The sequence below is a fragment of the Nocardia grenadensis NBRC 108939 genome, from assembly GCF_001613445.1.
GTDB classification, from domain to species: Bacteria; Actinomycetota; Actinomycetes; order Mycobacteriales; family Mycobacteriaceae; genus Nocardia; species Nocardia grenadensis.
This window is the reverse complement of sequence record NZ_BDCJ01000018.1, coordinates 111,772-227,114: the sequence shown is the minus strand read 5'-3', so window position 1 is coordinate 227,114 and position 115,343 is coordinate 111,772. Positions and strand designations below refer to the sequence as shown.

The following is a 115,343-nucleotide window of genomic DNA, read 5'->3' as shown; positions in this document are numbered from 1 at the left end:
CTGCCGCCGGAACTCATCGGCCGCATGGTGGAACTGGGTGCCTCGGCCGATCCGCCCATTCTGCGGCTGGCGATCGTCATGGACGTGCGCAGCCGATTCTTCACCGGAGATCTGCCCGCCGTCATCGAACAGCTGCGCGCCCGCGGCGTCCCCACCCGCATCCTGTTCCTGGAGGCCTCCGACGATGTGCTGATTCGCCGGTTCGGATTCGCCCGGCGCCGCCATCCGCTGCAGAACGATAGCGCCGAGGGGACCCTATCGGCCGGCATCGCCGCCGAACGGGTCCGGCTCGCGGGCGTGAAGGCCGCCGCCGATGTGGTCATCGACACCACCGAACTGTCCATCCACCAGTTGCACCGGAAACTGGAGGAGGTCTACGGCGGCGGCACGCCCGCTGCGCTGCAGTTGACCGTTCAATCCTTCGGATTCAAGTACGGTGTCCCGCTGGACGCGGACATGGTGCTGGATGTGCGTTTCCTGCCCAACCCGCACTGGGTACCAGAACTTCGGCAGCACAGCGGTCAGGAAACGGTGGTCAGCGACTATGTGCTGTCGCGTCCGGGCGCCGACGACTATCTGCGGACCTGTGATCACCTGATCGAGCTGACCACGCAAGGTTATCGCCAAGAGGGGAAGCGTTACATGACGGTCGCAGTGGGCTGCACCGGCGGTAGACATCGCAGCGTCGCGATCGCCGAGGCCCTCGGCAAGATCACCGGTAGCCGGATCGACGCGGGCGCGGACGGGCCGGTGGACGCGGTACGGGTACTGCACCGGGATCTGGGGCGCGAATGAGTCGCGCGGACAACGGAGCCGCCGACCCGTCCGGTCCCGCGGTCGCCGCGCTCGGCGGTGGCCATGGGCTGTACGCGACACTCACGGCGATCCGGCGCATCACGCGCCGGATCAGTGCGGTGGTGACGGTCGCCGACGACGGCGGTTCCTCCGGCCGGTTGCGTGCCGAACTCGGGGTGCCGCCGCCCGGTGATCTGCGGATGGCGCTGGCCGCGCTGGCCGCCGACGCCGACGGGGTGCTCACCCGGACCGTGCAGCACCGGTTCGGCGGCACCGGCGCCCTGGCCGGGCATTCCGTGGGCAACCTGCTGCTGGCCGGGCTCACCGAGGTGCTCGGGGACCCGGTGGCCGCCCTCGACCAGGTGGGCGAGCTGCTCGGTATCAGCGGGCGGGTCCTGCCCATGTCGGATATCCCGCTGGATATCGAGGCCGATGTCTCCGGTCTGGAAGCCGATCCGCGGGTGAGCCGCTGTATCCGCGGCCAGGTCGCGGTCGCCACGACACCGGGCAAGGTGCGGCGGGTACGGCTGCTGCCCGCCGATCCACCGTCCTGCGCGGCGGCCACCGCCGCCATCGAACGCGCGGACGCGGTGATTCTGGGGCCGGGCTCCTGGTTCACCAGTGTGATACCGCATCTGCTCGTACCCGGGCTCCGGGACGCACTGGTCCACACCCGGGCGCGTAAAGTGCTGATTCTGAACCTCGCCGCGCAGCCCGGTGAGACCGCGGGGTTCTCCGCCGAACGGCATCTCCATGTATTGTCCCAGCACGCACCGGATTTCGCGGTCGACGAGGTTCTGGTCGACTCCGGGTGCGTGCCGGAAGGGCGGGAACGTGAGCATGTGGCCAGGGCTGCCGGCCAATTACGGGCGCGAGTAGTCTTTTCCGATGTCGCCGACGCGGGAACCGACCGGCACGACCCCGGAAAGCTCGCCGCCGCACTGGATCAACTGATCCGCGCGCCTCGGCCACAGTTGCCGGGGCTTCGAGTCGAGGGACGGCACATGGGTCAGGATGTGCGGTCCGGGTTGGGTGGAAAGGAGCACGTCTCGTGGCGATGACAGCCGAAGTGAAAGACGAGCTGAGCCGGCTCGCCGTAACACAGGTGAGTGCGCGCAAAGCCGAACTGTCCGCCCTGCTGCGTTTCGCCGGCGGCCTCCATATCGTCGGCGGGCGGGTGATAGTCGAAGCCGAAGTCGATATGGGTTCCATTGCCCGGCGGCTGCGGCGGGAGATCTTCGAACTCTACGGATACGGGTCGGATGTGCATGTGCTGAGCGCCGGCGGCCTGCGCAAATCCTCCCGCTATGTGGTCCGGGTCGCGAAGGAGGGCGAGGCCCTCGCGCGGCAGACCGGCCTGCTCGATGTCCGCGGCCGGCCCGTCCGCGGACTCCCCGCCCAGGTCGTCGGCGGTAGCGTCGCGGACGCGGAAGCCGCATGGCGCGGTGCCTTCCTGGCCCACGGTTCGCTCACCGAACCCGGTCGCTCCTCGGCCCTCGAAGTGAGCTGCCCCGGCCCCGAAGCCGCGCTGGCACTGGTCGGTGCCGCCCGCCGGCTCGGAATCTCCGCCAAGGCCCGCGAAGTGCGCGGCACCGACCGGGTCGTGGTCCGTGACGGGGAGGCCATCGGTGCCCTGCTCACTCGGATGGGCGCCCAGGACACCCGGCTCACCTGGGAAGAGCGCCGGATGCGCCGTGAGGTCCGCGCCACCGCCAACCGGCTCGCCAACTTCGACGACGCCAATCTGCGTCGCTCCGCCCGCGCCGCGGTGGCCGCGGCCGCCCGGGTGGAGCGGGCCCTCGAACTGCTCGGCGAGGATGTGCCCGACCATCTGGCCGCGGCGGGGAAGCTGCGGGTGGAACACCGGCAGGCCTCCCTCGAGGAACTCGGACAGCTGGCCGACCCGCCGATGACCAAGGACGCGGTGGCGGGGCGGATTCGACGATTGCTGTCGATGGCCGACCGGCGGGCCAAGGAGCTCGGGGTGCCGGATACCGAATCGGCGGTCACCGCGGAGCTGCTCGACGACGCCTGAGGCCGTCCGGCGGCCAGGCCCGGACGGTCCGCACCGGTCCGTCCCGGCCGATCCGCTGCGGCGGGTATGCGCAGCCGGCGGTCTCAGCGCAGCATGCACCAGGTGCGGGGACCGTTGTCCGGGATCTCCACTTCGGCGCTGATCCGGAATCCGAGATGTTCGTAGAAACGGACATTGGCCTCCGTGGACGTTTCCAGGAAAGCGGGGACTCCGTCGCGTTCCGCCGCGGCCAGGCCCGGTTCGATCACCGCGCGGCCCAGCCCGTGCCCACGGCGTACGGGATCCACGCCGACGGTACCCAGGAACCAGACGGGGCCGGCCGGGCGATGCGGTGCCAGGGCTGCCTCCGCGGCGCTGTAGGCGGCGGCGCGATCGCCGGCCAGTTCGGCGAAGCGTGGACCGAGTTCGGTGAATACGGCCTCGGCGTCGGTGGTCGGGGTGGTCCAGACGGCTACCGCGTCACCGTCGTCGGCCACCCACACCCTGCCGTGCGGGAGGCCGATCCGGGTGAGGAACAGTTCCTGGAAGGTGGCCAGGCGGCGTTCGTGGTCATCGGCGGCGAGGGTGTGCCGGGTCCACGGATAGTCGGCGAAGGCCCGGGTGAGGGTGCTGACGGCGCGGGATGTGTCGGCGGCGGTGGCGGGGCGGATGTGCGGGGTCGTGGCAGCGTGTTCGTTCGGCATCTCCACCATCCTCCCGGACGCCGGGCGGGACTGCCGGAGAGATCCGGCCGGGTGCGCGGATACCCGGTGCTCACGAACACCAGGTGCCTGTCGGAGAGGCGACCGCGAGGCATTAGGGTTGACAGGGCATCGGAACGATCCGCTTGACAGCTGAGGAGCGATAACGTGACTGTCCGGGTAGGTATCAACGGCTTCGGTCGTATCGGACGTAACTTCTTCCGGGCGGTGGAGGCGCAGAAGGCGCTCGGCACCACCGATATCGAGATCGTGGCGGTCAACGATCTCACCGACAACGCGACCCTCGCCACGCTGCTGAAGTACGACTCGATCCTGGGCCGGCTGCCCCAGGATGTGTCCCTCGACGGTGAGGACACCATCGTGGTGGGCGATCAGCGCATCAAGGCGCTGGCGATCAAGGAGGGCCCGGCGGCGCTGCCGTGGGGTGACCTGGGCGTAGACGTCGTGGTCGAGTCCACCGGTATTTTCACCGACGCCACCAAGGCCAAGGGGCATCTGGCCGCGGGCGCGAAAAAGGTCATCATCTCCGCCCCGGCCAAGGGCGAGGACATCACCATTGTGATGGGTGTCAACGACGACAAGTACGACGGCAGCCAGAACATCATCTCCAACGCCTCCTGCACCACCAACTGCCTGGGCCCGCTGGCCAAAGTGCTGAACGACGAGTTCGGCATCGTGAAGGGCTTGATGACCACCATCCACGCCTACACGCAGGACCAGAACCTGCAGGACGGCCCGCACAAGGATCTGCGTCGCGCCCGCGCGGCCGCGGTGAACATCGTGCCGACCAGCACCGGTGCGGCCAAGGCAATCGGCCTGGTGCTGCCGGAACTGAACGGCAAGCTCGACGGTTACTCGCTGCGGGTGCCGATTCCCACCGGCTCGATCACCGACCTGACGGCCGATCTCGCCAAGAAGGCGACTGTCGACGAGATCAACGCGGCGTTCAAGGCGGCCGCCGAGGGTCCGCTGAAGGGCATCCTGAAGTACAGCGTCGACCCGATCGTGTCCAGCGATATCGTCACCGACCCGCACTCGTCTATCTACGACGCGCCGCTCACCAAGGTGATCGACGACCAGGTGAAGGTCTACTCTTGGTACGACAACGAGTGGGGCTACTCCAACCGTCTCGCCGACCTCATCGGCCTCGTCGGCAAATCCCTCTGAGGAACGGCGTGACTGTCAAAACTCTGGAAGATCTCCTCGCCGAGGGCGTCGAGGGGCGCGGGGTGCTGGTGCGCTCCGACCTCAATGTTCCGCTGGACAACGGGCAGATCACCGATCCGGGCCGCATCGTGGCGTCGGTTCCGACCATTCGCGCGCTGGTGGAAGCCGGCGCCAAGGTGGTCGTCACCGCGCACCTCGGCCGTCCGAAGGGTGCCCCGGACCCGGCGCTGTCGCTGGCTCCGGTGGCGACCCGGCTCGCCGCCGAACTGGGTCGCAATGTGCAGCTCGCCGGCGATGTGGTGGGCCAGGACGCGCTGGCGCGGTCCGAGGGCCTGACCGACGGTGATGTGCTGCTGCTGGAGAACGTCCGCTTCGACCCGCGGGAGACCAGCAAGGACGACGCCGAGCGTGCGAAGCTGGCCGCCGCGCTGGTGGAACTGGTAGGCGACGACGGCGCGTTCGTCTCCGACGGTTTCGGTGTGGTGCACCGCAAACAGGCCTCGGTGTACGACGTGGCGAAAATGCTGCCGCACTACGCGGGCACGCTCGTCGCGGCGGAAGCCGATGTGCTGGCCAAGCTGACCGAGTCCACCGACCGCCCGTACGCGGTGGTGCTGGGCGGGTCGAAGGTGTCGGACAAGCTGGCGGTGATCGAGGCGCTGGCGCCCAAGGTCGACACGCTGGTCATCGGTGGCGGTATGTGCTTCACCTTCCTCGCCGCCGAGGGTCTTTCGGTCGGTTCCTCGCTCCTGCAGGAGGAGATGATCGAGACCTGCAAGGGCCTGCTGGATCGCTACGCCGACGTCATCCATCTGCCGCGCGATATCGTCGTCGCCGACTCCTTCTCCGCCGACGCGGAGTCGAAGGTGGTGTCGGCGCACGAGATCCCGGACGGTTGGCTGGGTCTGGATATCGGCCCCGAGTCGGTGCAGCGTTTCGCGGTGCTGCTCACCGAGGCGCGCACCGTGTTCTGGAACGGCCCGATGGGTGTGTTCGAGTTCGAGAAGTTCGCGGCCGGAACCCGCGGGGTCGCCGAGGCCATTGCCACGGCCACCGGTAAGGGCGCGTTCACCGTGGTCGGTGGCGGCGATTCCGCCGCGGCCGTGCGGGCGCTGGGTATCCCGGAGGGCGATTTCTCGCATATCTCGACGGGTGGTGGGGCATCGCTGGAGTACCTGGAAGGTAAGACACTGCCCGGTATCAGCGTGCTCGAGGAAGCGGAGGGTGCGTAGATGGCCCGGAAACCGCTGATCGCGGGCAACTGGAAGATGAACCTCAATCACCTCGAGGCCATCGCCCTGGTGCAGAAGATCGCGTTCGCGCTGCCCGACAAGTACTTCGACAAGGTCGATGTGACGGTGATTCCGCCGTTCGTCGATATCCGTAGCGTGCAGACGCTGGTCGAAGGCGACAAACTGCGTATCACCTACGGTGCGCAGGATGTGTCGGTGCACGAATCGGGCGCCTACACCGGCGAGATCGGCGCGGCGATGCTGGCGAAACTCGGCTGCGCGTTCGCGGTGGTCGGGCATTCCGAGCGCCGTCAGTACCACAACGAGGACGACGCCACGGTGCTGGCGAAGGCCAAGCAGGCGCTGAAGCACGGCATCACGCCGATCGTCTGCATCGGTGAGGGCCTGAACGTGCGCGATGCGGGCACCCATGTCGAGTACAACCTCGAACAGTTGCGGGGTTCGCTGAAGGGTCTGTCGGCCGAGGAGATCGCGAAGGTGGTGATCGCCTACGAACCCGTATGGGCGATCGGTACCGGCAAGGTCGCGACCCCCGCCGACGCGCAGGAGGTCTGCGGTGCGATCCGCGGCGAACTGGTGCAGCTGGCCGGCGAGCAGATCGCCGAGACCGTCCGGGTGCTCTACGGCGGTTCGGTGAATGCCAAGAATGTCGGCGAGCTGACCAAGCAGACCGATATCGACGGGGCCCTGGTAGGTGGGGCGTCGCTCAAGGGCGACGAATTCGCCACCCTGTCCGCCATCGCGGCGGGCGGCCCGCTGCCCTGACCGATCGATAACCCGATGAGGCCCGCCGGTTCTCCACCGGCGGGCCTCGTCGTTCACGTACCGTGGGCTACCGCGGGCCTGGGCCGCATCCGATCACGCGGACGGTTGTCGGCGGCGTAACGGCGGTACACGACGCCGCAGCGGAAACGTCAGGAGTGGGTGCGACGACTTCATCGACTACCTGGAAATGCCGCGGCGACCCCGGAGCCGTTGTGGCCGTGTTCGCGGTGGCGGGAACACTGCTCTCGCTCCGGTCGGAAAAGGCGCGGCAGCCCAGCCGCCATACGGTGGCCACCGCTCAGTGAATCCACCACCCTGCCGACGACCGCGGCTTGCCCTTGATCGAGCCGCATCGACGTGGCGATGCGCGACGAATCACTTCTCCGTCCCGATCATTTGTCCGTCGATGGGAGCGCATCCGCGCCGCCGCGTCGTTCCGCAGGCGGGGGAATGGTTGCGGCCAGGGGTGCCCCCTGGCCGGTGCCGACAGGCGGTGCGGCCTCGTCCGGCGCCCGGATGGCGACCACCGCGTCGCTCGGAGAGATGCCCGCCGGCACCTCCACTATGACTCCCGCGGTTCCGTTTTCTTTATCCCACCCGATCCAGTTCTGGGCGACCGTCGCGTAGACGTCGTGGCGTAGGCCTTCACTGTGCAGGACCTCCGTGGCGTGCAGCGCGTGCCCGTACTCAGGGTTTCCGGCGTGGCAGCACAGCATCACCAGCGGTCGGCGTGGTGCTGCCCTGGAAGCCACCTGGAAATGCCGATTCGCCGCGAGGATATGTCCGAAGAAACGCCTCGGTGCGAGGAGGGTCCGCCAGTCCGGGTCGTCGTCGGTGCCGACATTGGAGTCTATCTCGAAACCGCGCCGGCCTGCGTGGGCGTGCACGTAAAGCACCCCGTCGTGCGCGTCCACTGCCCAGGGCGCAAGTTGGGCGGGTCCCCGATCCTTCCATCTGGGTTCCCGGCGCCCGGCCCGGTCGATGCGGATTTCGGGAACGATCTCGGTATCGCTCAGTCGGTTCGGCATTCGCGACCACGTCCGATAGGCCTTCCGATCCGCGTTGTCACCTGTGTGATGAGTCGGGAAGGAAACTCCGATTATTCTTCCCTCATGATCCAGCAGCGGCACGCTGCGGACATGACGGGATTCAAAGGTGAAATGCCGGTAGCTGCCGTCCCAGCCGATGAGCCACGGCCCCCGGGGGCCGGTACCCGCGACGACTTGCGCAAGGTCCGCACCCGCACTGTCGGCATTGGAAACTTGCCCCGCGGAATTGCGGACGGTACCGCTGTACGCGGTCAACACCTCGTGGAGGTTCCGGCCTTCGTTCCGTGCCGTTCGTGCAAGGAGCTCGGTCGCCTCGCGCATCGACACAGCCAACCTGGAACCGGAGATCGGCTCCGACGCCAGCCCTTTCATCCGTCGAGTATGCGGATCCAGGTGACCGGCGCGGAGAGGGAGATCCCGAGTCACGGTGATACGAAACAGCATTCGTTCAGTTGGCTGCAACATCGTCCGCATGGAAAAATACGGTCGAACAGAAGGATTCGAGAACGGATACTCGTGGTTGAGCCACCGTCCGAAGCTGTTCGCAACGACAACTGGTTCGTTCTGATCGATCCCGGCTGGGGCGGCCAGGATAGTGCCGGAGCGCCGCCGGTGGAGGCCGTGGTGGGCGGCTGGGAGTTACGCGCGGACGGTAGTGCCGGCCCGTTTCGGCCCAATCCGCGTTACTGCCCGAGCGGACCCGAGGTACCGACCGACCCCCTCGACGCCGTCCTGCGCCGGGTCGCGGTCGGTGGTCGGCTCGGTGCGGACCTCATCCGGATGCTCCGGGACTCGGTGGTGGAGATCGGCTGTGACAGATCGGGCCGGCCGCTGCTGGGCGCGGCGCCGGACGGGATCCCGTGCGTCGTCGTGGTCACGGCCGAACTTCAGAAGAATGATGTCGATGTGGACCTGTGGTTTCCGGTCCACGGGCAGGCGCTCGCGGACGTTGTCCCGTCCGGAGCCGAAGTACTGATGAACCCGACCGGGGCCGCGCCGATACGTCTCTCGGTCGAAAACCTGGGTATCGCTCCGGAGGAGGCGGGCGGCGACGACGGATGACGGATATCGTCGGAGCCCCGGACGAGCCCCGCCGGACTCCGTCGGCGGCAACGTCACACTATCGGGTACGCAGGATCAACCCGTGGCCGTTGGGGTTGCGCAGTGTGAGGGTATCCGCATCCACTGTGGCCTGTACCGTCCCGTCCAGTGCGGTCAGAACGGCCTGTTCGACTTCCATGATCTCCGAACCGCACATCATCCGGGTGGTGGCCGCCGTGAACGTTATATCGGCTCCGGCCGGTGTTGCGACCATCACCGCCCGGCCGGTCATCCGGTTGCAGCCGGCGAACCCGGTGAGCGAATCGTCGGCGGCGATGGTGAGTGCCGGCCGGATCTGATCGACGATCTGTGAGCTGATCTGTGCGTCGGGGGTGAGCAGGCTGGTCACCACCCATTCGGTGCCGCGGATCGGGCGGTCCGGTTGCAGCACCTTCTTGTCGGTGAGGACGACGGTGGTGCCCTTCCCGGTCAGCGTCAGCCGATCCCGGTCGAGCTGCCAGCTGGGGTCCGCGCGCAGCAGGTCCCCGACCCAGGCGTCGGAGCCGGCCCGGTCGCCCGGGCAGCCGACGAGCGTGCTCGCGAGTTCGGAGACGTGCAGGACGTGGTCGCGGAGATCCACCGCACCGCTGTGGGTGTTGCATCCGGCCGCCGCCGAGATCCGGTCGTCGGCGAAGGTGAGGGTGAGCGGGCCGCCGCCGGGAATGGGTGTGCCGGTGACCTCGGTGGAGATATAGGTGTGGCCCATGGGTGTGGGTTCGGGTGGGGTCGGCGCCGGCTCGTTGTGCGAGCACGCTGTCGCGGCGAGCAGCAGCAGTGACAGGGCGGCACCGATTCGGAGCGCTGGTCCCGGCATGACTGCGATGCTACCCGGCGCGCGGCCGGGTCCCGGGCGCCGAAACTCGCCCGGTGCTCGAATCTTGCTGATTCCAACGGTTCCTACCTGTGCCGTTGTCTTCGTATCCTCGCTCGGCGATCGACGCGGGAGCGAAGGGAACACGATGTCCTTACTGGAAACGGGGCCGGCCGGCGCCCGCCCGGACGATCGCGCCGCGCCGCCCGTGGTGGAGCTCGGAGCCGCGGACACCAGGAAGGCGGTGGTGGCGAGCCTGATCGGCACCACCGTCGAGTGGTACGACTTCTTCCTCTACGCCACCGCGGCGGGTCTCGTCTTCGACAAACTCTTCTTCCCGAACAACAGTGCCTTCGTCGGAACCATGCTGTCGTTCGCGACCTTCGCCGTCGGTTTCGTGATGCGGCCGGTCGGCGGACTCGTATTCGGCCATATCGGCGATCGGATCGGACGAAAGAAGACCCTGGCCCTGACCATGGCGATCATGGGCGGGTCCACCGCACTGATGGGGGTACTGCCCACCGCCGCCGCGATCGGCGTGGCGGCCCCGATCCTGCTCCTGCTGCTGCGGATGCTGCAGGGTTTCGCGCTGGGCGGTGAGTGGGCCGGCGCGGTGCTGCTCGCCGTCGAGCACAGCCCGCGCCGGAAAGTCGGCCTGTTCGGCAGCTATCCGCAGGTCGGGCTGGCACTCGGACTCGCCCTGGGGACCGGTGTGTTCGCGGTGCTGCGGACCACGCTGAGCGAAACGGCGTTCCTGGGCTACGGCTGGCGGATCGCGTTCGGCGCCAGCCTGGTGCTGGTGCTGATCGGACTGGTGGTGCGTCTGAAAATCGACGAGACACCCGCTTTCCGGGAGGTCGACCGGCTCAACCGGATCTCGAAAGTGCCTGTGGTCGAGCTCTTCCGCAATGTCCGCTCCCGGCGCAACACCGTGCTCGGATTGCTGTCGCGCTGGGGTGAGGGCGCGGCGTTCAATACCTGGGGTGTTTTCGCGATCACGTTCGCGACCGGGCATCTCGGCTTCGAGCAGGTGCCGGTGCTGGTGGCGGTCACCGCCGCCGCGGTGGTGATGGCGACGCTCATCCCGGTGTCCGGTCTGCTCGCCGACCGCTTCGGGCCGCGCCGGGTCTACATCGCCGGTATCGCCGCCTACGGGGTGCTGGTGTATCCGGTGTTCGCGCTTTTCGAGATCGGTAATATCGTCATCTTCACCGTCGCGATCATCGTGGTGTTCGGTGTGGCGCACGCACTGTTCTACGGTGCCCAGGGCACCTTGTACGCGGGGCTGTACCCGGCCCAGGTGCGGTACACCGGGCTGTCCTTCGTCTACCAGTTCTCCGGGATATACGCCTCGGGCCTGACTCCGATGATCGTCACGGCGCTGATCGCGGCGGGCGGTTCCACACCATGGCTGGCCTGCGGTTATCTGGTGTCGACCGCGGTGGTGAGTGTGATCGCCACCTGGCTCATCAGCGAGGACGACCGGCTCACCGCATGAGCCCGCGCGGCGCCGGAACACGGTCGCGCGGGGCCCGGGTTCCGGCGCGGGCCGGGAGCGTGCTGTGCCGGGACGCGGGTGCGGGTCCCTTCGTCCGGCGGGCCGGTCAGAGCGCGACGCTATGCTGACCCGAGTGACTACCGCCGCAGCGAAACCAGTTTCCACTTGGGCGCCATTGCGGTCGCGGGTCTATCGGGCGCTGTGGATCGCGCAGCTGGTGTCCAATCTCGGCACCTGGATGCAGATGGTCGGGGCGCAGTGGGTACTGGTCGACGAACCCAATGCCGCCGCGCTGGTCTCCTTCGTGCAGACCGCGACGACGCTGCCGGTGATGATCCTGGCCATCCCGTCCGGGGTACTGGCCGATCTGCTGGATCGCCGCCGCCTGCTGCTGGGCGCGCAATCCACCATGGCGGTCCTGGCGATCACGCTGGCGGTGTCCACCGCCGCCGGGCACACCACGCCCTCGGTCCTGCTCACCCTGCTGTTCCTGCTCGGCTGCGGCCAGGCGGTGGTGGGCCCCGCCTGGCAGGCGATTCAGCCCGAACTGGTGCCGCGGGACCAGATCCCCTCGGCCGCCGCGCTCGGCAGTATGAACATGAACATCGGCCGGGCCGTGGGACCGGCCATCGCCGGTGTCCTGGTCGCCCTGTCGGGTCCGGCCCTGGTGTTCGCGCTCAACGCCGTATCGTTCGCCGCGATCGTCGCGGCACTGCTGTTCTGGCGCCGGCCGCGGGTGACCACCAAGGACCTGCCCAGCGAACGACCGCTGGCGGCCCTGCAAGCGGGCACGCGCTTCATCAAATCCGCGCCCGCGATTCGGCGCGTCCTGCTGCGCACCGCCCTGTTCGTCGCGCCCGCCAGCGCGCTGTGGTCACTGCTACCGGTGATCGCGCGCAACCAGCTCGGTCTCGGTTCCTCCGGCTACGGCCTCATGCTGGGCGCGCTCGGCGTGGGCGCGGTCCTCGGCGCGCTGGGTCTGGCCCGGGTGCGGGCCCTGCTGACCCCGACCCAGCAGGTCGCGGTCGCCGCGGTGGTGTTCGGGATCGCCTGCTGCGGTACCGCGCTGCTGCGGGTGGAGGCGCTGGTGCTGCTCCTGCTCGTCTTCGCGGGCGCGTCCTGGCTGCTGACCCTGTCCACCATGAACGCGACCATGCAGTTGCTGCTGCCCGGCTGGGTCCGGGCCCGGGGACTGTCGGTGTACCTGCTGGTGTTCATGGCCGGGCAGGCGATCGGCTCGGTGGTGTGGGGCCTGGTCGCCGGGGCCTACGGTGCGGTCACCGCGCTGCTGGCGGCGGCAGTACTACTCGGCGGGTGCGCGCTCAGCACGATCTGGCTGCCGCTGCGGCAGTTCGTACCCGGTTTCGATCTGACGCCGCACGCGTACTGGCCGGAACCACAGCTGGTGGTGGAACCGGACCCCGACGACGGTCCGGTACTGGTGCTCAAGGACTACGACGTGCCGGCGGACAAGGTGCCGGAATTCCTGGCGGCCATGAGCTTCGTGGGGCGGTCACGGCAGCGCACGGGCGCGATGGAATGGCGGATCTATCGCGATGTGGGCAGTACGGACCGCTATGTGGAGGCGTTCGTGGTGCGCTCCTGGTCCGAGCACATGCAGCAGCACAAGGTGCGGCTGACGGCCCAGGACCTGATGCGTGAGCGGGCGGTATCGGAATTCGCGCACGACGAGAGGCTTACTCACCTGGTATCGGTGGAACCGCGACCATAGGCGTACCTCCGCGTTCGCCCCGGCCGTGCGCTCGGTGTGCACCACCGCCCGCCCCGGCGTGCGCTGCTCGGGCGCCACCGAGTTCTTCGCCCGTGCGCTTTCCCGCCCAGCTGTCGCTGCTGCCGTGCTCGGACGGCGAATGGGATTCGCCGCGGCGCACCCTCTAGACTGTCCGGCATGCGGATGTTCCTGGATATCCTCCTGATCGTCACCAGCCTGCTGCTGGTGCTGCTGGTGCTGCTGCACCGGGCCAAGGGCGGAGGTCTGTCCAGCCTGTTCGGTGGTGGGATGCAGTCGAGTCTGTCCGGGTCGACCGTCGCCGAGAAGAACCTCAACCGCATCACCATCTTCACCGGCATGATCTGGTTCATCGCGATCCTGGGGATCGGGCTGGAGATCAAATTCGCCTGACCTGCCGGTCAGTCGTGACGCGGGACTCTCCCGTCCACATCGGTGAACCCGTAGTCGCCGGCCAGATCGGCGACCTTCCAGGCCTGCCCGGACCGTTTCCCGCGTTCGGGGTCGGTGGCGAGGGCCACCACCGCACGGCCCGCGAACCGTGGGCTCTCCGCCTGGTTCAGGTCGACACTGCCCTCTCCGGGCAGTGTTACCACCCGGTTGCCGTCCGCGTCGGCGGGCACCATCTGGAGTAGTTCGGTATCGACGATGCCCGGCCAGATCGAGACCGCGGTCACCCGGGTACCGGCGAGATCGCGCGCGAAATCGGCGGTCATCCGGTCGAGGGCGGTTTTGGCGACCCCGTACACCGCGTTGTGCATATACCGCTGCGAACCCGGCGAGGAGACATTGACGATCAAGCCGTCGCCCTTCAGCAGCAGCGGCGCGGCGTAGACGGCGGCCGCGTAGTGCGAGCGGACACCCACCTCGAAGGTTTCGTCCCACGCCGCGGGCGGTACCTCCCAGAATTTTCGGCCGAGCCAGCGGGCGGCGGCGGGGGAGTTGTAGACATTGTTCACCAGGATGTCGAGCCGGTCGTGATCGTTGCCGATCCGCTCGAAGAGGGCGGCGGTCGCGTTGTCGTCGCGGTGATCGCACACCACCGGTACGCCGGTGCCGCCGAGTTCGTCGATCCGCGCGGCCGTTTCGCCCACGGTGCCCGGGAGTTTGCCCGGCCGGTCCGAGCGCCCGGTCACGTAGACGGTCGCGCCGGCGGCGCCCAGTTCCAGGGCGATGCCTTTACCGATCCCACGGCTGGCACCGGTGACCACCGCGATCCGGTTCTGCAGGGGGTGTGGTGTTCCGCTCACAGTCCCGGGACGTTACCGTGAAACTGTAACGCGTTCTAGCATTCGGGAGGTTCGGTGGGGCCGACACACCGTTTCGTCGACACCGGCGGCGTGCGAATGCATGTAGCCGACCAGGGCCGGGGCCACCCGGTGATCTTCTGCCACGGATTCCCGCACACCTGGTACGTCTGGCATCGCCAGCTCGCCGCGGCCGGCGCCGCCGGATACCGGGCCCTGGCCCCCGACCTACGCGGCGCGGGCCGGACCGGTGCGCCGCAGTCGATCGACGATTACACCAACGAGGCCGTGGTCGGCGACCTGCTCGCGTTGCTCGACGATATCGACGCCGACCAGGCGGTTTTCGTGGGCGTCGATTTCGGCGCGGCCCTGCTGTGGGAGCTCGCGCTGCGCGCGCCGGAACGGGTACGCGGACTGGTGATCCTGAACAACCCCTTCGCCCCGCGCGCCCCGAAACCGCCCGGTTACTACTGGGGGAAGATGGCCGAGCGGCATTTCCTGCACCTGCAGTACTTCCAGGAACCCGGCGTGGCCGACGCGCATCTGGCCGACCGGCCACGCGAATTCCTTTCCCGGGTCTACTTCGCGCTGAGCGGGGATTTCCACTATCTCGATGTGTGGAAGAACCCGCCGGGTACCCGCTATATCGATGCTCTGCCCGTGGCGCCCGAACTGCCCTGGTCGTGGCTGTCGGAGGACGAATTCGACATCCTGGCCGGCGATTTCGAACGCACCGGGTTCACCGGTGGACTGAACTGGTACCGGGCCATCGACCGCAATTGGGAACTGACGGCCGGCTACGCCGCGGCGGTACCCACGGTTCCGGTGTACTTCGTCTACGGTGAGAACGATCCCGATATGGAAGGCTTCAGCGGTCGCGATCCCCTCGAAACGATGCGCGCCCTGCTGCCGGATCTGCGTGCCGTGCAGCGGGTCCCGGGCGCCGGGCATCTGGTGCAGTTGGAGGCGACGGAGACCGTGAACAGTTTCCTGCTGGGCGCCCTCGCCGAGCTCACCGCCGGGTGAGGGCTTCTCGGTCGTCGGCGAGGTGGTGTCGAGCCGAATGTGCCGGTTCGGCCGGAACCGCACCGTGCCGGTGAGTGCCGGTCAGCCGTTGTGCGGGCCTGCCGCCGTCGGTGTGCGTTCGGCATCGCGCAGCACTTCGCGCAGCCGGGCCGTGAAAGCGGCGGGATGGGTGGAAAGGCTGTGGCCGCCGGGGAATTCGGTGACCGTGCTGTCCAGCAGGGTGGCCAGGGCCCGGGTGCAGTCGTAGTTCCAGATCTCCCGGGAGCCGCGCCCGGCGGCCGGCACGATATGGACCGGGGTCGCGGCGAGTGCGGCGATATGCGCGGCGTCGAGGGCCGACGAGCGGATCTCCGGCAGATCCCGGGACAGGAAGAAGTCCAGATCGCGCAGGTCTCCGGGGTCACGCGGTGCCGGTGGTGCGACGCCGGGCTCCCGATCGGAGGAATCGGCGTGGACCAGTTCGGCGAGTTTCCGGAGCGCGGGCAGTGCGCCGTCGCGACGGTGGACCTCGTCGAGGGCGGCGAGGTCGCGTTCGGCACGCTCGCGGGCCGCGGCCGGTAGCAGGCCCATCGTGGCGGGGTCGTGGGCGATGAGGGTGTGGACCTGTTCCGGATGATCGCCGGCCAGGGTGAGCGCGATGAGCGCGCCGTAGCTGGAGCCGAATATCCGAGCCGGCTCGTCGGTGAGTGCGGCCAGCAGCCGGTGGATGTCGTCGGCGTGGGTGGCCACCGTGACCGGCACGGCGGGATCGTCGAGCGCGCTGCCGGACAGTCCGCGGCGGTCGGGGACAACCACGGTGTAGTCGGTGGCGAGTCGTCCGGCCAGGTCGGCGGCGCGGGCGGTATTGCCGTCCCCGCCCTGTAGCAGCAGGAGCAGCGGGCCGGTCCCGCGGATCTCGTAGTACAGGGTCGCGCCGGGGACGGGGAGGCGGCCGGTTCGGAAGTTGCGCATGCCGAGAACCGTAATCCATCTTTTTAGATACATCAAGAAAGATGTATTTGGTGATGCGTTTGGGGTAGCGTGCCCCGAGTGAACGGAGTCGAACTCTTCCTGCTCGGGCGCACGCTGATGAAGATCGGCGAGGAGGCGATGCCGACCGAGGGGCTGCCGCGGTACTCGACGAGTGTGCGGTCGGTGCTGATCGTGGCCAGCGATATCGTCGAGCATCCCGGTAGCGCGGTGGGGGAGATCGCCACGCGCACGGGTCTGCCGCAGAGCCAGGTCTCCGGATGCGTCGCGCGGCTGCGGGAGGCGGGCGCGATCGTGAGCGAGCCGGATCCGGCCGACCGGCGTCGCGTCCTGATCCGCCAGGCGCCCGACGCCTCGGACCGGGTCGATACGGTCCGAGCGACCACGATCGATACCGCGCTCGCGGCGGCGCTCGGCACCGACGACCCCGAGGAGGTCATCGGAGTGGTCACGGCATTGGAGACACTCGCGCAGCGGCTGACCCCGGGAACCCTGTCGCGACTGCGGCCCGCGTCCGGCCGCTCGCGGTCATCCGTAATCTGACCCGCATGACCATCCGCGGCGTACTCTTCGACTTCTCCGGCACACTCTTCCGGTTCGAACCGGTACTCGACGGCTTGATCGATCACCGCGGTGCACTGCTCACCGGTGTCCGCCGAGCCGAGATCATGCGCCGGATGACCGCGCCGACCGGACGACCCGAGGGGCTGCCCGAACGTCTGTACGACGACTGGAACCGCCGCGATCTCGACCCGCCGCTGCACCGCGAACTGTATACGGCCGTGCTGGCGGGGTCCGGGGTCGGTAACCCGGACCACCCCTACGACCAGCTGATATCGGCCGACGCGTGGACCCCGTACCCGGATACGGCGGCCGCGTTGAAGGCGGTGGCGGCTCTCGAGTTGCCGGTGGCGGTCCTCAGCAATATCGCCTGGGATATCCGGCCGGCCTTCGAACGTGCCGGAACCGCCGACTACGTGCGCGAGTTCGTGCTCTCGTATCGCGAAGGCGCCGTGAAACCCGATCCGCGGCTGTTCGCACGCGCCTGCGAACGCATCGGTGTACCGCCGGGCGAGACCTTGATGGTCGGGGACAGTGCCGAGGCCGATGGTGCCGCCGCCGATATCGGCTGCCTGGTCGAACTCGTCGATCCACTACCTACCGAGCAGCGCCCACGCGCCCTGCTCGACATGCTCGCCGCGTACGGAATCGGCTGATCGCAAACCCGCCGCCGCGCATCACAGCCGCGCCGAGCGATGAATTCCGGGCGTTCGCCGGGTCCTTATCACCACCCCCGAACGAAGGGAAGATCACGTGGAGACACCAGAGATAGTGCTCGAGGGAGTCGTGTTCGGTGAATCGCCGCGCTGGCACGCGGGCCGGCTGTGGTTCTCCGACTGGGGCGCGAACCAGGTGATCGCGGTGGACGGCTCGGGCCGGGGGGAGGTCATCGCCGCTGTGCCCTCGTTCCCGATGTGTATCGACTTCCTGCCGGACGGGCGGCTGCTGATCGTCGATTCGGGCCGCCGGCGCCTGTTGCGCCGCGAACCCGGCGGCACTCTGGTAACCCATGCCGACCTCGGCGGGGAAGCGGACATACCGTGGAACGATATCATCGTCGATGAGCGGGGCAACACCTACGTCAACAGCATCGGATTCGAATTCCCCGGTGGGGATTTCGCACCCGGATTCGTCGTGCTGGTGACTCCGGACGGTACCGTGCGCCGGGTCGCCGACGATCTCGCGTTCCCGAACGGGATGGCGGTCACCGCCGACGGCGCCACCCTGATCGTCGCCGAATCCTACGCCGAGCGACTCACCGCCTACGACATCACATCCACGGGTGACCTTGCCGGCCGCCGGGTCTGGGCAGCCACGCCCGGCGACCACCCCGACGGTATCTGCCTCGATACCGAGGGTGCGGTCTGGTACGCGGATGTGGGTAACCGGCATTGCGTCCGAGTGGCCGAAGGCGGCGCGATCCTGGACACCGTGGAGTTCGACCGCGGAGCATTCGCCTGCGTGCTGGACCGTGACCCCGATCGTCCCCGGCTCTTTGTGGTCGGCCAGGAGTACGGCGCGGAGACGCCCGGACCCACTGGCCGGGTGGTGGCCTTCCCCGCGCCGGCACCGGGGGCAGGGCGGCCCTGAGAACAGTACACTGCGGCGGCCCTCGAGGCCCGTGCCGACGCCACGGCGAGCGCCGGCCTCGGGGCGGTCGATCATCGTGCGCCGCGGCCGGACTCCGGTCTTCTGCGCTGCCTCCGCGGCCCCTCTCGCGCCGGAGATCGGCACGGCATCGGTAGGGGTGGCCGGCGTTCGGCATCGGCCACGGCATTGTGTGTCGGCTCCGACGAGGCCGGCGCGGTGCTCGGCGCCCATTTCGCGCAGACGGCCCGGATGGCCCGGGCCGTACCCGGCTAGGGGACGACGACCGTGACGAATTCGCCCAGCTCGTACCCGCCCGCGGGACCGGTATCGGCGCATCCGCCGCGGGCAGTGATCGTGGTCCCCGATTCGAGGCCTGTCAGCGAGGTTTCGACGGTCTGGCCGGGGCCGGCCAGCGATTCCGGTTTCGCCTCCCCGAAGAAGACGTGGTTGTTCTCCGGGCCGACGCCCGCCTCCGCCCAGCACTGACCCCGGTCGTTCGGGTTGTGCAGGGTCGCGATCACCGTTCCCGGTGCGGTACCCGCGAAGGTGACCTGCGGTGCGGTGAAGGGTGCGTCCGCGACCGCCGGCGCGGCGGTGAGGGATGCGAATGTCGCGGCAGCCAGGGACAGCAGGGCAATTCCATGAACTCGTCTGATCATCACACGAACAGATGGTGCTCGAAAAAGCGGGCGGGCACAGCGGAATCCGCCCGAATCGGGCTGCGGTGGTGTGGAAAGAACCGAATCGGTCGTGTCAGGTCGGTAGACAGCCGCCGAATGCGTACGCGGACAACACCAGATCGAGATCGGCTACGGTGATGGACGCTTTCGACAACGCATCGCGTGCCGCCTCGACCGTGAGCCACTCGGCAGATCGACCGTCCCCCACGAACACCCCGGTCCGGCTCGCTCACCGCAGCCTGCGCAGCGGACAACGCGCCGGAGGCGGTCGCCGTTGCGACGGTCCGGACCGCCGTGGGCAGGCAAACCGACGCGGCCGTGACAGAGACCCGGCCCGCTACTCTCATCAGCGCTCCTCACGATCGAAGTCCCCGACGCCACGGTCGCACGGGCACTTCCCGAGCGCGACGGTCTGCGACGCATGACGGATATGCGGATCGGGCAACTCGGGCGTCCGGCGGATCGACGCGGCCCCGCGGCGAGTTCCGGGGTGACAGAACTCCGCCGCGGGGCTGGGCGTCACGACCGGTCCGGTCAATCCGGGATGTTCGCGATCGGGCCGCCGGACGACACCTATCTCGCGGCGATCAATCCCGGTATCGGTCGCTGATCGATCGCGCGGCCACGGGTCGGCCGGGGTCGGAAGCGAGCAGCCGGTCGGCGGCCGCTTCGATTTCGGCTTCGCTCAGCAGCACGGTCGCGGCGGCAGGACCCAGTGGGACGAAACTGTCCGCGCTGGTGACCCGGGCCAGTGCGCCGGTGAATCCAGCGTCCACCAGTGCCGCGTACACGGATTCGGAAACACCGCCACTGCGCCGGGTCTCATCGGCGACCAGGACCCGTCCGGTGGCCTCGGCATGTCGGATCAGATCGGAGTGCGGGAGCGGGGCGAGCCAGCGCAGGTCGAGGACCCGGGCACCGGCACCGCGCTGCGCGAGACGGCGGGCCACCCGCAGACTCATCGGTACCGAATTGGCGAAGGCGACGATCGTCAGATCCGTTCCGTCGCCGTAGATACGGGCCCGGCCGATCGGCACATGGCCGGTTTCCGCAGTGGCCGCCGCCCACCGGCCGTCGTCGGGTTCGTACAGGTCGCGGGTATGATAGAGGGCGATGGGCTCCAGGAACACGCACACCCGGCCGTCCACGCGGGCGGCGGCGACGCAGGTGCGCAGCAGCGCCGCCGCATCGTCGGGTCGCGACGGTGATGCCACGATCACGCCGGGTATATCACGCAGCGCGGCAACGGAGTTGTCATTGTGGAAGTGGCCGCCGAATCCGCGCTGGTAGGCGTAGCCGGCGATACGCACCACCATCGGGTTGCGGTAGCGGCCGGCCGAGAAGAAGGACAGGGTCGCCGCCTCGCCGCGTACCTGGTCCAGCGCATTGTGTACGTAGGCCAGGTACTGGATTTCCGGAATCGGCAGGAAACCCGCGAGGCCGGCGCCGAGTGCCGTCCCGAGAATGCTCTGCTCGTCGAGCAAGGTATCGAACACCCGCCGCGGTCCGAAGCGCTTGCGTAGTCCTTTTGTCACACCGTAGACGCCGCCTTTACGAGCGACGTCCTCGCCGAAGACCAGGATTTCGGGGTCCCGGGCGAGCAGGCCGGCGAGGGTGCGGTTGATCGCCTGTGCCAGCGTCTCCGAGCCGGAATCCGGGCCGCCCGCCACGCCGCCTCCGGAGCTCGCTCTGTCGGCGGGCCGGACACCGCCTTCCGGCCCGGCCTCTTCTCCGGACCGGGCCGCGGTGCCGGGCACCTCCGCGGGCCGCCGGGTCGCGGGAAAGCTCTCCGCGACTCCCTGCCCTTCACCGGGCCGGCGCCGGACCTCGTCACGCACTCGCTCCGGGTGGGCCGGCGCCAGCGGTGCGAGTACCGCGCCGGTCGTGGTGAGTTCCGGTTCCCGGCACACTTCCGCCGCGGTGGCGGCGACCTGATGGGCCAGCCGGTCGTATCGGCCGAGTACTTCCCGCGGTGTGCGGATACCGGCCTCGATCAGCAACCGCGCGGTGGCGGCGACCGGATCGCGCGCCAGGTCGCTATCGATCGCGGCGGGATCCCGGTAGCCGCTCTCCACATCGGATCCGGCATGTCCGAAGAGCCGCACCGTGCGCAGATGCAGAAAAGCCGGACGCCGGTGGGTACGGACCCAGTCCACCGCCGCCACGGCGGCGCGCAAAGCGTCGGGCAGGTCGCAGCCGTCGGCCTCGAACCAGCGCAGACCCGGCCGGTGCCCGTAGGCGTGCTCGATCCAATCGGGCGGAGTGGGCACACTGATTCCGATCCCGTTGTCCTCGCAGACGAACAGCACCGGGACGGGAACGCCCAGATGCGCGGTATGGACCGCGGCGTTGATCGCGCCCGCCGCGGTCGAATGATTGGCCGAGGCATCCCCGAAACCGCAGAGCACCACCGCGTCCGACGGCCACGGACAGGCCACTCCGAGGCGCTCGGCGCGCTCGAGGGCGAACGCGAGCCCGACCGCGCGCGGCAAGTGCGAGGCGATGGTGGAGGTCTGCGGGACGATATTCGCCACCGCGCTGCCGAACACCTTGTGCCGTCCCCCGGAGATGGGATCGGCCGCGGCGGCCACCACTCCCAGCAGGATATCGCGCACCGGATCCGCCACCCCGGCCCGGCGGGCGCGATGGACGAAAAAGGCACCCGAGCGATAGTGCGGCAGAACCGGATCGGTGACCCGGCTCGCCGCCGCCAGCGCGACATTGCCCTCATGCCCCGCCGAACCGATGCTGTAGAAGCCCCGCCCGCTCGCAGCCAGCCGCCGCGCGGTGAGATCGGCCTGCCGGCTCAGCACCTGCGCCTCGAACAACTCCACGAAATCCGGTCCGGTGAACCCCGGTGGCAGGAACTGGTCGGAGAAGGTCGGCGTGGGGCCGCGCAGCGCCGCGATCTCCGCGCGGAACCGCTGGTCGGGGTCCTGGATGCTCACCGGGTCCTCACCTCACCAGACTAGGGGGCGGAGCGGGTGACCGGGTGGTGTACCGGGCCGCATCGTGTCGCGCCGGCTCCGGTGCGCCGCTGACCGTCTGTCCCGGGTGGCCCGCCGGCAGGCGATTCCGTTCCCGCCGCCCACCTGGTGCACATGCTCTTCGCCGGCGCCCGCGCGGATATCGATCCGGTGTGGCGCGGGACCCCGCTGCCCTGCACCATGCCGAAATGCTGAACCTCGTGAAATCGCTGGGCCTGCCCCGACAGGGAGCCGTGCCGGCCGGCTGATCGGCGATTCGGCGCGACCCCGGAATGCCCGGCCAGAATCGGGCTGCGCCGGCCGGCCCCGAACCGGCCGGGCAGCCGCGGCTGCTCATGGTCGCGAAGTCGGATTGCGTGCGCCGACCACGGCACGCGACCGGCGAGCCGCCGTCAGCGCAGTCCGGCGGCGGCGTCCTCGTCCAGCAGCCAGGTGGTCGACTCCGTACCGTGCGCCCCCGCCGCCGGGATCTCGAGCGGGTCGGCTCCGTTGACCGCCGCCGCGACGGGCTCGGCCTTCCCGGAGCCGGAGACCACCAGGACCACATGACGGGAACGGCGGATCGCCGGGTAGGTCAGCGTGACCCGCACCGGCGGTGGTTTGGGGGAATCGGTGACCGCGACGGCGTATTCGTGTTCCTCGCCGATCGCGTCGGCGTGCCCGGGGAACAGCGAATTGATATGCCCGTCCGGGCCCATCCCCAGTAGGTGCAGGTCGAACGCGCCGTGGGTGGCGAGATGGGCGCGTACGGCGGTGGCGTATTCGGCGGCCGCCTCGACCGGGTCAGGGTATTCACCGTCGGAGGTTGCCACGGTGTGGATCCGGGCCGGGTCCACCGGGACGTGGTCCAGCAGGGCCCGGTGCGCCTGGAGTTCGTTGCGCTCCGGATCCCCGGCGGGTACGAAACGTTCGTCGCCCCAGAACACGTCGAGTTTCGACCAGTCGAGCTCGCCCGGATCGTTGCGGACCTTCTCCAACAGGGTGATACCCGTGCCACCGCCGGTCACCACCACCGACGCCGAGCCGCGTTCGGCCTGGGCGGCGGCCAGGACCTCGACGAACAGCCGGGCGGCGGCGGTGGTCAGGGCGTCACCGTCGGCATGGACTTCGACGGCGGCCGCGGAGCTAGTGGTCATAGGTAACTCCTTCGATTCCGGCCAGGGACTCGGCATAGATCTCATCCGCGTCCAGCCGGCGCAGTTCCTCGGCCAGGCAGTCGCGGGTCTCACGGCGCGCCAGCGCGATCCGCTGCACCGGGTCACCGGTGCGGGTCAGGGTGGCGGTGACACCGGTCTGCGGGCGCTCGATGGCGATGGACACCGACTTCCGGCGCAACTCCACCCGCAGCTCCCCGGTCTGCCGGTACACGGGGCAACCCAGTCGCCGGGACAGCCAACCCGCCAGCATGTCCAGGGCGGGCTCGTCGCGCAGCCCCGAAACGGACACCGAATGGACGGGTTCGAACGGGGGTTCGTCCATCGCCGCGACCAGCAGCGCCCGCCAGTAGGTGATCCGGCTCCACGCCAGATCGGAATCACCGGGCGCGTAGGAGCCGCGCCGTTTCTTGATGGTCGCCTGCGGGTCGGGTGCGAAGGTGGCGTCGGTGATCCGCCGGGTCGCCAACCGGCCCACCGAATCCCGGGACGGGAACTCCGGGGCGCCCCGCGGCCACCACGCCACCACCGGGGTATCGGGCAGCAGGAACGGGATCACCACACTGCTCTCGTGGTTCACCAGCTGCCCCTGCAGCCGGAGCACGATCACCTCGGCGGCGCCCGCGTCCCCGCCGACGCGGATCTGCGCGTCCAGCCGGGTCGGGGCCGACCGGTCACCGCGCGCCAGAACCACCACCCGGCAGGGGTGTTCGCGGCTGGCGTCGTTGGCGGCGTCGATGGCCTCCTCGGCTTCGGAACTGTCCAGGGTGCACACCACCAGGGTCAGCACCCGGCCCATGGTGATCACGCCGTTGCTCTCGCGCAGCTGCACCAGACGCTTGGTGACCGTGCCGGTCGTGGTGTCGGGGATATCGATGATCACGGCCGCCGCCATTCCCGGCCGGTGCGGGCCAGCATGGCGTCGGCGGAATCCGGGCCCCAGGTCCCGGCTTCGTACTGTTCGGGTTTCCCGTCGGCGGCCCAGTGGGCCAGGACCGGGTCCAGGATGCGCCAGGACAATTCGACCTCCGCGTTGACCGGGAACAGGGATGGCTCGCCGAGCAGCACATCCAGGATCAACCGCTCGTAGGCCTCCGGAGACGATTCGGTGAACGCCTCGCCGTAGCTGAAGTCCATGTTCACATCGCGCACTTCCATCGACGATCCAGGCACCTTCGACCCGAACCGCATGGTGATGCCCTCATCCGGCTGCACCCGGATGACGAGCGCGTTCTCGCCGAGCTCCTCGGTCATCGTCTGGTCGAAGGGCAGATGTGGGGCACGTTTGAACACCACCGCGATCTCGGTGACCCGGCGGCCGAGGCGTTTCCCGGTGCGCAGGTAGAACGGCACGCCCGCCCAGCGCCGGGTATCGACCTCGAGGGTCAGCGCCGCGTAGGTCTCGGTGCGCGATTGCGGATCGAAACCCTCCTCGTCTAGCAGGCCCACCACTTCCTGGCCGCCCTGCCAGCCGGCCGCGTACTGGCCGCGGGCGGTGGTCTCGTCGAGCGGTTCCACAAGTTTGGTGGCGGAGAGTACCTTGATCTTCTCGTTCTGCAGCTGACGGGGTTCGAAGCTGATCGGCTCCTCCATGGCGGTGAGCGCGAGCAACTGCAGCAGGTGGTTCTGGATCACATCGCGGGCGGCGCCGATACCGTCGTAGTACCCGGCCCGGCCGCCCAGCCCGATGTCCTCGGCCATGGTGATCTGGACGTGATCGACGTAGTTGGCATTCCAGATCGGATCGAACAGCTGGTTGGCGAAACGCAGCGCCAGGATGTTCTGCACCGTCTCCTTGCCGAGATAGTGGTCGATCCGGAAGACCGTCTCCTCGGGGAACACCCGGTTCACCAGGGCGTTCAATTCGTGCGCGCTTTTGAGATCGTGCCCGAACGGCTTCTCGATCACGACCCGCCGCCACGGCGCGCGGCCGAGCGCGGCCGCCGAACTGGTCAGCCGGTGGCGGTGCAGCTGGTCCAGCACCACCGGGAAGGCGTTCGGCGGAATCGACAGGTAGAAGGCATGGTTACCGCCGGTGCCGCGCTCGTCGTCGAGGCGGGCGAGAGTATCGGCGAGGCGGCCGAACGCGGCATCGTCCTCGAAGGTGCCCTGCACGAACCGGAAACCCTCGGCCAGATGATCCCAGACCTCCTGGCGGAACGGGGTGCGCGCGTGTTCGCGGACGGCGTCGTGCACGATCTCGCCGAAATCCGGGTCCGACATCTCCCGGCGGGCGAATCCGACCAATGCGAAACCCGGGGGCAGCAGCCCCCGGTTCGCCAGATCGTAGATGGCCGGCATGAGTTTGCGCCGGGACAAGTCACCGGTGACCCCGAAGATCACCATGCTGCACGGGCCCGCGATCCGCGGAATCCGTTTGTCCCGGCTGTCCCGCAGCGGATTACGCCACGGTGTGCCGGATGCGGTGTCAGTGCTCTCCGGAGCGCCGGCCATCGTGGTCAGTTACCCCCTGCGTCCGCAGCGTCGGGCCCGGAAGAAGTGGCCTGCGTGGCCACGGAGGGACCCGCGGAGGACGCCGTCGCAGCGGACCGAAGTTCGGCCGTGGTGGCCTCCAGCAGTTCCTCCCAGGACTTCTCGAACTTGTCCACGCCCTCGCGTTCGAGCACGGCGAAGACGTCGTCGAGATCGATACCGGCCGCCCGCAGTTGGTCGAAGACCTCGGCGGCCTCGGTGGCAGTGCCGGAGACGGTGTCCCCGCGGACCTCGCCGTGATCGGCGACGGCCTCGAGTGTTTTCTCCGGCAGCGTGTTCACGGTGTTCGCCGCGACCAGTTCGGTCACGTAGAGGGTGTCCGGGTAGTCGGGGTTCTTCACACCGGTCGACGCCCACAGCGGCCGCTGCCGGTTGGCACCGGACGAGGCCAGGTGGTTGAAGGTGGAGACGTGGTTGCCGCCGGGGGCGAAAACGTCCTCGTACTCGGCGTAGGCGAGGCGGGCGTTGGCCACGCCGGCCTTCCCGCGCAACGCCAGTGCCTCCGGGGTGCCGATCGCCTCGAGGCGTTTGTCGATCTCGGTGTCCACCCGCGAGACGAAGAAGGACGCCACCGAATGGATCTTGCCGAGATCGTGTCCGGCGACCCGTGCCTTGCGCAGCCCGTCGAGGTAGGCGCCCATGACCGCGCGGTAGCGCTGCACCGAGAAGATCAGCGTGACGTTCACGCTGATGCCCTCCTCGATCACCGCGGTGATGGCGGGCAGGCCCGCCTCGGTGGCCGGGATCTTGATGAACAGGTTCGGCCGGTCGACGATCTTCCACAGTTCGACCGCCTGGGCGGCGGTCTTGTCGGCATCGAAGGCCATCCGTGGGTCCACCTCGATGGAAACCCGGCCGTCCACGCCACCGGTCCGATCGAATACCGGGGCCAGCACATCACAGGCCGCGCGGACATCATCGGTGGTGATGGTGCGGATCGCGGCGTCGACGTCGGCGCCGCGGGCGGCCAGCTCACGGACCTGTGCGTCGTAGGCGTGGCCCTTGCTGAGGGCGCCCTGGAAAATTGTGGGGTTGGTGGTGACTCCGACGACCCCGCGGGTAGCGATCAGTTCGGCGAGGTTGCCGGAATTGATCCGATCGCGGGACAGATCGTCCAGCCACACCGATACCCCGGCCGCGGCGAGGGCGGCGATGTTCTCGTTCTGTGCCATGGGCCCTTATCCCTTCACATTGTCGAGCGTGCGCTGCGCGGCGGCGACGACAGCCTCCGGCGTGAAGCCGAACTCGCGGAACAGGGTCTTGTAATCGGCCGAGGCGCCGAAATGTTCGATCGAGACGATCTCGCCCGCGTCGCCGGTGAACCGGTACCACGGCATCGCGATACCGGCCTCGACGACGACGCGCGCGGCGACCGCCGGGGGCAGCACCTCGTCGCGATACGCCTTGTCCTGCGCGTCGAACCACTCCACGCACGGCATCGAGACCACCCGGGTGCCGATGCCCTGCTCCTCCAGCGTAGTGCGGGCGGCGACGGCGAGTTGGAGCTCGGAGCCGGTACCGATGAGGATCACCTGCGGTACGCCGGTGGAGGCCTCGGCCAGGATGTAACCGCCCTTGGCGACACCCTCGAGGCTGGTGCCCTCCAGTACCGGCAGGTCCTGGCGGGTCAGGGCCAGTGCGGCCGGACCGCCGGTGCCCACGGCATCGCTGGAGACGAACGGGGAATTGTGCTTACCGCTGTGCTTCTCGATCACGGTACGCCAGGCGTACGCGGTTTCGTTGGCGTCACCGGGACGCACCACCGACAGGCCCGGGATGGCCCGCAGCGCGGCCAACTGCTCGATGGGCTGGTGGGTCGGGCCGTCCTCGCCGAGACCGATCGAATCGTGGGTCCAGACATAGGTGACCGGCACCCGCATCAGCGCGGCCAGGCGGACGGCCGGGCGCATGTAATCGCTGAACACCAGGAAGGTGCCACCGTAGGGCCGGGTGGGACCGTGCAGGGCGATGCCGTTGAGGATGGAACCCATGGCGTGCTCACGGACGCCGAAGTGCAGGGTCCGGCCGTAGGGGCTCGCCTTCCACATACCGGTTGAAATGGCCTCGGGGCCGAAGCTGAGCGAATCCGGAATGGTGGTGTTGTTCGATTCGGCGAGGTCGGCCGATCCGCCCCACAGCTCCGGCAGTACCGGGCCCAGGGCGCTCAGTACCTTGGCCGAAGCCTTCCGGGTGGCCAGGCCCTTCGCGTCGGGCTCCCAGGTGGGCAGGCCCTTGTCCCAGCCCTCGGGCAGCTGTCCGTTGAACAGCCGGTCGAACAGCGCCTTGGCCTCGGGTGCGCGCTGGGCCCATGCGTCGAACTCGACGGTCCAGTCCGCATGCGCCCGCGCGCCGCGTTCGGCGGCCTTGCGGGTGTGGGCGATGACCTCGTCGGCGACCTGGAAGCTCTGCTCGGGATCGAAACCGAGGGCGCGTTTGGTGCCGGCTACCTCGTCGGGGCCGAGCGCGGCGCCGTGCGCGGCACCGGTGTTCATCTTGTTCGGGGCCGGGTAGCCGATGATGGTGCGCAGCAGGATCAGCGACGGCCTACCGATCTCGGCCTTGGCCGCCGCCAGTGCCGACTCGATCGCGACGACGTCCTCGCCGCCCTCCACCACCTCCACATGCCAGCCGTAGGCCGCGTACCGCGCCGCCACGTCCTCGGTGAAGGCGATGGTGGTGTCGTCCTCGATGGAGATCTTGTTGTCGTCGTAGATCACCACCAGGTTGCCGAGCTGCTGGGTGCCCGCCAGGGAGGAGGCCTCGGAGGTGACGCCCTCCTCCATATCGCCGTCGGAGGCGATCACGTAGATGTGGTGATCGAACGGGCTGGCCCCGGCCGCGGCTTCGGCGTCGAACAGGCCGCGCTCACGGCGGGCGGCCATGGCCATACCCACCGCCGAGGCCAGGCCCTGGCCCAGTGGACCGGTGGTGATCTCCACGCCCTTGGTGTGCCGGTACTCCGGGTGGCCCGGTGTCAGCGAGCCCCATTTACGCAGGTTGCGCAGATCGTCGAGTTCCAGGCCGAAACCGGCCAGGTACAGCTGGATGTAGAGGGTCAGGCTGGAGTGTCCGCACGACAGGACGAACCGGTCGCGGCCCACCCACTCGGGGTCGGCGGGGTCGTGCCGCATGGTGCGCTGGAACAGCGTGTAGGCCAGCGGCGCCAGGCTCATGGCGGTACCGGGGTGGCCGTTGCCCGCGGCCTGCACCGCGTCGGCGGCCAGGACCCGGACGGTGTCGACAGCTTTGGTGTCCAGATCCGTCCAGTCGTCCGGAAGGTTCGGCTGGGTGAGGGCGCGGATGTCGTCTGTCACTGACACGACCGTGTTTCTCCTGACATTTCGAGGCGTCGAAATTGGGGGCGGGCGGGGTGGCGAACCGGTGCGGCGCGGTGACTGTGGCGCCGCATACACCCCCTACCCTAATTGCGACCGGCCGCCCCCGGTGCACGCCCCCCGGCCAGTCGCGCGAGCCGGTCGTTCCCCGGATGGCCGCGGTGTCCGGCCGCACCGGCCCACCCGGGGAACGCGGCGTCCGGGGTGAGCGCACAGGGGCGAGCGGCGGCGCGCACCGGGCGTGGGTCTACCATCGTCTGTAGTAGTAGCCGCGTCGCAGCCGCGCGCTGCTCCTTCCCAAACCGGATGCGGAAGCACAGCGTGCGAGGAGAGATAGTGCGGATCGGTCATGACACGGGGGTCGGCGGCGCCCACGATTCCGCTCCGGCACCCGCGGACCGCGTCCTCGGCAGTGCGAAACTCGCCCGCGTCGCCCGCCGTCCGCTCGCCTATATCGCGCTCACCAAACCGCGCGTCATCGAACTGTTGCTGGTGGCCACCATCCCCACGATGTTGCTGGCCGACCGGGGCACGGTCGATATCCGGCTGATCCTGGCCACCCTGTTCGGCGGCTGGATGGGCGCGGCCAGCGCCAATACGCTCAACTGCGTCGCCGACGCCGATATCGACAAGGTGATGAAGCGGACCGCCAAACGGCCGCTCGCCCGGGACGCGGTCCCGACCTCGCACGCCTTCGTCTTCGGGGTCGTCCTGGGTATCGGCTCGTTCGCCTGGCTGTGGTGGCAGGCCAATCTGCTCAGCGGTGTGCTCGTCGTCGCGACCATCCTGTTCTACGTTTTCGTCTACACCCTCGGCCTCAAACGGCGTACGTCGCAGAATGTGGTCTGGGGCGGCGCGGCCGGGTGTATGCCCGCGCTCGTCGGCTGGTCAGCGGTCACCGGCACCATCGGCTGGCCCGCCCTGGCGCTGTTCGGCGTGATCTTCTTCTGGACGCCGCCGCACACCTGGGCGCTGGCCATGCGCTACAAGGAGGACTACCGCGCGGCCGGGGTGCCGATGCTGCCGGTGGTCGCCACCGAGCGGACCGTCACCAAACAGATCGTCATCTACACCTGGCTGACCGTGCTCACCACGCTGGCACTGGTCCCGGCCACCGGGGTGATCTACACGGCGGTGGCCCTGGTCGCCGGCGCCTGGTTCCTGCTGATGGCCCACCAGCTCTACGCCGGGGTCCACCGGGGCGAATCGGTCAAACCGCTGCGGCTGTTCCTCCAGTCCAACAACTACCTCGCGGTGGTGTTCTGCGGCCTGGCCGTCGATTCGGTACTCGGCTGGACCACGCTGGGTGACGTCTTCTTCGGCTGAACCCCCGGCACCACCCTGGTGAGCCGCACCGGCGCCTGCTTTCGGGGTGGCCTGCCGGAATCAACCCGCCGTCAACCGACCTGCCCGATATAGCCGTCCGGGCGAATCAGGATCCGAGTCCCCGCGCCGGCGTGGTAGGCGGCGCGGGCGTGACCCTCGACGTCGATCACCGCGGGACCGGAGACCGAGACGCCCGGCTCGACCACCGCATAACTCCGGGTGCCGGGCAACTCGGGCAAGTCGCCCGTGGCGCCGAAGCAGAGCAGTGTGGCGTGCGGCCCGCGAAAGAGATCGAACAGCCGCAGCGGCCGGCCATCGGCACCTTTCAGCGGTGCGTCGGGGGCGCGGTCGCCGGCCGCGACGGGTCGGGTGTCGGCCGGGTCGCGGTAGCTGATGTCGAGCTGGCGGGTCTCCGCGCCGCGTTCCATGGCGTCTTCCGCCCCGTCGACGAGCTTGCCGAGCAGCGCGGAGCTGATACCGAGCACCCGGGCCGCGACCGTGCGGCGTTCCGGTTCGTAGGTCGACAGCGGCTCCTCGTCGCCGGCCAGCGCGGCCGCGAGTTTCCAGCCCAGGTTGTAGGCGTCCTGGAGGCCGGTGTTCATACCCTGCCCGCCGGTGGGCGGGTGCACATGCGCGGCGTCGCCCGCCAGCAGCACGCGCCCGGCCCGGAATCGCCCGGCGAGCCGGATATTGGGCCGCCAGACCGTTGTCCAGATCAGATCGGTCAGGGTGATATCGCTGCGTCCCGACCAGCGATCGATGGCTGTCTGCAATGTCTCCAGGGTGGGTTCGGTGCCGTCGGCGAAGGGCGCGGCGAACTGGAAATGACGCCCGCCCGGAAGCGGCGACAGCGCGACGCCCCGGGTCGGCTCGGCGGCTGCGGCGAACCAGTAGCCGTAGTTGTGGTCGAGGGCGTCGGCCCGGACATCACCGAGCAGCATCCGCAGTGATTCGTCGGTGGTTCCCTCGAACGCGATCCCTGCCTGTTTACGGACGGTACTGCCGCCGCCGTCGGCGCCGACCAGGTAGGCGACCCGCAGGGTTTCCGTGCCCCGGTCGCTCGACAGGCGCGCCGTGACACTCGAGTCGTCCTGGGTGAACGACAGGAGCGTCGTGCCGAGTTCTACCCGCACACCGAACTCCGCCAGCCGGGTCCGCAGGATCGCCTCGGTCTGCGCCTGTCCGAGAAACCAGCTGTTGGGGTAGGGGACCGCCGGGGTGGGATCGACGGGCTCGGCCATCCGGTGCTCGCCGACCGACTGCCCGTCGAAATAGGCCCGCATGACCGGCGCCGGGGCGCCCGCTGCCCGCACGGCCTCGAGTACCCCCAGATCGTCGAACACTTCGAGCGACCGCGGCTGGATGCCGTCACCGCGCGATCCGGGGCAGAACTCGACGGCCTTGTCGACGATACGCACGGCGATGTTCCGGCGGGCCAGATCCAGGGCGAGGGTGAGGCCGGTGGGGCCGGCGCCGGCGATGAGGACGGAAGGCGACATGAAAGCTCCTGATCGACAAGTTGAGTGAATGTAGATTCAGTGAATCTACATTCAGTATTGAGGTTGGTAGGTTGCCGTGTCAAGGAGGTGAGGTCGGTGGGATCGAGCCGGCGCGAACGGGCGGAAGAAACAGAGCTGGCGCTCAAGGCGGCCGCGCGGCGGGTCTTCGCGGAGCGCGGCTATCTGAACACCAAGATCACCGACATCACGGCGGCGGCAGGCCGGTCGGCGGGGTCGTTCTACAACCATTTCGCGAGCAAAGAAGAACTGCTCCGGGCGCTGCTCGCCGATCTGGGGGAGGCCGGGGACGAACAGGCCGGGCAGGCCGAGCACAATCCGGATTTCAGCGACCCCGACGCCGTCCGGTTCCATATCGCCGGCTTCTGGCACTTCGCCCGCGAGCACGCCGTGATCATGCGGGCGATGGGGCAGGCTGCCCTTGTCAACGAGGAATTCGCCCGCGAGATGGCGCAATTCGGCGCGGAACAGCGCCGGGATATCGCCGACCATCTGGACGGTCTGATGGCGCAGGGGATGACGCTGCCCGGCACGGTCGACACCAGTCTGGCGATGATGTTCTATCTCGTCCAGGCCATCGCGGCCGGGGTCGAGGACGGCGCGGTGCAGATCGCGGACGACGAAGCCGTGGCAAGCCTGACGCGCTTCGTCTATCGCGGCTTGACCGGGCGCGACTACTGAGACCGCGCCCGGTCGAACGGATCAGGGCAGCAGCACGATCGAGCCGGTGGTCTTACGGCTCTCCAGATCGCGATGCGCCTGTTCGGCCTCGGCCAGCGGATAGGTGGCGCCGACCCGGACGGTGAGCGAGCCGTCGGCGACGGCCTCGAAGATATCGCCGGCCCGCCAGTCCAGCTCGGCGCGATCGCGGGTGTAGTGGGCGATATTGGGGCGGGTCACGAATACCGACCCGGCCGCGTTGAGCCGTTGCAGATCGACCGGCGGCACCGGGCCGCTGGCCGCGCCGAACAGTGCCAGCGTGCCGCGGACCCGCAACGAGGCGAGGCTGGCGTCGAAAGTGGCCGCGCCCACGCCGTCGTAGACCGCCGCGACACCCTCGCCGCCGGTCAGTTCACGGACCCGCTCGGCGAGATCGTCGCCGTAGCGCAGCACCTCCCAGGCGCCGGCGCCGCGCGACAGGGCCTCCTTCTCGTCGGTGGACACCGTGGTGATCACCCGGATATCGCGCGCCACGGCCAGCTGGGTGAGCAGCAGCCCGACCCCGCCGGCGCCCGCGTGCACCAGGATCGTCTCGCCCGGTTCAGGGCGGTAGACCGATTCGATCAGATAGTGCGCCGTCATACCCTGCAGCAGGGCCGAGGCCGCCACCGCCGGATCGATATCGCCGGGTACCGCCACCGCGACCGCCTCGTCCACCACCGCGCGCGGGGCGTAGCTGCTCGGCCCCGCCGCCCACGCCACCCGGTCGCCGACCGCGAATTGGGTGACGTCGGAGCCGATTTCGGCCACCACTCCGGTGCCCTCGGAACCCGGAATGTAGGGCACCGGGCGCGGATAGGTACCGGTGCGGAAATAGGTATCGATGAAATTGACGCCGACGGCATCGATATCGACCAGTAGCTGATTCGGCCCGGGCTCCGGATCGGGAACCTCGGCGAGGGTCAGCACTTCCGGACCGCCGTGCCGGTCTACCTGGATCGCGCGCATGGGTCCAGTTCTACACCGGTGCCCGCACCCGGAAAACAGGGGTCCGCCGCGGCGGTGCCGAAGGCCGCCGCCGTGGCGACCGGGTGGTTCGGACCGGGTCCGGCGGCGCCGGCCTACTCGCCGGTAAACTCCTCGCCATGAGTGCAGATTCCGTTACCGCCACCGTCGCCGCTCCCCGGGAGATCGTCGAGTCGGTGCGTAAGTTCGTCGCCGCGCACGGGGGTTTGGCCGAGGCCGTGCCGCAGCCGGTGGGCCGCCGGGGTGTGCGGCTCACCCTGGTCGGTTCCGACGGTGTTCTCGGAGATCGGATGGTCGCCGATACCGCCACCGCGCAGGCTGTGATCGACGCGGTGGACGGGCTCACCGCCGCCGAGGGCTGGGAACGCGATCTGGTGGCACGTACCACGCCGCGGACCGGTCACTGGGCGAAGATGGCCGGCTGGGTCGCCGGTCAGACACGATTTCCGAAGGCTCGCAACGAGAACTGACACCTGTGGGTGCTCACAGGTCGCGCGCTCGGGCCGCAGGTAGCTCGAACAGTTTCCCGATCAAAAACTACTGACGAGTAACCGGTTCGCGCTACCGTTAGTGCCTCGAGCGTCAGCCCCGGGGTAGAAGGAGCCGATATGACGGTCAGCAGTCCGACCCGTTCCAGACTCACGGTGTCCGGCCGTCCGATCTCGAACCACCTGCGGGACGTATCGACCCTGTCGCGTCAGATGGTCGGTCATTTCGTCGAACACGTGGCGCCCTGCGGGACCCTTCCGGGCGACGCGCTCCAGGGCGATGTCACCGCGGTCACCCGGCTCTGCCTGGAACTCACGGTGAGCCGGCTCGATGGCCGCGAGCTGCCGGAAAAGATCGAACAGGTCCGGGAAGCCGCCGCCGAATGGGCTCGCGAGGGCATCCCGATCGACACGATCAACCATGCCATCCACGAGGGTTTCAAACTCGGATTCGATCGCATCATGGTCACCGCGGGGCCGGCCGATTCGGCGACCCTGGTCGACACCGCCCGCCGGATGCTGGAAATCCTGGACACGATCACCTCGGAGGTGGCGCTGGCCTATGTCGGCGAATACCGGGGGGTGGTCTCCGAACACCACACCGCGGTGCACACGCTGACCTCCGCGCTGCTCGGTGGGCACAGTACCGCCACCATGGCCCGGGAATGCGGGATCGAGATCGCCGAGGCGTACCAGGTGCTGGCGTTGGCGCTGGCGCCGCATCCGGACGAATCCGCGCCGCAGGTCGACGGCCGGATCGTCGCCCGGCGCAAACTGCGCCGCGTCCAGGCCGAGCTCGCCCGCAGTTGCGGGGAGAAGGCGCTGTCGCTGCTCAGTATCGACGGCGGCACGGTGCTGTTGCCCGCGGACGCTTTCCCCGAGGACACCTTGGACGAGTTGATCGCGCGCCTGGCGCAGGCGGCGCAGGTGCCCGTCACGGGCACCGTCGTCACCGCGGCCACCGCCGAGATCCCCGATGCCACCGACCGCGCTCATGAACTCCTCGACACCGTGCAGCGCATCACCGACGGCGGCGGTCTGCACCGGTTCACCGATCTGGCCCTGGAATTCCAGATCACCCGGCCGGGCCCGGCCCGCGAGCACCTGAGCGCCATCCTCGATCCGCTCGACGAACATCCCGAACTGCTGGAAACGCTGCGCCAGCACATCGCCAACAATTTCAATCGGCAGCGCACCGCCCGGCTGATGCATATGCACACCAATACGCTCGACTACCGGCTCAAACGGGTCCGGATGCTCACCGGATTCGATCCGGCGATCCCCACGGGTCTGTGGTATCTGACTTCGGCGCTGGTGGCGCGCAGCTACCAGAACGGGCCGAGCGCGACCTGAGGCGGCCCGGCGGCGATACCCGTTCGGGGAGGCGTCACGAGCCGGGTAGTCACGTGTATCCGTGGCGGCCGGACTGTTCGGTGATCACGGATGCGAGCCGCCCGCCGTGGCTCGGCGGGGTCGGGGAATCCGCACGGCCGAACGACGCGACCGGTGACCGAGCCCAGGCGAGTCCGGCCGACCTTTCGGCGCGGTCGCCTCAGGCCGGCTGGGCGCTCGGTTCCACGACCGGGGCGGGTAGGGGTTCCCGGGTACGCAGGGACGCCCACAGCGCGGCGGTCGCGGCGGTGCACAGGGCCGCGCCACCGACATGGATCGCGACCAGCGCCGCCGGGACGTCGGTGAAGTACTGGACGATGCCGACCATCGACTGCGCGAGCACCAGCCCGAGCAGAACGAACAGGCGGTCGCGCACCGGCTTGGTGATACCGGTCGCGAAGAGTCCGAAGGCGAGACCGATCAGCAACGCGAGGTAGCCGATCAGCAGCTGCGAATGCAGATGCACCAGCGTCACGATCTCCACCTCGAGCCGGGCCACCGGGCGTTCGATGCTCTTGTCGCCGGCATGCGGGCCGGCGCCGGTCACCAGCGTGCCCGCGATCAGCACCCCGGCCAGGGCGATTCCGCTCAGTGCGGTCAACCAGCGCAGAGGCGCGGGCGCACGGACGGTGTCGACACCGTCGTCGGGGGAGGCGATCTTCGCGTACATCACCGCGGCCGCCCACACCATGAGCATGGATGCGAGCAGGTGCAGCGCGACGGTCCACCACAGCAGCCCGGACAGCACCGTGATACCGCCGATGATCGCCTGTACGACGGTGCCGGCGGGCATGAGCCAGGCGTAGACGAGAACTTCCCGCCGGCGCCGGGCCCGGGTGACCGCGAGCACGATGAGCGCCGCGCACAGCGTCACCACGAAGGTGAGCATGCGGTTGCCGAACTCCACCGCTTGGTGCAGCACGGCCACTTCGGAGACCCCGATCGGGGTGAAACTGCCCGGGAAGCACTGTGGCCAGGTGGGGCAGCCCAGACCGGACGCGGTGACGCGGACGATCGCGCCGGTCACGGCGATACCGGCCTGGGAGGCGATCACCGCCAGCGCGATCAGCAGCTGGGTGCGCCGCGAGGGCAGCGGCAGCCGGTCGACGAGTCGCAGGAATGCGCGATACAGCACGTGCCGATGGTAGCGGGCGGCAACCGCCGGCCCACACCCGGACTACTACAGCATGTCGTGGAAATCATTCGAAACGGAACCAGCGGGCCGCCAGCAGGCCCGCGCCGGTACCCCAGACAATCAACGCGCCCACTCCGAGCCAGTCGACCCCGCCGCTCAGCGCGTGTTCCAGCGCGACCGCTAGCGCCCCCGAAGGGACCAGCCGCACCAGAGTATGGACCGCCGTGGGTAGTTCGTCGGAGGCGAAGACCACGCTGGCGATACCGAGCATGACGAACCAGAGGATATTCGCCAGCGCCAGCACCACCTCGGCCTTGAGCGTGCCGCCGAGCAGCAGGCCCATCGCCGCGAACGTGGCGGTACCCAGCGCGATCAGCACCGCGCCCAGCAGCAACCCCAGCGGTGTCGGCCGCCAGCCCAGCGCCACTCCGATGAGGCCCAGCAGCACCGCCTGCAGGATCACCACCAGCAGGACGGCCCCGCTCTTACCCGCGATGATCCCCCAGCGCGGCAGGGGAGTGGCGCCCAGTCGCTTGAGCGCGCCGTAGCGGCGGTCGAAACCGACAGCGATGGCCTGACCGGTGAACGCGGTCGACATCACCGCCACCATCATCACGGCGGGCACGATCTTGTCGATTTTGTCCGGGCCCATATCGCCGAAGGGCAACAGCGCCAGCCCGATCAGCAGGGTCACCGGGATGAACATGGTGAGCAGGAGTTGCTCGCCGTTGCGCAGCAGCAGCACCAGATCCAGCCGGGTCTGCGCGAACAACATGGCCGCCCGCGGTGCGGGCCGGGGCGCGGGCGCGAAAGTACCGGGTTCGAACCGGTTGGCCGTCAACTCCGGCTTGGTCACAGGGCCTCCCTCGAAACTGACGTATGCGGTCCGCGGAGGCCACAGCGAAGGCGGAGGTATCGCATCACAGCGCCTCCCTCGAAACTGATCCGATGCGGTCCGTGGGGGTCGTAGCGCAGGCGCGGGTATCGCGCATCACCGGGTCTCCTTCGAGACCGACAGGTCCGGTCCGTGGCGAGGGAGGTATCGCAGACTCGGCCTTTTCCGAAGCCGGCGGATGCGCTCCGCGGAGGCGGAGGTATAGCACCTCATGCGCGCAGATCCCGTCCGGTCAGTTCCAGGAATACGTCTTCGAGCCGGCGCTGGTCGATCCGGATATCGGTCGCGAGCACGTTCACGCGGGCACACCAGGCGGTCACCGTGGCCAGCACCTGCGGGTTGATCTCACCCTCCACCAGGTACGAGCCGGGGCTGGTCTCTCTGGGCGAGAAGCCCTCCGGCAGCGCCATCTGCAACAGTTCCAGGTCCAGTTTCGGCGGCGCGGCGAAACGGAGCTGTCCGGCCGCGCCGTGCGCGGTCACCTCGGCCGGCGTACCGGAGGCGACAATGCGCCCGTGGTCGACGATCACGAGATGGTCGGCCAGTTCCTCGGCCTCGTCCATGAGATGGGTGGTGAGCAGGACACTGACACCGTCGCGTCGCAATGCATCGATCAACTCCCACACCAGGATCCGGGCCTGTGCGTCCATCCCCGCGGTGGGTTCGTCGAGGAAGACGATCTCCGGGCGGCCGACCAGTGCGCACGCCAGCGACAGCCGCTGCTGCTGGCCACCCGAGAGCCGGCGATAGGGGGTCCGGCGGTGCTCGTCCAGGCCCAGCACGCCGAGTAGCCAGCCCGGGTCCAGCGGGTCCGCCGAATACGAGGCGACCAGATCCAGCATCTCCCCGGCCCGCGCGCCCGGATAGGCTCCGCCGCCCTGCAGCATTACTCCGATCCGGGGGCGCAGCCGCTCGGAATCGGCGATCGGGTCCAGGCCCAGGACCCGCACCCGGCCCGAATCCGGTCGGACGAAGCCCTCGCACATCTCCACCGTGGTGGTCTTACCGGCACCGTTCGGACCGAGCAGGGCGAAAACCTGTGCGGGCTCGATGGTGAAACCGATGCCGTCCACCGCGATCGTCTCGCCGTAGCGTTTGGCGACGTGGTCCACCTGTACGGCGGGCACCCGGGAAGCGGTCACGAGGTCCCACCGTAGGCCCCGGCCGGCTGTGACGGGGCCGACACCCCCTGCTGCGCTCGCCAGGGCAATGAGTTCCGGGTGACCACGATGAACAGCAGTGACACGATCACGGTGGCCACCGCCGACCCCACGATCTGGAACACCTCGAGGTCGGCGCCGCGCGGCATGAGAATCACACTGACCACTGCGGAGATACCGATCGCCGGGCCGCGGAAGGCCGGCCGGGTGGCCCAGGCCGCCATCGGGACGATGGCCCACAGCAGATACCAGGGCTGGACGACCGGGAACAGCAGCACGATCGCGCCCAGCGATACCCCGAGCGCGCCCACCGGATGCAGGCGTCCGGTCCAGGTGGCGACCAGCATGCGCACGGTGATGAAACCCGCTACCACGGCGGCGATGGGCCGGGTGATGGAGAGTAGCGCGGTGGTGTGGTCGCCGAGGCCGAGCAGGACACCGCCGAATCCGGTGACAATGCCCAGTGCGGTGGGTAGCGACATCCAGCTGCGCACCGCGTTCGCCGTGTTCAGGGTGTAGAGCCAGCCGAAACCGAGACCGCTGGCGGTGCTGATCACCACGGTGACCACCACCGCGATCAAGCCGAGCAGCCCGGCCGCGGTCAGGATCGGCCGCAGCCCTGGCCCCCAGCGGCGGGCCAGGGCCATTCCCGCGAAGCCCAGCGCGATGATCGAGGTGACCTTCACCGAGGACGACAGGCTGATCACGACCGCCCCGCCCACCAGTAGCGCCCAGCCGCGGCCGTCCAGCGGCGGCGGCCCGCCGTCGCCGGGCACCCCGTGGATCGCGCGCAGCATGAACTCCAGGCCGGCCAGCATCAGACCGAGCATGAGCGCGTCGTTGTGCACCCCGCCGATCAGATGGAACAGGACCAGAGGGTTCGCCGCACCCAGCCACAGCGCGCTCACCGGCGCCACCCCGCAGCGCACGGACAGGCGCGGCAGCGCCCAGACGATCAGCGCCACACCCGCCAGCGCCAGCAGCCGGTGCACCCAGACCCCCGCCAGGATGTTCTCCCCGGTGAGCTCGGCGATTCCGTGCCCGATCCACAGGAATAGCGGTCCGTAGGGCGCGGGCGTCTCGCGCCAGATGTTGGGAACATTGTTGGTCAGCACATTGTCGATACCGAGCCCGGCGACGGGGCCCTCCAGGTACGGATCGATCCCGCGGGCGGCGATCTCGCTCTGCGCCAGATAGGAATAGACGTCGTTGCTGAACATCGGCGGCGCCACGCACAGCGGGATGATCCACAACAGCAGGGTGCGGTCGAACTGGCGCCGGGTGAGCCGGTGCCGTGGCGAACCGCCGATCCCGCCGACGGCGAACCGCCCGAGCAGCAGCCATGCCAGCACCACGGTCACCGTGCCGACCATGCACATGGCCAGGGATCCGGTGTGCGCCCGCGCGAAAATGCCCAGGACCCGCATTCCCGAGGTCGGATTCTGATGGACTGGCTGGGCGCCGATACCGAGAGCGCTGATCGCCATGAGCACGGTGCCGGTGGCGCCCATCAGCCGGATCCGGTCCAGTTGCGCCCGCTCCCGGCGGTCGAGCCCCGGAACCTCGGATTCGTCGCTGTGCAGGACCGCGATGGTGTGATCCGAGGGTGGGACATCGAGTCCGAGGGCGCGCCGCACCAGTTTCAGTGCGCGCTGCCCGCGCGACGCCACTGCGCCCGGGGCGCCTGCCTGTCCTGCCACGGTCACCGAGACTAGTTCGCCGGGGGCGCTGCCGGTGCCCGGGTCGCGGCATCACGCGCGGGCGGGCCGGCGCGCCGGCCGCGGGCCGACCGGTGGCCGCGGCGCCGGTTCCGGTCCGGACATCTTCTGGCTACCGGGGGTGTCCGGCGCCGGGCGCGCGATTTCCGGCGCCGGTGGAGATCCGCGCGGGACTTCCCGACGCGCGGTGCGGTGGGCCCGGTGGACCATTCGGTCGGGCAGAGGACAGGACGGGGCGCAGCCGGGCAGCAACTTCTCCGGCGCGGTGTCGCGGATCCGCCCGGACCTCCAGCGCAGTGAAGCACATCACTGCCCTGATCCGGCAGGAGAGGCAAGAACGGCGCTTTCTCGCCCGAGCAGGCTATTTCGGCAATTCATGTCCGGCGCCGCCGCAGCGGACGACCCACCTGCTCAGGGCACCCTTATTAGATTTCGGGAACGAATTCCGCCACACTGATGTTGTGAAAACTATGGGTTTGCCGAATGTGGACGAAAGGGCTGGTCACCGGGCCGGCCCCGGGTCCGTCGGCGTGCCCGCGACCGGCGGCGAAGGGCATACTCGCGCCGCGATCGTCCGGCTGCTGCTGGAGGAGGGACCGATCACCGCGACCGCGATAGGTGGTGCCCTGGGCCTGGCGCCCGCCGGTGTACGCCGGCATCTGGACGCGCTCATCGAATCGGGGCAGGCGCGCGCCGGACGGTCGGCGCCCTGGCAGCAGAAGGGTCGCGGACGGCCGGCCAAGCAGTACCAGCTCACCGCGGCCGGGCGCGGCATGCTCGGGCACGCCTACGACGATCTCGCCGGTGCGGCCATCCGGCAGTTGCGGGAGATCGGCGGCGAGGAAGCGGTCACCGAATTCGCCCGCAAACGCGCCCGCACCCTGGTCGACGGGATCGAACCGCTCCCCGGCCACGGCGCGGAGCCGGCGGCGGAGTCCACCACCGGGGACGATTCCGCGCGAGCGGGTACGGCCGCCAAGGCCGAGGAGATCGCCACGGCGCTCTCGGACGCGGGGTTCGCCGCGAGTACCCGCCGGGTGGGCGCGGGTGTGCAGATCTGCCAGCACCACTGCCCGGTCGCTCATGTCGCCGAGGAATTCCCCGAACTGTGCGAGGCCGAACTCGCGGCCTTCCGGGAGGTCCTCGGCACCCATGTGCAGCGCTTGGCCACCATCGCCAACGGTGACTGCGCCTGCACCACCCATGTACCACTGACGGTGCTGCCCACGGCGGCCACCGATCGACCGAAGCATGCTTCACCTTCAACCGTTGCGCAGCCCGCAACGGACGCACCGAACGACTCCGGAAGGAGCGCCGAATGACGACCACCACCGACCAGGTGCCACCGCTCACCCAGGAGGAGGCCATTGCCTCGCTGGGTAAATACGGTTACGGCTGGGCCGACTCGGATGCGGCCGGCGCCAGCGCGCAGCGTGGTCTCTCCGAGGAGGTCGTTCGCGATATCTCGGCCAAGAAGGACGAGCCGGCCTGGATGCTGGAGAACCGGCTCAAGGCGCTGCGCATCTTCGACCGCAAGCCCATGCCGAACTGGGGCTCCAACCTCGACGGTATCGACTTCGACAACATCAAGTACTTCGTGCGCTCGACCGAGAAGCAGGCCGAGAGCTGGGAGGACCTGCCCGAGGACATCCGCAACACCTACGACAAGCTGGGGATCCCGGAGGCGGAGAAGCAGCGGCTGGTCTCCGGTGTCGCCGCCCAGTACGAGAGCGAAGTCGTGTACCACCAGATCCGCGAGGACCTGGAACAGCAGGGCGTCATCTTCCTCGACACCGATACCGCGTTGAAGGAGCACCCGGAGATCTTCCGCGAGTACTTCGGCACGGTCATTCCGGCCGGGGACAACAAGTTCTCCGCGCTGAACACCGCGGTGTGGTCGGGTGGATCCTTCATCTATGTGCCGCCCGGCGTGCACGTGGACATCCCGCTGCAGGCCTACTTCCGGATCAACACCGAGAACATGGGCCAGTTCGAGCGGACCCTGATCATCGTCGACGAGGGCGCCTATGTGCACTACGTCGAGGGCTGCACCGCGCCGATCTACAAATCGGATTCGCTGCACTCGGCGGTCGTCGAGATCATCGTGAAGAAGGGCGGACGCTGCCGCTACACGACCATCCAGAACTGGTCGAACAACGTGTACAACCTGGTCACCAAGCGGGCCAAGGCCGAAGCGGGCGCCACCATGGAGTGGATCGACGGAAATATCGGCTCCAAGGTCACCATGAAGTACCCGGCCGTGTGGATGACCGGTGAGCATGCCAAGGGCGAGGTGCTCTCCGTCGCGTTCGCCGGTGAAGGCCAGCACCAGGACACCGGCGCCAAGATGGTGCACCTGGCGCCGCACACCTCCTCGACCATCGTGTCGAAGTCGGTGGCCCGGGGCGGCGGCCGCGCGTCCTACCGAGGTCTGGTGCAGGTCAACAAGGGTGCCCACGGATCCAAGTCGACCGTGAAATGCGATGCGCTGCTGGTCGACACCGTCAGTCGGTCCGACACCTACCCCTATGTCGACATCCGCGAGGACGACGTGACCATGGGACACGAGGCGACGGTGTCCAAGGTGTCGGAGGATCAGCTGTTCTACCTCATGAGCCGCGGGATGACCGAGGACGAGGCGATGGCCATGGTGGTGCGCGGCTTCGTCGAGCCCATCGCCAAGGAACTCCCGATGGAATACGCGCTGGAACTCAACCGCCTGATCGAACTGCAGATGGAAGGAGCCGTCGGCTGATGGCACTGGACAACGTTGCCGAGGCCGCCGAGGCTCGTACTCCGGCGATCAACAAGGGAGAGGTGTTCACCTCCTTCGATGTGAACGCCTTCGAGATCCCCTCCGGTAAGGACGAGGCGTGGCGGTTCACCCCGCTGCGCCGGCTGCGCGGCCTGCACAACGGCACCGCGACCGCCGACGGGCGGGCCGAGGTCGAAGTCGGGCCGGTCGCCGGGGTCACCGTGGAAACGGTGGGCCGCGACGATGCCCGGCTCGGGCGGGGTGGCACCCCGTCCGATCGGGTCGCCGCGCAGGCGTACTCCGGTTTCGAGCAGGCGACGATCCTCTCGGTGGGAAAGGAGACCGAGGTCGCCGAAACAGTCGTCGTGCGGATCACCGGACCGGGCGAGGGCAAGACCGCCTACGGCCATCTGCAGATACGGCTGGCGGAATTCGCGGCCGCCACCGTGGTGATCGACCAGCGGGGCAGCGGAACCTATGCCGAGAACGTCGAATTCGTGCTCGGCGACAGCGCCAAGCTGACGGTGGTCGCGGTCCAGGACTGGGCCGATGACGTCGTCCACGTCACCGCGCACCACGCCCTCGTGGGGCGCGACGCGGTGCTGCGGCACACCGCGGTCACCCTCGGCGGTGACCTGGTCCGGCTCACCGGCAATGTCCGCTACGCGGGCCCGGGCGGTGACGCCGAACTGCTCGGTCTCTACTTCGCCGATGCCGGCCAGCATTTCGAACAGCGCCTGCTGGTCGATCACGCGGTGCCGCACTGCAAATCGAACGTGCTGTACAAGGGCGCGCTGCAGGGCGAACCCCATTCACCGAAGGGCGATGCCCGCACGGTCTGGGTCGGCGATGTGCTGATCCGGGCCGCGGCCGAGGGCACCGATACGTTCGAGATCAACCGCAATCTGGTGCTCACCGATGGCGCCCGTGCCGATTCGGTACCGAACCTGGAGATCGAGACCGGTGAGATCGTCGGCGCGGGCCATGCCTCGGCGACCGGCCGGTTCGATGACGAGCAGCTGTTCTATCTGCGTGCCCGCGGTATTCCGGAGGACGCCGCCCGCCGCCTGGTGGTGCGCGGTTTCTTCCACGAGATCATCCAGAAGATCGGAGTCGGTGAGGTCGCCGAGCGGCTCGAGGCGGCCATCGAAGCCGAACTCGCCGCGATCGGCGCCTGACCGACCACCGGGCCTCCCAGACCACCGAAGGAATTCGACACCCTATGACCACCCTGGAAATCAAGGACCTGCACGCCGAGGTCGCCACCCCCGACGGGGACACCGTCCAGATCCTCAACGGTGTGAATCTCACCGTGAAATCCGGCGAGACGCACGCCATCATGGGCCCCAACGGCTCCGGTAAGTCGACGCTGTCCTATGCCATCGCCGGGCATCCCAAGTACACCGTCACCTCGGGGTCGATCACCCTCGACGGTGAGGACGTGCTGGAGATGTCGGTGGACGAGCGGGCGCGGGCCGGACTGTTCCTGGCCATGCAGTATCCGGTGGAGGTCCCCGGTGTCTCGATGTCGAACTTCCTGCGTACGGCGGCGACCGCGGTCCGCGGTGAGGCGCCGAAGCTGCGGCACTGGGTCAAGGAGGTGAAGGAGTCGATGAACGAACTCGATATCGACGCCGCCTTCGCCGACCGCAGCGTGAACGAGGGCTTCTCCGGTGGCGAGAAGAAGCGGCACGAGATCCTGCAGCTGGGTCTGCTGAAGCCGAAGATCGCCATCCTCGACGAGACCGACTCCGGCCTGGACGTGGACGCGCTGCGTATCGTCTCCGAGGGCGTGAACCGCTACCGGGAGCGGGAGAACGGCGGGGTTTTGCTGATCACCCACTACACCCGGATCCTGCGCTATATCCAGCCGCAGTTCGTGCACGTCTTCGTGGGCGGGCGCATCGTGGCCGAGGGCGGCCCGGAGCTCGCCGAGGAACTCGATGCAGGCGGCTATGTGAAATTCACCCGGACGGCCGGAGCCGGAGCCTGACATGACCGCGACCCTTCCCGCCTTCGACGTCGCCCGGATCCGGGCCGACTTCCCGATCCTGAACCGTACGGTTCGGGACGGGAAACCGCTGGTGTACCTGGATTCCGGGGCTACCGCGCAGCGGCCGCTGGCGGTACTGGACGCCGAACGTGACTTCCTGCTGGCGAGCAATTCCGCCGTCCACCGCGGCGCCCATCAGCTGTCGGAGGAGGCCACCGACGCCTACGAGGACGCCCGCGCACAGATCGCCCGTTTCGTCGGTGCCGTCGCCGAGGAGATCGTGTTCACCAAGAACGCGACCGAATCGCTCAATCTGGTGACCTACGCGTTCTCCGACGACCGGTTCCCGTACCGCGTGGGCCCGGGCGACGAGATCGTGATCACCGAATTGGAGCATCACGCGAATCTGGTGCCCTGGCAGGAACTCGCCCGCCGGACCGGCGCCACCCTGCGCTGGTACGGCGTCACCGACGACGGCCGTATCGACCTGGACTCGCTCGAACTGTCGCCGGCCACCAAGGTCGTGGCCTTCAGCCACCAGTCGAATGTCACCGGTGCGGTGGCGCCGGTCGCCGAGTTGGTGCGCCGGGCCCGGGCCGTGGGCGCGCTGGTGGTCCTCGACGCCTGCCAGTCGGTACCGCACGCCCCGGTCGACTTCCGTGCCCTGGACGTCGATTTCGCGGCCTTCTCCGGGCACAAGATGCTCGGCCCCTCCGGAGTCGGTGTGCTGTTCGGGAAGCGAACGCTGCTCGAGGAGACCCCGCCCTTCATCACCGGCGGTTCCATGATCGAGACCGTCACCATGGAGCAGACGACCTATGCGGCGCCGCCACAGCGTTTCGAGGCCGGTGTCCCGATGACCTCTCAGGTCATCGGACTGGGCGCCGCCGTGCGCTACCTCGAGAAGGTCGGGATGGACGCGGTGGCCGCGCACGAGCACACCCTCGTCGATGCCGCGCTCGCCGGGCTTGGCGACGTACCGGGTGTGCGGATCATCGGCCCGACCGAGAATGTCGACCGCGGTGGCGCGGTCGCCTTCCTCGCCGACGGAATCCACGCGCACGACCTGGGCCAGATCCTCGACGACGAGGGCGTGGCGATCCGGGTGGGTCACCACTGCGCCTGGCCGCTGCACCGGCGTTTCGGTGTGGCCGCGACCGCCCGCGCCTCGTTCGCCCTGTACAACACCGTGGACGAGGTGGACAAGATGGTCGCCGCGGTGCGGAAGGCCCAGAGCTTCTTCGGGGTTGCCTAGAACATGCGTATGGAGCAGATGTACCAGGAAGTGATCCTGGATCACTACAAGCATCCGCACAACCGCGGCCTGCGGGAACCGTTCGGCGCCGAGGTGCACCACGTCAATCCCACCTGCGGTGACGAGGTGACGTTGCGGGTGCGGCTCGGCGGCGACGGCGAGGTCGAGGATGTGTCCTACGACGGTCAGGGCTGCTCGATCAGCCAGGCCTCGGTCTCGGTGCTGACCGATCAGGTGATCGGGCTGCCGGTACGGGAGGCGCTGAGTGTGGTCGACTCGTTCAACGAGATGATCGGCAGCCGGGGTACCGTCGAGGGCGACGAGGACGTTATCGGCGACGGAATCGCTTTCGCCGGTGTCGCCAAATACCCGGCCCGGGTGAAATGCGCGTTACTGGGCTGGATGGCATTCAAGGACGCGGTGCTGCGGGTCGACGGCGCGGCCGATTCCGCCGCGGAGCCCGGTGCGTCCGCTACCGACCGCTCACGGAACGGGGAAACAGCATGACCGACATATCTGCCACCGAGGACACCGCGCCGGAGCCGGCCGCCGGACCCGAAGCCGAACTCTCGGCCGAGGATCTGGCGCAGCTCGCCGATCTCGAGGAGGCCATGCGCGATGTGGTCGATCCCGAGCTCGGTATCAATGTCGTAGATCTGGGCCTCGTCTACGGCATGCGGGTCGAGGAGACCACCGCGGTGCTGGATATGACGCTGACCTCGGCCGCCTGCCCGCTCACCGATGTGATCGAGGATCAGTCCCGGAATGCGCTGGTGCGCAGCGGGCTGGTGGACGATCTGAAGATCAATTGGGTCTGGATGCCGCCGTGGGGCCCGGACAAGATCACCGAGGACGGCCGGGAACAGTTGCGGGCGCTGGGCTTCACGGTCTGAGGCCCGCGCACCCACCGCGCGCAGTACTTCGCGACGGCGACCGACAGGGTCGCCGTCGCGTTCCGGTCTGTACCCGAATTGGTGCGGACAGAAGCCCGGAAGCCGGCCGGCGGTACGGACCGGTCGGCCGTTCCGGAGCCCCGGTCGCATTTCGTCCGGTAATGCCGGGGCTTTACTGGAATACGGCTATTCCAGGCTCCGCGGTGATCATCGCGCCGTGTGCCGGGATGCGCGCATTGGGCATTTCGGCCGGGGCGGGGCGTCCGAATCGAGTGGCCCCGGACAGTATTGGACCTGTCTTGATATCAATTTTCCGGGTCCGTCGCCAATCACCGACCGGTCGGTCTTCTTTCGGTGTTCCGGCCCTGGTGATCGGCCATGCGATCGCAATGTGCGTTGGGGCACCCCCGGCTGCACGCGCGGTCCCCGCGGAGTCCTGTGGTCGTGATCTTCACGCTCGCAATACCTTTCCGCATTCTGCGAGGTCGCGGCCCTATCACGGAACGGTGACAATCGATTATCGGCCGTTATTGAGAGAGTTCACGGCAATGCTGCTACTGTGGGCGAGTCGTCGGGTTCCGGGCCATCGGCGTATGTGCTCCGGTGGTCATCGATCGGCCGAATGACTTGTCCCTTAGTTACTTTCGAGTACTCGAAAGTAACTAAGGGATATGTCACCGACCGTTACCGCGGTGCCCGGCGCGGACCTCATCCGGCCAGGGGCGAACATGGTCGGCGTCGCGAGGAAGGCGAGACGAAGCGTCGTGGCATGCCACGGCACCGCGTGGCGCGCCTCGAGCCCCGTCAACGACGAGAAAGCTGATGAATCTGAATACCGCCGTGCTGCTTCCCTGGATACTCGCCCCCATATTGGTGCTCGGCGTGGCGTGGTACGCCGTTCGGGCCGTGCGAGACCAACAGAAACGACTCGATGTGCTCGAGCGGGAACTAGCCGTACGCGACGATGCGCTCGAGCATCTCGCGGCCAGCACGTTGCCCGCCCTCTCGGAGTCCACCCGCCGCTTCGACCAGACCTCCGTGGCGCCCGAAGTACCCCCCGGACTGGAGAATTCGCGTTTCGCCCAGTGCCTGCGCTGGATCCTCGACCGGGTCACCGAAGACCTGCGGACGGTCCAGAGCGAAGCCCGCGAAGCCGTCACCCGGGAGATGGAGGAGCAGGTCCGTACCGCCGTCTCCGCCGCCGAACGGAACGTCCGGACCGAGGCCGACGCCGGCCGCGAACGCTCGGAAACCCTTGCCCGCGAGGCGACCAGCGCCGCGGTCCGCTCGTTCGGTACCTCCGTGGTGAGCCTGGGAGCCGACGTCTCCCAGGTCGTGAGCTCCGCGCTCCGCGAACACCGCGACGACCGCGTCTACGAGACCCTCATCCGGATCGACCACACCGTGCAGCAGATGATCCGTCAGGCGCAGTCCTACGTGATCGTCTGTGGTGGTCTGCCCGGCCGCCGCTGGCCCGCCCAGTCGCTCACCGACGTCGTCGGCGGCGCGACCGGTCGTGTCCGCGACTACCTGCGGGTCCGTCCGTCCCAGCTGGACCGCATCGTCATCAGTCGTGCGGTCGAACCGCTGGTGCACACGCTGGCCTCGCTCATCGACAACGCGCTGCGCTACTCCCCGCCCACCTCCTTCGTGGACGTGACCTTCCAGGAAGGTCATCACGGTGTGACCGTGATCGTCGACGACGCCGGTGTCCGGATGAACGCCGAGCAGATGGAAGAGGCCCGCCAGGTCCTGGCCAACGAACGCTCGATCGATATCCATCAGCTCGGGCCGGCTCCCAAGGTCGGTTTCCCGGGTATCGCCGCGCTCGCCCGCCGGTACGGGTTCACCGTCTACATCGACGGGCCCAACGCCTACGGCGGTATGCGCGCCATGGTCTACATCCCGGAGGCACTGCTGGTCGCACCGAAGTCCAACCAGGACAACGACGCCGCGTCCCCGGCCGGCGCGTCGGCACCGCGGGAACTCGCCGCGGTTCCCGGTGGCCAGGCCTCGTCGGTATCGGGAAGCTCCGGTAACGCTCTGAGCGGGAACGCCGTATCGTCCGGTATCGGAGCACATTCGGCGACAAGTACCGGCGCGCACGCCGCGATCCCGGTCGTGTCCGAGAGCTCCCGGCCTGTCGAACGGACTTCGGCGGCAGGTGGCATCGACGAGACCGAGAGCGAGCAGCGTACGACAGTCCACGACATCACCAGCGGCGGTCTGCCCCGGCGCCGGCGCCGTGCCGCGGCCGTCCCTGATGACATCAACGATCGCGTGTCCGGACAGGACAGGACCGAACCGGGGCAGCCCCGCCCCGATATCGCCGCTGCCTGGCAGAGCGGCTCCAAGAGCGGCCGTGCCGCCGCATCCGAACACACCGAAGGGATGACATCCTGATGGGTTCACCGAGGACAGTGGTATCCGACAGCACCAACAAACTGGGCTGGTTACTGGACGATCTCGAGGTTCCCGGCGTCCGATTCGCCGTCCTGTTGTCCGAGGACGGGCTGCGTATCGCCCATTCGGCGGGTATCGCGAAAGACGATGCCGAGCGGTTCGCCGCTGCCGCCTCCGGCCTGCGTTCGCTCGGTAAGGCGCTCGGCGAGTTCTGCGGTAGCAACGGAAACGATGTACGGCAGAACATGACCGAATACGACCAGGGCATGATCATGATCACCGCGGCGGGCGAGGGCGCGCTCCTGGGTGTGGCGACCATGACCGATATCGACGTGGGCCTGATCGCCCACCGGATGAACGAGCTCGCCGGGCGGGTCGGCCACGAGCTCGGGAGTGAACCTCGCAGAGGCGCACACGGCGGCGATCTGCAATGAGCCGGTCGCGGCGTGATCCAGACCTGGTCCGCGCGTATGTGCGGACCGGCGGACGCTCCCGTCCGACCCGTGAGCTCGGCCTGGTCACCCTGGTCGTCGCCGTCGGAGATGCGGCGCCGGGCTCCACACCGGATGCGCGCCGGGTGGTCGATGTCTGTGCCCGCGGCGCCCTGTCCATTGCGGAGGTCGCCGCCTATCTCGACCTCCCGCCTTCGGTGGTGACGATCGTCGTGTCCGATCTGCTGGACAGCGGACATCTCAATATCCCGACCCCGGCGGAAATAATGCCGGAGATCGCCCTGCTCGAGGAGGTACTCAATGGGCTCCGTGCTCTCCCGGCCTGATCGGTCCGCGGAATACGGCCGCGCGGTCGACTATGTGCCGGAGACGGTGACCCGCTCGGTGAAATTGCTGGTGGCCGGTAATTTCGGCGTCGGCAAAACCACCTTCGTGAGCAGTATTTCCGAGATCAAACCGCTGCGTACCGAAGAGACCATCACCGAGGCCAGCGTCGGTATCGACGATCTGGGTGGGCTGGGGTCGAAAACGCAGACCACGGTCGCGATGGACTTCGGCCGTATCACGCTCAACCCCGAACTGGCCCTGTACCTCTTCGGTACGCCGGGCCAGCAGCGGTTCATTCCGTTGTGGGAGGAACTGGCCAAGGGCGCACTGGGCGCGCTGGTCCTGGTGGACACCCGGCGTATCGAGAAGGCCGACGAGGTACTGGCGGTCCTCGAGGAGCGCGGGGTGCCGTACGCGGTCGGGGTGAACGAGTTCGAGGGTTCTAACCGCTTCCCGCTGTCGGAAGTGCGCGAGGCACTCGACCTGACCGACGACACTCCGCTCATAGCCCTCGACGCCCGTGATCGGCGCACCTGCCTGCAGTCGCTGATCACGCTCGTCGAGTTCCTGTTCCGCCGATTGGAGTCTCGTCTTTGACAACGCAGTTCTCTCCGGTTCCGCAACAACAACCTCCGTTCGCCGGTTGCCCGGTCGTTCACGGAGACCCCACCGGAGGTGCCGGCGACCGCTTCGGTCTCTTCTCCGAAGAGTTCGCCGGTGATCCGCATCGCGCCTACGCCGCGATGCGGAGCCGGTACGGGTCACTGGTCCCCATCGATCTGGCCCCGGATGTGCCCGCCACCCTGGTGATCGGTTACGACGCGGCCGTGCGGATCCTCAACGATCCCGACCGCTTCCCCGCCGATCCGCGGACCTGGCAGACGAGCATCCCGCCGGATTCGCCGATCAAACCGATGATGGAGTGGTACCCCAACGCCCTGCGCAATAGCGGTGAACTGCATCAGCGGTACCGCCAGGCGTATGTGCACGCGATCGACGGTATCGACCTGCACGAACTGCACCAGACCGTGGAGCGGATCGCGGTTCCGCTGATCAACTCCTTCTGCGAGACGGGCAAGGCCGATCTGGTCACGCAGTACGCGTTCCCGCTGGTGTTCGAGGTGATCAACCGGATGGTGGGTTGCTCACTGGAGCTGGGTGAGCGCGTCGCCAACGGGATGGCCGCGTTGTTCGACACGGTCAACGCCGAATGGGGGATGACCCATCTCAGCGAAGCGCTGATGGAGCTCGTCTTCATGAAGCGTTCCGATCCGGCCGACGATGTGACCTCCCGGCTGGTGCATCATCCAGCGAAACTCGACGACGAAGAGCTGCTGTCCAATCTGATCAGCTTCTACGGCGCCGGTGTGGAGCCGCAGCAGAACCTGATCAACAACACCCTGCTGCTCATGATGACCGACGAGCGGTTCGGCGGGAACATGCTCGGCGGTGCGCTGTCCACCCGCGACGCGCTGGACGAGGTGCTGTTCAACGACCCGCCGATGGCCAACTTCTGCACCACCTATCCGCGGCAGCCGATTCTCGTCGAGAACACCTGGTTGCCCGCCCACCAGCCGGTGGTGATCAGCCTGTCCGCGTGCAACAACGATCCGGCCATCCGGGGCGCCGACCATACGGGCAACCGCTCCCATCTGGCCTGGAGTATCGGACCACACGCGTGTCCCGCGCAGTCGCCGGCGTTCGTGGTGGTGCAGGGGGCGATCGACCTGCTGCTCGACGCGCTGCCCGAACTGGAACTCGCGGTGGCACCCGAGGACCTCGTCTGGCGCCCCGGGCCCTTCCACCGGGCCCTGGCCGCCCTACCCGTCGTTTTTCCGCCTTCTCCTCCCTTGCCTCTCGTCTAAGGAGTCAGTCGTTGGAACGCCAACCCATCGTCCTGGATATGGCCGGTGCCGATACCCAAGGGGAAGCGGCGAGGTTGCGTGCCCAGGGGCCCGCCGCGCTGATCGAGTTGCCGGGTAATGTGCCCGCGTGGTCGGTCACCGACGCGGCGGTCCTGAAGAGCCTGCTGGCCGATCCGCGGGTGTCCAAGGATCCGCGCCAGCACTGGACGGCGTTCGTGAACGGTGAGATCACCGAGGACTGGCCGCTGCTGCCGTGGATCGCGGTAGAGAACATGTTCACCACCTACGGGGCCGATCATCGCCGGCTGCGCCGGCTGGTGTCCCCGGCCTTCACTCATCGGCGGACCGCCGCGCTGCGCCCACGGGTGGAAGCGCTCGTCGCCGATCTGCTGGACCGGCTGGCCGCCGTACCCGCGGGTCAGGTCGTCGACCTGCGCGAGGGCTACGCCTACCCGGTGCCGATCCAGGTGATCACCGAACTGCTGGGTGTTCCGGAATCCCTCGGTGCGGGCCTGCGGGTCTGTGTGGACCGGTACTTCGACACCACGATCGATCAGGCCGGGGCGCAGGCCAATTTCGTCGAGATGTACGGTCTGGTGACCGAACTGGTCGCCTATCGGCGCGACAACCCCGGCGACGACATCACCAGCGTGATGATCAGCAGCCGCGACGAGGACGGTTCGCAGCTCACCGAGAAGCAGATCGTCGAAACCCTGATGCTGGTCATCAATGCCGGCCACGAGACAACGGTCAACCTGCTCGACCAGGCCATTGTCGCGTTGCTCACCCATCCCGAGCAGCGCGCGGCCGCGCTGGCGGGTGAGGTGAGCTGGTCGGAGGTGGTCGAGGAGACACTGCGCTACCAGGCGCCGGTGGCGCATCTGCCGCTGCGGTACGCGGTGGAGGACATCGAGATCGAGGGGCTGCGGATCGGCAAGGGCGAGGCGATCCTGGCCTCCTACGCCGCGGCCGGCCGTGACCCCAAGATCCACGGTGCCACCGCCGATATCTTCGACGTGACCCGGGTGGTCAAGGATCATGTGTCCTTCGGGCACGGGGCGCACCATTGCATCGGTGCGCCCCTGGCCCGGATGGAGGGCGAGCTGGCGCTGCCCGCGCTGTTCCGGCGGTTCCCGGATATCCGGTTGGCCGTCGAGGTCGGCGAATTGAAGCCGGTGGTCAGCTTCGTTTCCAACGGTCACCAGGAATTGCCCGTGTACCTGGGCTGAACCCGGTAGCGTAAATGGTTCCGGTTACTACAACTTCATGCTGATGGCTCGTCGCGGACGTCGCTGAGCGGAATGTATGGGTCGGCGGATAGGTCTGCGAGAACGCACTATTCGCCGATTCATATGAACCTCGGAGTGTGATGTCTTGACCACAGCACAACATGAGCAGGACCGCGTTCCCGATCCACGCCTGGTGATCCACGGCTCTCCGGTAGATCCCATCGGCCCCTACGTTCCCCTGTACTCGGAGGAGTTCGCCGCTGATCCGCACAAGGTGTACCGGGAGATGCGGCAGCGTTTCGGGTCGCTGGCTCCGGTGGAGCTGGCCCCGGGTGTCCCGGCCACCCTGGTGATCGGCTATCACACCGCCCTGCGAATCCTCAACGATCCCGAGCACTTTCCCGCCGACCCTCGGGTATGGCAGCGCGGCATACCCGAAGACTGCCCGGTATTGCCCATGATGGAATACCGGCCCAATCCGCTGCGCACCGTCGGTCAGGAACGGATCCGCTACCGGTCGGCCGCGGTCTCGGCCATCGGCGAGATCGATATGCACGAATTGCGCACCACCATCGAGCAGATCGCGGTCACGCTGATCAACTCCTTCTGTGCCGACGGCTACTGCGATGTGGTCGGGCAGTACGCCTCCCCGCTGATCTTCGCCACCCTCAACGCCATGCTCGGCTGCCCGCCCGAACTCGGGCACCGCGCGGCCCGCGGCCTGGCGGCCATGTTCGATACGGTGGACGCGGCCGAAGGTAATGCCACCCAGGCCGACGCGCTGCTGGAACTGGCCCGGCTCAAACGGATCAAGCCCGGTGACGACATCACCACCCGGCTGGTCCGGCATCCGGTGCAGTTGAGTGACGAGGAGACCCGGCAGCAGCTGGCGCTGCTCTACGGCGCGGGTACCGAGCCGCCGCAGAACCTGATCGCGAATACGCTGCTGCTGATGCTGACCGATGAGCGGTTCGCCGCCAATGTGCTGGACGGCAGTCTCTCCACCCGTGACGCCCTCGACGAGGTGCTGTTCAACGATCCGCCGCTGTCCAACTACTGCGTCAGCTATCCGCGGCAGCCGATACTGATCGACGGGATCTGGTTGCCGGCACACCAGCCGGTATTGATCGGGATGACCGCGTGCAACAACGATCCCGCCATCAAAGCCGATGGGCCGGCCCTCAACCGGTCCCATCTGGCCTTCAGCGCGGGCCCGCACAGCTGTCCGGCCCGGTCGGTGGCTTTGCTGGTGGTTCAGGATGCCATTGATCAACTGCTGGACGCGGTGCCGGAAATGCGGCTTGCGGTGCCACGTACGGAGTTGCGCTGGCGGCCCGGGCCGTTCCATCGCGCGCTGGTATCGCTGCCGGTCACCTTTCCCGAGAGTCCGCCGATCCGGATAGGTTGAGCCGCCGACCGTGGTCCCCGCCCGGGTGCTCCGGTAATTCCGCCTCGGCCGGACCCGGGCCACGGCACAACCGTGGCGGTAGACGAGCCGATGTGCCTGTCGGGCAGGGGGTTACGGTCTTGGGTCGGGTCGAATCATCGTTCGGGCTGCGAAAACCCTTTCGCCTGTGCGAGGCTCGGGTAGAGTCGCGAATTCAGCCCCCCGGCCGGACGGCCGGCCGCAGACTACAGCCGCAGGAACCAGCAGACGTTGAATATCGAGAGCGAACCTCTGTCGACCGTAGCGCCGATAGATTTCGACGGCCCACGTGTCCCCTTGTACTCTGCCGAGTACGCTGCCGATCCACACCGGGTGTACCGGGAAATGCGACAGAGTTTCGGGTCGCTGGCTCCGGTGGAGCTGGCCCCGGGAGTGCCCGCCACCCTGGTGATCGGCTATCACACAGCCCTGCGAATCCTGAACGACCCGGAACATTTCCCCGCCGATCCGCGGATGTGGGAACGTAATATTCCGGCCGACTCACCGATCCGGCCGATGATGGAGTGGCGGCCCAACCCTCTCCGCAGTGCCGGTCGTGACCATGTGCGATATCGGTCGGCGGCCGCGTCGGCCTTGAACAAGATCGACCTGCACCGGCTGCACCAGACCGTGGAAGCCAATGCGATCCCGCTGATCAACTCGTTCTGCGCGGACGGTCACTGCGATGTGATCAGCCAGTTCGCACTCCCGCTGATCTTCGCCACCCTCAACGAATTGATCGGCTGTTCGCCCGAACTCGGGCACCGCGCGGCGACCGGGATGGCGGCCATGTTCGATACGGTCGATGCCGCAGCGGGCAGCCAGATGCTGTCCGAGGCGTTTCTGGAACTGACCCGCCTCAAACGGGCCGAACCGGGCGCCGATGTGACCAGCTGGCTGGTGGAGCACTCGGCGAATCTGGCCGACGAGGAAATGATCCACCAGCTCGTGACGCTCTACGGCGCGGGGATCGAGCCGACACAGAATCTGATCGTGAACACGCTGTTGCTGATGCTGACCGACGAGCGGTTCGCGGCCAATGTCCTGGACGGAAGCCTGTCCACCCGGGATGCGCTGGACGAGGTACTGTTCAACGATCCGCCGATGGCCAACTACTGCATCAGCTATCCGCGGCAACCGATCCTCATCGGGGACGTATGGTTGCCCGCACATCAACCGGTGCTGATCAGCATGACCGGCTGCAACAACGATCCGGCCATCCGCACCGGCGATTTCACCGACAACCGGGCGCATCTGGCGTTCGGCGCCGGACCGCACGCCTGTCCCATACGCCCGGGGGCCCTGCTAATCGTGCAGGACGCGATCGATCAACTGCTGGACGCACTTCCGGAGCTGGAATTGGCGGTACCTCCCGAGGAGTTGCGCTGGCGACCCGGTCCGTTCAACCGGTCGCTGGTATCGCTTCCGGTCACCTTCCCCAAGAGCCCGCCGATCACTGTGGCCGGCATGCAGTAGTTCGCCGAGTCAAAAGGAGTACCCGATGCAGCACCGTATCGACCCCGTCGTCCTGGACCCCGGCGGCTCGGATATCCAGGGCGAGATCTCCCGGCTCCGGGAACAGGGGCCGGTGATTCTGGTGGAGCTCCCGGGCGGCGTGCGCGCCTGGTCGGTCACCGACGCGACCATCCTCGAGAAGATTCTATCCGGACCGCAGGTATCGAAGGATCCCCGGGCGCACTGGCCGGCGTTCCAGAGCGGCGAGATCTCGGCCGAGTGGCCGCTGCTGCCCTGGGTCGCGGTGAACAACATGTTCACCGCTTACGGCCCCGAACACCGTCGGCTGCGCAAACTCGTTGCCCCGGCATTCACCCAGCGGCGCACGATGGCGCTGCGTCCCCGCATCGAAGCGATCACCGAGGAGTTGCTCGATACGCTGGCCGCGACGCCGGACGGTGAGAGCGCCGACCTCCGAGACGGACTGGCCTATCCGCTGCCCATCCGAGTGATCAGCGAACTGATGGGGGTGCCGAACGAATTGAAGGCGCCACTGCGCAACTGTGTGGACCGTATCTTCGACACCACTCTGTCCCCGGCGAAGTCTCAGCAGAACTTCGCCGAGATGCAGGCGCTACTCTTCCGTCTGGTGGCCTATCGCCGGGAGAACCCGGGCGACGATATGACCAGCCTGCTGATAGTCGACAGCGCCGACGTCGAGTCCTCGCTCACCGAACAGGAACTCGTCGATACCTTGCTACTGGTGATCAGCGCCGGGCACGAGACCACGGTGAACCTGCTCGACCAGGCGATGTATCTGCTGCTGACACGCCCGCGGCAACGGGCCGATCTGGCCGAGGGCAGGATGTCCTGGGCGGATCTGGTGGAGGAGGCGCTTCGGTTCGAGGCGCCGGTAGCGCATGTGCCGCTGCGCTATGCGGTCGAGGATCTCGTGCTCGGTGGTGTCGAGATCGCGAAGGGCGAGGCGATCCTCGCCGGTTATGCGGGGGCGAATCGGGATCCGAACATCTACGGGGACACTGCGGACGAGTTCGACCCGGCCCGCAAGGTGAAGAAGCATCTGGCCTTCGGGTACGGTGCCCATCACTGTCTGGGCGCGCCGCTGGCCCGGCTGGAGGCGGTGGTCGCGCTACCGGCCGTCTTCGAGCGCTTCCCGAAGATGGAACTCGCCGTGGCGCCCGCGGAACTGGGAGTGGTGCCGAGTTTCATCTCCAACGGTCATCACCGGCTGCCGGTGTACCTGAACGGTAGGTGAGGTGCGCACCGGTCAGGCGGTGCGATGCAGTTCCAGAAAATCGGCGACGGTACGTCGCGGGGTCGGGGGTTGAGCCGCCGAGGTGGGCGCGATGCCCACCCGGACCACGACTTGCGGAATCGCGGGCTCGGGAAGCAGGGCCGCGATGGCGCGCCGGCTCACCGGGACTTCGGTGATATGGGTCAGCGGGCAGGTCGCCAGCCCGGCGGCCGTGCAGTCGAGCAGTACCGCGGACAGTGCTTCCCCGGTTCGCAGCCAATCCAGGGAGCCGTCGGTGTCCGAACCGAGCACCAGTAGCCGCGATGCGTCGGTCAGTTCCCCGCGCCGCAGCGAGGGCGGCGCGGTGGGAAAGGCCCGGCCCACCCCGACCTGCGCAGCTTCCGCCGCCGAGACCAGCGCGGAGATCGGCACCCCGTCGGCGGGGGAGGTGTTACCCGCCCACCAGTGCAGTTCGTTCAGGTACTGCGGGTCGTATTCGCGCAGCGCCGCCGATTGCGCCGAGGCGGCGGCCAAGCGGAGCCGGGCGGAGTCGCCGAGTACCTCGATCCGGGCCCCGCGGGCATCGGCCGCCGCGCACAGGGCCGGTTCGACCCGGTCCCAGTCGCGGGGTGGCAGCATCGGCAGCCGGTCGGTGTAGCGCTGCTCGATGGCCGTGGCACGGGCCCGGACGGTATCGGAGACCTCGGCGGCGGGCGCGAAATCGATGGTGGCGAGGTGGTCGGGCGCCGTATCGGGCAGCCGGATCACCTCGGTATCCCAGCCGGCCGCCGCGAACGCGGTCCTGGTGTGGTCGAGGATGGCTCCGCAGCTGATGGTCAGTTGTCTGCCCTGCGGATCTGCCGAGAACAGCTGCCGGCTGGTGTCGCGGTGCAGATGCAGCCGGTGACCGTCGAACACCCAGCGCCACGGTTGCGTATTGTGCACCGACGGCGCCCGCCGGGCGAGGGACAGGGCGGCCAGTACTGTCGGATGATCCGGCACCCGGGCCGTACCGATGGCGTCCATCCCCCGAGTCTGCGCTTCGCGAGCGCGCCGGACCACCTCGTTCGCCGATCCGGGCCGAATCGTGGCACTCAGGGCATGGGGCCGATACCGGTGATCAAGGTCCGGTCACCGATTCGCATCGTCGTGACCAGTTGCGGGTTGTATCCCAGCGGTGCCGAGCCGGGCCGGTACTCGGTGACGGTGACGGTGTACTGGCCGACGAACGCGCCAGGAGCGATCCGGACGCAGTAGGTGGTCCCCTCCGGGATGGTGTCTATACCGCGCTGGATATCGGCGGCCGCCGGGACGGCGGCGTCTCCCGCGACCAGCGCGCGGGCCTGCTCCCCGGACCGGGCGACGTAGTAGGCGTGCTGGAACCCGAAGATGGCCGACGGCCCCGAATCGGTGCCACCCGGTTCGTTGCCCTGCACGGTGTTACCGACCCGTTCGGCCACGCAGTGCGGGTCGGCGGCAGGGGCGGCGGGCGCCGTGGCGCTGGGCGCCGCCGCGGCGGGGGCGCGCTGTTCGTCCCCGCCGACGATCGCGAACTGTACATACGCGGCCGCGCCGAGGGCCGCGACCCCCGCGACTCCCAGCAGCACCGGAACTACGCGGCTCCGGCCGGACGTGGGGGCAGTCGCGCGGACGGGCGCCGGAGTGGTGTGGTCGGGTGAGGTCAACCGCCGGCGCAGGCGTTCTCGGGCGCCCGCGGGGGAGGTGTCCGCGGGGGGCGCTACCGGCTCGGCCTCGGCTGCGGCGGGGGACTCGGTGGCCGGGTCGGCCGCGGGCGGTGGTGCGGTATCGGCGGGAGGCGGAACCACACCGGGATCCACCGCCGTGGCCTCGGGTTCGGCCGGGTCGGCGCTCGACCGGGCGACCCAGTCCGACCAGGAGCCCTCGTAGCGGGCGTTACCGCTGTCCCATCCCGGCAGCCGGAGCACCGGTATGGGTTCGGTGGGCATCGAATCGGCCGGTGCCGCCGAATCGCCGTAATGCGGCCGGTAGAGGCCGGCATACGGGTCCGGGTCGGCGTCGCGGGACGCGGGTGCCGGGTACGGGTTCCGCTGCCCGGAGGGGGCCGGGTGGCCACGGCGAGACGGGTCCTGATTCGTGTATCCGGGTCCGGGTGGCGTGCGCGGGTCCCGCTCCCGGGGTGGGCCGGTGCGATCCCGGGGATACCGTTCCCCGTCGGCGGGACCCGACGGCGGTCGATCCATGGCGCGGCCCCCTTCATCGGTTCACGACGCGCGATCGCTCTTCATTGTTCTAGTGGCTCGGCGACCGGACCGCAGCGCGGGGCGGGCACCGGGCGCGGCAGGCGCGCCCGGTGGCCCGATCACCAGTGGATGTTCACCGGATCACCGATACCGACGTTCTCGTAGTACCACGAGGCGTCGCCGGGAGCCAGATTGATACAGCCATGACTCACATTGGAATTGCCCTGCTGATCGACCGACCAGGGCGCGGAGTGGACGAAGACACCACCCCAGGTGAGCCGCTCGGCCCATTCTCCGTCGATCAGGTAGCCCTCCGCAGAATCCAGGGGGATACCGATGGTCCGCGAATCGAAGATGATGTTGCGGAATTTCTCCAGCACCGGATAGGTGCCGGTGGGTGTCTCGTAACCGGGTTTGCCCATGGACGCGGGCATGATCCGCACCACCACGCCGCCCATGCTGACGGTGAAGGTGTGGGTGGACATGTTCGCGTCCGCGATCACCCCGCCGTTGGTCTGGAACTGGGTACGGCGGTCGCCGAAATTCACGGTGAGCGTGCTGTTCGCCGGCAGATATCCGGTGGGTGTCCAGGTCAGTTCCCGGTCACCGCGCCAGGTATAGGTGCCGGGCAGTGGATCGCCGGCGGTCACCGACAGCGACTGCTCGGCGCGGGCCCGGTCCGTGACCGCGCCGGAGAACCGGACGGTAACCGGATGGGCGATTCCGACCAGAGCGCCGTCGGCGGGAGTTGTCGAGGCCACGGGCGCGGGGCCGGGTGGATCGATCGTCATGGCGTTCGCCCCGGCGGGGGCGACGGCCAGCGAGAGTGCGATCGCGATCGCTAGAAAAAGGTGCCGGGCAACGATATTCATGGTTCCACCCCTTACGGACGACTGGTGGACAGACGTCCATCCTAAGGGGCCATGATCAACTCAACCACCCAAGATATCGTCCCGGCACCTGTTCGCGATGTAGACACACCGCGTGATTGCTATTCGGTGACGAGTTGCCAGTCGTCGGGCAGCCCGTGGACGTGCATGGTGGAGCCCTCGGCGTGGATGCTGACCGTGGCAGAACCCAGTCTCAGGTCGGTCAGGCCCACTTTCCCCCATTCCCGGGGCAACTGCGGGGTCACCCGCAGGACACGATGCGGTACACACGGCGAGAGCCCGAGGAAGGAGCGCACCAGCAGCAGCGGCGCCGCGCTCGCCCACGCCTGCGGGGAGCAGGAGGTGGGGTAGGGGACCGGCGAGCGGAACTCGGTCCGGGCGAATCCGCAGAACAGCTCCGGCAGCCTGCCGCCGAAGTCGATGGCCGCGTCGAGCAGGCCCGTGGTGAGGCGCTCGGCCAGGTCCGAGGCGCCGGCGATATGCCGGTACCGGAGCAGCCCGGCGACCGCGAGCGCGGTGTCGTGCGGCCACACCGAACCGTTGTGATAGCTCATCGGGTTGTAGGCGCCCATTCCCGCCGCGAGGGTGCGCAGGCCGAAACCGCTGTCCATACACCCATCGGCCAGCCGTTCGATGAGTTCGGCGGCACGCTCGTCGGATACGATGCCGGACCACAGGCATTGGGCGGCATTGCTGGTCAGCGCGTCGACCTGGTTCTTCTGGCCGTCCAGGGCCACGGCGTACCAGCCGTTCTTGGCGACCCAGAACGCCTCGTCGAACCGGTCCTTGAGGTTCTCGGCCTGCTCGCGCAGCCGGGCGGCGGTGCCGGTATCGCCGAAATGATCGGCGAGCTGGGCACGGGCCAGACGGGCCGCGTACACATAGCCCTGGACCTCGCACAATGCGATGGACGGTTCGGCCAGATGGCCGGAGGCGTCGTTGATCGCGTCGAAACTGTCCTTCCAGCCCTGATTGCTCAGGCCGCGATCGGTTTTACGGCGGTATTCGACGAATCCGTCGCCGTCGGCGTCGCCGTATTCGTCGATCCAGGCCAGGGCCGCGTCGGCGGCCGGGAGCAGTTCGCGGACCACCTGGTCCCCCGCGCCCCAGCGCCAGCATTCGGCGAGCAGCATCACGAACAGCGGTGTCGCGTCCACCGAACCGTAGTAGACGGTCCCGCCGAGTACCTGGCCGCTGGCCGGGCCGTGCCGCATCTCGTGCATGATGCGCCCCGGCTCCTCCTCGGTGATCGGGTTGACCTTCGTACCCTGTAGATCCGCCAGCCGGCGCAGGGTACCGACGGCGAGCGCGGAGTCCAGCGGCAGCGCCATCCACGACGTGAGCAGACTGTCCCGGCCGAACAGGGCCATGAACCACGGGGCGCCCGCGGCCACATAGGCCGGAGCGCCGTCGGTGCTGCCGTCGATACGCAGCGCGCCCAGATCGCTCTCGGTGCGCTGCAGCACCTCCGACAGGGCCGGATCGGTGGCGGTGAGGTCGGTGGCGGTGGCCCGCCATGCCTTCAACCGGCTGATCGGGCTGTCCTCGTCGTCCCCGAACGCCATCGGCACCCGGCGGTGCGATATGACCGGATGGGCCAGGATCTCGGTATCCCAGCGCCCGCGGGCCGGCACCACCACCTGCCAGGTGATGGTGCCGGGCAGCATGACCGCCCCGGCGGTGGCGCTGATGGTCAGGCCGCGTCCGGGCTCGGCATGGTCGGTCAGGTGTAGATCGCCGTCGACGGCATTGTGCTCGGCGCCGCCGCCGTGGTTACGGCCCTCCTTGACCGCGAACAGATCCGCGAAATCGGAATCGACGAACAGGGTGATGGTCATCGCCGTGTCCTCGTGCCCGAGGTTGCGCACGGTGATGGTTTCCTTGAGCCCGTTGCCGATGAGCCGCCGGCGCACCACCAGCACAGTGCTGTCGGCGACACCGGCGCGCGGGGGTTTGCGCAGGATGAAGCGGCCCTTGAATGCTTCCGGGGTGAGCACCGTCAGGTGTTCGGCCGGTTGCCCGTCCAAACGGAGCTCCCATCTGGAGATCACCCGGGAGTCCCGGTAGAACAGGCCCTGCGAGGTGCCGGAATGGATATCGCCGAGGGGGTCGGACAAGCAGAAGGTGCTCGCCTCGACCAGGGTCACGGTCCCCCCGCCGCCATTGATGGCGGCGGGTTGGCCGGAGTTGAGAATTCTCGGCGGTGCGTTCATGCCCTACTCCATACCGGTGTCGTGCCGGCGTCGGCGCGTATCTCGGGTACCGCAGTGCGACGCGTACCGACGGCGGACAATGCCTGGGCGCTGCTGTGGGCTTCGTCCCACGCATCGAGTATGCGGTAATAGGCCGTCTCGTACCCGGCACCCAGCTGATCCACGCCGAAATAATCCTCGACACGCCGTCGGCACGCGTGCGGATCCAGTTCGCCGGCCCGCGCGATCGCCGCGGGCAGTTCGTCGGGATGATCGCAGATGAAGCCGGTGACCCCGTGCTCGATCACTTCCTCGACCGCGCCGCCGCGCAACGCCACCACCGGGGTGCCGCAGGCCATGGCCTCGATCATCACGATGCCGAACGGCTCTTCCCAGCGGATCGGGAACAGCAGGCAGCGCGCGCCCGCCAGCAGTTCCCGTTTGGCGACCGCGTCGGCTTCCCCGAAGACGTGGTCGGTATCGGTGAGCAGCGGCTCGATCTCCTGGGCGAAGAACGCCTTCTCGGGCGGCTCGTTGCACTTACCGGCGAGGACCAGCTTGATCCCGGCCTCGTGCGCGGCGCGCAATGCGAGGTGGGGGCCCTTGTAGGAGGCGTAGCGGCCGAGGAACAGCGCATAGTCCTGCTTCTCGGTCCGGAAGGGCCATTCGCTGGGTCGCAGCGCATTGTGCACCCGGCCGATCCAGTTGAAACTCGGCGCCAGTTCACGCTGCCGGTCGCTGATCGCGACGAGACGGGTGTGTTCGTCCAGGGCGCCGTAGTACTCCCACATATCGTTGTCGACCGGCCCGTGCACCGTGACCGCGGTCGGAATGCCCAGTGCCTCGTAGGCGGGGGCGTTCAACGGGCCGGCGAAAGTATGGTCGTGGATGATATCGATATGCCGGGAGCGGGCCAGTTTTTCCACTACGCGCCGCACCTTGAGCGCATTGACCACTTCCGGGAAGGGGTCGCCCAGCCGCTCGGCCTGCGTGCTCTCCCAGACCGGGACGAATTCCGCCTCGGTACCGGGCTTTCCGGCGCCCAGTAGCGTCACCCGGTGGCCGCGTGCGATCAGGGTGTCGGCCAGTTCGGCGACCACGGCTTCGACGCCGCCGTAACCGGCCGGGGGGACATCGAAATAGGGCGGGGCCACCAACACGATGTTCAGCGGGTGATTTCGGCCGTTACCGCCGAACCGGGCGCGCCGTGGTTTTCGCGCCGGAGTATCCGATTCGGATTCCGCATTCGTGAATATGGTGCTCAACTCTTCCTCCTCTACTAGTGGCCGCGCGGCATACGCCGATCGCCACCCGGCCATTGGGTGGAGCTGCTAGAGAACCATTCGGTGCGAGTTCGGTACCGCTATCGAAAGCGCGCCGGAATACCCGGCGCCGGAAAGGGGCGTGGCGGGACGATGTTTTCACCCGCCACGCGGGAATCAATCGCCGTAGTGCGCGGACCGCCCGGGCGAAATGCCGAATGTGGGACGATCCGGGGCGGCCGAAGCGACGGCCAAGGTGAGACGGGCCCGTCTGCGGACCTGGCATTCGGGAGAACAGAGCCGGTGGATATCGTGTGCGCGCCGGGCCTGGCCGAGCGTCAACACTCCTGGATCCGCCGAACAGTCGGCGATATTGGAAACGACTCCGTGTTCGGTGATGACATCGATACCTGGGTCGGGGAGTTCCGCCGCGACCGGAGCCGATGTGTACCCGATCCTCACCGTTACCTCCTGCACTCGTCGAGCTGGGGCAAACAGTTCCCCGGCCGCCGGTGCGCCGCCGGCCGGTCTAGCTGCTCGAGCCTGGTCGAGCGGTGGAGCAGTGTGAATATCAGGAACGAAGCCCATTCTACGCGTGCTCCGTTCTGCACTTGATCTCGAAAAATCCCAGTTCGGCATAAACCTGGTTAATTTCGCACGTGCTGTTTGTGTACCCGAATCATCCGCCGCGAACCGCGCGAAGTACCTCCCGATGCAGTGTTTCGGCCCGGTCGGTGATTTCCCCGATCCGCGCCGGCACCTCGGTGAAAGCGGCGGCGTGTTCTTCCGGAAGCGAGACGACATTGATCTCGATATTCAGCTGGGAGGTCACCACGGCGGCCCGCGCCGCCGCGGCGGCCGCGCCGATATCGGTGACCACGTTCGGATTTCCGATCGGCAGCAGTTCGGTTGCCAACGAGAGGATTTCGTCCGCCGCGTCGATCACCGCGGCGGGGACCCGGGCGGCCTCGAGCAGGGCGTCGTGGATCGCCGCCGTCCGCGCGGCGGCTTCGCTGTCGGTGCCCTTGGGCAGCTTGTAGGCGGCGCCGACGGCGGTGAAGGCCCGGGCGTCGGCGTCGGCCAGCGCCAGCGCGCCCCCGCGGGCGATATCGGCAGCCGCGATGATGCGGTCGATCACCGGCCGATGGTCGGCGTCCTTGGCGCGGGTGGTGTAGCGCGCGACCATGGCGACCAGTGCGGCCGCCTGCGCGGCGTGCAGCGCGGCCACCGCGCCGCCGCCCGGGGCCGGGACCTTCGCCGCGAGTTCGCCCAGGTAGTCACCGATCGGTGAACCCGCGAAACCGCTGGCGGTGTGCTGTGGCGATTGGGTGGGCTCCGACACGATTCGGCCTTTCTCGATCATAATTGCTCGAAGTTAGCTGCGCAGTGCGCTGTGCTCTCGTGTTCAACCTACCGCGTCGCCCGGCGTGGCCGGTGCGTGGCCACCCCGCAGCCGGGATTATGTTGAGGGCATGCGGATCGGATTGAGCATCAACTACTCGGGTGGCTTCAGCGAGGCGGCGGCCGAAGTGGCCGATCTGGAGCGTGCCGGACTGGACATCGTGTTCGTGCCCGAGGCGTACTCCTTCGACGCGGTGAGCGCGCTGGGCTATCTCGCCGCCAAGACCTCCCGTTTGCAGCTGGCCTCGGGGATCCTGCAGCTCTACACCCGCACGCCCACGCTGACCGCGATGACCGCCGCGGGGTTGGATTTCGTCTCCGACGGCCGGTTCGTGCTCGGCCTGGGTGCCTCCGGGCCCCAGGTCATCGAGGGATTCCACGGGGTGCCCTACGATGCGCCGATCGGACGGACCCGCGAACTCGTGGAGATCTGCCGCAAGGTCTGGCGCCGGGAACGGCTCGACTACCAGGGCAAGTACTACCAGATCCCGCTGCCCGAAGGGGTCGGCACCGGGTTGGGCAAACCACTGAAGCTGATCAACCATCCGGTGCGCGAACGTATCCCGGTGCTGCTCGCCGCGCTGGGTCCCAAGAACGTGGCCCTGGCCGCCGAGGTCGCCGAGGGCTGGCAGCCGATCTTCTTCCTGCCCGAACGCGCCGACGCCGTCTTCGGTGACGCGCTGCGGGCCGGAAAGGACCGGCGCGACCCGGAACTCGGCCCGCTCGACATCTACGCCGGACCGGCCCTGGCCATCGGCGAAGACGTGGAACCGCTCCTGGGCTTCGTGAAACCCATGTTGGCGCTCTATATCGGCGGAATGGGCGCCAAGGGCAAGAACTTCTATCACACCCTCGCCACCCGTTACGGCTACGGCGCGGAGGCCGACCGGATCCAGGAGCTGTATCTGGCGGGCCGGAAAGACGAAGCGGTACAGGTGGTTCCGGACTCGCTGGTGCGCGATATCTCGCTGATCGGCCCGGCCGGATACGTGAAGGAACGGGTCGCCGCGTTCGCCGAAGCGGGAGTCACCGTGCTCAATGTCGCGCCACTGGCCGCGACACCGGCCGACCGGGTCAAGCTGATCGAACAGTTCCGCGCGATCTGCGACTGATCCGGCTCCGGAAACGGCCCGGGCCGGGTCGGCGGATCGTCCGCCGGCCCGGCCCGGTGTGGTGGCGCGGTTCAGCCCGCCCGGAAGCCCGCCAGGGCCGCGTCCAGCGTCGTATGCAGGGCGAAGACCTGGTCCAGCGCCGTCATCTTCAGCTGCCGGCTGGTGGCGGGCCCGTCGGCCACCAGGGCGATCGTGGTCTTGTCACCGGCCCGCTGATGGGCGGCGACCAGCGCGGCCATCCCGGCCGACGCCAGAAAGCTCACAGCAGCGAGGTCGACGACCAGGCCGACCGGTTCGGCCTCGAGGGCGGCATCGATCGCGGTCTCCAGGGCAGGAGCCGTGGCGAGATCGACCTCGCCGGTCACCGTGAGCACGGTGACACCGTCGTGGTCGGCGACAGAGGTCGTCATCGTATCCGTGAGCGGGTTCGCGTCTGGAGGAGTATTGGTCACATCATCACAATCTGCCATGAGTCTCTCGATCTCGCTGCATCGTATCCCCGCCGGACCGATTCCCCGTCCCGCGCAGGGCGCTGGCCACCGGGAACGTGATCGCCGGAAGCGTGACCGACATCCGTACCCGGGTTCCGGGTCCCCGGTGGTGATCTATTTCGAGTTCTTCGGTGAGCGCCCGCATCATATCGATGCCGCGGCCTCGCGGCCCCGGATCGGCCGGACGCGGACGCCAGGTCCCGGTATCGATGGTCTCGATGACCACCCGGTCGCCTACGCATTCGGCGGTGAGCACCACCCGTTCGGCGTCACTGCCGCCGTTGCGATAGGCGTGCTCGATACTGTTGCTGCACGCCTCGTTGGTGGCGGCCACCAGATCCGAGGTGAGGTTGTGCGGTACCGCCGCGGACGACAGCCATGCTGTCAGCGTACGACGCAGCATGGCCAGCCGGTCCGGCCGGGCCGGTACATCCAGCCGCAGCGGCGCGGGCGGCTGCCGGTAGACCACCATGGCGATATCGTCGTCGTATCCGCCCTCGGGCCGTAGCGCCGACAATACCGAGTCGGCGACCTGGCGCGGCAGCTTCTCGGCGGTATCGGCCAAAACGGTGGCGATCTTGGTGAAACCCTCGTCGATATCCTCACCGCGGCGTTCCACCAGGCCGTCGGTGAACAACACCAGGGTCGACCCGGGTGGCAGCGGCGTGGTGGCCTCCGGGCGGCGCGCGGTCTCGAAGGTCGCCAGCGGCACCGACCGGCCGCCCTCGAGCATGCGCCCGGTTTTGTCCACATCGGCCAGGATGGGCGGCATATGGCCCGCGTTGCTGTACCGGACCAGCCCGCGTACCGGATCCAGCACCGCCGCGCAGACAGTGGTGCACAGCGCTCCCGGAATCCGGGCCGCCACCGGGTCGAGTTCGGTGAGCAACTGGGCCGGCCCGGCACCGCGCAGCAGCAGCGCGCGGGCGGCGGTACGCAACTGCCCCATCACCACGGCCGCGGACAGGCCACGGCCCACACAGTCACCGACCACCACGCCGATGGTGCCGTTGGGCAGCGGGACCACGTCGTACCAGTCGCCGCCGATCTCCAGCGGCGGCAGAGCCGGTTCGTAGTGCACCGAGAACCGGGGCGGGAGTTCGATGGGACCGAGCATGGCGCGCTGCAGGGTCAGTGAGGTCGAGCGCGCCTGATCGAAGTTGCGGGCTCGCTGGACGGCCAGACTGAGATGCCCGATGAGCAGCGAGAACAGCGTCCAGTCGGCCGCGTCGACGACTCGCGGGACGGCGAAACGCAGCCACAGCGCGGCATCGCTCTTCTCGCCGAGTGGCGCCACGATGCCCTGTGCGCTGCCCGCGCCCTCCGGGACCGCGATGAGCGTGCGCCCGGGCCGCACGCGGGCGCGTTTGAGAATCGCCTCCGTCGCCGGTTCGAGCCGGGAACCCGCCGCGGCGGCCGGGGGATTGCCGGAAATATAGACCTCCGGTGCGGTGGGACCGGCCCAGACCGCCACCACCGCGGTCTCCGCGCCGACCGTGCGCCGCAACTCGTCCAGACCCACCTCGAGGACCTCGGCGACCGTGGTGGCCGCCGCCAGCGCGGTCGCCAGCCGGTTCGCGGCCTGGTCGCGCGCCTGGGCGTCGTGTTCGGCGGTGACATCGCGGACGGTGCCGACGAAGATATGCTCCTCGCCGTCGGGCTTGACCAGCGCGCTGGTACTCACCCCGATCCAGCGGCGGCGGCCGTCCCGATGCTGGATCGGTACCACGAACCGGGACGACTCGGTGCCCAGGTCCGGGTAGCGCGGGCCCTCCGGGATCGACCAGGGATGCGGCAGCGGATACGGGACACCGGCCGCGCCGTAGCCGGTGAGCTCGCCGAACGCCTTGTTCACCTCGATGATGCTGCCGCGAGCGTCGGCGACGAAGAACCCGTCCTGCAGCGATTCGACCAAGGCAGTGCGGAATTCGTCGCGTCCGGCCAGATCGTCGGCCCGGGAACGCTGCTGCTCGTACCGGCGGGTGCCGTCGAGGTAGCCGCGGGTGGCCACGTCCAGGGTGATCAGGGTCTGTAACAGGAATTCGAGCGCGCCCTCGGCGAGCAGATTCTCCGCGCGGCCCGCATCGGGCGGCCCGGCCGTCTCACCGGCCTCGGCCTGTGCCTGTTTCACCACCCGGAAGTGGTGCTCGGTGAGATCGAGCAGGCTGATGCCCTCGACCAGTGCCCGGCGGCCCAGCTCGTGGCCCTCGGCCAGGCCGTCGCCCTCCGGGTCGGCGAGATGGCGGCGTAACGCATCGGCGTAGGCGTCGAGGAATGCCGCGAGCACGGTGCTCATCGCCGGCCTCGCGGGATCACGATGCTTCCCGCTGGGCGACGCCGTTGGACACGCCCCGGACCCGCGCCGCGAGCACCAGGGCGTCGTCGGTGTCCTTGGCGTGCCGGCTCAGCAGTTCCTGGGCGATTTCGGCGGTGGATTTCGCGAGGTCCACACCCTGGCCCGGTTCCGCCTCCACCCCGTCGGTGGTCATCAGCAGCAGATCGCCCGGCCGGACCGGGACCGTCTGCGGCTGCAGGGTGGACGGCAGCCGATACCCGACGATCCCCCCGCTCTGTAGCGCGGTGGCGCTGACCTGCGGCCCGGCGGGGCCCGCGGTGAGCACGATCGAATCGATATTTCCGACACCCAGCCACTGCGTTTCCTCCGCGCCGAACAAAGCCAGGGTGACCGCGGCGCCACGAGTATCGGACATGGCCCGATGGCACAGCGCCATCAGCACGTCCAGTGGCTCGGCGCGGTTCTCGGCGAGCACCCGGGTCGCGCGGTCCACCGCGGCGGCCGCGGCCGCGCCGTGGCCGAGACCGTCGAGTACCGCGAACAATACGGTGCCGGTACCGGTGTCCAGGGCGACACACCGATCCCCGGACACATCCTGGCCGGGGAGGGGTCGGCCGGCCATCGCCCATTCGATCCGGCCGATGTACCCGTCCTCATGCACCGTGCGGCACCCACTTCCACATCTCCACCAGGGTGCCCTGGCCGGGCGCGGATTCGATGGCCATACCGTCCATCAGGCGTTTGGCTCCGGGGAGCCCCAGACCCAGGCCGAGACCGGTGGAATAGCCGTCCTCCATGGCCCGGGGGATGTCGATGATCCCCGGCCCCTGGTCCTTGGCCTGGACCACGAGTGCACGGCGCCCGTCGCGCTCGTCCACCTGGAGCCGGATCTCGCCGCTACCGGCGTAACTGGTGATATTCCGCGCGACCTCGGAGATCGCCGTGGAGATCATCGTCCGGTCGGTGAGCGTGAAGCCGAGTTCCTCGGCCAGCTCCCGCCCGGCCTGACGTGCGGTCACGATGTCGTTCGACATCTTCACCGCGATAACCACCTGCTCAGCGGCCACGGTCACGACCATCTCGGTGCCGGGCCGAAGCCTTGCGGTTCAGCCAAGCCAAGCCCTCCTCGAGGTCCAGTGCGGTGTGCATGTCCTCGAAGGTGAGGCCGAGTTGCACCATAGCGAATGCGACCTCGGGCTGCAGGCCGACGATGACGGTCTCCGCGCCGCGTAGCTGCGTCATATGGGCGATGGTGCGCAACGACCTGGCGGCGAAGGAATCCATCACATCGATGGCTGTCACGTCGACGATGATGCCTTGGGCGCGATACTTGCTGACCTGGCTCATCAGGTCGGCCTGTAGGCGCTCGGTATCGGCGTCGGTCAGCGCGGACTGAACTGACGCGATCAGATATGTGCCCTGTTTGAGGATCGGTACCGGCATATCTATTCCGTCAGCGCGAATCGCGTTCGCTGCGCTCGGTCGCGCGGGATACTTCGTAGCCCAGCAACCGCTCCGCTTCTTCGATGCCGCCCTGCAGGTCGCCGACCGCGTTCACCTTCGACAGATCCAAGCCGATGGTCACGAGGGTCAGCGCGATCTCCGAGGACAGGCCGGTCATGATCACGCTCGCACCCATCAACCCGGAGGCATCCACGGTCTGCACCAGGTGGTTGGCGACCGTGGAGTCGATATCGGGCACACCGGTTATGTCGATGACCACGACCTTGGCGCGGTTGTCCCGTATCGCCCGCAGCAGCTGTTCGGTGAGCTGCCGGGCCCGCTGGCTGTCGAGAACGCCGATTATCGGCAAGATCAGCAACTGTTCGCGCACCTGGAGCACGGGAGTGGACAGCTCGCGGATCGCTTCCTGCTGCTGGCGTATCACCCGCTCGCGTTCTTGTACGAAGGAGATGGCCACCGTGTTGGCGATCCGATTCGCGGCCGGCTCGTACGCGTCGAGGACGGCATTGAGGAGGTCGAAGTTGGATTGGTACTTCTCGAACAAGGAGCGGGCCAACACGTCCCGCAACAGCAGCACCATCCCGAGGATCTCGTCGGTTTCCACCCCTCTCGGGATGATGCGCTCGGACAGATCGCGGGCATAACCCTGCAGCGCTTCGACGCTTCCGGTTTCGAGCACCTCCACGTAATAGTCGTACGTGGAGGTCGCCTCGGAGAAGACCTCTTCGGGCGTCATCGCCGTGAGCAGCCGTGCTTCGCTGATGCGCCGTGCCCACTCCTCACGCAGTGCGGTGCGGTTCTGGCGCAGGTGTTCGACGAGCTGCGGAAGCAGCTTGTCGACGGAAACCTCGGCCAATGAGTCCGCCGAAAGGCCCATGGACACCTCGGACATGTAACTCGGGCCCCTTTCGACGGCGGTCGGGTACATCATAGATTTTCCGGCGGTCGTGCCGATACCGAGCCTAGTCATACCCCTGTGCCCATACTGGTGAAACCTGCCGGTCCGGTTCTACCGCGCCGAGGTGAGCGGAGCCGCGCCGGGGGTGGCGAAACCCCGCTCCAGCGCCGCCAGCGCCCGATCGAGATACACGGTGAGGTCCGCGTCCGCCCGGGCGAGCCACGCGTCGAAGGCCGCCCGGGCGGCGGCCAGGGTGGTGCGGCCGACCGCCATCGGGACGAGCGAATCGGCGGGTTCCCCGAGCCGACCGGCGGCGAACTCGCCCACCGCCCGCTCCCACGCGTCGTAATGGGTGCCGGCGGTGGCGGCCAGCGCGGGCACATCGGCGACCAGTTTCATCCGCATCCGCAGCTCGGGGACGTCCTCGGCGCGGTACCGGTTGGCGTTCACCACCACCCGCCGGACCGCCGCCATCATGGGTTCGGTCTCGGGCACGGTGGCGAACGCGGCGCGTAGCGCGGTGACCTCGTCGTCGAACGAGTACCAGAGCACCTCCGCCTTTCCCGGGAAGTAGCGGAAGAAGGTGCGACCGCTGATCCCGGCCGCGGCGGCGATCTGCTCGACGGTGGTCTCGTCGAAGCCCTGTTCGCTGAACAACCGCATCGCGATCAGCTCGAGCTCGCGTTTGGTGGTTCCCCGCGGCCGGCCGCGGGAGTGCTGTGGTGTCACGAGGTAATACTGCGCTGCTGCCACCGGGTTCGGGGACGGTACCCCCGAGTTCTCCGGCCCCGCCGCGGCGTCGCGGGCCCGAGTCGGCGAGGTGTCGCGGACTCGGGCACGTGCGCCGGTATCCCGTTTCCGGGTCGGGCGTGGCGACCTCGCATTTCCCGGGCAACCGGTCGGAGTCGTACGCTGCGGGCCACTCCGCAGGCGGGCCTATTGATTATGTCAGTGACTGACGTTAATCTCGGCCCATGAAGGTGGCGGACCTCACATCGCCCGACGTGGCCGCGTTGCGCGCGACCGCGCCGGTGTTGGTCGTGCCGGTGGGCGCGACCGAGCAACACGGGCCGCATCTGCCGCTGTCCACCGACACCGATCTCGCCGTCGCGCTGTGCGCGGGCGTGGCCGCGCGCTGTCCCCAGGTACTCGTCGCCCCCGCAATCGCCTACGGCGCCAGCGGTGAGCACGCCGGCTTCCCCGGCACACTGTCGATCGGGCTGGCGGCCCTGGAACTGCTCATCGTGGAACTGTGCCGGTCGGCGACCGCGACCTTCGAGCGGATCGTGCTGGTCAACGCGCACGGCGGCAATATCGAGGCCTTGCGCCGGGCCGTGGACCTGCTGCGGCGCGAATCCCGCGATATCCGGCTCTTCCTGCCGCGCCACAACGGTGACGCGCACGCCGGGCGAACCGAAACCTCGCTGCAGCTGGCGGTCGACCCGGACCGCGTCCGCGTCGACCGCGCCGAACCCGGTGATATCAGGCCGCTCGCCGACATCCTGCTGCAGCTGCGGTCCGGTGGGGTGGCGGCGGTGAGCGCCAACGGTGTACTCGGCGATCCCACCGGGGCCACCGCGGCCGAGGGTGCCCGACTGCTCGACCTGCTCATTTCCCAGTTGTACGACCAGATCCGGCAGTGGTGGCCGGAACCAGTGGAAAGGATCCGACCATGAATCCGTGGTTCGAAACCGTCGCCGAAGCGCATCGGCGGGCGAAGAAACGGCTGCCGAAATCCGTGTACGGCGCGCTGGTGGCAGGTTCGGAACGCGGGCTGACCATCGACGACAACCAAGCCGCCTTCGGTGAACTCGGGTTCGCCCCACATGTGGCCGGACCCATCGGCGAACGCGACCAGTCCACCACCGTGCTGGGTCAGCGGGTCTCCATGCCGGTGATCATCTCGCCCACCGGCGTCCAGGCCGTCCATCCCGACGGCGAGGTCGCGGTGGCCCGCGCCGCGGCGGCCCGGGGCACCGCCATGGGGCTCTCCTCGTTCGCCAGCAAATCGGTCGAGGAGGTCGTCGCGGCCAACCCGGCCACCTTCTTCCAGCTCTACTGGTGCGGCAGCAAGGACGATATCGCCGGGCGAATGGCGCGCGCGAAGGCCGCGGGCGCGGTGGGCCTGATCCTCACCCTCGACTGGTCCTTCTCGCACGGCCGCGACTGGGGCAGCCCGGTGATCCCGGAGAAACTGGACCTGAAGACGATGGCGAGTTTCGCGCCGCAGGTGGTGGCCAAACCGCGCTGGCTGACCCGGTATCTGAAATCGGGCTCGCTGCCCGATCTCACCGCGCCCAATATGACGCTCGGCGAGGCGCCCGCGCCGGGCTTCTTCGGCGCCTACGGCGAATGGATGGGTACGCCTCCGCCGGATTGGGCCGATGTCGCCTGGGTCTGCGAACAGTGGGACGGGCCGGTCATGCTCAAGGGTGTGATGCGGGTGGACGACGCACGCCGCGCGGTCGACGCCGGTGTGGCCGCCATCTCGGTGTCCAACCACGGTGGGAACAACCTGGACGGCACCCCGGCCTCCATCCGAGCCCTCCCGGTGGTCGCCGATGCGGTGGGGCACGAGATCGAGATCCTGCTCGACGGCGGTATTCGCCGCGGCAGCGATGTGGTCAAGGCCGTGGCCCTCGGAGCGCGCGCGGTGATGATCGGCCGCGCGTACCTGTGGGGTCTGGCGGCCAACGGTCAGGCCGGGGTGGAGAACGTGCTCGATATCCTGCGCGGCGGAATCGATTCCGCGCTGCTCGGGCTGCGCAAGACCACGGTCGCCGAGCTGGACCGGTCCGATATCGTGATCCCGGAGGGCTTCGAGCGCCGGTTGGGCGTCGACGCGCCGCTGCGGGTTCCGGAACCGGCTTCGGAAGCGGTATAGCGCGGTCGCCGTGCGTATTTCGTAGCCCGGGGCCGATCTCACCGGCATCCGGCGGGACCCGCTCCCGGAGCGGCGGACGGTCTGGTGCCGGTGCGTGCTTGCCGAGCCGTCGGCGCGCGGCCGAAAGCCGGCCCTCGGACCGGCGGCATACCGGGACGGGGACGACCGGTGTCACCGGGGCGCAGGATCGGGCGGCACCGGGAGGCCTGTCGGCCGAGACCTGGCGCCCCTATGGATCGCCCGTGAAACGTGGCTACGGAGCCGCCGCGGAATGCGCCGGATTCGGACGGCGTCCTGCCGGAGCGGCCGCCGGGTTACGATTTAGGGTCGCCTAACTCCAGGTGGGGTGCCCGCCGGCCGCTACGCTCGCTGTGCCAGACCCCGGCGCAGTGGCCTTCACCGGCGGCTGCGCCGTGTTCGACCCGCAGCCCACCTTCAAAGGAGTGCGATCGGTGACCGCGCCCGAGTTCCGTTATTCAGACCTGCTCCCGATCGGCGCCGACGACACCCCGTACCGGCTGCTCACTACCGAGGGCGTCAGCACCTTCGAATCCGGCGGCCGGACCTTCCTCCAGGTCGACCCCGAGGTCCTGCGACTGCTGACCGCCGAGGCGATGCACGACATCAGCCATTACCTGCGGCCCGCGCATCTGGCCCAGCTGCGCCGGATCATCGACGACCCCGAGGCCAGCGGTAACGACCGTTTCGTCGCGCTGGACCTGCTGAAGAACGTGAACATCTCGGCCGGCGGCATTTTGCCCATGTGCCAGGACACCGGCACCGCCATCGTGATGGGCAAGAAATCCGAGGGCGTGCTCACCGGTGCCGACGACGCCGAGTGGATCAGCCGCGGCGTGTTCGACGCCTACACGAAGCTGAACTTGCGGTACTCCCAGCTCGCACCCCTCACCATGTGGGACGAGAAGAACACCGGCTCCAATCTGCCTGCGCAGGTCGAGCTGTACTCCACGCCCGGCGATCCCGCGCAGCCGTCCTACAAATTCCTGTATATGGCCAAGGGCGGTGGTTCGGCCAACAAATCGTTCCTGTACCAGGAGACCAAGGCCATCCTGAACCCCACCCGGATGCTGGAATTCCTCGACGAGAAGATCCGCTCGCTGGGCACTGCGGCCTGCCCGCCCTACCACCTCGCCGTGGTGATCGGCGGTACCAGTGCCGAATTCGCGCTGAAAACCGCCAAATACGCGTCCGCGCACTACCTGGACAGTTTGCCCACCGAGGGGTCGATGACCGGGCACGCCTTCCGCGATCTGGAACTCGAGCAGGAAGTCTTCAAGCTGACCCAGTCCTTCGGGATCGGCGCCCAGTTCGGCGGAAAGTACTTCTGCCACGACGTGCGCGTGGTGCGCCTGCCCCGGCACGGCGCGAGCTGCCCGGTGGCGCTCGCGGTGTCCTGTTCCGCGGACCGCCAGGCGCTGGCGAAGATCACCCCCGAGGGGGTGTTCCTGGAGCAGCTCGAACGGGAACCCGCGCAGTATCTGCCCGAGCAGACCGATGAGATCCTCGGCGGCGATGTGGTGCAGGTCGATCTGAACCGGCCGATGGACGAGATTCGCGCGGAACTGTCGAAATATCCGGTGAAGACCCGCCTCTCGCTGTCGGGGCCGCTGGTGGTGGCCCGCGACATCGCGCACGCCAAGATCAAGGAGCGGCTGGACGCGGGCGAGGAGATGCCGCAATACCTGCGGGATATGGCCGTGTACTACGCGGGGCCCGCCAAAACCCCGGACGGTTACGCATCGGGTTCCTTCGGTCCGACCACCGCGGGCCGAATGGACTCCTACGTCGACCAGTTCCAGGCGGCCGGTGGGTCGTTCGTGATGCTGGCCAAGGGCAACCGGTCGGCGCAGGTCACCAAGGCGTGCAAGGAACACGGCGGTTTCTACCTCGGCTCCATCGGCGGCCCCGCCGCCCGGCTCGCCCTGGACTGCATCAAATCGGTGGAGGTCCTGGAATACCCCGAACTGGGTATGGAAGCGGTCTGGAAGATCGAGGTGGAGGACTTCCCGGCGTTCATCGTGGTGGACGACAAGGGCAACGATTTCTTCGCCGAAACCCAGAAGCCGATCGCGCTGCGGGTGCGGACCAGGTCGAAAGAGCGCGTCTGACCGCTCGGGTGTCGATTCCGGGCATCCCGTGCCCGGCACCGGCACCTCGCCCGCCCGCCCGGCGGTAAACGCCAGGGCGCTCTTCGCGGAAGCCTACGGGCCGAAACGTCGGCAGGGTGGCGGGTGCACTGCCCCATCCGGCGCCGGGCACGACAGATCCGCTGTACGGCAACGTATCCCGGTGATCGGGGAGACCTGGCGCACTGGCTTGCCGCTGGGTACACCGATGCGGTAAACAGATTCGGTCTCGTAAGCATGGGTAAGGGTTTTCTGTGGTTGACACGCTGGCAAAGACGCACGCGAACGCTCCACAGGCAGCCGATCCCCCGGCGGCGCGTCCGTACAACCACACCGCCGATTTCGTGCGGGTCGCCCTGTTCACTCTGGTCGTCGCCTCGCATACGCACGGGACCACCCCCGATGTGGCCGGCGGTACCGGCTTGATGGCGACCGTGGCCCACACCACCCGGTACGGGTTCGTGGCGATCACCGTCTTCGTGCTGTTCCTGGGTTATTCGGGCCGGAAGGTCTCGCCGCTCGCGTTCTGGCGCCGGCGATTCGGTCAGGTGGTCCTGCCGTATCTGGCGTGGTCGGTGCTCTACACAGTGTTCCTGGTCTGGTGGGACGATTCCACGCCGATGCCGGGACCGCGGGATCTGGCCCGGGATTCGGCTCACAGTGTCCTCACCGGCGACGGCCGGTACCACCTGTACTTCCTGCTCATCTCGATGCAGATCTATCTGCTGTTCCCCGCGCTGCAATGGCTGATCACCCGTACAGCTGGGCACCATCTGGAATTGCTCGTCGGCGCCTTGGCCGTGCAATGGGCGATGTTCGCATTCTTCGACTGGCCCGGCGCACCCGAGCTGCTGGGCTGGGGCGGCTACCTCCACCTGTGGAAGACCCTCCCGATGTACGCGCTGTTCGCGGTGATCGGCGCGTTGCTCGCGGTACATTTCGACCGCGCGGATGCGTGGATCCGCGCGAACCTGCCCCTGCTGGTCGGGGCGGCCGCGGTGGGCTGCGCGTACGGTATCGCCGGGCATCTGCGCGATGTGGCTGCCGAGGGGATCGATCCGATGCGCACCTCCGCGGCGTGGAATCCCCAGTTCCTGCCGCTTTTCGTGGGCACACTGACCCTGATCTACCTCGTGGGTATGGCCTGGAACGACCATCGTGGCGACGGTACGGGGCCGGTCGCGCGGGTGGTGAGCTACGGCGCGCGCCGCGCGTTCGGGGTCTTCGCGGTGCACCCGATGATGATCGACGTCGTGTACCGGGTGCTGCCGGTGGATCCGCTGCTCGACCCGGTCCCGCCTCTGCGCTCCACGGTGCTCACCGTGATCGTGCTGGCCGCGAGTCTCGCGGTGGTCGAGATCGCCCTGCGTACGCCGTTGAGCACTGTTCTCGTCGCCCGGCCGCGCCGGCCGCTGTGGCGGCGCGAACGTCGCGGCGGGCCCGCCGCTTCCGGAGCGGGCACGCCCGGAGCTACCGTCGGCACGCTCGGTGACCCGGACTCCGCCGGGGCCGGGGCGAACGGTCCGGTCGTCGCGAACCCCGCTGCCGGCAAGGCCGCGACGACCGAGTGATCCGTCTCCCCAGGAGCGGCTTCGTCGGGTGCGGGCTACGGCGTGCCGGGTCCGGCCGCCGGGCCGGCCCCGGATCTCACTCGTCAGGCCGGGACAGGATCTCGATGTACCCGTCCGTCCCGTTCACCCGGATCCGCTGCCCGTCCCGGATCAGCCGGGTGGCGTGCTCCACACCCACGACGGCCGGCAGGCCGTACTCGCGGGCGATCACCGCACCGTGGGTCATCAGTCCGCCCACCTCGGTCACCAAACCCGTGAGCGCGACGAACAGGGGAGTCCAGCTCGGATCGGTATAGGCGGTGACCAGGATATCGCCGGGTTCCAGATCGGCCCGCGCCATATCCCGGACGACGCGGGCGCGTCCTTCGACGGTCCCGGTGGAGACCGGCATGCCGGGGAGCGCATCGTCCGGTACATCCGCGCGCCGGTACGCACCGGTGACGGTCTCGCCGTCCGAGGTCAGCACCCGGGGTGGCGTGAGGGCCCCGTACGAGCGGAAGGCGTCCCTGCGCTCGCGGATGAGTTCCGCGCTCGCCTGGTGTGTGCGCACGACCTCACGGAGTTCCTCGAATGTCAGGAAGAAGATATCGTCGGGTTCACGCAGCACCCGGGCCCGCACGAGACGCTCGGCCTCGCGGGACAGAGCTTGTTTGTAGACCTGGTAACGGCTGACCATGCCGTACTTCGGATACTCCCGGTATCCGGAGAAGACGCGGACCCGGGCGATCATGCGCGCGGTCTCCTCGGCTTTCCGGTCTCCGTCCGGTAGCGCGCGCAGCCGCGCCAGTAGTTCCTCCGCTTTCCGCTCGGCCTGGCACCGGCCGTTCTCGAAGCGTCGGGTGCCGGCGCCCGCTTCGAAACTCCTGATGTTGTTGACGATCGTCGGTACGAGCGCGGCGGGGCGCTCGCTCCAGCGCGGCCGCGTGATATCGATTTCGCCGGCACAACGCATTCCGTACCGGTCGAGATAGGCGTCGATGGCCGCGCGTGCCGCATCACCGCCAGGCAGCCGGGCCAACTCGTCCAGGAAACCGGCCCCCTCGGCACCCGTGTCCTCGATATGCCGTAGAAAGGCCACCACCTCCGGGTGCGGCCGGATCACATCGGCGACATCGAGCAGCGCCAGGCCCATTTCCGCGGTGACATTGTGCGGAACCGATTGCGCGAGGGTGTCGGCCGCATTCTTCTCGCCCAGCCATTCCCGCAGCCGATCGTTGAGCCACCAGGTGGCCTCCATCCCCGCCTTGATCACCTGCTGGCTACGCGGGTGGAACAGCACCCGCCGCAGCTCCTCGATATCGGCCAGTACGAAGTCGACCAGTTCCGGCCCGGACTTGGTGCCGATAGCGCGTTTCAGCGTTTCCAGGGAGGCCTCGCTGTCCGCGATCAGCTCGTCGACCACGGCCGGATCGGCTTCGATCAGGTCGGGGCCGGCACCGGACAGCGGACCGGCAGGCGCCGCCTCCGGACCCGGCCGGAGGAAGCTGTCACGTTCGAGGACGGTCCGCAGCGCGTCTCCGGTCAGCGGATCGGATTTGCTGAAACCCTCGACCATGGCCGCGCGGGTCGCCGGCGTCGCCAGTCCCCGGGTGGCATCCACGAACAACCGGCCGCCCGCGTGCCGCATGGGCGCCGGGCTCGTCAGCTGCCATACGGAGATACCCAGCGGCTTCATGGGGTCGGTCATCATCTGCTGATGGCCGACGGAGATGTATACGTGGTTGTCGTCGTCGTCGGCCTCGGGAATCGGGAACAATGCGGTGAGCGGCCGGCTCTGCACGATGCGGAACTCGTCGTCCACCAGGCACCATTCGATGTCCTGTGGGCTGCCGAAATGCGCCTCGATGCGGCGGCCCAGGTGCGCGAGGCGCACGATCTGCGCCTCGGTGAGCACCCGCCGGTTCTGCCGTTCGGGCTCGACCTCCTCGACGCGCGTGCCGCCCTCCGGCGCGGCCCGGACGGCGACCCGTTTCGTGGCCACGGTCTCGGAAACGACTGTGCCGTCGCGCACCGTGTAGACATCCGGGTTCACCAGTCCGGAAACCAGGGCCTCACCGAGGCCGAAGCCGGCATCCACGGAAACGACCTTACGGTTGGACGTGACCGGGTCCGCGGTGACCAGGATGCCGGCCGCCTGCGGGAACACCATCCGCTGCACGACCACCCCCATTCGCACCTTCCGCTGGTCGAAGCCGTTGCGCAGGCGATAGACGACGGCTCGTTCGGTGAACAGCGATCCCCAGCACCGCCCGACGTGCCGCAGTACCGCCTCCGGTCCCACGACATTCAGGAAGGTGTCCTGCTGCCCGGCGAACGACGCGGTCGGCAGATCCTCGGCCGTCGCGCTGGATCGGACGGCACAGGGCTCGTGCGTCCCGAGCCGGGCGAGTGCGCCGGTGATCGCCGCCGCCACATCGCCGGGAACAGCGCATTCCTCGATTTCCGCGCGGATCTCCGCGCTCAGTACCCGGATCGACTCCCGGTCATCCGGTTCGAGCTGCGACAACCGATCGATCCGGTCGTCGATCGCCGGCATTTCGGCCACGACACGCTGGAAGGCGGCCGTCGTCACGCAGAAACCCTCCGGTACCGCGATGCCTTCGATCCGCGACAACTCGCCGAGGTTGGCGCCCTTGCCGCCGACGGTCGCGAGCTGCGTCCGGTCGATTTCCTCGAAGCCCAGCACATAACTCATCCGCCGCTCCTCACCTGGTGGTTTACGCATCAGTGGGCGATTATGGACCACATTTCGGCGTCTCATGAGGGCCGCGGATCGTGTATAACGTAGAAGGGGGATGGGGAAAGCAGTCGCCGACGAGCACATCGTAGGAGTCTCGGTGGCCGCGTCGGCCAACTCGACCGCGTCGCGCCGGGTGAGCGGTGGCCTTCGAGTACGAGCAGATCCTGGGCGTGGTCGAAGACCACCTCTGCGCGAAGGGGCCCGGTCGGGACCGCGGGCGCCGACGTGTCGGATCCGGGCGCCCCCGACGCCGCGCCGGACGGGGATCAGCCGCGGTGATAGCGCATTTCGTAGCTCGCCCGCTCCTCGGCGGCGCGGCGGTTGCGGTTCGGGTCGGCCAGTGCGGGATCGAGACCGTGCTTGACCAGGACATGGCGCCGGTGCACGTACACCAGGGCGACCGCGAAGAAGGCGAGCGGGATGAACACCAGCGTGGCCATCGAGAATCCCATCCACCACGGTCCCGGTACCAGCGCGAACAGGCACAGGAACGGGAGCGGGGGTAGTAGGAAGCGCTGGAGGTACCGTCGAGTGGCGCCCGGGCCGGTCTGGTCCCGCAGGACCCACTGCTGCATCGAGGGCGGCAGGGGCTCGCCGAGGAGGTAGCGGATGCGCTGTGCCGGGGTGGGGGTCTGGCCTGTCACGGGGCCCTCCTGTCGACGGTCCGGACGCCGCGGTACGCCGAAGTGGTTCGCGGGGACGTTCATGATTCGTTCTCCGGGTACGCGAGTGCCGCTCGGCGGGCCGCCGCGTTGACGCGGCCGAGTACTTCGCGTAACTCCTCGAGGTCGGCGAGTTCCACGCCGAGCCGGTCGACGACGGCGGGCGGAATCTGCTCGGCCTCGCGGCGGAGCGCGCGCCCCGCGGCGGTGAGGTCGACGACCAGGGTGCGTTCATCGCGGGGGTCGCGCCGCCGGGTCACCAGACCGGCGCTCTCCAAGCGTTTGAGCAGCGGGGACAGTGTGGGGGAGTCGAGCTGGATCGCCTCGGCGATGGCCTTCACCGACATCGGTGCCTCACCCCAGAGCGCCAGCATGACGAGATACTGCGGGTGGGTCAGGCCGAGTGGTTCCAGCAGCGGCCTGTACACAGCGAGTACCGAGCGGTTCGCCACAGCCAATGCGAAACACACCTGCCGCTCCAGCCGCAGCGGGTCGTCGATTTCCGTGGTCAACGCGCCTCCATTCGCCCGGATACCCCTGCCGACTCGAATGTAGTCCGCTAATAGTTAACGCAACAACTATTAGCGTGTGATGTCGAGCACCGGCCCGCCGAATCGACTTCTTGCCGGCCTCTTTCGTGCCGTGGTCGGCGCGGAGGCTCGGTTGGAGGAGTTCGGCCCGCGGCATCCGGGTCGGTGCGGTGGTGCCGGGCCGGTGCGTACTCCGTGGTGGACCGATGCGGGCGGGGCCGCGGATGTCTTTGCCGCGGCGATGCCTATGTCGTCCTGCGGTCGTCGGCGGGGGTTTCGAGCGCGGTATCGACGGTGGCCGCGGCATACACCGCGGCGAGCCGTTCGAGTGGGCCCGGGCCCTCCCGCTCGGCCGGCGCGGCATCGAGGTGCCGGGTGCGCAGATCCTGCATGAGTTCTTCGATGAACGGCATGCCTTCGGTGCGCATGAGTTCCTGGCGGGCACGCAACTCCGGTGTCCCCGTGCGCCAGTCGAGACCCCAGTTGCCGAGGGCGTAGATGATCGGCAGGGTCTGGATGCCGGCCTCGGTGAGGCTGTAGCGGGCGCGTCGACCGCGCGTGACGTCCTCCTTGGTCAAGATGCCGGCGGCGACGAGCTTCTTGAGTCGGTCGCTGAGGATATTCGACGCGATGCCCTCGATCGATCCGTTGAGCAGCTCGCGGAAGTATCGGCGGTCTCCGAAGATCACGTCGCGCAGCACCAGTACCGACCAGTGATCGCCGAGCGCTTCGACTGCGGCATTGATCGCACATCCGGATCTCGGCTCCATAGCTCCTCCTTCACACGGCCGGGCACCCCATTCAGCCTAGTGATTGCATTCTACAATCACTTGAGGAGTGGTGAATGGCGACGTCCGAGTCGATCTGAACCTGGGGCCCGACCCCGCCCTTCGGCATTCCAGTGTTCGCCTTCACTCGCCAGCAGCGGCCGACACGGGAGATAGAGGGCGGCACCACATTCCATTTCGTGCGGACCATCCCGGAGGAAACGCTCGACTCGGCGGCGAAGGCTGCGGGGGATCTCGATGTACGCGTCGGCGGCGGCGTGTCCGTGGTGTGCTGCTCATGGCCCGGCCGATCCCTGCCGGACACATTCATCGAGCGGAGACCCGGGGCGTCCTCGCCCTCGAGTGGGGTGGAGCAGGCACCGAGCGCCGGGCGGCGGCGGCCGGCTCGGGAAAGTGTCTTGGCCGCTGCGGCGTCGCGTTTCTACAGCGACGGGGTCGCGGCGACCGGGATCGACACGATCACCGCCGAGGCCGGGGTGGCGAAGATGAGCCTGTACAACAACTTCTCCTCCAAGGCCGAACTCGTCCGCGCCTACCTGGATGCCCGCCACGAGGAATGGATGACGCGGTACCGTTCACGCCTCCAAGCGGTCCACAACCCTCGCGACGGCGCTCTGGCCGTCTTCGACACCTACATCGACAGCGCCTCGAGGGACGGCTTCCGTGGCTGCGGGCTGCTGAACGCCGCTGCGGAAATGCCCGCCGGGGACGAGGGGCGCGCTCTGGTGCGCCGCCACAAAGAGGAAGTCGAGCGCCTGATAGCCGAGCACATCGCGGCACTGTTGCCCGAGCGTCCCGACCTCGTCCGAACCACGGCGGAACACCTGGCTTTCCTTCTGGAGGGTGCCATGACACGCGCGGCCTGGAAGGCGATAGCAACCGTTTGCGCCACGCCCGCGCCGTGGCGGCAGGGCTGCTGAACCAGCTGTGACCGAGTCGGCCATCCCACAGCCCCGGCCGAACGGCCGGAGCGGCCACTGGGCCGGGAAACGACTGGACGGGCCGTTCCACGCGATCGTGGTGGAAGTGGAGAACGTCGCCCGAGACGGCGTGTCGATCGGCGGGTTCCGCGATACCGGAGATGTGTCCCTCGTGGTGCTATGCGCGCCGGCGGCGAACGTCTGGGAGGGGACCCGGCCGGTTACGCGGCCGCGGTGCGCGGGAGATCATCCCGGCGTCGCTGACCCGCCACCCGGATCAGGGGCCGGCCACCGGCTGTCAGCGGGTGCGGCGGCATCCGCGGAACATCGACGAAGTGCCCTCGGCCGGGCCCGAGGGCGACGCCGGTGCCATATCTCGCGGCAGAGTGGCCGGGTCACAATTCGGGTCCGGGGCGCGCAGAGTCCGCCGTCGCGATAACAGCACGCTCACAGGCGCCGATATCGGCGGTCGAACCCTTCCGGAGCCGGACCGGCCGGTCTAACCTTCAACGTCATGACCGCCTTCACCGGAAAGGTCGTACTCATCACCGGGAGCGCCCGCGGTATCGGTGCGGAGCTCGCCCGGCGGCTGCGGGTGCGTGGCGCGCGGCTGGTGCTCACCGATATCGATCCGCCCCCGCTGCGGGAGCTCGCCATAGAGCTGGGCGGCGACGAGTACGTCGTGGCGGTTACCGCCGATGTGTGTGATCTCGCCGCGATGGAGGATGCGGTCGCGCGGGGAACCGAACGGTTCGGCGGAATCGATATCGTCGTGGCCAATGCCGGTATAGGCAGTTACGGATCGGTTCTGGCGGTGGACCCCGCCGCCTTCCGGCGGGTGATCGACGTGAACCTCGTCGGATGTTTCCATACCGTGCGTGCCGCCCTGCCCGCGGTCATCGAACGTCGCGGCTACGTGCTGTTCGTCTCCTCCGTCGCCGCCTATGTGGCGATGCCGGGGCTGGCGGGTTACTCCGCGACGAAAGCCGGGGTCGAGCAGTTCGCCAACGCGGTGCGCGCGGAGGTCGGCTACCGGGGCGTCGCGGTCGGGTCGGCGCATATGTTGTGGATCGACACCGCGCTGGTGCGAGAAACGTTCATCGACCTGCCGGCCGCCGCGCGGGCGCTCGCCTCGTTGCCGGCCCTGTTCCAGAAAACTGTCACGGTGCGGGAGTGCGCTGCCGCCTTCGAACGGGGCATCGAGCGGCGTGCCGAGCGGATCAATGTGCCCGGGTGGGCGGGCGCGCTGCGCTGGCTGAAACCGGTGCTGCAGACCCCCCTGGTCGAGCGATTCGTCGGCACCGCCACCCGCACCTGGCTGCCCGAGATGGATGCGGAGGTAAGCGAGCTCGGTCGTTCGCTGAGCGCGCGCACCCAGGCGCTCAGCGCGGACAATTAGGGCAGACGGCGACTTCGGCCTGTCGTGCCGAGCGTGCGGTGCCGTGTCTCACCACGGCAGCCGGTACACGGTGCTGTCGTGGCCGAGCCGGATGCCCGGCCGACGACGGAACGCGCATACGGTCGAGGAGGCCGTGGCCCTCAGGCGAAAACCTGATCGAGCGTGGTGGCGGTGATCAGGCGATGGAGCCAGGTGTCGACGCGGTCCGGGGCGGCAGCGCGGATCGTGCGGATCGTTGTCTCCGGTACCGATCCGAACTTTACGGTCAGCAACTCGATCAACGTTGCGGCGCGGCCCTCGGCGCGGCCCTCGGCACGGCCCTCGGCGCGGAGCCGTTCGGCTGTGGTCACTATTGCCTCCTTGGCTCGGGGACCGAGTTGCTCGATCAACGGGTCCAGACCTTCTTCGGTGGTTTCGCCCACTATGAGTATGTAGGTCATGACAGCCTGGAGGTCGCTTATCGGGTTCGGTCCTGCCGACAGGGCTCGCAGGTCGTCGACCAGCTCCAGCATATCGGAGCCGAGGTCTGTGTTCCGGGGTGCGATCTTGTGCAGGGCCAGCATGACGCGGGTGGCCGGGGTGAGGTCGCGGGCACGCAGGGCAGCCAGGTCGATGGCGGCGATATCGTCGAGGAGGAACCTCAGCCGCGGTAGATGTGGCCGGAGGATTTCTCGGGTCGCGGGGGCGACATCGATGAGGTCCGATATCTCGGTGGGTGCGTTCCAGGGATGGCCGGTGCTGTTGCTGTGTACGACCAAGGGGATGACAGCCGGTAGGGTGCGGGCGTGCGGGTGGTGGTCGCGGTGCTGGTTCCAGATGTTGACCAGGTATTCGAGGATGCGTAGCGGCATGAACCGGTCGACGCTGCTCTGATGTTCGATGAGCAGATAGATGTACGCCGCGTGGCCGTCGAGGTGGGTGCGATAGAGCAGATCGCTGTATCGGGAGCGTAGTTCGGTGGAGACGAAGCTACCCGGTTGCAGTTGTAGTCGGCTCCAGTCGATCCGCCGAGTGAGGGTATCGGGAAGCGCGGCGCGAAGTTCCGAGGCGGCGTCGGCGGGGCGGGCCAGGACGTGCCGGAAATACGCGTCGTGCGGGTTCGACGGTTGGGCGGACATGGCTGCGAAACTACTCGCAGTCTCTGACTTGCCCACTGGCCCAGTATGTTCCGCGTACTCAGGAGGCGGTCCCGTAGGCATGGGCCGGTCGAGCAAGCCGAGGGATACGGGTGGGTCGGCCGGAAGCGGAAACGACTCGGTCGCCGTCACGGCCCCGTTTCGAGGCAGTCGCGGCGACCGAGTGACCGGCCTCGGGCCGGTGTTTCATTGGTCGAGGGCTACGACCGGTCGAACTCTCCGGACTTGGTGCCCGCCAGGAAGGCGTCCCATTCACCAGGTGTGAAGATCAGAGCGGGGCCCGTCGGATTCTTGGAGTCGCGCACGCCCACATGTCCGTTTTCCAGATGTGCAGCTTCCACGCAGTCTTTACCACCATGGCTGCGGCTGCTCTTGAACCACTTCGCGGCCGTCTGCTCGATCACGGTTGCCACTCCTTTAGTGCTTTCAGCATCAGGTCCCTCGATGCCGACCTGGGCAACGCTACCTGCCGGATGGATTCTGCCTCCCGGGAGAACCGCTTCACTTCGGCCTCGCGTTCCAGATATAGGTCGCCGGCCAGTCCTTCGACGTAGGCCACCGGGGGTTCCTGGAGCTTGGATGTCAAAAGTGGCGGGAACGAGAACAGTACGAATGGGGAAGCGCTTGTTGGACCCTGCGCCGGGTGCCCTCCAAGACTAGCCAGGAGCAGTGGATCAACCATGTATGCCACAGGATTACGGTGCGGTCGGCCGAGCGAAGCGTGTCCGGGCCGGCTACCTGCTCGCACCCCGGGGGGCACGCGGATTCCGGACGGGCCCGCGGCGGTGCTGCCGCCGATCGAGAAGTTGGAGTTCATCGCATCCGCGATGCGGCGATGGTGCGCGGACGCGGGAGGCCCGCGTGGTCACTGCTGAGAGTCCGGCCGCGATTGGTCTGGTCAGGCGTGATGTTCCCGCGCCCACCGTGGACCTGCACGAGCTGGCGCGGCGGCACGGATATCGGCTCGTGTACACCGTGTACACGGACGCGCGTCCGCTGGTGACCGTGCTGGCGCTGGCCCGGCACGCGAGCGAGTTCGGCGCGCGGGCAGTGGTTGTACCCGGTTTCGAACACGCCGAATCGGTGCGGCAGCTGGTCACCGAGCACGCGGCATTGATCACCCGATCCGGCTCTACCCGCGCGGTCACCGCTGGGGCAGTGCCGAGGGCCCGCGGGGGCGGCCGGTGGATGGCTGACCTGACGCTGATGCAGCTGGTGCTGGGTCTGCTGGGGCTCACGGTCGCGCTCTGGTGGCCCTGAGCTCGAGAATCGGAGTGCCCCCACCTCGCGTGATTCGGGGTGGGGGCACGCCGGTTACGGCCGCGCGGGCCGACGGCCCGCCGGGGCGTATTTCAGGCCTCGCCGGCCCGGTAGGCATCGAGGCGGAGGGTCGCGGTCGCCTCGTGAGCGGCCATACCTTCGTACTGCGAGATGGTTTCGACGGCACCGGCCACCTCGGGGGTGGCCGACCGCTCCACGCGCTGGTAGGTCAGCGGCTTGAGGAAGCGGGAGACCGAAAGGCCCGCACTGTGTTTGGCGCCACCGGCGGTCGGCAGCACATGGTTGGTGCCCGCCATGCCCTTGTCGGAGTACGCCACCGTGCTCCAGCGGCCGAGGAAGATCGAGCCGTAGTTGTGCAGGGTGTTGTGGTAGTACTCGTCGTCGGCGGTCTGGATCTCCAGGTGTTCGGGCGCGAGATCGTCCATCAGGGCCGCGGCGGTCGCGGGGTCCTTGGCCCAGGTCACCGACCCGTAGTCGCGCCAGGCCGGTCCGGCGATATCCCGGGTCTTCAGGGTTTCCAGTTGCCGGTCGGCCTCGGCGATCACCGCTTCGCCGAGTTGCCGCGAGGTGGTGACCAGGGCGGCGGGCGATTCGGTGCCGTGTTCGGCCTGGCCGAGGAGATCGGCGGCGACGGTGGCCGGATCGGCCGTCTCGTCGGCGATCACCGCGACCTCCGACGGGCCGGCCGGCAGGTCGATGGCGACCTTGCCGAAAAGCTGCCGTTTGGCCTCGGCCACATAGGCGTTGCCGGCGCCGACGAGCATATCGACCGACGGTTCACCGAGCAGGCCGAACGCCATGGCGGCCAGCGCCTGGACACCGCCCAGCACATAGACGCGGTCGGCGCCGGAGAGATGGCAGGAGTAGAGCACGGCGGGGTCGGCGGTGCCGTCGCGGCGCGGGGGAGTGCAGGCGAGGACGGTCGGGACCCCGGCCACCTTGGCCACGCCGACGGTCATGAACGCCCCGGCGAGCAGCGGGAAACGGCCGGCCGGCACGTAGGCGCCCACCCGGGAGATCGGTACGTAGCGCACGCCGGTGGTCAGGCCGGGTGTCGGCCGGGTTTCGAAATCCACCAGATGCGAACGGGTTTCGCGGGCGAACGCGCTGGTCCGTTCGTGGCCCAGTTCCAGTGCCGCCCGCAGCTCGGGCGACAGCGAATCGCCGGACCGCGCCAGTTCGGCCGCGCCGAGTTCGACCTGGGTGGCGGTGAAGCCGTCGAGATCGCGGGCATAGGACAGCACCGCGTCGAGGCCGCCCTGCTCGATCGTGGAGAGCATCTCCGAGACGGTGGCGATGACCCTCGGGTCGCGCTGGGCGGCCGGGCGGTCCAGCGCGGGGCGCTTGAGGATCTGGAAGGAGCCTTCGAGTTCGGCGAGGCGGGCGGGGGTGAACTTCATGATTCGACGGTATGGCCTCCCGTATCAATGGACAACCCATTGCAATCCTTGGATAGCCAAAGGGAAACCCTATGAAGCTCTGCCGTGTCCGCAGGGGCGCTATCGGCGGGCCGGGGCGATATCGACGACCACAGCGAGGGCTGTGACCAGGGTGAGCAGCACCGTGGGGATCACGGTGGCGTGGGTGGATGCCCGGCCGCGAGTCCGCCGCCGACGCGAGCCCGTCCGACGAGGCGAGTCCGTCGGCCTCGATGACGCCCCGCCGGAACATGCTCGACCAGGACACCGGAATCGGCGAGTCGCTTGCCTACCGGTGTGGACTGTGGAGACGCTGTATGGCAATGGTTCCGCCGCCGCACCGTGGTCGGTAGCGGCGGCGGAACCCTCGGATTTCCCGGAGACGGTCGGTGCTCGCTCAGAGAGCGAGCACTGCGGGGATCGTCAATACCGCGACGTAGTAACCCATGAACAACACTCCGGCGTGGATCTTGAAGAACCGGCACAGCAGGCCGCCCACGAGGCCGACCGTGAGGGTCACGGCGAGTCCCAGGATCCCGCCTTCCCACACGCTGATCACCACGACCAGTCCGGCGAAGGCGGCGATGATGGCTTCATGGCTCACGAACCGCACGACGACGGTCGCGGCCCGGTGGGCGAAGTTCATCGCGAAGGGGTAGGCGATGAGCCCGGCCACCGCGACGGCAGCGAGTCCGTAGAACAGGAATTCGGTGCTGGTGAGTGCGGTGGACAGGTTGTCGATATTGCCGTTGCCGTCGTCGGTGGTGAAAACCGGTGGCGCGTTGAACAGGGGGGCGGCGGGCCCGGCGGCGACCGGACTCAGTGGCAGTCCGAAGGCGATGAGGGGGATCAGGGCTTCGGCGATATAGGTGGATTCGGTCGTGCCGTTGCGGGCGGCGATCACCGAGGTGAGCCGACGGTAGCCGTGCTTGATACGGCTCCCGACCACTTCACCCATCAGGACCGTCATGGCGACCGGACTGAAAACGAAGGTGGCGCTCGACACGGTGGCGGTGGCCGCGACATAGCCGGTCTGGCCACGGTCGAGGATCCGGAAAGGGTTGGGAAAGTAGCCCTTCCAGGTCTTGACGTCGGGTGCCAGCCATACCGTCGCCGGCTCCTTGCGTGCCATCTCGGCACGTCCCTGTGGTCCCAACGACAAGAAGAGATCGGCGATCAGTGGCCCGACGGCGATGCCGAGGAAGTAACTGATGTTGAGCGCGACATCGTAGGAGGCCGTGAGCTGTTTGAGGCCGAGGATGAGGACCACGAAGGGTACGAGCGCGAGCACGCCCGCCCATTTCCCGGGCGAAGCGTAGGCGATGCCGAGGGCGGCCAGCAGGAACAACCACGGCGCGGCGGACTGGACCGTGTCGGCGACCGGGGCCAGCAGCACGGCGAACAGTACGGCGGCGGGGACGGCTATCACAGCGGCGATGAGGGCCGCGGAGATCGCTTTGCGGAGCGCGATATGGGGCACGCCGAGTGCGCGTAACATCCGCGCTTCGCGCATGAGCGGAACCGCCATCGTGTCCCCGGGTATACCGAGGAGTGTGGTCGGCGCCGCATGCGTCATATGTTTGGCCACGGCTCCGGCGAGGAAGAAGGTGAACACGCCTGCCGGGGGAGCGCCGAGCAGAATCACCAGCAGGGTCAGCGGGGCGATGGTCGCGGTTTCGTCGGTACCCGAGACCATCCCGATCAACGAGAAGACGATTGCGCCGACCACGGCGAGCATGATGGCCAGCGCGATATCGCTGGTGAGGATCGAACTCATGACACTGTCCCGGTGGTGGAGTGTTCGGCTTCGGTGAACCGCCGGCTCAACCCGAGTTCGTCGAGTTCGCGCCGGGTGTGTGCGGGCAGATCGTCGAGCGAGCCCAGCCCGTGTCGTTCCTCGCGCAGTGCGGCGATGACCTCGCCGACGGCCGCGTCTTCGGACACCTCGGTGACCACGATCCGTTTCGGACGGAAAAGCCACCCGCAGATCAGACCGGCGATCACACATCCGGCGATCCCCACGAGGAGAGCGTAGGCGTCGGCGAGCGAGTCGTTGGCCACGAACGAAGAGAAAGCCCGGTCCGACAGCAGAAGTGCGGACAGGCTCACGCCGATGCCGATGACCACGGATAGGGCCAGGTGGCGACCGACGACGGTATCACCCCATACCTCCAGGTACTGCGGTTGTTCGTTGCCGGCGGCCGGCTCTGTGGTGGGCGGGCCGACCGGTGTCGGTGCCGTGGTCGGCGGGGGTTGGGTGGGCATGGGTACTCCGTCGGCGTCGTGGGGGCGGGCAGGTCAGGATGTCGAGGCGGTGCGGGCGCGGACCACTCGGGAAGGGCTGGGTCGACCGATGACGGTCGACATCCACCAGGAAGTCGCGATGAGCGCGTCCAGATCGATACCGGTGGTGATACCGAGGCCGTGCAGCATCCACACCAGGTCCTCGGTGGCGAGATTTCCGGTGGCTCCGGCGGCATACGGACAGCGACCCAGGCCGCCGGCGGCGCTGTCGAACTCGGTGATCCCGGCGCTCAGGGCGGCATAGACGTTCGCGAGCGCCTGGCCGTAGGTGTCGTGGAAATGCATCGCCGTGATCTCCGGGCGGATACCGCGGTCGAACAGGGCTTCCAGCAGGTCGAGGACGTGTCCGGGCGTGGCCACCCCGATGGTGTCGCCCAGCGAGATCGAGGCCACCCCCAGGTCGAGGAGACGTTCGGCGATATCGGCTACGGCCGAGGTGCCGACAGCGCCCTCCCAGGGGTCCCCGAAACACATCGAGATGTATCCGCGCGTGGCAAGCCCCTGTGCTCCGGCACCGTGCACTACGGGGCGTGCGGATTCGATCGCGCCGGCGACGGTGGTGTGCAGATTCTTGTCCGCGAAGGTCTCGGTCGCGCTCACGAATACGGCGAGTTCCGTGGCGCCGGCGGCCAACGCCCTGTCGAGCCCGCGGCGATTCGGTGCCAGCACCACCCGGCGGATATCGCTGGGCAGGTCCAGCACGGCCAGCAGTCGCTCGGCATCGGACAGCTGTGGGATCCATCGCGGTGAGACGAAGCTCGTGAGCTCGAGCGCCGACACCCCCGCGGCGACGAGCCGCCGACAGAATTCGGCTTTGACCGGTGTCGGCACCACAGTGGCTTCTGCCTGGAGACCGTCGCGGGGGCCGACCTCGTACACCCGGACCGCGGCCGGCAGATCCGGCCTGCGGTGGACCTGCGGTGCGGGCCGGCGGACGGCCTCGGTGTCCGGCGCCACCTCAGCTTGCGTTCCGCAGGTCGGTGAGCACCTTCTCGGCGTGCTCGACGCGAATGTTGCGGTCCTGGATGAGTTGCGCGACGACAGCGTCGAGTTCCCCGGTGCTCGCTCCGGCGGTGACCGCGACGGTACGGGCGTGGAGGCTCATATGGCCACGCTGGATACCTTCGGCCGCGAGGGCGCGGCAGGCGGCGAGATTCTGGGCCAGTCCCACCGCGACCACGACCTCCGCGAGTTCGGTGGCCGACGCCACGCCGAGTATCTTGATCGCTGCCCGTGCGACGGGATGGGCCTTGGTGGCTCCGCCCACGAGACCCACCGCCATCGGCACCTCCAGCGTGCCGGACAGGTGTCCGTCGGCGGTCCTCTCGAAGTGCGAAAGAGCTGCGTACCGCCCCTCGGGACCGACGGCGTGGGAGTGACAGCCCGCTTCGACGGCGCGGGTGTCGTTACCGGAGGCCAGGACCGCGGCGGTGATGCCGTTCATGATGCCCTTGTTGTGCGTGGCGGCACGGTAGGGGTCTGCTTCGGCGAGTGCGGAGGCGTGCACGATATCGTCGACGACCTGCTCACCGCCCAGCAGGTCACGGTCGAAAACGGCGCGGGCCCGCACGATTCGCCGATCGGCCATATTGGTGAGGATGCGGAGCAGGGGCCGCCCGCCGGCGACGGCCGCGAGCCGGGGCGCGATGGCCTCGGCCATGGTGTTGACCGCGTTGGCCCCCATCGCATCGCGCACATCGACCACCAGATGCGCGACGACATGCGTGCCGGTTCGCGTCGGCACCAGGCGCACCTGTAGGTCTGTCGCGCCGCCGCCGAACCGGACCAGGGTCGGGTCCTGCTCGTTGGCGAGGTCCACGATGGTCGAGCGTTGCTCCAGAATTCGCAGGCGCGCGGCCTCGGGATCGGGGAGGTCCAGCAGCTGGATCTGCGCCTGCATCACCGGACCGGTGCCGGAGGTGAAGAATCCGCCTCGCTCGCGGGCCATGCGTGCGGCATTGCTCGCCGCGGCGACGACCGACGGCTCCTCGGTGGCCATGGGGACCAGATAATCTCGGCCGTTCACCCGGAAGTTGGTGGCGATGCCGACCGGAATACCCAGCACTCCGATCACATTCTCGATCATGTGATCGGCATGCTCGGTGTCCAGGCCGTGCGCGGGTTCGAGAACGTCCAGCTCCGCGACAGCTACTCCGGTCCGCTCGGAAACAACCGAGCGACGGTGCTCGACGGACGAGTCCTTGAATCCCGGAATCCTGCTGTTCACGGTCACTGGGCCGCCCTCCACATCGCGGGGGCGCGGTATCCGTGACCCCGATGAACATTTGCCGGGTCCGACGGTACGACCGCGCTGTAACCCGCGACATGTGTCATGACCACACGAAACCGTGATTTCAGTGTGCTGAGGGCATATTTTGCTGTTCATGCTCGGGATACCGGACGCAACTCGTCCAGCCGAGTGGCGAGCGAGATACGGAACAGGTGTTCGTCCTGGCGCCAATCCGCTCCGAGCAGGGCTTTGAGACGTTCGAGGCGTTGCAGGATCGTATTGGGGTGGTAGTTCAGCGCTCGCGCGGTCTTCGTCGGGCTTGCCTCGTGCCGCACGAAGGTACGCAGTGTGGTGAGCAGATCGGTGCCGTGCCGGGCGTCGTAGTCGACGACCGGCCCGATGGTGAGATCGAGGAAGGACTGCAGGGCTTGCGGGTTGGCGCCGAACAGGACGGTGTACGGGGCGTAGGCGTCGGTGGCGACCGCGCGGTCGTCGATGCCCAGCCCGGCCAGCAGTCGCACTGTCTGTTGCGCTGTGCGGAACAGGTCCGGGAGTTCGTCGGGCGTGGCGGCCCGCGGCGAGGCCACGACCAGCACCGGAGCCCCGAGTGCGCCGATGAGATGCCTGCGCAGATCGTTCGCCAAGGCTATCGGATCGGCAGCCGATGCGATGACGGTGATGGTGGCCGCGTGCTCACCCACCAACCCGCCGCGGCCGAGAAAACCCGCGACGGCGCGTTCGGCCCCGGTCCGCCGGGCCGGCGGCACATCGACGATGAGCAGCGTACGCAGTTCGGACAACGTCAGGCGGTGGTTGCGCGCCCGCTGGTCCATGCCGCGACGCCGCTCTGGCGAGGAATGCAGCAGGTCGGCGATGAGTTCGCCGCGCTCACGGCGGTATGCGTCGGTGACCGCCCGCTGTTGCAGGGCCAGTAGAGCGGCGACCTGAGCCGCCCGTTCGATCGTGCGTCGCTCCACCGGACCCAGTTCCACGCTGCCCGGGCTGAGCAGCAGGGCTCCGAAGTGGAGTTCACCGGCGGTGACGGCGGCGACCGCCTCGACCGATCTGTTGTTCGCGACGGTCCGGCAGTGCCCGCTCGCACGACTCAGCGAGATCGCGGCACGCACATCCGGGGCCAGACTCACCGCCGTATGCTCCTGGTCCGCGGCCGCGGAGGCGGCGAGCGAGAAGGAATCGGCGTCGATGATCGTCACCCGCCGGTCCAGCGCCGCCGCCAAGGTGCGCGCGACCTGTGTGAAGCCACCGCCGGAGAGGACGGCGTGGACGAGTTCCTGGTGGACCGCGCTCGACCGATCGCGTGCTTCCAGGTGCGCGGTCAATTTATCCAGGGCGCCGCGAGTGCGGTCCTGCGACTCCCGGAGTTGCGTGAGGATGTTCGCGGTCTGCAACACCACCGAGGCGTGGTCGGCCAGCGCCGAGAGCAGCGCGATCTCGTCGGGGGTGAACTGGTGTTCCTGCCGGGTCGCGGCGAAGAGCACGCCGAGCACGGTCCCGTCGGAGAGCATGGGCACGCCGAGGATGGAGATGATCCCCTCGGCGAAGACGGCATCGTCGATGGTGTGCTCGTGGGTGCCGTCCGCGTACTCGCTGTACCGCGGCACCCACTGCGCTGCCCGGGTCTCGGCGATCCGGCTCGCCAGTCCCGTTCCGGCGGGGACATGCAGGTCCTGGAATTGCGGGGTCACCGCCCCCATCGTCTTGCGGACATGCAGGTCGCGGGTGGTGGTGTCGAATTCCGACAGATAGGTCACGTCGGTGCCCATCATCTCGTGGGCGCGCGCCACCAACCTGGCCAGCAGCGCGTCGATATCACGCTCCTCGGCCAGATCACGGGCGCTGGAGAACAGCGCGGTGAGCTCCTGTTCACGGCGGCGCAGGCGGGTGACCTCGGCCCGGTCGCGACGTGCGTGGTCGACGATATCGCCGACCGTCCCGGTATCGAGTCCCAGTTCGGTCAGCGAGGTCGCCAGTGTGGTGACATCCGGTTCGCCGCGGGTGACGGCGCGAAGAACCTCGTGCAGGATACGGGCGAGGTCACTGCTGTTCATGGTTACAGACTGCCTGTGTCCATCGGCCCGGCTCGATGCGCTCCCCGTGACCGCCGCCGAGTACGACACCAGGGAGCCGAGGTGTTCCACGCGCTGATCCCGGAACGCCGCCGGCGAGCAGGAGGAGCAGGCCCACGTCCCGATCCGTGGCGACGCGACCGGGTGCGCCGGGATCGCCTCCGGCGCCGAGGTAAGCCCATGGGCCGCGGTGTCGGCGGGTCGCGTGGGGCGGCCTCAATGGGTCAGCGCGATCTTGACGATCACGACGAGGGCGGCGGCGAGGGTGAGCAGCAGCGCGGTGATCGCGGTGGCACGGGTGGGACGCCGGCCGCGGAGTCTGCCGATGACGAAGACAATCCCGCCGATACGCACGAGGATGATCACTTCGGCGAGAACCTGTGCGGTCCGGGGTTGCAGCCAGCCCAGCCGGCCGGCGGCGAGGACGGCACAGGGCAGGACCGCGGAGGTGAGGATCGGTACCGAATTGCGGAGGGCGCGGACCCGGTCGGCGACGGTGGTGGTGTGTTGTTCGCGGACGGTGCGGGCGACCGTTTCGGCGAAACTGTGCGCCAGGAAGGTGGAGACGGCGGTGCCGGCCACGATGAGGATGCCGAGATGTTTCTCGGCGGTGGCCACGGGGACGAGGGCGGTGAGCACGAGAATGTTGCCGTAGATGTAGGCGCTGATCCGGCTGGCGGCGTTATCGCGGTCCAGTGGGATCCGGCGGGAGAACAGCGGCCCGTGCAGCACAGTGGTCAGGTCGGAATCCCTCATCGGAGCGTCCCGGCCGAGGACACCGGCGCCGCGGTCCGCCGATCGCCCACGATCCCGTGCCCGGTAATCGGTGGATGAGTGTTCACAGGCACTCCTGCGGGGCGGGAGCCGGAGATCAGTCGGCGAAGACCTCGCGCAGCTTGGCTTCCTGCTCATGGGACAGGTTGGTGGAGACCAACTCCGCCGACTGGCCGTGGAACGCCTCGTGCACGCGGTCCACCGTGGCATCGGAGGTCAACGCGAACAGCGCCGAGGTACCGGGGGTCAGCTTGTCGCGCACCTCTTTGATGAAGTCGTCGTCGATACCGATATCGGCCAGCGACCCCGACATCGCGCTCAGACCCGCACCCATCGCGGCACCGATGAGCGCGATGAAGAACAACAGCCCGAACAGCAGGCCCCAGAACGCGCCGCCCAGCGCACCGAGCCCGGCCAGGCTGTGCAACTGACGGGTCTTGGGCTTCTTCGCGTCCGCCGGCCAGCTCACCACCGCGGCTCCTGCACGGTGATCAACTCCCGGCGTTGCAGATCGCCCAATGCCGATACGGCGGTATCGGCGCCGGTGGCGGTGGGGAACTTCCAGACGGTCAACGTACCGGCCATCTCCGGCTCCTTCGTCGAGGGTGCGCACGCTTCCGGACCGACCCTAGGGCCGGTCGCACGCCGGTTCCTCACCCGCTGCGGGTGAGAGATCAGGGCGCCGGTACCGGGAAACTCGTCCGCCGCGGCCGCCATCCACTCCGATCGCCACCGAGGTAGGCAGCGCCGCGGTCGCCCCCCACATGTCACCCCGCTCGTGGCGGAGGGTTGCCCCGCCCCGCGCCTCCGCGCCGGTCGGAAACCGCGACGGTCGCGGGCGGCCGACGGCCGGGCACCCCCCGTCCGACACCGTACCGCTCGCCTCTCGGGACCTCCGTGAACGGTACGGCCTCAAGTTCCGATTCCGGGCGGTCGTACCGCGTTCGGCGCGACCGCCTCCAGGGCCGCGGCGACCGCCAGCGCGCGGGTGTCCCGGCCGGGTGCCGCGGTCACCGTCAGACCGACCGGGAAACCCGCGACCTCGCCGATGGGCACCTGCACCGAGGGCGCGCCGGTGTTCGAGGCGATTCCGGCCGCGGCGGTCCCGGCCCAGCCGGGGTGTGCGATATCGGGGGCCGTGGGATAGATGAGTACATCGACGCCGCGGCGGGTGAGCAGTTCGGTGAGTGCTCGGCGCCCGGCGCGCTGTTTCGCCAGGGCCGCGTCGTGGGCCGGGTTCGGTATCGGCGGCGCCGCCAGCCACGCCGCGACCGTGTCCCGGTCGAGGGCCGTCGTGGTGAGCAGATCGGCGAAGGTGGGGCGGGATCCCGGCCGGACGTCGGCGGCCGGCTCGTATCGGGCCGGGGTCCGTTCGAGGAACCGGTCGATCGAATGCCGTGCGTCCGTCCACCCGCTATCGGTGAGCACATCACGGGCGAAAGCGGCGTCCAGCTCCGGCAACTCGGCGCGGCGCAGCCGGAATTCGTGTGTGAGTGTGTCGATCGTCTGGTCGGCGAGCATCCGTAATCGGGCGGATCGGTCGTCGCGGCCGCGCGGCGCGGAGCGACCGGAGGGTGTCTCGAAAGGCCAGGTCAGGTAGGCGGCGGTGAGTTCCGTGAGATCGGTTTCCGCCGCTCCGGCGAGCCAGGAATGCCGGCCGCCCGTCATCGCGTCGGCGAATTCCGCGATATCGCGCACGGTCCGGCCGATCGGTCCGACGACATCCTGGGACGGGGACAGCGGGATGACGCCGCTGCGGCCGACCGCGCCACCGGACGGCCGGAAACCGACGAGTCCGGCGTGCACCGCCGGTCCCACCACCGAGCCGCAGGAATCGGTGCCGAGGGAGATCGGCGCGAAACCCGCGGCCACCGCCACCGCGCTCCCGCCGCTCGACCCGCCCGCGCTGCGAGCGGGGTCGAAGATATTGGCGGTGACACCGCGGACGGAGCTTTCGGTGAATGTCCCGTGCCAGGCGAATTCCGACATGTTCGCGGAGGCGAGGACGACGGCCCCGGCGGCGCGGAGTTCGCGGACCACGGCGGCATCGATGCGGGGGCGGTAGGCAGCGAGCCCGTGATTGCCTGCCGTCGCCGGCAGGCCGACCGCGGCGATATTGGTTTTCACCACGAACGGGATGCCGTGCAGCGGGCCGCGAACCCGGCCCGCGGCACGTTCGCGGTCCCGGGCGCGCGCATGCTCGACCGCCGCCCGGTCGATATCGACGATGGAGTTCGGCGGCGGAGATCCGGCGCCGTCGCAGCGGTCGATCCGATCCAGATACGTTCGGGTGATCTCCGCGCTGGTCACGGTTCCGTCCGTCAGGAGCCGGCGGAGGTCGGCGACGCTGTGGGTCTGCCAGGGCGAGAGGGTCACGAATTCGAACCTAGAAACCAGCTCGGCCCCGGACAACCGGGGTAGTTGCTGTTCTTGGCATAGGATCATCCTGTGACTCTCCGGCAACTGCGCGCGTTTCTCGTCACGGCCCGGACCGGGACGTTCACCGCCGCCGCCAAATCGCTCGGTATCGCCCAGGCCTCGGTCTCCGAACTGGTCCGGACCCTCGAGGACGAATACGGGACAATCCTGTTCGTCCGCGGCGGCCGCAAACTTGTCCTCACCGCCGCCGGGGTCGCGCTGCTGCCGCATGCCGAACACTCGCTGGCCGCGGCCGACAGCGGGGTGGCGGCGCTGAAATCGGTGCGGTCGCTGACCGGCGGTGTGGCCACCTTCGGCGTGCTCCGCAATGCCTCGTACTATCTGCTGTCCGATCTGGCCGAGGAGTTCCATCGCCGATTCCCGGAGGTACGGATCCGGCTGGTGGGGATGAACTCGGTCGAGGTCGCGGCGGAGGTCGCCGAGGGGCGGCTGGAAGCCGGCCTGGTGGTACTGCCCATCGATGCCGACGGGCTGCGGGTGACCCCGCTGGTCCGGGACGAGGTGCTCTACGCCTCCGTCGTACCGGAGCGCGTGGCGAGCGCTGTCACCATCGACCAGTTCGCCCACGCCACGGTGGTCCTCTACGACGCCCACTACGGATGGAAGGAACCGACCCGCCGCCAACTGGCCGAACGGGCTCAGCTCGCGGGTCACCGGATCGAACCGCTGATCGAGGTGGAACAGGTGGAATCGGCGCTCGGGCTGGTGCGGCGGGGGATCGGGGACACGATCATCTCGCGCGCCGTCGCGACCAGTTCCGCCTGCCCGCCCGAGGTGCGGGTGGTGAGTTTCGCGCCGCCGCTGTACGACACCATCGCGCTGGTCCAGCGGGAATCGGGGGTGCTGTCGCCGGCGACGCGAGAGCTGGCGCGGATGGCGCAGCAGATGCTGCTGCGCAATCGGGTCGCCGCCGCGCCCGGCGGCGACCCGGACGGCGATCAGTAGATGTTCTGGCTCACATACGGTTCGTCGCCGCGACGGGCGTAGATCTGGGACCGGGTGGCGATATCGTCGTAGATCCGGGTCTCCTTGACGATCTTGCCGGACTGGACCAGGAACTGGGAGATGCCGATGATCTCGACCGGTGAGCCGGTGAGCGGGCCGTAATCGGCGATCCCGTCGTACTTTCCGGTGAACTTCCAGGTCACCGCGATGCGCAGGCCGCCGTAGCGGGGTGAGTCGTTGGCCGCGACATCCCGGATGTCGAAGGTGCCGCCCGGGAAGGGCCGCAGCATACGCAGCAGTGCGCGCCGATAGCCCTCGGGGCGGGCGATGGTGCGATCGTCGATGGTGTTCAGCCACAGGTCGCGGATCCAGAACTGCTCGACCCGTTCCAGTTCGCGCTTGTTCCAGACCGAGTCGATGAACTCGAGCACCATTTCGACCTCGGGCCGGAAATCGTCCGGCCGCGGACCGCTCCCGCCTTCGGTGATCACATCGGCGGGGGCGGGGCCGGCCATGGAACCGCTGAAGCCGCGGAATGCCTGCCGGCGGGCGAGTTCGTCGGGGTCCTGGCCGAGTTGGCGCGCCACCGACAGCGCGTCGCGCACGACCCATTCCTCGACCATCCGGCCGCGGCGGTAGAGGCAGTTGGCGATATTGCGGCTGCGGTATTCGATGTTCTCCAGGTCGGTACCGAGCACCAGATGCGAGCTGAGGAACGCGTCGTCGCCGCGGGCCTCCCAGACGATGTCCTCGGCCTGGCCCACCCGGTTCGGGGTGGTCGAGATCCGCATGAGTGTTCCCTCGATCACCTCGCGTGCGGTGGTGGAGGTGCCGTACACGCCGTGCACGATCGAATCCGGTTCGTAGTTGTCGTTGATATGGCCGATCGCGCGCTCGATCCAGATGTGATCGGTGACCTCGCGGATGAAGTCGTCAGGGTCGGCGTAGGGCTGATAGGCAATCGGATCGAGTGGCATGAGACCTAGGGTACATACGTATTCATCGCCAGGGAAGTGCCGGTTGCGGCGATGTGGGAAGGATATCCGGGAACTGCGCCGACGCGCCGGAAGCCGTGCCGGGCGCGGACAGCACAATGCGCCGGCCGGGGCGGAGCCCGGCCGGCGCACGGTGAAGGGGCAGCTCAGGCCGCCAGGCGAGCGCCCGTATCCGGATGGAACAGATGCACTTCCTCATGGTTGCGGACACCGACGCGCACCGTCTGCCCGATTCGTGGCGGGGTCCGGCCGTCGACCCGGACATTCACCCGATGCGGTCCGGACGGGCTCAGCACGGTGCCGTAGACATACGCATCCGCGCCCAGCTCCTCGACCAGTTCCACGGTGAGTGCGAAGCCCTCGTCTTCTTCGCCGATCAACCGCAGTGTCTCCGGCCGGATCCCGCACACGATCTCGCGCAGATCCGCGACCGCCGACCGCGCCACCGGGACGGTGCAATCGCCGATCTCGACTCCGTCGGCGCATACGCTCAAGGTCGTGAGGTTCATGCCGGGCGAGCCCATGAAACCCGCCACGAAGGCATTGGCCGGACGGTCGTACAGTTCGCGCGGGGTCGCCACCTGTTGCAGCACACCGTCTTTCAGCACCGCCACCCGGTGGCCCATCGTCATGGCCTCGACCTGATCGTGGGTGACGTAGACCGTGGTGGTGGCCAGCCGCTGCTGCAGCGAGGCGATATTGGCGCGGGTCTCCACGCGCAGTTTGGCATCGAGATTCGACAGCGGCTCGTCCATCAGGAACACCGCCGGATCGCGGACGATCGCCCGGCCCATCGCCACGCGCTGGCGCTGCCCGCCGGAGAGCGCCTTGGGCTTGCGATCGAGGAACGGGGCGAGGTCCAGCATCTTCGCCGCATCGGCGACCTTCTGCCGGATGGTGTCCTTCGGTACGCCCTGGAGCTTCAGGGCGAAGCCCATATTGTCGCCGACGGTCATATGCGGGTACAGCGCGTAGGACTGGAACACCATGGCGATATCGCGTTCCTTCGGCTGGACGAAGGTGACATCGCGGTCGCCGATGGAGATCGACCCGTCGTCGACGTCCTCGAGCCCGGCCAGCATGCGCAGCGCGGTGGTCTTACCCGAGCCGGACGGTCCGACCAGCACCAGGAATTCGCCGTCGGCGATATCCAGGTCCAGGCGGTCGACGGCGGCGCTGTCGGACCCGGCGTAGCGGCGGGTCGCCTTCTGGTAACTGACTTCTGCCATGTCACTGCCTTTCCGGAGCGGAGGCGGCGGCCGCCGCCGCGGTGGGTTCGTCGCCGCGGGCGCGGGCGAGCTGGGCCAGGACGGCGAGTTGGTCGTAGACCCGCCACTCCTCGACGATGCGGCCCTCGCGCAGCCGGAACTGCGAGGACCCGAGAATTTCGACCCGGGACCCGGTGGCCGGGCCGAGAACCGGCAGTCCCGAGTAGGTACCGGTGAGCCACCAGACGACACCTACCCGCAGCCCGCCGTGCGGCGCCGAATCATTGGCCACGATGTCGCGCACCTCGATCCGGGCATCGGGGAAGGGCGCGAGCAGGTCCATCCACGATTCCTGGTAGTTCCGCGGCCGGGTGAGCGTGCGGTTGCCGACCGTGTGGCAGGTGATATCGCGGGCGATATACTCGTCGATCCGGTGGAACATGGCCTGGCCCGGCACGGTGTCGAACATGTCCAGGACGAAGGCGCATTCGTCGCGGTGGGTATCGGGGCGGGCGCCCGAATCGCCGGCGGTGAGGGGTTGCACCGCTTTCTCGCGAGCGGCCGAACCGGTGAAACCGCGGAAGGCGAGGGTGCGCGCCACCTCGAACGGATCCAGGCCGAGGTCCTGGGCCACGGCGAGTTCGTCGCGGATCACCCACTCCTCCTCCATCACTCCGTTGCGATAGAGGCAGTTCGCGATGGTCCGGTGTGAGAACCGGCGATGGGTGGGCGGTCCGTAGACGGTGTGCTTGGAGTTCGTGCCGCTGCTGAAGATGCGATGCGAACTGAGGAACGCGTCGTCACCGCGGGCTTCCCACACCACGTCCTCGGCCTGGCCCACCCGGTCCGGGAAGGCGCTGATCTTGGCCAGGGTGGAGGCGACCACGGGTTCCACGCCGACCCCGGTGCCGTAGGCGCCGTGCACGATCGCGTCGGGGGCGTAATTCTGCCTGATCAGTCCGACCCCGCGCTGCACCCAGATGCGGTCGGTCCACTCGACGATGAACTCCTCCGGATCGGTATAGGGCAGGAAGGCACTGTCTTTCAAAGTCATACATTCGGCTTTCGTGTGGAAGCGAGGGCGCTCGCTCAGTCGAGATCGTCGATTCGGCGTGCCGCGTCGGTGAGTTGCTCGCGCACATCGTCGCCGTTGGCCATATTGCTGACGGCCACGGCCAGCACATCCATGATCCGGGGCCAATCCAGGTTCATCGGTATGGCGCGGGCGGACTGCAGCGCTTCGTATTGTCGCCGGGGCAGGTCGTTGTTGGCCGCGTTGACCTCGGGATCGAGCATGTTCGAATCGTGCATGGTGATCCCGGTGCTCGTCGCCGGCGACGATTTGTCCAGCGCGATAGCGCGTTCGGTCGCCGCGTCAGTCATCCACTTCACGTACTCCCAGGCCGCGCCCTGGTTGTTCGACGTGTTCATGACGCCGGCCAGCCAGGTGTAGGCGTAGCTCTGCGCCTCGTGGCCGGGGAAGCCCGGCATCGGTGCTACGCCCACATTGCCGGCCAACTCGGGGGCCGCTTTCGTCGGGTTGACGAAATCCTCCATATGCCAGGACCAGGTGAATACGGTGGCTGCATCGCCGTTCTGGAAGGCTTTGGTGGATTCCAGCTCGCTCCAGTTCGACGATTCCGGCGGGCTGTAGCCCGCGCGGAACGACTCCAGGTACTTCTCGGTCGCGGCTACTCCTGCCGGGGTGTCGAATGCCGCGTCGCCGTTCTCGTCGAGAAGTTCCGCGCCGTTGCTCCACAGCATGGCCAGCCAGGTGTTCAGGTTCTGGCCGTTGCGTCGGTTGAACTGACCGGCCACCGGATATTCCGGGGTGGCCCGCTTGATCGTCTCCAGCTGGCGATAGTATTCCGCCCACGTCGTGGGCGGTTCCAGGCCCAGCTTCGCGTAGATGTCCTTGCGGTAGAAGAGGTTGTAGGAGAAACCGCGCAGCGGCATCCCGTAGGTTGTCTCCGGATCACCGGCGGACGCGGCCTCCTTGAACGGCCCGGAGAAATCGTCCATGGTCACCCCGTGGGCGGCCATCACCTCGTTCAGCGGCTGGACCCCGATCTTCAGCGACGGGCCCCAGGCGTCCGGCCAGATGAGCGCGTCGTAGGTGCCGCCACCGATGGCGCTCTCGGCCACGATCTTCTGCAGGTAGGCCGCGTAGGGGATATTCGACCATTCGACCTCGATACCGGTGCGCTCGGTGAACTCCGCGGTGCGCTGGTGCAGCGCGGCGAACTGCGGCACGGTGGCACAGCAGGTGAGCAGGCGGATCGTGGTGCCGTCGTAGGGTTTGCCGTCGAGCAGGCCGTCCGGCCCTACGGCTGCCGTCGCGACCTGGTCCATCAGGCTCTTGGTCTCCGGGGCGCTCGTACAACCCCCGGCCAGAACGGCCAGCACGGTCGCGAAGACCAAGGCCAGGACACCGCGTCCCCGTCTCTTGTGTTCCGGTCGTCCGGACAGCGCCCTCACTTGACTGCTCCTAAGGTCATGCCCTGCGCGAAGTGCTTACGCACCAGTGTCGCCAGGACGATCATCGGCACCATCACCAGCAGGCCGGCCGCCGCCATCTGGCCCCACAGCACACCGTCGGGCTGGTCCAGCGTCATCAGCGAGACCGGGAGGGTGACCGCGTTGCTGCGGGCCAGGAAGGTCGGGAAGAGGAATTCGTTCCAGGACAGCAGGAACGAGAACACCACGCCGACGAAGATGCCCGGTGCGGCCAGCGGCGTCACCACGCGCCACAGCAGGGCGAGCTGGCCGCAGCCGTCGAGTCGGCCGGCCTCCTCGATCTCGACGGGCAGGCCGTCGACGAAGCCCTTGAGCAACCAGGTGTTGTACGGCACCACAATGGCCAGGTTGGTGACGATCAGTGCGAGATGGGTGTCGAGCAGCCCCAGGTCGCGGTACATGGTGAGGAAGGGCAGCGCGATCGCGACACCCGGGATGAACTGGGTCGCGACGATGCCCAGCAGGATCGGTTTCGCGCCGGGGAATTTGTACCGGGAGAAACCATAGGCGGCCAGCATGGACAGCGGTACCGCGATCACGGTGGTGACCACGGCGACGATGACGCTGTTCCACATCGGCCCCACGAGATCGTTCTGGCCGCCGATGATCGCCCGGAAGTTGTCGAGGGAGGGCCGGAACAGGATCGAGGTGGAGAAGACCGCACGATCCGGTTTGAACGCGGTGAGCGTGAGCCACAGGATCGGGAACATCACGAAGAACAGGATCACGAGGGTGCCCAGCAGGCGCAGCAGACTGCCGGCCCGCCCGAGTAGCGAGGGACCGCGGCGGACCGCCTTCGGGGCCGGCCGGGCGGCGGTGGGAACGGATTCGAGGGTGTCGGTCATTTCTGCTCCTGCCGACCCATGAGGATCAGGTATCCGGTGGCGAGCACGCCCAGCACGACGACCAGGATCCACGAGACGGCCGAGGCGTAGCCGATATCGAGGAAGGTGAAGCCCTGCTCGTAGGCGAAGAAGTTCAGGGTTTCGGTGGCCCGGCCCGGACCGCCGCCCGTGGTGGTGACGACCTGGTCGAACATCTTCACCGACCATACGGCCTTGAGGAATACGACGATCAGGATCAGCGGCCGCAGCAGCGGGAACTTGATCCGCCAGAACTCCTGCCAGGGGTTGGCGCCGTCGACACGCGCGGCATCGCGGATCTCCGGTGAGATGGAACCGAGGCCGCCGAGGAACATGAGCGCGATGAGCGGCGCCCAGCCCCAGATCTCACTCAGAGTCACCACGACCAGCGCCCAGAACGGTTCACCGAGCCAGTTGATGTCCCGGGTGAACGGTAGCAGGGTGTCGAGCATGTCGTCGTAGACGCCGTAGTCGGGGTTGAACATGAAGCGCCAGGAATAGCCCTTGAGGGCGGGGGCGATGGCGAACGGCAGGATGAGCAGCGCCTTGGTAAGGCTGTTCAACCGGGTCGCCTTGTTCAGGACGAGGGCCATGATCAGGCCCAGCCCGACCGACAGCACCACCGACATGACGGTGAAGAGCACGGTCACCCACACCGCGTTGTGGAAGGTATCGTCGGTCAGCGCCTTGGTGTACTGCGCGAATCCCACGAACTGCTCGGGTTCGCGGGTCTCGTTCACCCGCCAGTGCCGGAAGCTGTTCACCAGGGCGACGCCCAGCGGGTAGATCGTCGTGAGGACGATGGCCACGAGGGCGGGGGCCAGATGCGCGTACGGCACGCCGATCCGGCGCCAGGCGGAATGTCCGCGGCGGGGGGAGGCCGCGGTGGTGGCCGTCATCGCCGGGCCCGCGATCGCGGCGGACAGGAGGTCGGGGCGCCGGGGTCGGCGAGTGGCTCGGCCCGGTGGGGGCGGCTCGGCTTCACTCTGAACTCCTTCGGATTGTGATCCCACAGGACGGGGGAGAGGGAGGGGGAGGCGGCGCAATGTAACGCGGCTCTCAGTGTCCGGTGAGTGTATGCGTATGTATTCGAGAAAGACAAGGGGTCGTACTGGGGCGGCCGGGTAAGGTTTACATACCCGTCACCTCGTGCTTGTGGGCTTAACTAGGTCACAAGCGGTCTGGTTAGCCGTTGTGCCGGCTTTCCGGATCGTGGGAGCGACGGCCTTGTCGGGCGAGGTCATGATACGTATGCACTACCGGCCCGAGGTGCGCTGAATCCGCGCGTGGACGGCCGGTGTCGGGCACCGCGAACAGCGCCGACGCTGTTACGGGCGCGGGGCGGAAACGGTGGCGCGTTCGATGAGCTGCGGCGTCATGACGATGCGGCGCGGGCCGTCGTCGCTGTTCTTTTTTTCGAGACGTTCGACGAGCAGGCGCGCGGCCGCCGCGGCCATCGCGTCGAGGTCGTGACCCACGGTGGTGAGGCGGAATGCCTCCCACTCGGCCATCGGAATATTGTCGAAGCCGATGATGCCGATGTCCCCAGGAATGCTAACGCCCCTGGCCAGGGCCGCGTTGAGCGCCCCGATCGCGATGACGTCGTTACCACAGAACACCGCTGTCGGGCGCGGGTCGGCATCGAGTAGTTCCAGCATCGCCCGGTAGCCGGTCTCGAATTCGAACGGGCCCCGGCGGGTGAACACGCTCGGCAACGCGATGCCCGCCTCGGCGAGCGCGGCGCGGAACCCGGTCTCCCGGTCGCGTCCGGTGCTGGTGGCGGCGGGACCGAAGATTCCGGCGATTCGGCGGTGGCCGTGCTCGGTGAGGTGGTTCGCCGCCAGGCGCCCGCCGAGCTCGTTGTCCACCACCGCGGCGTCGGCGGTATGCGGGGTGCTCTCGCGGTTCAGGAAGACGAACGGCAGCCGGCGGCGCAGGAGCTCCCCCGGGAGCAGCGAGTCGATATTGCTGGTCAGCAGGACCGCGCCGTCGATCGAGCCGTCCACCAGCTGTTCGAGCGGGACCTGATTGTCCGACCGCTCGGTGAACACCATCATCCGATAGGAGTGCTGCTCCAGCTCGTCGTGCAGCGGGCCGAGCAGATGCGGATAGAAGGGGTTGGTCAGATCGCTGACCACGATGCCGATGCGTCTGGTCCGGCGGGTCACCAGGCTGCGTCCGGCCTCGCTGGGCACATAGCCCAGGGCGGCCACCGCCTCCTGTACCCGGGCCCGGGTTTCCTCGGCGACCCGGGGATCGCCGCGCAGCGCGCGCGAGACGGTCGGCTGCGATACGCCTGCCAGTCGTGCGACATCGCGGCTCGTGATCGGCATGGATCTCCCTGATCGGGTGCGCGGCCGCCGTGGAAGCGACCGGTGCGGTTGTGTGAATACGAATCTTAGTCGATGTAAGCGGGTCTGCTGTTGTCTGCTTCCCGGGGAGGGCGTCGATCGTCTCGAGGCGGCGAATAGCCCTCATGATCGGGGAAAACGGGGCGGATGGTGCCGCCGATCGACTGGCGGGCGTTGACACCGAGCGCCTGCTCCGGCACGATGCATACGTATAAATCATTGTCGAATTCGCGATTTCCGTCCGTGTGGTTGCGCCGCCCGATCGTGTCGAGCGCCCACCGTGAGGAGAAGAGGTCAGATGTCTGCCGAAGTCACCGTCACCGCCGAGGATCTGGACCGGTACACCATCCGGCGCACCGACTTCGTGTCCTGCAACCAGGCGTTCATCGATTGCCGGACACCGGGCTCGGACCGCAAGGAGAACTACTCGATGATCGGGCGCGGCGTGAGCCAGAGCGCCGGTCAGGTGGTCAACCTGCGCGAACCGCACGGCTTCCAGATCGGCGCGGCCGCGATGCCCAACGGGGTCACCAACAACCTGCACCTGCACTTCACCGCCGAGGTCTTCCTGTGCTTCAAGGGCGAGTACCTGCTGCGGTGGGGCGCGCAGGGGGAGCAGGGCGAACTCGTGCTCCGGGAAGGTGAGATCGCCTCCATCCCGACCTGGATCTTCCGCGGCTTCACCAATATCGGCCCCGACGACGGCTTCCTGTTCACCGCGCTCGGCATGGACGACACCGGCGGGATCATCTGGGGTCCCTCGGTCCTCGAGGAGGCCAAGGGGCACGGCCTCTACCTCACCGCCGACAACAAACTCGTCGATACCGTCGCCGGGGACGAGATCCCGGAAGGTGTCGAACTGGTCGAACCGGTCAGCGACGAACAGATCGCGGCGCTGCGTCCGTTCACGGCCGAACAGATGCGGGAACGGATCGCGACCCCGGACGATATCGAATGGTCGCGGCGCGCACTGCTCGATTCCGCGCTCCCCGGCGGCGGGGTCGAACTCGGCCTGGTGATCGGCTACGGCATGACCGAGGACGCGACCCAGGTGCCGCGGATCCACAATCCGCATGGGCACAACATCGCATGGCTGCGCGCCGAGCCGGGCGCCGGCGTCTCCGCGCACCGGCATGCGGAACGCCAGGTACTGATGGTCAAGGACGGCGAATGGGAGGTCACCCTCAACCGTGGCGTCGACGCCCGGACAGTCCGGCTGGGCGAGTGGGACATGCTGTCGGTCCCGGCCGGCGCCTACCGGTCGATCCGGAATGTGGGCGGGCAGACCGCGCTCATGCTCGTGGTCAACAGCGGGGACGGCCGGGTCCGGCTGACCTGGGACGAGGAGGTCGTCAAGGCGGCGGCCGATGCCGGCGACGCCCTCGACCACAACGGTTACCTCGCGCCGTACGCGCTGGTGCCGCGCCGGAAGCGCTGAGATGACCGCGGATATACCCGTCGTATTCGTCCCGGGCATGCTGTGCGACGCACAGCTGTGGGAGCAGGTGGACCCCGGGCCCGGTTTCCGCACTGTGCCCGGTGCCATCGACGCGCCATCCCTCACGGGTATGGCCGAGCAGGTGCTGAGCGCGGTGGACGGGCCTTTCGTACTGGCCGGTCTCAGCCTGGGCGCGATCGCCGGGTTCGAGGTGCTGCGCCGGGCGCCGGAGCGCGTCCTCGGATTCTGCGCGATATCGACGAATCCGCACGCCCCGACCGCCACCCAGTACCGCTCCTGGCACGATATGGCCTTCCGGACCACGCGCGGGGAGTTCGAGACCGTGGTGCGTGAGCTCATCGCGCCCACCATGTTCGGCGAACTGTCCGGCACGCCCGAACTGGTCGACCGCTTCGTCGCCATGGCCCGGCGCGTCGGGCCGAGCCGATTCCAGAGCCAGCTGCGGGCCCAAGCCGACCGTTTCGATTCGGTCCCGTCCCTGGGTGCCGTGGACTGCCCGGCCCTGATCGTCTCCGCGGATGACGACGCACTGTGCCCCCGCGAATACCACCGCGCCATCGCCGCGGCGATCGACGGATCCCGCTTCGAGACGATCGCCGGCGCCGGTCATCTGTGCACCTGGGAAGTGCCGCACCGAATTTCCGAACTTCTGAGCGAGTGGCTGCCGGCCGTCGCTCGGTACCGAACCATCCGACAGGAGTCGACATGCCCGTAGTTCTGAAGAAGCCGGTCCCTGCCGAAGTAGTCCGTCAGGACCGCTCCGAGGTGGGCGAACGCGTCGCCGCGATCCTCGAGGACATCCGGCTCGGCGGCGACGCCGCGGTGCGCAGGTATTCCGAGCAGTTCGACAAGTGGAGCCCGGAATCGTTCCGGCTCTCTCCGGACCGGATCGAGGAGATCATCGCCTCGCTGCCCGCACAGGTCGTCGAGGACATCGAGTTCGTCCAGCGGCAGGTGCGTACCTTCGCGCAGCACCAGCGCGATTCGCTCACCGATTTCGAGGTCGAGACGCTGCCGGGTGTCCACCTCGGACAGAAGCACATCCCGATCGACCGGGTCGGCGCGTACGTGCCCGGCGGCCGCTACCCGCTCACCGCCTCGGCCCATATGACCATCGTGACCGCGAAGGTCGCCGGGGTGCCGAGCGTGGCCGCCTGCACCCCACCGATCCGGGGCGAGATCCCGGCCGCGACCGTCGCCGCCATGCATCTGGCCGGGGCCGACGAGATCTACCTGCTGGGCGGTGTCCAGGCCGTGGGTGCGCTCGCCCGCGGTACCGAGACCATCGACCGGGTCGATCTGCTCGCCGGACCGGGTAACGCCTATGTCGCCGAGGCCAAACGGCAACTCTTCGGCGAGGTCGGTATCGATCTGTTCGCCGGGCCCACCGAGATCCTGATCATCGCCGATGATGCCGCCGATCCGTTCGTCGTCGCGGTCGATCTGCTCTCCCAGGCCGAACACGGCCCGGATTCGCCCGCGGTACTGATCACCACCTCCGAGACGCTGGGCCGGCAGGTTCTCGACCATATCGAGACACTGCTGCCGGGTATGCCGACCGCCGATTTCGCGGCGCCGGCCTGGCGCGATCACGGCGAGATCATCGTGGTCGACTCCCTGGGCGAGGCCTACGAGCTCGCCGACACCTATGCCAGCGAGCACGTGCAGGTGCTGACCCGCGCACCGCGTGAGGCACTGGAGAAGATGACCAACTACGGTGGCCTGTTCCTGGGCGAGGGCACCTGCGTCTCCTACGGTGACAAGGTGATCGGGACCAACCATGTGCTCCCGACCCGCGGCTCGGCCCGCTACACCGGCGGGCTGTGGGTCGGGAAGTACCTGAAGACGGTCACCTACTCCGAGGTCGTCGACCAGGCGTCGAGCGCGCGGCTGGGCGAGGTATGCGGCCGGGCCGCCCGCGTCGAACTGTTCGAGGGGCATGCCCGGTCCGGCGATGTGCGGGCCGCCAAATACGCGGGCGCCGAGCTGCCGTGGGCCGGGAACATCTACGCCGGAGCGAACTCGTGAGCGGTGGGCCGCGCGGCGCGGCGGGTGGCCCGGCGTCCGGGGGCCCGGGTGACGGCGCCGGAACGGGGGAGATCGCTGCCCCGGCCGGGGAAGAGGACGGAGCGGTTCCGCCGAACCCCTCGGCGGCTGACCCGACCACCGGCCGTACCGCGCTGGTCACCGGTGGTGGCAGCGGGCTCGGTGCGGCCATCGCGCTGGCGCTGGCCGGCGCGGGCGCGCGGGTGATCGCGGTCGGGCGGGACCGGGACAAACTGGACCGGGTCGTGGCGCGGCATCCCGCGTTGATGCGGGCCGCGGTCTGCGATGTCGCCTCCCCGGAATCGGTGACCGCGCTGGCCACCGAACTCGCCGGCGAGGACGTCTCCATCCTGATCAACAATGCGGGCGTACCGGGCCCGGTCGGGCCGCTCACCGAGATCGACCCCGACGAGTGGGACGACGTCTTCGCGGTCAATGTGCGCGGCGTGTACCTGCTGTGCCGCGCTTTCGTCCCGGCGATGGTCGACGCGGGCCGCGGCGATGTGATCAACCTGGCATCGGTCTCCGGCAAGCGGCCCCTGGCCCGGCGCACGCCCTACTGTGCGTCGAAGATGGCGGTCATCGGGCTCACCACCACACTGGCCGCCGAGGTCGGGCCGCTGGGGGTGAACGTGAACTCGCTCTCGCCCGGTCCGGTGGACAGCGCCCGGATGCACCGAAACTTCCGGCTCGAGGCCGAACGGATCGGGACCAGCTACGAGGAGGCCGAACAGGCGTTTGTCTCGCGGGCCGCGCTCGGCCGTATGGTCACCGAGGACGAGGTGGCCCGGGCGGTGCTGGCGATGCTGGCGATGCCCGGTCTGTGCGCCGCCGATATCGATCTGTCGGCCGGAATGGTGGCCCGCTGATGACGGCGATGAAACAGCGCCTGCGCGACGGTGAGCGGCTGCTCGGTGTGCTGGTGCGGATGCCGGCGGAGGAACTCGTCGAGATGGCGGGGGTCGCCGGATTCGACTACGTCCTGATCGACTGCGAGCACGGCCCCGCCGACCTTATCCCGTTGCGGCAGCACATCGCCGCCGCCCGGGTGCACGGCATGGATGTGCTCGTGCGGGTGGGGCAGCAGGAACCGGCGCTGATCCAGCGGGCCCTCGACCACGGCGCCGCCGGGGTGGTGGTACCCCATATCGACGATGCGGGGCAGGCCGCGGGGGCGGTCCACGCGGCACGGTACCCACCGGTGGGCGACCGCGGTTTCGCGACCTACGGCCGGGCGGGCCGGTACGGGACGCGGACCGCGGCCGACCACCTCGCCGCCGACGCGCGGGAAACGCTGGTCATCGCCATGATCGAATCCACGGTGGGCTGCCGCAATGCCCCGGAGATCGTGGCTACCCCCGGGGTGGACGGTGTGATGGTCGGCCCGGCCGATCTCGCGGTGTCCATGGGCGCCAACGGTCCGGCGGACCCGGCCGTCCTGGCCGAAATCGAGAAGGTCCACGCGGCCGTGGCCGATCACGAGCGGATCCGGCTCGATATCGTCTCCAGCGACCACCGGGCCGCCGCCGCGTTCGAGTCGGGCGCGGGCCTGGTGGTCTTCAACCTCACGCAGGTGCTGATGGAGATGTTCGCGAGGTTGCGGTCGGTGCGCTGATCGGTCGGTGGTCATTCGCGTGGTTCCTCGATGCCAGGGGGTGGTCGCGAATGGCCCCGAGCGTGCGGCGGGTGACAGGACAATGGCTTACGGATTACATTTATGCAGCTCAGGGTGATTTTTTATGGAAGCGGCGGGTATGCGCCGATAGGATTCCCGGCATGATCGACCCTGCGCGCCTCCTGCCCCGCCGCCTCGCTGTGACGGCCGCGCTCCTGGCGGCCACGGCCGCCGGACCGGTACTGGGCACCGCGCCCGCCACCGCCGCTCCCACAGCTCCCGCTCCCGCGCCGGCGTTCCCGGTCCCGCCGCTCACCGAGGTAGCCGCGGCGGGTACCGAAGGCCTGGACCCGCTGCTGGCCCTGGCCTACACCATGGCCGAACAGGAGGCACACGCCCGCGGTGTGCCGATGACGATCAACTCGGGTTATCGCTCGCCCGAGGAACAGCGGGCGATGTGGGAAGAAGGCCTGCGCACCTACGGGAGTCCGGAGGAGACCCGGCGCTGGGTGCTGCCCCCGGAGGAGTCCACCCATGTCACCGGCCGGGCCGTCGATATCGCGCCCCGGGAGGGTGCTGCCTGGCTGGAGGCCAACGGCAACCGCTGGGGGCTGTGCCGGACCTTCGACAACGAATGGTGGCATTTCGAACTCGCCACCCTCCCGGGGGCCGCGTGCCCGGCCCGGGTTCCCGATGCCGCGCACCGGTGACGCGGCGTCGGCCGGCGATCCGTGCTGATCAGCACTCCGGAAAACAGCGCGGTGCGCCGGCCTCGACCGGGGCGTGGAGCCGCTCGGCCACGCGGGGCGACGGTTTACCGCCCACGCGCCCCCGCTCCGGCGCGGCCGATGTAGCTCAGACGCCCGACAGTGACCGGAGCTCGTCCAGGAAGGCGCGGGTCCGCGGATCGCCGGGGAAATTCTCCACCAGTTCCTGCGCTACCTCGCTGCCGATGCACAGCAGCGAGGGCAGGGACCGTCGCTTCGCCTCGAACGCCCGCCGCCCCAATGCCACGGCCAGTTCCAGATCGCGCCCGCGCGCGGCGACCACGGCCAGGGTGAGGTGGGCTTCGGCGACCCGCATCGGATTGCGTACCGAACCGTCCAGGGCGACCGAATCGGCCAACACCGCCTGCGCGTACATCTCGGCGCGCGCATCGTCGCCGACGACCCGGGAGCAGTCCATGGCGTAGAAGTCGAACTTCTGCGGGTCCACGACGAAATGATTCTCGAGATCGTCGGGGTGGCCGAGCCGGTTCAGCAGGGTGCGGCCCTCGGCCAGGGCCGCGTCCACGGCCGCGCGATCGCCCAGCCGCGCCCAGGCCTTGGCCCGCTGGGCGGCCAGCTGGACACCGACCCCGCTGACCGCGCATTCCGCCGGGACCGCCTCGGCCGCCTGGATCACCCCGCGATGATTGCCCTGGGTCAGCGCGAACCAGGCGGCGAGTTCCGAACTCCAGCCGATGATCTCGGCGTGTCCGGCCTCCTGCCCCAGCGACCGGGCCGCCCGCCGGGTGGCCTCGGCGCTGCTGCGCCGGCCGAGATCGTATTCGAGACAGCCGAGCAACAAAGCCACCCAGCCGGCCAGTTCCAGGACCTCCTTGTGCTGGGCCAGGGTGAGCCGGCTGTCGAGCAGCGCGGCGATCCGGCGCAGCCAGCCCGCGGCCTCGAGATGGAGTTCGTGCGGATCGGTGGAGGCGTAGTCACAGCACAGCCGCTGTGCGGTGATCCGCACCGCGTCCAGGGTGGCCGTCGAAATATCGGACATCCGAAGGCGTCCCATGAATTCGAGCGTGTCCATTCCGGTGGCGGTGAGCAATTCGTCGTCGCGGCTCGGCCGGGCCTTCGGGAAGAACGCTGCGGCCACCGAATCGAAGGCGGACGCGATGAGGGGCGCGTAGAAGTCGTCGGGTCGTGATTCGCCGGATTCCCAACGCCGCCAATTGCGTAGAAGGGTGCTGTCGGTCGGGAGATTATGGGACGACTTGGCGCGCAGGGCACGGACGGCGTCCGCCTGTGACCACCCACGCGCATCGCGTTCCGAGCGCATCCGGACGGCCCACAGCGGACGATCTTCAGCAGCAGTCACGCGGCCAGTATTGCACCAGCAAACTTTCCGTGGACCCCAGAGGGCATCCAGATGTCCCCCGCATGACCTCTTCTGTCGTTGTCGCGCATGGGTCATGCTCGAATCGGACCGGCTCCGTACCGGTTC

The 115,343-nt window shown here is 68.4% G+C and carries 105 protein-coding genes (1 of these 105 running past the window's edge); 49 read left to right on the top strand and 56 right to left on the bottom strand.

What is annotated here, in order from left to right:
• The 3 genes in view from rapZ to whiA are tightly spaced (each overlapping or abutting the next) and all read left to right on the top strand, a layout consistent with a single transcriptional unit that may run on beyond the window.
• Positions 1-795 carry the 3' portion of an RNase adapter RapZ gene (rapZ, locus tag NGR01S_RS19825; RefSeq protein WP_084481436.1) on the top strand. It extends 162 nt beyond the left edge of the window, so only the last 795 of its 957 coding nucleotides appear in the window; the start codon falls outside the window, past its left edge; it ends in the stop codon at positions 793-795.
• The gene (locus tag NGR01S_RS19820; RefSeq protein ID WP_063038915.1) at positions 792-1,856 is read left to right on the top strand and encodes a gluconeogenesis factor YvcK family protein; all 1,065 of its coding nucleotides are present in this window, start codon (positions 792-794) and stop codon (positions 1,854-1,856) included. Before rapZ ends, NGR01S_RS19820 begins: the two co-directional genes overlap by 4 nt.
• A complete protein-coding gene (gene whiA / locus NGR01S_RS19815; RefSeq protein ID WP_039825519.1) occupies positions 1,847-2,830 on the top strand; it encodes a DNA-binding protein WhiA in 984 nt (327 codons plus the stop codon). Before NGR01S_RS19820 ends, whiA begins: the two co-directional genes overlap by 10 nt.
• A gap of 83 nt (positions 2,831-2,913) precedes the next feature.
• On the opposite strand, the gene NGR01S_RS19810 is transcribed toward whiA, so the two are convergent.
• Positions 2,914-3,513, bottom strand: coding sequence for a GNAT family N-acetyltransferase (locus NGR01S_RS19810; RefSeq protein WP_063039014.1), 600 nt, complete (start codon positions 3,511-3,513; stop codon positions 2,914-2,916).
• 165 nt (positions 3,514-3,678) lie between these two features.
• On the opposite strand from NGR01S_RS19810, the gene gap reads away from it, so the two are divergent.
• From gap to tpiA, 3 genes are read left to right on the top strand one after another with little or no spacing between them, the layout of a single operon-like run.
• Positions 3,679-4,698: a type I glyceraldehyde-3-phosphate dehydrogenase gene (gap, locus tag NGR01S_RS19805; RefSeq protein WP_063038914.1), complete on the top strand. Its 1,020-nt coding sequence runs from the start codon at positions 3,679-3,681 to the stop codon at positions 4,696-4,698.
• Between the two features lie 8 nt (positions 4,699-4,706).
• Positions 4,707-5,930, top strand: a complete 1,224-nt coding sequence (locus tag NGR01S_RS19800) for a phosphoglycerate kinase (protein ID WP_063038912.1) — start codon at positions 4,707-4,709, stop codon at positions 5,928-5,930.
• Complete coding sequence (tpiA, locus tag NGR01S_RS19795) at positions 5,931-6,716, top strand: triose-phosphate isomerase (protein WP_063038910.1); 786 nt, start codon at positions 5,931-5,933, stop codon at positions 6,714-6,716. It abuts the gene before it with no gap.
• Positions 6,717-7,108: 392 nt separating this feature from the next.
• On the opposite strand, the gene NGR01S_RS31600 is transcribed toward tpiA, so the two are convergent.
• Positions 7,109-8,137 carry a hypothetical protein gene (locus tag NGR01S_RS31600; protein WP_169811936.1) on the bottom strand — a complete coding sequence of 343 codons (1,029 nt, stop codon included), beginning with the start codon at positions 8,135-8,137 and terminating at the stop codon, positions 7,109-7,111.
• A 144-nt stretch (positions 8,138-8,281) separates the two neighbouring features.
• Between NGR01S_RS31600 and NGR01S_RS31595 the strand changes: the two genes are divergently transcribed.
• On the top strand, positions 8,282-8,827 hold the full coding sequence (locus tag NGR01S_RS31595; protein WP_063038906.1) for a type VII secretion system-associated protein: 546 nt from the start codon (positions 8,282-8,284) through the stop codon (positions 8,825-8,827).
• 58 nt (positions 8,828-8,885) lie between these two features.
• Here NGR01S_RS31595 and NGR01S_RS19780 read toward each other — a convergent pair whose 3' ends face one another.
• A complete protein-coding gene (locus NGR01S_RS19780; RefSeq protein ID WP_063038904.1) occupies positions 8,886-9,680 on the bottom strand; it encodes an META domain-containing protein in 795 nt (264 codons plus the stop codon).
• 145 nt (positions 9,681-9,825) lie between these two features.
• Here NGR01S_RS19780 and NGR01S_RS19775 point away from each other — a divergent pair, with 145 nt between their 5' ends.
• The 3 genes from NGR01S_RS19775 (at position 9,826) to secG (ending at position 13,318) form a co-directional block, all read left to right on the top strand.
• Entirely contained in the window at positions 9,826-11,175 is a 1,350-nt protein-coding gene (locus NGR01S_RS19775; protein WP_084481434.1) for an MFS transporter, read from the top strand.
• Between the two features lie 121 nt (positions 11,176-11,296).
• The gene (locus tag NGR01S_RS19770; protein WP_157107342.1) at positions 11,297-12,907 is read left to right on the top strand and encodes an MFS transporter; all 1,611 of its coding nucleotides are present in this window, start codon (positions 11,297-11,299) and stop codon (positions 12,905-12,907) included.
• Between the two features lie 177 nt (positions 12,908-13,084).
• On the top strand, positions 13,085-13,318 hold the full coding sequence (gene secG, locus NGR01S_RS19765; RefSeq protein ID WP_063038902.1) for a preprotein translocase subunit SecG: 234 nt from the start codon (positions 13,085-13,087) through the stop codon (positions 13,316-13,318).
• An 8-nt stretch (positions 13,319-13,326) separates the two neighbouring features.
• On the opposite strand, the gene NGR01S_RS19760 is transcribed toward secG, so the two are convergent.
• Entirely contained in the window at positions 13,327-14,175 is an 849-nt protein-coding gene (locus NGR01S_RS19760) for an SDR family NAD(P)-dependent oxidoreductase (protein ID WP_063038900.1), read from the bottom strand.
• 96 nt (positions 14,176-14,271) lie between these two features.
• Between NGR01S_RS19760 and NGR01S_RS19755 the strand changes: the two genes are divergently transcribed.
• Complete coding sequence (locus tag NGR01S_RS19755; protein WP_063039008.1) at positions 14,272-15,198, top strand: alpha/beta fold hydrolase; 927 nt, start codon at positions 14,272-14,274, stop codon at positions 15,196-15,198.
• Between the two features lie 81 nt (positions 15,199-15,279).
• Here the strand turns inward: NGR01S_RS19755 and NGR01S_RS19750 are convergent, their stop codons facing one another.
• Complete coding sequence (locus NGR01S_RS19750) at positions 15,280-16,149, bottom strand: alpha/beta fold hydrolase (RefSeq protein ID WP_063038898.1); 870 nt, start codon at positions 16,147-16,149, stop codon at positions 15,280-15,282.
• A gap of 78 nt (positions 16,150-16,227) precedes the next feature.
• Between NGR01S_RS19750 and NGR01S_RS19745 the strand changes: the two genes are divergently transcribed.
• The 3 genes from NGR01S_RS19745 to NGR01S_RS19735 all read left to right on the top strand — a co-directional run bounded on the left by NGR01S_RS19745 (position 16,228) and on the right by NGR01S_RS19735 (position 18,318).
• Positions 16,228-16,710 (top strand): MarR family winged helix-turn-helix transcriptional regulator, encoded by a 483-nt coding sequence (locus NGR01S_RS19745; protein ID WP_218020798.1) that lies wholly within the window; start codon positions 16,228-16,230, stop codon positions 16,708-16,710.
• Between the two features lie 5 nt (positions 16,711-16,715).
• Positions 16,716-17,384 carry an HAD family hydrolase gene (locus NGR01S_RS19740; protein ID WP_063038896.1) on the top strand — a complete coding sequence of 223 codons (669 nt, stop codon included), beginning with the start codon at positions 16,716-16,718 and terminating at the stop codon, positions 17,382-17,384.
• Between the two features lie 97 nt (positions 17,385-17,481).
• Positions 17,482-18,318: an SMP-30/gluconolactonase/LRE family protein gene (locus NGR01S_RS19735; protein ID WP_063038895.1), complete on the top strand. Its 837-nt coding sequence runs from the start codon at positions 17,482-17,484 to the stop codon at positions 18,316-18,318.
• A gap of 269 nt (positions 18,319-18,587) precedes the next feature.
• Here the strand turns inward: NGR01S_RS19735 and NGR01S_RS19730 are convergent, their stop codons facing one another.
• The 7 genes from NGR01S_RS19730 to tkt all read right to left on the bottom strand — a co-directional run bounded on the left by NGR01S_RS19730 (position 18,588) and on the right by tkt (position 28,952).
• Complete coding sequence (locus NGR01S_RS19730) at positions 18,588-18,977, bottom strand: hypothetical protein (RefSeq protein ID WP_063038893.1); 390 nt, start codon at positions 18,975-18,977, stop codon at positions 18,588-18,590.
• 608 nt (positions 18,978-19,585) lie between these two features.
• A complete protein-coding gene (locus tag NGR01S_RS19720; RefSeq protein WP_063038889.1) occupies positions 19,586-21,946 on the bottom strand; it encodes a thiamine pyrophosphate-dependent enzyme in 2,361 nt (786 codons plus the stop codon).
• Positions 21,947-22,377: 431 nt separating this feature from the next.
• Positions 22,378-23,121: a 6-phosphogluconolactonase gene (pgl, locus tag NGR01S_RS19715; RefSeq protein ID WP_063038887.1), complete on the bottom strand. Its 744-nt coding sequence runs from the start codon at positions 23,119-23,121 to the stop codon at positions 22,378-22,380.
• On the bottom strand, positions 23,111-24,022 hold the full coding sequence (gene opcA / locus NGR01S_RS19710; protein ID WP_174551720.1) for a glucose-6-phosphate dehydrogenase assembly protein OpcA: 912 nt from the start codon (positions 24,020-24,022) through the stop codon (positions 23,111-23,113). The genes pgl and opcA overlap by 11 nt, the downstream gene beginning before the upstream one ends.
• Positions 24,019-25,593 (bottom strand): glucose-6-phosphate dehydrogenase, encoded by a 1,575-nt coding sequence (gene zwf, locus NGR01S_RS19705; protein ID WP_063038883.1) that lies wholly within the window; start codon positions 25,591-25,593, stop codon positions 24,019-24,021. The genes opcA and zwf overlap by 4 nt, the downstream gene beginning before the upstream one ends.
• A gap of 5 nt (positions 25,594-25,598) precedes the next feature.
• Complete coding sequence (tal, locus tag NGR01S_RS19700) at positions 25,599-26,804, bottom strand: transaldolase (RefSeq protein WP_084481432.1); 1,206 nt, start codon at positions 26,802-26,804, stop codon at positions 25,599-25,601.
• A gap of 6 nt (positions 26,805-26,810) precedes the next feature.
• The gene (tkt, locus tag NGR01S_RS19695; RefSeq protein WP_063038881.1) at positions 26,811-28,952 is read right to left on the bottom strand and encodes a transketolase; all 2,142 of its coding nucleotides are present in this window, start codon (positions 28,950-28,952) and stop codon (positions 26,811-26,813) included.
• 351 nt (positions 28,953-29,303) lie between these two features.
• Between tkt and NGR01S_RS19690 the strand changes: the two genes are divergently transcribed.
• Positions 29,304-30,293 (top strand): heme o synthase, encoded by a 990-nt coding sequence (locus NGR01S_RS19690; protein WP_063038879.1) that lies wholly within the window; start codon positions 29,304-29,306, stop codon positions 30,291-30,293.
• Positions 30,294-30,364: 71 nt separating this feature from the next.
• Here NGR01S_RS19690 and NGR01S_RS19685 read toward each other — a convergent pair whose 3' ends face one another.
• On the bottom strand, positions 30,365-31,792 hold the full coding sequence (locus NGR01S_RS19685; RefSeq protein WP_063038877.1) for an FAD-dependent monooxygenase: 1,428 nt from the start codon (positions 31,790-31,792) through the stop codon (positions 30,365-30,367).
• Between the two features lie 96 nt (positions 31,793-31,888).
• Between NGR01S_RS19685 and NGR01S_RS19680 the strand changes: the two genes are divergently transcribed.
• On the top strand, positions 31,889-32,491 hold the full coding sequence (locus NGR01S_RS19680; RefSeq protein WP_063038875.1) for a TetR/AcrR family transcriptional regulator: 603 nt from the start codon (positions 31,889-31,891) through the stop codon (positions 32,489-32,491).
• 21 nt (positions 32,492-32,512) lie between these two features.
• On the opposite strand, the gene NGR01S_RS19675 is transcribed toward NGR01S_RS19680, so the two are convergent.
• Complete coding sequence (locus tag NGR01S_RS19675) at positions 32,513-33,478, bottom strand: quinone oxidoreductase family protein (RefSeq protein WP_063038874.1); 966 nt, start codon at positions 33,476-33,478, stop codon at positions 32,513-32,515.
• Positions 33,479-33,615: 137 nt separating this feature from the next.
• On the opposite strand from NGR01S_RS19675, the gene NGR01S_RS19670 reads away from it, so the two are divergent.
• Together NGR01S_RS19670 and NGR01S_RS19665 are read left to right on the top strand one after the other, a co-directional pair.
• Positions 33,616-33,966 carry a hypothetical protein gene (locus NGR01S_RS19670; protein WP_063039005.1) on the top strand — a complete coding sequence of 117 codons (351 nt, stop codon included), beginning with the start codon at positions 33,616-33,618 and terminating at the stop codon, positions 33,964-33,966.
• Between the two features lie 138 nt (positions 33,967-34,104).
• On the top strand, positions 34,105-35,337 hold the full coding sequence (locus NGR01S_RS19665; protein ID WP_030521415.1) for a PucR family transcriptional regulator: 1,233 nt from the start codon (positions 34,105-34,107) through the stop codon (positions 35,335-35,337).
• A 199-nt stretch (positions 35,338-35,536) separates the two neighbouring features.
• On the opposite strand, the gene NGR01S_RS19660 is transcribed toward NGR01S_RS19665, so the two are convergent.
• From NGR01S_RS19660 to mptB, 4 genes are all read right to left on the bottom strand, one after another.
• Positions 35,537-36,511 carry a COX15/CtaA family protein gene (locus tag NGR01S_RS19660; protein WP_063038871.1) on the bottom strand — a complete coding sequence of 325 codons (975 nt, stop codon included), beginning with the start codon at positions 36,509-36,511 and terminating at the stop codon, positions 35,537-35,539.
• A 64-nt stretch (positions 36,512-36,575) separates the two neighbouring features.
• Positions 36,576-37,367, bottom strand: coding sequence for an ABC transporter permease (locus tag NGR01S_RS19655; protein ID WP_063038869.1), 792 nt, complete (start codon positions 37,365-37,367; stop codon positions 36,576-36,578).
• A gap of 248 nt (positions 37,368-37,615) precedes the next feature.
• Positions 37,616-38,548 (bottom strand): ABC transporter ATP-binding protein, encoded by a 933-nt coding sequence (locus NGR01S_RS19650; RefSeq protein ID WP_063038868.1) that lies wholly within the window; start codon positions 38,546-38,548, stop codon positions 37,616-37,618.
• Entirely contained in the window at positions 38,545-40,266 is a 1,722-nt protein-coding gene (gene mptB / locus NGR01S_RS19645; RefSeq protein ID WP_373861440.1) for a polyprenol phosphomannose-dependent alpha 1,6 mannosyltransferase MptB, read from the bottom strand. The genes NGR01S_RS19650 and mptB overlap by 4 nt, the downstream gene beginning before the upstream one ends.
• A gap of 488 nt (positions 40,267-40,754) precedes the next feature.
• Here mptB and NGR01S_RS19640 point away from each other — a divergent pair, with 488 nt between their 5' ends.
• From NGR01S_RS19640 to NGR01S_RS19565, 16 genes are all read left to right on the top strand, one after another.
• Positions 40,755-41,606 carry a helix-turn-helix transcriptional regulator gene (locus NGR01S_RS19640; RefSeq protein WP_063038863.1) on the top strand — a complete coding sequence of 284 codons (852 nt, stop codon included), beginning with the start codon at positions 40,755-40,757 and terminating at the stop codon, positions 41,604-41,606.
• Positions 41,603-43,039 (top strand): Fe-S cluster assembly protein SufB, encoded by a 1,437-nt coding sequence (gene sufB / locus NGR01S_RS19635; protein ID WP_039825481.1) that lies wholly within the window; start codon positions 41,603-41,605, stop codon positions 43,037-43,039. The genes NGR01S_RS19640 and sufB overlap by 4 nt, the downstream gene beginning before the upstream one ends.
• A complete protein-coding gene (gene sufD / locus NGR01S_RS19630) occupies positions 43,039-44,217 on the top strand; it encodes a Fe-S cluster assembly protein SufD (RefSeq protein WP_063038861.1) in 1,179 nt (392 codons plus the stop codon). The genes sufB and sufD overlap by 1 nt, the downstream gene beginning before the upstream one ends.
• Before the next feature lie 44 nt (positions 44,218-44,261).
• On the top strand, positions 44,262-45,032 hold the full coding sequence (gene sufC, locus NGR01S_RS19625) for a Fe-S cluster assembly ATPase SufC (protein ID WP_063038859.1): 771 nt from the start codon (positions 44,262-44,264) through the stop codon (positions 45,030-45,032).
• 1 nt (position 45,033) lies between these two features.
• A complete protein-coding gene (locus tag NGR01S_RS19620) occupies positions 45,034-46,287 on the top strand; it encodes a cysteine desulfurase (protein WP_063038857.1) in 1,254 nt (417 codons plus the stop codon).
• Positions 46,288-46,290: 3 nt separating this feature from the next.
• Complete coding sequence (gene sufU / locus NGR01S_RS19615; RefSeq protein WP_063038855.1) at positions 46,291-46,794, top strand: Fe-S cluster assembly sulfur transfer protein SufU; 504 nt, start codon at positions 46,291-46,293, stop codon at positions 46,792-46,794.
• Complete coding sequence (locus NGR01S_RS19610; protein WP_063038853.1) at positions 46,791-47,180, top strand: metal-sulfur cluster assembly factor; 390 nt, start codon at positions 46,791-46,793, stop codon at positions 47,178-47,180. The genes sufU and NGR01S_RS19610 overlap by 4 nt, the downstream gene beginning before the upstream one ends.
• A gap of 822 nt (positions 47,181-48,002) precedes the next feature.
• Positions 48,003-49,583, top strand: a complete 1,581-nt coding sequence (locus NGR01S_RS19605) for an ATP-binding protein (protein ID WP_063038851.1) — start codon at positions 48,003-48,005, stop codon at positions 49,581-49,583.
• Positions 49,583-50,017 (top strand): roadblock/LC7 domain-containing protein, encoded by a 435-nt coding sequence (locus NGR01S_RS19600; RefSeq protein ID WP_030521402.1) that lies wholly within the window; start codon positions 49,583-49,585, stop codon positions 50,015-50,017. The genes NGR01S_RS19605 and NGR01S_RS19600 overlap by 1 nt, the downstream gene beginning before the upstream one ends.
• Positions 50,014-50,361 carry a DUF742 domain-containing protein gene (locus NGR01S_RS19595; protein ID WP_063038849.1) on the top strand — a complete coding sequence of 116 codons (348 nt, stop codon included), beginning with the start codon at positions 50,014-50,016 and terminating at the stop codon, positions 50,359-50,361. Before NGR01S_RS19600 ends, NGR01S_RS19595 begins: the two co-directional genes overlap by 4 nt.
• Positions 50,336-50,959, top strand: a complete 624-nt coding sequence (locus NGR01S_RS19590) for a GTP-binding protein (protein WP_063038847.1) — start codon at positions 50,336-50,338, stop codon at positions 50,957-50,959. Before NGR01S_RS19595 ends, NGR01S_RS19590 begins: the two co-directional genes overlap by 26 nt.
• Positions 50,956-52,227, top strand: a complete 1,272-nt coding sequence (locus tag NGR01S_RS19585) for a cytochrome P450 (RefSeq protein ID WP_063038845.1) — start codon at positions 50,956-50,958, stop codon at positions 52,225-52,227. Before NGR01S_RS19590 ends, NGR01S_RS19585 begins: the two co-directional genes overlap by 4 nt.
• Positions 52,228-52,238: 11 nt before the next feature.
• Positions 52,239-53,456 carry a cytochrome P450 family protein gene (locus tag NGR01S_RS19580; RefSeq protein WP_063038843.1) on the top strand — a complete coding sequence of 406 codons (1,218 nt, stop codon included), beginning with the start codon at positions 52,239-52,241 and terminating at the stop codon, positions 53,454-53,456.
• A gap of 145 nt (positions 53,457-53,601) precedes the next feature.
• Positions 53,602-54,864, top strand: coding sequence for a cytochrome P450 (locus NGR01S_RS19575; protein ID WP_245664674.1), 1,263 nt, complete (start codon positions 53,602-53,604; stop codon positions 54,862-54,864).
• Positions 54,865-55,227: 363 nt separating this feature from the next.
• Positions 55,228-56,358: a cytochrome P450 gene (locus NGR01S_RS19570; protein ID WP_307718775.1), complete on the top strand. Its 1,131-nt coding sequence runs from the start codon at positions 55,228-55,230 to the stop codon at positions 56,356-56,358.
• A gap of 25 nt (positions 56,359-56,383) precedes the next feature.
• Positions 56,384-57,613 (top strand): cytochrome P450 family protein, encoded by a 1,230-nt coding sequence (locus NGR01S_RS19565; protein WP_063038839.1) that lies wholly within the window; start codon positions 56,384-56,386, stop codon positions 57,611-57,613.
• Positions 57,614-57,625: 12 nt separating this feature from the next.
• On the opposite strand, the gene NGR01S_RS19560 is transcribed toward NGR01S_RS19565, so the two are convergent.
• The 7 genes from NGR01S_RS19560 to NGR01S_RS19530 form a co-directional block, all read right to left on the bottom strand.
• Entirely contained in the window at positions 57,626-58,618 is a 993-nt protein-coding gene (locus NGR01S_RS19560) for an Acg family FMN-binding oxidoreductase (protein WP_063038837.1), read from the bottom strand.
• Between the two features lie 68 nt (positions 58,619-58,686).
• Positions 58,687-59,814: a DUF8176 domain-containing protein gene (locus tag NGR01S_RS19555; RefSeq protein WP_063038835.1), complete on the bottom strand. Its 1,128-nt coding sequence runs from the start codon at positions 59,812-59,814 to the stop codon at positions 58,687-58,689.
• A 119-nt stretch (positions 59,815-59,933) separates the two neighbouring features.
• Positions 59,934-60,686: a L,D-transpeptidase gene (locus tag NGR01S_RS19550; RefSeq protein ID WP_063038833.1), complete on the bottom strand. Its 753-nt coding sequence runs from the start codon at positions 60,684-60,686 to the stop codon at positions 59,934-59,936.
• Between the two features lie 119 nt (positions 60,687-60,805).
• Positions 60,806-62,917 carry an amylo-alpha-1,6-glucosidase gene (locus tag NGR01S_RS19545; RefSeq protein ID WP_063038832.1) on the bottom strand — a complete coding sequence of 704 codons (2,112 nt, stop codon included), beginning with the start codon at positions 62,915-62,917 and terminating at the stop codon, positions 60,806-60,808.
• A complete protein-coding gene (locus tag NGR01S_RS19540) occupies positions 62,914-64,161 on the bottom strand; it encodes a glycosyltransferase family 4 protein (RefSeq protein WP_063038829.1) in 1,248 nt (415 codons plus the stop codon). Before NGR01S_RS19540 ends, NGR01S_RS19545 begins: the two co-directional genes overlap by 4 nt.
• Before the next feature lie 174 nt (positions 64,162-64,335).
• Complete coding sequence (locus NGR01S_RS19535; protein WP_157107341.1) at positions 64,336-64,620, bottom strand: hypothetical protein; 285 nt, start codon at positions 64,618-64,620, stop codon at positions 64,336-64,338.
• Between the two features lie 217 nt (positions 64,621-64,837).
• Positions 64,838-65,500: a cyclodeaminase/cyclohydrolase family protein gene (locus NGR01S_RS19530; RefSeq protein WP_063039002.1), complete on the bottom strand. Its 663-nt coding sequence runs from the start codon at positions 65,498-65,500 to the stop codon at positions 64,838-64,840.
• Positions 65,501-65,630: 130 nt separating this feature from the next.
• Here NGR01S_RS19530 and NGR01S_RS19525 point away from each other — a divergent pair, with 130 nt between their 5' ends.
• Positions 65,631-66,671 carry an LLM class F420-dependent oxidoreductase gene (locus NGR01S_RS19525; protein WP_063038825.1) on the top strand — a complete coding sequence of 347 codons (1,041 nt, stop codon included), beginning with the start codon at positions 65,631-65,633 and terminating at the stop codon, positions 66,669-66,671.
• Positions 66,672-66,742: 71 nt separating this feature from the next.
• Here the strand turns inward: NGR01S_RS19525 and NGR01S_RS19520 are convergent, their stop codons facing one another.
• From NGR01S_RS19520 to mftR, 7 genes are all read right to left on the bottom strand, one after another.
• Positions 66,743-67,081: an STAS domain-containing protein gene (locus tag NGR01S_RS19520; protein WP_063039000.1), complete on the bottom strand. Its 339-nt coding sequence runs from the start codon at positions 67,079-67,081 to the stop codon at positions 66,743-66,745.
• Positions 67,082-67,127: 46 nt separating this feature from the next.
• Positions 67,128-69,458 (bottom strand): SpoIIE family protein phosphatase, encoded by a 2,331-nt coding sequence (locus NGR01S_RS19515; RefSeq protein WP_063038823.1) that lies wholly within the window; start codon positions 69,456-69,458, stop codon positions 67,128-67,130.
• 16 nt (positions 69,459-69,474) lie between these two features.
• Complete coding sequence (locus NGR01S_RS19510) at positions 69,475-70,119, bottom strand: SpoIIE family protein phosphatase (RefSeq protein ID WP_084481426.1); 645 nt, start codon at positions 70,117-70,119, stop codon at positions 69,475-69,477.
• Positions 70,112-70,537: an anti-sigma regulatory factor gene (locus tag NGR01S_RS19505; RefSeq protein ID WP_063038821.1), complete on the bottom strand. Its 426-nt coding sequence runs from the start codon at positions 70,535-70,537 to the stop codon at positions 70,112-70,114. The genes NGR01S_RS19510 and NGR01S_RS19505 overlap by 8 nt, the downstream gene beginning before the upstream one ends.
• Complete coding sequence (locus NGR01S_RS19500) at positions 70,515-70,901, bottom strand: STAS domain-containing protein (RefSeq protein WP_063038819.1); 387 nt, start codon at positions 70,899-70,901, stop codon at positions 70,515-70,517. Before NGR01S_RS19500 ends, NGR01S_RS19505 begins: the two co-directional genes overlap by 23 nt.
• A gap of 10 nt (positions 70,902-70,911) precedes the next feature.
• A complete protein-coding gene (locus NGR01S_RS19495; RefSeq protein ID WP_157107340.1) occupies positions 70,912-71,814 on the bottom strand; it encodes an STAS domain-containing protein in 903 nt (300 codons plus the stop codon).
• Between the two features lie 117 nt (positions 71,815-71,931).
• Positions 71,932-72,549, bottom strand: a complete 618-nt coding sequence (mftR, locus tag NGR01S_RS19490; RefSeq protein WP_063038817.1) for a mycofactocin system transcriptional regulator MftR — start codon at positions 72,547-72,549, stop codon at positions 71,932-71,934.
• 245 nt (positions 72,550-72,794) lie between these two features.
• On the opposite strand from mftR, the gene mftE reads away from it, so the two are divergent.
• From mftE to NGR01S_RS19470, 4 genes are all read left to right on the top strand, one after another.
• Positions 72,795-73,496: a mycofactocin biosynthesis peptidyl-dipeptidase MftE gene (gene mftE, locus NGR01S_RS19485; RefSeq protein WP_063038815.1), complete on the top strand. Its 702-nt coding sequence runs from the start codon at positions 72,795-72,797 to the stop codon at positions 73,494-73,496.
• Positions 73,493-74,704: a pre-mycofactocin synthase MftD gene (gene mftD, locus NGR01S_RS19480; protein ID WP_063038814.1), complete on the top strand. Its 1,212-nt coding sequence runs from the start codon at positions 73,493-73,495 to the stop codon at positions 74,702-74,704. The genes mftE and mftD overlap by 4 nt, the downstream gene beginning before the upstream one ends.
• A 452-nt stretch (positions 74,705-75,156) precedes the next feature.
• Positions 75,157-76,833: a fumarate hydratase gene (locus NGR01S_RS19475; protein ID WP_063038994.1), complete on the top strand. Its 1,677-nt coding sequence runs from the start codon at positions 75,157-75,159 to the stop codon at positions 76,831-76,833.
• 272 nt (positions 76,834-77,105) lie between these two features.
• The gene (locus NGR01S_RS19470; protein WP_063038812.1) at positions 77,106-78,422 is read left to right on the top strand and encodes an acyltransferase; all 1,317 of its coding nucleotides are present in this window, start codon (positions 77,106-77,108) and stop codon (positions 78,420-78,422) included.
• A gap of 76 nt (positions 78,423-78,498) precedes the next feature.
• Here the strand turns inward: NGR01S_RS19470 and rph are convergent, their stop codons facing one another.
• The 4 genes from rph to NGR01S_RS19450 form a co-directional block, all read right to left on the bottom strand.
• Positions 78,499-81,117, bottom strand: coding sequence for a rifamycin-inactivating phosphotransferase (rph, locus tag NGR01S_RS19465; RefSeq protein WP_063038810.1), 2,619 nt, complete (start codon positions 81,115-81,117; stop codon positions 78,499-78,501).
• A gap of 311 nt (positions 81,118-81,428) precedes the next feature.
• Positions 81,429-81,806: a DUF5313 family protein gene (locus NGR01S_RS19460; protein WP_063038808.1), complete on the bottom strand. Its 378-nt coding sequence runs from the start codon at positions 81,804-81,806 to the stop codon at positions 81,429-81,431.
• A 59-nt stretch (positions 81,807-81,865) separates the two neighbouring features.
• Positions 81,866-82,336, bottom strand: coding sequence for a MarR family winged helix-turn-helix transcriptional regulator (locus tag NGR01S_RS19455; RefSeq protein WP_084481424.1), 471 nt, complete (start codon positions 82,334-82,336; stop codon positions 81,866-81,868).
• A gap of 263 nt (positions 82,337-82,599) precedes the next feature.
• The gene (locus NGR01S_RS19450) at positions 82,600-83,124 is read right to left on the bottom strand and encodes a winged helix-turn-helix transcriptional regulator (RefSeq protein ID WP_063038803.1); all 525 of its coding nucleotides are present in this window, start codon (positions 83,122-83,124) and stop codon (positions 82,600-82,602) included.
• 416 nt (positions 83,125-83,540) lie between these two features.
• On the opposite strand from NGR01S_RS19450, the gene NGR01S_RS19445 reads away from it, so the two are divergent.
• Both NGR01S_RS19445 and NGR01S_RS19440 read left to right on the top strand, forming a co-directional pair.
• Complete coding sequence (locus NGR01S_RS19445) at positions 83,541-84,062, top strand: TetR/AcrR family transcriptional regulator (RefSeq protein WP_245664673.1); 522 nt, start codon at positions 83,541-83,543, stop codon at positions 84,060-84,062.
• Between the two features lie 514 nt (positions 84,063-84,576).
• Positions 84,577-85,461 carry an SDR family oxidoreductase gene (locus NGR01S_RS19440; protein ID WP_063038801.1) on the top strand — a complete coding sequence of 295 codons (885 nt, stop codon included), beginning with the start codon at positions 84,577-84,579 and terminating at the stop codon, positions 85,459-85,461.
• A 140-nt stretch (positions 85,462-85,601) separates the two neighbouring features.
• Here the strand turns inward: NGR01S_RS19440 and NGR01S_RS19435 are convergent, their stop codons facing one another.
• The 3 genes from NGR01S_RS19435 to NGR01S_RS33235 all read right to left on the bottom strand — a co-directional run bounded on the left by NGR01S_RS19435 (position 85,602) and on the right by NGR01S_RS33235 (position 87,279).
• Complete coding sequence (locus NGR01S_RS19435; protein ID WP_063038800.1) at positions 85,602-86,579, bottom strand: Rpn family recombination-promoting nuclease/putative transposase; 978 nt, start codon at positions 86,577-86,579, stop codon at positions 85,602-85,604.
• A 218-nt stretch (positions 86,580-86,797) separates the two neighbouring features.
• Positions 86,798-87,001 (bottom strand): DUF397 domain-containing protein, encoded by a 204-nt coding sequence (locus tag NGR01S_RS19430; RefSeq protein WP_157107339.1) that lies wholly within the window; start codon positions 86,999-87,001, stop codon positions 86,798-86,800.
• Complete coding sequence (locus tag NGR01S_RS33235) at positions 86,998-87,279, bottom strand: Scr1 family TA system antitoxin-like transcriptional regulator (RefSeq protein ID WP_373861442.1); 282 nt, start codon at positions 87,277-87,279, stop codon at positions 86,998-87,000. The genes NGR01S_RS19430 and NGR01S_RS33235 overlap by 4 nt, the downstream gene beginning before the upstream one ends.
• A gap of 179 nt (positions 87,280-87,458) precedes the next feature.
• Here NGR01S_RS33235 and NGR01S_RS19425 point away from each other — a divergent pair, with 179 nt between their 5' ends.
• The gene (locus NGR01S_RS19425; RefSeq protein WP_245664672.1) at positions 87,459-87,857 is read left to right on the top strand and encodes a hypothetical protein; all 399 of its coding nucleotides are present in this window, start codon (positions 87,459-87,461) and stop codon (positions 87,855-87,857) included.
• A 92-nt stretch (positions 87,858-87,949) separates the two neighbouring features.
• On the opposite strand, the gene hisD (NGR01S_RS19420) is transcribed toward NGR01S_RS19425, so the two are convergent.
• The 9 genes from hisD (NGR01S_RS19420) to NGR01S_RS19380 form a co-directional block, all read right to left on the bottom strand.
• Positions 87,950-89,278 carry a histidinol dehydrogenase gene (gene hisD / locus NGR01S_RS19420; protein WP_063038795.1) on the bottom strand — a complete coding sequence of 443 codons (1,329 nt, stop codon included), beginning with the start codon at positions 89,276-89,278 and terminating at the stop codon, positions 87,950-87,952.
• A gap of 415 nt (positions 89,279-89,693) precedes the next feature.
• Positions 89,694-91,073 (bottom strand): tripartite tricarboxylate transporter permease, encoded by a 1,380-nt coding sequence (locus tag NGR01S_RS19415; RefSeq protein WP_063038793.1) that lies wholly within the window; start codon positions 91,071-91,073, stop codon positions 89,694-89,696.
• The gene (locus tag NGR01S_RS19410; protein WP_063038791.1) at positions 91,070-91,561 is read right to left on the bottom strand and encodes a hypothetical protein; all 492 of its coding nucleotides are present in this window, start codon (positions 91,559-91,561) and stop codon (positions 91,070-91,072) included. The genes NGR01S_RS19415 and NGR01S_RS19410 overlap by 4 nt, the downstream gene beginning before the upstream one ends.
• 33 nt (positions 91,562-91,594) lie before the next feature.
• The gene (locus NGR01S_RS19405) at positions 91,595-92,557 is read right to left on the bottom strand and encodes a hydroxymethylglutaryl-CoA lyase (protein WP_063038789.1); all 963 of its coding nucleotides are present in this window, start codon (positions 92,555-92,557) and stop codon (positions 91,595-91,597) included.
• A gap of 1 nt (position 92,558) precedes the next feature.
• Entirely contained in the window at positions 92,559-93,833 is a 1,275-nt protein-coding gene (locus tag NGR01S_RS19400) for a hydroxymethylglutaryl-CoA reductase, degradative (protein ID WP_063038992.1), read from the bottom strand.
• 149 nt (positions 93,834-93,982) lie between these two features.
• On the bottom strand, positions 93,983-95,899 hold the full coding sequence (locus NGR01S_RS19395) for a helix-turn-helix domain-containing protein (RefSeq protein ID WP_063038787.1): 1,917 nt from the start codon (positions 95,897-95,899) through the stop codon (positions 93,983-93,985).
• 234 nt (positions 95,900-96,133) lie between these two features.
• Complete coding sequence (locus NGR01S_RS19390) at positions 96,134-96,673, bottom strand: hypothetical protein (RefSeq protein WP_063038785.1); 540 nt, start codon at positions 96,671-96,673, stop codon at positions 96,134-96,136.
• A gap of 115 nt (positions 96,674-96,788) precedes the next feature.
• The gene (locus NGR01S_RS19385) at positions 96,789-97,160 is read right to left on the bottom strand and encodes a DUF1269 domain-containing protein (RefSeq protein WP_218020797.1); all 372 of its coding nucleotides are present in this window, start codon (positions 97,158-97,160) and stop codon (positions 96,789-96,791) included.
• A gap of 443 nt (positions 97,161-97,603) precedes the next feature.
• Positions 97,604-99,136, bottom strand: coding sequence for an amidase (locus NGR01S_RS19380; RefSeq protein ID WP_084481419.1), 1,533 nt, complete (start codon positions 99,134-99,136; stop codon positions 97,604-97,606).
• Between the two features lie 3 nt (positions 99,137-99,139).
• Between NGR01S_RS19380 and NGR01S_RS19375 the strand changes: the two genes are divergently transcribed.
• Complete coding sequence (locus tag NGR01S_RS19375) at positions 99,140-100,075, top strand: LysR family transcriptional regulator (RefSeq protein ID WP_063038781.1); 936 nt, start codon at positions 99,140-99,142, stop codon at positions 100,073-100,075.
• Here the strand turns inward: NGR01S_RS19375 and NGR01S_RS19370 are convergent.
• From NGR01S_RS19370 to NGR01S_RS19340, 7 genes are all read right to left on the bottom strand, one after another.
• Entirely contained in the window at positions 100,069-101,052 is a 984-nt protein-coding gene (locus tag NGR01S_RS19370) for an ester cyclase (protein WP_063038779.1), read from the bottom strand. The two genes, NGR01S_RS19375 and NGR01S_RS19370, sit on opposite strands and share 7 nt — an antisense overlap.
• 164 nt (positions 101,053-101,216) lie before the next feature.
• A complete protein-coding gene (locus NGR01S_RS19365; RefSeq protein WP_063038777.1) occupies positions 101,217-102,299 on the bottom strand; it encodes an ABC transporter ATP-binding protein in 1,083 nt (360 codons plus the stop codon).
• Between the two features lies 1 nt (position 102,300).
• A complete protein-coding gene (locus NGR01S_RS19360; protein WP_063038774.1) occupies positions 102,301-103,332 on the bottom strand; it encodes an ester cyclase in 1,032 nt (343 codons plus the stop codon).
• Between the two features lie 35 nt (positions 103,333-103,367).
• Positions 103,368-104,756, bottom strand: a complete 1,389-nt coding sequence (locus NGR01S_RS19355) for an ABC transporter substrate-binding protein (RefSeq protein WP_157107338.1) — start codon at positions 104,754-104,756, stop codon at positions 103,368-103,370.
• The gene (locus tag NGR01S_RS19350) at positions 104,753-105,640 is read right to left on the bottom strand and encodes a carbohydrate ABC transporter permease (protein WP_063038771.1); all 888 of its coding nucleotides are present in this window, start codon (positions 105,638-105,640) and stop codon (positions 104,753-104,755) included. The genes NGR01S_RS19355 and NGR01S_RS19350 overlap by 4 nt, the downstream gene beginning before the upstream one ends.
• The gene (locus tag NGR01S_RS19345; protein ID WP_063038769.1) at positions 105,637-106,557 is read right to left on the bottom strand and encodes a carbohydrate ABC transporter permease; all 921 of its coding nucleotides are present in this window, start codon (positions 106,555-106,557) and stop codon (positions 105,637-105,639) included. Before NGR01S_RS19345 ends, NGR01S_RS19350 begins: the two co-directional genes overlap by 4 nt.
• A 429-nt stretch (positions 106,558-106,986) precedes the next feature.
• Complete coding sequence (locus NGR01S_RS19340; protein WP_063038767.1) at positions 106,987-107,991, bottom strand: LacI family DNA-binding transcriptional regulator; 1,005 nt, start codon at positions 107,989-107,991, stop codon at positions 106,987-106,989.
• A gap of 316 nt (positions 107,992-108,307) precedes the next feature.
• Between NGR01S_RS19340 and NGR01S_RS19335 the strand changes: the two genes are divergently transcribed.
• From NGR01S_RS19335 to NGR01S_RS19310, 6 genes are all read left to right on the top strand, one after another.
• Positions 108,308-109,447, top strand: a complete 1,140-nt coding sequence (locus NGR01S_RS19335; RefSeq protein ID WP_063038765.1) for a cupin domain-containing protein — start codon at positions 108,308-108,310, stop codon at positions 109,445-109,447.
• A 1-nt stretch (position 109,448) separates the two neighbouring features.
• The gene (locus tag NGR01S_RS19330) at positions 109,449-110,183 is read left to right on the top strand and encodes an alpha/beta fold hydrolase (RefSeq protein WP_063038762.1); all 735 of its coding nucleotides are present in this window, start codon (positions 109,449-109,451) and stop codon (positions 110,181-110,183) included.
• Positions 110,174-111,496, top strand: coding sequence for a histidinol dehydrogenase (gene hisD / locus NGR01S_RS19325; RefSeq protein WP_063038761.1), 1,323 nt, complete (start codon positions 110,174-110,176; stop codon positions 111,494-111,496). The genes NGR01S_RS19330 and hisD (NGR01S_RS19325) overlap by 10 nt, the downstream gene beginning before the upstream one ends.
• A 152-nt stretch (positions 111,497-111,648) precedes the next feature.
• Positions 111,649-112,383, top strand: a complete 735-nt coding sequence (locus NGR01S_RS19320; RefSeq protein ID WP_063038990.1) for an SDR family NAD(P)-dependent oxidoreductase — start codon at positions 111,649-111,651, stop codon at positions 112,381-112,383.
• Positions 112,383-113,129: an HpcH/HpaI aldolase family protein gene (locus NGR01S_RS19315; protein WP_063038759.1), complete on the top strand. Its 747-nt coding sequence runs from the start codon at positions 112,383-112,385 to the stop codon at positions 113,127-113,129. The genes NGR01S_RS19320 and NGR01S_RS19315 overlap by 1 nt, the downstream gene beginning before the upstream one ends.
• Positions 113,130-113,290: 161 nt before the next feature.
• Positions 113,291-113,839: a M15 family metallopeptidase gene (locus NGR01S_RS19310; RefSeq protein ID WP_063038757.1), complete on the top strand. Its 549-nt coding sequence runs from the start codon at positions 113,291-113,293 to the stop codon at positions 113,837-113,839.
• A gap of 145 nt (positions 113,840-113,984) precedes the next feature.
• Here the strand turns inward: NGR01S_RS19310 and NGR01S_RS19305 are convergent, their stop codons facing one another.
• Positions 113,985-115,217, bottom strand: coding sequence for an XRE family transcriptional regulator (locus NGR01S_RS19305; protein ID WP_245664671.1), 1,233 nt, complete (start codon positions 115,215-115,217; stop codon positions 113,985-113,987).
• Between the last annotated feature and the right edge of the window lie 126 nt (positions 115,218-115,343).

Excerpts from the sequence above, each read along its gene's own strand:
- NGR01S_RS19550 (WP_063038833.1), bottom strand. The coding sequence starts at position 60,686 with ATGAATATCGTTGCCCGGCACCTTTTTCTAGCGATCGCGATCGCACTC.
- sufD (WP_063038861.1), top strand. The coding sequence starts at position 43,039 with ATGGCACTGGACAACGTTGCCGAGGCCGCCGAGGCTCGTACTCCGGCG.
- NGR01S_RS19780 (WP_063038904.1), bottom strand. The coding sequence starts at position 9,680 with ATGCCGGGACCAGCGCTCCGAATCGGTGCCGCCCTGTCACTGCTGCTG.
- NGR01S_RS19670 (WP_063039005.1), top strand. The coding sequence starts at position 33,616 with ATGAGTGCAGATTCCGTTACCGCCACCGTCGCCGCTCCCCGGGAGATC.
- NGR01S_RS19675 (WP_063038874.1), bottom strand. The coding sequence starts at position 33,478 with ATGCGCGCGATCCAGGTAGACCGGCACGGCGGTCCGGAAGTGCTGACC.
- zwf (WP_063038883.1), bottom strand. The coding sequence starts at position 25,593 with ATGGCCGGCGCTCCGGAGAGCACTGACACCGCATCCGGCACACCGTGG.
- sufC (WP_063038859.1), top strand. The coding sequence starts at position 44,262 with ATGACCACCCTGGAAATCAAGGACCTGCACGCCGAGGTCGCCACCCCC.
- NGR01S_RS19410 (WP_063038791.1), bottom strand. The coding sequence starts at position 91,561 with ATGCCCACCCAACCCCCGCCGACCACGGCACCGACACCGGTCGGCCCG.
- NGR01S_RS19545 (WP_063038832.1), bottom strand. The coding sequence starts at position 62,917 with ATGAACGCACCGCCGAGAATTCTCAACTCCGGCCAACCCGCCGCCATC.
- NGR01S_RS19610 (WP_063038853.1), top strand. The coding sequence starts at position 46,791 with ATGACCGACATATCTGCCACCGAGGACACCGCGCCGGAGCCGGCCGCC.
- NGR01S_RS19395 (WP_063038787.1), bottom strand. The coding sequence starts at position 95,899 with ATGAACAGCAGTGACCTCGCCCGTATCCTGCACGAGGTTCTTCGCGCC.
- NGR01S_RS19440 (WP_063038801.1), top strand. The coding sequence starts at position 84,577 with ATGACCGCCTTCACCGGAAAGGTCGTACTCATCACCGGGAGCGCCCGC.
- NGR01S_RS19380 (WP_084481419.1), bottom strand. The coding sequence starts at position 99,136 with ATGATCCTATGCCAAGAACAGCAACTACCCCGGTTGTCCGGGGCCGAG.
- NGR01S_RS19560 (WP_063038837.1), bottom strand. The coding sequence starts at position 58,618 with ATGGACGCCATCGGTACGGCCCGGGTGCCGGATCATCCGACAGTACTG.
- NGR01S_RS19345 (WP_063038769.1), bottom strand. The coding sequence starts at position 106,557 with ATGACGGCCACCACCGCGGCCTCCCCCCGCCGCGGACATTCCGCCTGG.
- NGR01S_RS19665 (WP_030521415.1), top strand. The coding sequence starts at position 34,105 with ATGACGGTCAGCAGTCCGACCCGTTCCAGACTCACGGTGTCCGGCCGT.
- mftE (WP_063038815.1), top strand. The coding sequence starts at position 72,795 with ATGAAGGTGGCGGACCTCACATCGCCCGACGTGGCCGCGTTGCGCGCG.
- hisD (WP_063038761.1), top strand. The coding sequence starts at position 110,174 with ATGCCCGTAGTTCTGAAGAAGCCGGTCCCTGCCGAAGTAGTCCGTCAG.
- sufB (WP_039825481.1), top strand. The coding sequence starts at position 41,603 with ATGACGACCACCACCGACCAGGTGCCACCGCTCACCCAGGAGGAGGCC.
- NGR01S_RS19565 (WP_063038839.1), top strand. The coding sequence starts at position 56,384 with ATGCAGCACCGTATCGACCCCGTCGTCCTGGACCCCGGCGGCTCGGAT.
- NGR01S_RS19600 (WP_030521402.1), top strand. The coding sequence starts at position 49,583 with ATGGGTTCACCGAGGACAGTGGTATCCGACAGCACCAACAAACTGGGC.
- sufU (WP_063038855.1), top strand. The coding sequence starts at position 46,291 with ATGCGTATGGAGCAGATGTACCAGGAAGTGATCCTGGATCACTACAAG.
- NGR01S_RS19685 (WP_063038877.1), bottom strand. The coding sequence starts at position 31,792 with ATGTCGCCTTCCGTCCTCATCGCCGGCGCCGGCCCCACCGGCCTCACC.
- NGR01S_RS19520 (WP_063039000.1), bottom strand. The coding sequence starts at position 67,081 with ATGACGACCTCTGTCGCCGACCACGACGGTGTCACCGTGCTCACGGTG.
- rph (WP_063038810.1), bottom strand. The coding sequence starts at position 81,117 with ATGAGTTATGTGCTGGGCTTCGAGGAAATCGACCGGACGCAGCTCGCG.
- secG (WP_063038902.1), top strand. The coding sequence starts at position 13,085 with ATGCGGATGTTCCTGGATATCCTCCTGATCGTCACCAGCCTGCTGCTG.
- NGR01S_RS19365 (WP_063038777.1), bottom strand. The coding sequence starts at position 102,299 with ATGGCAGAAGTCAGTTACCAGAAGGCGACCCGCCGCTACGCCGGGTCC.
- NGR01S_RS19750 (WP_063038898.1), bottom strand. The coding sequence starts at position 16,149 with ATGCGCAACTTCCGAACCGGCCGCCTCCCCGTCCCCGGCGCGACCCTG.
- NGR01S_RS19755 (WP_063039008.1), top strand. The coding sequence starts at position 14,272 with ATGCATGTAGCCGACCAGGGCCGGGGCCACCCGGTGATCTTCTGCCAC.
- NGR01S_RS19370 (WP_063038779.1), bottom strand. The coding sequence starts at position 101,052 with ATGCCACTCGATCCGATTGCCTATCAGCCCTACGCCGACCCTGACGAC.
- NGR01S_RS19515 (WP_063038823.1), bottom strand. The coding sequence starts at position 69,458 with ATGAGCACCGTGCTCGCGGCATTCCTCGACGCCTACGCCGATGCGTTA.
- NGR01S_RS19335 (WP_063038765.1), top strand. The coding sequence starts at position 108,308 with ATGTCTGCCGAAGTCACCGTCACCGCCGAGGATCTGGACCGGTACACC.
- NGR01S_RS19495 (WP_157107340.1), bottom strand. The coding sequence starts at position 71,814 with ATGTCCGAGGTGTCCATGGGCCTTTCGGCGGACTCATTGGCCGAGGTT.
- NGR01S_RS19310 (WP_063038757.1), top strand. The coding sequence starts at position 113,291 with ATGATCGACCCTGCGCGCCTCCTGCCCCGCCGCCTCGCTGTGACGGCC.
- tpiA (WP_063038910.1), top strand. The coding sequence starts at position 5,931 with ATGGCCCGGAAACCGCTGATCGCGGGCAACTGGAAGATGAACCTCAAT.
- NGR01S_RS19435 (WP_063038800.1), bottom strand. The coding sequence starts at position 86,579 with ATGTCCGCCCAACCGTCGAACCCGCACGACGCGTATTTCCGGCACGTC.
- NGR01S_RS19340 (WP_063038767.1), bottom strand. The coding sequence starts at position 107,991 with ATGCCGATCACGAGCCGCGATGTCGCACGACTGGCAGGCGTATCGCAG.
- NGR01S_RS19525 (WP_063038825.1), top strand. The coding sequence starts at position 65,631 with ATGCGGATCGGATTGAGCATCAACTACTCGGGTGGCTTCAGCGAGGCG.
- NGR01S_RS19605 (WP_063038851.1), top strand. The coding sequence starts at position 48,003 with ATGAATCTGAATACCGCCGTGCTGCTTCCCTGGATACTCGCCCCCATA.
- NGR01S_RS19810 (WP_063039014.1), bottom strand. The coding sequence starts at position 3,513 with ATGCCGAACGAACACGCTGCCACGACCCCGCACATCCGCCCCGCCACC.
- NGR01S_RS19730 (WP_063038893.1), bottom strand. The coding sequence starts at position 18,977 with ATGATCAGACGAGTTCATGGAATTGCCCTGCTGTCCCTGGCTGCCGCG.
- NGR01S_RS19360 (WP_063038774.1), bottom strand. The coding sequence starts at position 103,332 with ATGACTTTGAAAGACAGTGCCTTCCTGCCCTATACCGATCCGGAGGAG.
- NGR01S_RS19505 (WP_063038821.1), bottom strand. The coding sequence starts at position 70,537 with ATGGTCGTGACCGTGGCCGCTGAGCAGGTGGTTATCGCGGTGAAGATG.
- NGR01S_RS19450 (WP_063038803.1), bottom strand. The coding sequence starts at position 83,124 with ATGGAGCCGAGATCCGGATGTGCGATCAATGCCGCAGTCGAAGCGCTC.
- NGR01S_RS19820 (WP_063038915.1), top strand. The coding sequence starts at position 792 with ATGAGTCGCGCGGACAACGGAGCCGCCGACCCGTCCGGTCCCGCGGTC.
- NGR01S_RS19570 (WP_307718775.1), top strand. The coding sequence starts at position 55,228 with ATGCGACAGAGTTTCGGGTCGCTGGCTCCGGTGGAGCTGGCCCCGGGA.
- pgl (WP_063038887.1), bottom strand. The coding sequence starts at position 23,121 with ATGACCACTAGCTCCGCGGCCGCCGTCGAAGTCCATGCCGACGGTGAC.
- NGR01S_RS19595 (WP_063038849.1), top strand. The coding sequence starts at position 50,014 with ATGAGCCGGTCGCGGCGTGATCCAGACCTGGTCCGCGCGTATGTGCGG.
- NGR01S_RS19350 (WP_063038771.1), bottom strand. The coding sequence starts at position 105,640 with ATGACCGACACCCTCGAATCCGTTCCCACCGCCGCCCGGCCGGCCCCG.
- NGR01S_RS33235 (WP_373861442.1), bottom strand. The coding sequence starts at position 87,279 with ATGGTTGATCCACTGCTCCTGGCTAGTCTTGGAGGGCACCCGGCGCAG.
- hisD (WP_063038795.1), bottom strand. The coding sequence starts at position 89,278 with ATGAAGTTCACCCCCGCCCGCCTCGCCGAACTCGAAGGCTCCTTCCAG.
- mftD (WP_063038814.1), top strand. The coding sequence starts at position 73,493 with ATGAATCCGTGGTTCGAAACCGTCGCCGAAGCGCATCGGCGGGCGAAG.
- NGR01S_RS19390 (WP_063038785.1), bottom strand. The coding sequence starts at position 96,673 with ATGAGGGATTCCGACCTGACCACTGTGCTGCACGGGCCGCTGTTCTCC.
- NGR01S_RS19500 (WP_063038819.1), bottom strand. The coding sequence starts at position 70,901 with ATGCCGGTACCGATCCTCAAACAGGGCACATATCTGATCGCGTCAGTT.
- NGR01S_RS19775 (WP_084481434.1), top strand. The coding sequence starts at position 9,826 with ATGTCCTTACTGGAAACGGGGCCGGCCGGCGCCCGCCCGGACGATCGC.
- NGR01S_RS19640 (WP_063038863.1), top strand. The coding sequence starts at position 40,755 with ATGGGTTTGCCGAATGTGGACGAAAGGGCTGGTCACCGGGCCGGCCCC.
- NGR01S_RS31600 (WP_169811936.1), bottom strand. The coding sequence starts at position 8,137 with ATGAAAGGGCTGGCGTCGGAGCCGATCTCCGGTTCCAGGTTGGCTGTG.
- NGR01S_RS19555 (WP_063038835.1), bottom strand. The coding sequence starts at position 59,814 with ATGGATCGACCGCCGTCGGGTCCCGCCGACGGGGAACGGTATCCCCGG.
- NGR01S_RS19620 (WP_063038857.1), top strand. The coding sequence starts at position 45,034 with ATGACCGCGACCCTTCCCGCCTTCGACGTCGCCCGGATCCGGGCCGAC.
- NGR01S_RS19415 (WP_063038793.1), bottom strand. The coding sequence starts at position 91,073 with ATGAGTTCGATCCTCACCAGCGATATCGCGCTGGCCATCATGCTCGCC.
- NGR01S_RS19315 (WP_063038759.1), top strand. The coding sequence starts at position 112,383 with ATGACGGCGATGAAACAGCGCCTGCGCGACGGTGAGCGGCTGCTCGGT.
- NGR01S_RS19590 (WP_063038847.1), top strand. The coding sequence starts at position 50,336 with ATGGGCTCCGTGCTCTCCCGGCCTGATCGGTCCGCGGAATACGGCCGC.
- tal (WP_084481432.1), bottom strand. The coding sequence starts at position 26,804 with ATGGCACAGAACGAGAACATCGCCGCCCTCGCCGCGGCCGGGGTATCG.
- NGR01S_RS19770 (WP_157107342.1), top strand. The coding sequence starts at position 11,297 with ATGCTGACCCGAGTGACTACCGCCGCAGCGAAACCAGTTTCCACTTGG.
- NGR01S_RS19740 (WP_063038896.1), top strand. The coding sequence starts at position 16,716 with ATGACCATCCGCGGCGTACTCTTCGACTTCTCCGGCACACTCTTCCGG.
- NGR01S_RS19330 (WP_063038762.1), top strand. The coding sequence starts at position 109,449 with ATGACCGCGGATATACCCGTCGTATTCGTCCCGGGCATGCTGTGCGAC.